Origin of the sequence: Roseateles sp. L2-2, from assembly GCF_050613215.1 — a bacterium.
Lineage (GTDB): Bacteria > Pseudomonadota > Gammaproteobacteria > Burkholderiales > Burkholderiaceae_C > Roseateles > Roseateles noduli.
The window spans coordinates 4,392,055-4,507,397 of record NZ_CP192509.1 but is presented as its reverse complement, the minus strand read 5'-3'; the positions used below and the strand labels follow the sequence as shown (position 1 = coordinate 4,507,397).

Here is a 115,343-nt window from a genome sequence, read left to right as displayed (position 1 = left end):
CCAGATAGCGGGCTTCGCCGGTGGAGCGGATCACCTCGGTCTTGCCGTCGCGCTGCGCGCGGACCTCGCTCTTCGTCTTGTAATGGTCCGGGCCGAGGAAGGTGATCTCGTTGGTCCCTTCAGAGGCCGGGTCGGTGCAGCGGAAGTTCACCAGCATCGTGTCGCCGGTGCGCTTGCTGTCGTGGGTGCACTTGCCGTCGGTGCGGGGCATCGCGGCGCGGTCGGCCTGTTCCTTGGTGACGCAGGACTTGAGCGTCAGCTCGCCGCCCTGGAAGTTCATGCTGACGCCGTTCTTCGACATCATCGATTCCAGCTGCTTGCGCTGCTCGGGCGGCAGCGCCGCCATCTGCTTCTGCATCTGCTCCATCTGCGCCTGGCGCTGCGGATCGAGCTGGGGCTTCTGCCTGATCTCCCACAGCCCGGGTTTGAAGTCCTGGGCCGAGGCGGAGACCACGCCGGCCGCGAGCAGCAGGCCGACGATCAGGGAGGAGGGCGTGAAGGACATGACGGACTCCATCGCCGCAGGGTTGGGCGAGTGAGTCCAGTGTACGCAGCGGCGATTCGGGCGCACCGCGTCGTTGGAAATCCTCGCCATAGCGCTGCTATGGCTCCGGTTTCCGCCTAGCGGTGCATCCCGACTCGCCGCTGCGTCAGGCGAAGACGCCGGCCGTGTCCTGCATGCGTGCGCTGACTTCTCCAAGGTGGTGCAGCGAATCGCCGTACTGCATCTCCATGACGGCCAGGCGCTTGAAGTAGTGACTGCCGATGTACTCGTCGGTCACGCCGATGCCGCCGTGCAGCTGCGTGCACTGCTGGCCGACGAAACGCATGGACTGCCCCAGCTGCACCTTGGCCTGCGAGATCGCGCGGCGGCGCGCGTCCGCCGGCTCGTTCAGCTTGAGCGTGGCGAAGTAGCTCATCGAGCGCGCCAGCTCCAGCTGCATCTTGACGTCGGCCATGCGGTGGCGCAGCGCCTGGAAGCTCGCGATCGCGACGCCGAACTGCTTGCGCGTGTTGAGGTATTCCGCCGTCAGCGCGACGAAGCGGTCCATCGCGCCGACGGCCTCCGCCGCCTGCGCGGCGATGGCGATGTCGACGGCGTGTTCCAGCATCGCGAGCCCGCGGTCCGGTCCGACCAGCAGCGTGGCGGGCGTGTCCTGCAGCGTGAGTTCGGCCGCGCGCGAGCCGTCGTGCAGCGCATAACCGCGCAGCGCGACGCCGGCCGCGTCCTTCGCGACGAGGTACAGCGCGATGTTCGCGCCCGCGCCGCCCGCGCAGGCCGGGACGATGAACGCATCGGCCGCGTCGCCGGCCGGGACGACGCTCTTCGCGCCGGTCAACCGGTGATCGGCGGTCGCGATCGTGTCGCAGACGTCCAGCCGGTAACGCGCCTTGCGCTCCTGATGCGCGAGCACGACCAGCGCTTCGCCCCCGGCGATGCGCGGCAGCCACTCGCCCTGCGCGGCGTCATCCGCCTGCGCGAACACGGCCGGCGCCACCAGCCCGCCCTGCGCATACGGCTCCATCACCAGGCCGCGCCCCAGCTCTTCCATCACGACCATCGCCTCGGCCGGGCCGAAGCCCAGGCCGCCGTGCGCCTCGGGCACGGCCAGCGCGGTGAGGCCGAGGCCCGCCAGCGCGTTCCAGGCGTCGCGCGAGAAACCGCCCGCCTTCACGATCGCGCGGCGCTGCTCGAACCCGTAATCCTTGTCGACGTAGCGCCGCACCGCGTCGCGCAGCGAGTTCTGGTCTTCGGTGAAATCGAAATCCATGTCGTGTCTCCTGCCTCAGCCCAGAACCGTTTGCGCGACGATGTTGCGTTGAACCTCGTTCGAGCCGCCGTAGATCGTCGTCTTGCGATAGTTGAAATAGTGGCTCGCGAGCGGCGCGCAGTGGGCCGCGCCGACCTGGTCGCCCTGCCAGCCGGCTTCCATCGCCTCCTGGATGAAGGGCGTCGAATACGGCCCGGCGGCCAGCATCATCAACTCGGTGTAGCGCTGCTGGATCTCGCTGCCGCGGATCTTCAGCAGGCCTGCCACGTCCAGGGACTGCTTGCCGCTGGATTCGGCCGACAGCACGCGCAGCACCATCATCTCCAGCGCGACGATGTCCACCTCCAGCAGCGCGATCTGGTCGCGGAAACGCGGGTCGTCGTAGACGCCTTCGGCCTTGGCGATGCGCTTGAGCCGCTCCAGCTCGCGCTTGCCGCGGTTGACGTCGGCGATGTTGGTGCGCTCGTGGGCGAGCAGGTACTTGGCGTAGGTCCAGCCCTTGTTCTCCTCGCCGACGAGGTTCTCCGCCGGGACCACGACGTCGTCGAAGAAGACCTCGTTGACCTCGTGTTCGCCGTCCAGCATGGTGATCGGCCGCACGGTCACGCCCGGCGACTTCATGTCGATCAGCAGGAAGGAGATGCCGGCCTGCGGCTTGACGCTCGCATCGGTGCGCACCAGGCAGAAGATCCAGTCGCCGTACTGGCCCAGCGTGGTCCAGGTCTTCTGGCCGTTGACGACGTAGGTGTCGCCGCGACGCTCGGCGCGCGTCTTGACCGAGGCCAGGTCCGAGCCCGAGCCCGGCTCGCTGTAGCCCTGGCTCCACCAGACGTCGCCGCTCATGATGCCGGGGAGGTGGCGCTCCTGCTGCTCGCGCGAGCCGAAGGCCATGATCACCGGGGCCACCATCACCGGCCCGAAGGGCACGACGCGCGGCGCACCGGCCAGCGCGCATTCCTCTTCGAACAGGTGGCGCTGCACGGCGTTCCAGCCCGGGCCGCCGAACTGCTTCGGCCAGGCCCAGCCGTGCCAGCCCTGCTGGCCCAGGATGCGCGCCCAGCGCTGCAGATCGTCCTTGTTCAGCCGCAGCGCGTTGTGCACCTTGTGGCTGATGTCCTTCGGAAGGTGCTCGGCCACCCACTGGCGGATGTCGGCCCGGAAGGCCTGTTCTTCGGGGGTGAAGTTGAGGTCCATGCGTCGTGTCTCCTGCGGTCCTTGATGTCTTGTCCTGCGCCGGTCGTGGGCCGTCGTGGGCCCGTCCTGCTGCGTGTCCCCGGACTGCGCAGGTTTTTAGCACGAGCGTTCGCTTTTTTCCTGTCCCGACCGGGACAAGCCCAGGGCCATCCCGGGGGCGGGGGAGAATGCGCGGCTTCCGGGCTCCGAAGATCCGCCATGACCGCCTCGCTCCCGACCTCGTCGCCAGGCCCGAACGCCGCCGCGCTGCCGACCTTGTTCCCGACCTCCCTGCCGAGGCCGGTGCTCGCCCTGCACGGCGGCGCCGGCACCATCCGCCGCGCAAGCATGAGCGCGGACATGGAGGCGCGCTATCGCGCGGCGCTGGCGGAGATCCTGGCCGACGGCGCGTCGCGGCTCGCGCGCGGCGACGCGGCGATGGACGTCGCCGTGGAGGCCGTGCGCCGGCTCGAGGAATGCGAGCTCTTCAACGCCGGCAAGGGCGCGGTCTACACGGCGGACCAGCGGCACGAGCTCGACGCCAGCGTCATGGACGGGCGCGATCGCAGCGCGGGTGCGGTGGCCGGCGTGACGCGGGTGCGCAATCCGGTGCTCGCGGCGCGGGCCGTGATGGCGCACAGCGGCCACGTGATGCTGATCGGCACGGCGGCGGACAGCTTCGCGTTCGAGCAGGGCCTGGAGCGCGTGGCGCCCGACTGGTTCGGCACGCCGCAGCGGCTGGCGCAACTGGAGCAGGCGCGGGCGTCCGCGCTCGGCCAGGTGCTGGACCACGACGGGCAGCAGGCGGTGGCCGACGCCGGCACGACCGGCACGACCGGCACGACCGGTGAGGCCGCCGGAGGCCCCATCGACGAACAGACCAAGTTCGGCACGGTCGGCGCGGTGGTGCGCGACGCGGCGGGCCACCTCGCCGCGGCGACCTCCACCGGCGGGATGACGAACAAGCGGCCGGGCCGCGTCGGCGACTCGCCGATTCCCGGCGCCGGGTGCTATGCGGACGACCGCAGCGTCGCCGTCTCCTGCACGGGTACCGGCGAGGCCTTCATCCGCGCCGCCGCGGCCCACGAGATCGGCGCATTGATGCGCATCGGCGGTCTGCCGCTGGCGGACGCCTGCGCCCGCGTCGTGTTCGAGGAGCTGCCGACGGTGGGCGGCGACGGCGGACTGATCGCGGTCGACACCCTGGGCAACGTCTGGCTCGGCTTCAACACCGAGGGCATGTACCGCGGCTGGGTCGAGGCGGGCGGGGTCCCCGTGGTCGGGGTGTACCGGGACGAGTGAGGCGGCGGCGGTGTTATGGTGCTGGCCGCATTGTTTGGTAACGAGCTGCTGGCCGCGTGGCGCCGCCCGGCAGCTTCCACGAGTGGAGAGAAGTCGCTGTGATTCCGTCGCTGCAATCCGAAGGGCTGGTCCTGGCCGAGGTCAACGGCTGCCTGGGCCTGATCACCTTGAACCGTCCGCAGGCGCTGAACGCGCTGACGCTGCCCATGATCCGCGACCTGACCGCGCTGCTGACGGCGTGGGCGAAGGATCCCGCGATCCAGGCGGTCGCGCTGATCGGCGCCTGCCGCGAAGGCAAGCCCGCGGCGTTCTGCGCCGGGGGCGACATCCGCTTCTTCCACCAGGCCGCGCTGGCCGGCGGTGACGCGATGCAGGCGCTGGATGCGTTCTTCACCGAGGAATACGCGCTCAACCACCTGATCCACCAGTTCCCCAAGCCCTGCATCGCGCTGATGGACGGCGTCGTGATGGGTGGCGGCATGGGCGTCAGCCAGGGCGCGCGGCTGCGCGTGCTGACGGAGCACTCCAAGCTGGCGATGCCCGAGACCAACATCGGCCTGTTCCCGGATGTGGGCGGCGGCTACTTCCTGTCGCGCTGCCCCGGCCACAGCGGCGAGTGGCTGGCGCTGACCGGGCAGGTCATCGGCGCGGGCGACGCGATCGAGCTCGGCCTGGGCGACGTCTTCGTCCGCAGCAGCGAGCTGCCGGCGATCGTCGAAGGCCTGCGGACCGGCGTGCAGGACAGCGCCGAGCACGTGGTCGCGACGGTGATGGAGCGCGTGGACCTGGCGCCGGTCGCCGAGCACTGGAACGCGCGCGCGCAGATCAACCGGCACTTCTCGGCCGCGTCCGTGCCGGCGCTGTTCGCGTCGCTCGAAGCGGATGCCGATCCCTGGGCGCAGCAGACGCTGGCGACGCTGAAGCAGCGATCGCCGCTGATGATGGCGGTGACGCTGGAGCAGATCCGCCGCGCCCGGACGATGAGCCTGGCCGACGACCTGCGCATGGAGCGCGACCTGGTGCACCACTGCTTCCACCTGCGGCCGGGCGCGGCCAGCGAGACGGTGGAGGGCGTGCGCGCGCTGGCCGTCGACAAGGACCATGCGCCGAAATGGAACCCCGCCCGCGTCGAGGACGTGACGCGCGCGGACGTCGAGGCCTTCTTCCGCAGCCCCTGGCCGACTGCCGGGCACCCGCTGCGCGCGCTCGACTGAGCGAAGGTCCACGGATCGCCCGCGCTGTCCCTCGGGAGAGTGACGGGCAACACCCGACCCTCGGTTTTCAGAGAACCTTCACACCGCCTCCCTAGAGTCGCCGGACTTCGCACGCCACGTGCGAGTCGATTTCGGAGCGACGGACGGATGACGATCAGGCGAGGGCCCAGGGCCGCGAACAGGGCGCGCGTAGGCGCGATGGTGTTGGCGGTCTGCGGCCCCGCGTGTGCCCAGATATCCGGGATCGTCGCCAAGGCGGAGCCGGTCACGCTCGACCGCGTCGAGCTCAACGGCCGCCACTACGACAACGGCATCGGCACGACGGATGCCGCCTCGCAGGGCGCCGTGCGCGCCGAACTGCTGAAGAGCCGCCCGGCGCTGCGCCCGGGCGAGGTGCTCGAATTCGTGCCGGGGCTGATCGTCACGCAGCACAGCGGCGACGGGAAGGCCAACCAGTACTTCCTGCGCGGCTTCAACCTCGACCACGGCACCGACTTCGCCGCGACGGTGATGGGGCTGCCGGTCAACATGCCCAGCCATGCGCACGGGCAGGGTTATTCGGACCTCAACTTCCTGATCCCCGAGCTGGTCGAGCGCATCGACTACCGCAAGGGACCGTACTTCGCCGGCAACGGCGACTTCGCGGCGGCGGGTTCGGCGGACATCGGCTACTTCCGCAAGCTCGACGATCCGTTCGTCGCGTTGACCTTGGGGGAGGGCAAGTACCGGCGCGGCCTGGCGGCAGGATCGACCGGCATCGGCGGCGGCATGCAGCTGCTGGGTGCCGTGGAGGCGATGCGCAACGACGGCCCGTGGACGCTGCCCGAGGACCTGAACCGCCGCAACGTGGTGCTGAGCCTGTCGGGCGGCTCGGGCGCTTCCAATGGCGCGGGCGGAGCGAGCGGCGACCGCTGGCGCATCGGGCTGATGGACTACCGCGCGGACTGGACCTCGACGGACCAGGTGCCGCAGCGGCTGATCGATGCGGGCACCTTCGGCGGTCGGCCGTTCGGCCGCTTCGATGCGGTCGATCCGAGCGACGGCGGCGACACGCGTCGCAGCAGCCTGTCCGGTGAATGGCAGCGCGATGCCGACGGCGCGACCACGCGTCTGGCCGCCTATGCGATGGCCTACCAGCTCGCGCTGTACTCCAACTTCACCTACGCGATGGAACGACCCGACGCGGGCGACCAGTTCGCGCAGAAGGACGACCGCCAGGTCTACGGCCTGAACGGCAGCCACGCGTTCGACCACACGCTCGGCAGTCTGCCGGCGCGCTCGGAATTCGGGTTCCAGGTCCGTCGGGACCGGGCGCGGGTGGGGCTCTTCAACACGGTGGCGCGCGTCGTCGTCGATCCGGAGAACGACACCACGCGCGACGACGATGTGCGCGAGACGCTGGCCGGCGTGTACGGCCAGACCAGCGTGGAGCTCGCGCCGTGGGCGCGTTCAGCGGTGGGCCTGCGCGCCGATCACGGGCGCTTCCGCGTCGACCATCGAGCCGGGGAGGGAAACTCCGGCAGCGCGCGCGAGACGCTGGTGTCGCCGAAGTTCTCGCTGGTGCTGGGACCGTGGGCGAAGACGGAGCTGTTCGTCAACGCCGGTCGCGGCTTCCACAGCAACGACGCGCGCGGCGTCACCAGCGCGGTCGATCCGGCGCAGGGCCTGGTGAAGGCCAAGGGCTACGAGCTCGGCCTGCGCAGCGAGATCGTGCCGGGACTGCAGAGCTCGATCGCGTTATGGAAGCTGGACTTCGATTCGGAGCTGGTCTACGTCGGCGACGCCGGCGCGACCGAAGCGAACCGTCCGAGCAGGCGACGTGGCATCGAGTGGAACAACCGCTACGTCCCGCTGCCCTGGCTGCTGATCGATGCGGACCTCGCGTGGACGCATGCGCGCTTCTCGGATGCCGACCCGGCGGGCAATCGAATTCCGAATGCGGTCGACAAGGTCGCCTCGATGGGCGTGACGGTGCGCGAACTCGGCCCGTGGTCGGCGAGCCTGCAATGGCGCTACCTCGGCAGCGGCGCGCTGATCGAGGACAACAGCGTCCGCTCGCATTCCTCGCTGACAACCAACCTGCGTGTGAGTCGACGCTTCGGCACGAAGACCGAGCTGACGCTGGACGTCTTCAATCTCTTCGACCGCAAGGTCAACGACATCGAATACTTCTACGAATCGCAGCTGCCCGGCGAGAGCGCGCCGGTCGCCGATCGCCACGTGCATCCCGCCGAACCGCGCACGGTGCGCGTTACGCTGCGCCGCAGCTTCTGACGCGCCGCTGAGGCAATGACCTCTTCTGCGTAGACGCAAGGGGAGTGACCTACTTCAATCAACGCCCCCCATCAGAACGCCCTTTGGAGGGAATCGACAAACGCCTCTTCGCTCCGACACTGCATGCATTCGAGCCGTGAGCTCGATGGCTGTTGAAGTAGTGAAGGAGAGATGCAATGGGGTTTGCAGGAGTGGAATACGAGTTGGCGATGGAGCCGGAGACGGACTCGCTGGAGGAACGGGCGTCCGAACCGGTGACGGATTCCGGTATCCCCGCGAAGCCGGTGGACCGGACGCCGGTTGTGGCAGATGAGGATTGGATGCGTGGCCTGGCCCCGCTGCTGAGGGTCTTGCGCGATCCGGAGACGATGTTTGGTGCATCGTCCGATCGCAGGCCTGAGCCGCGCCGGCCTGTTGATTGGGAGGCTGCACCTCACCAGATTCAGGATTGCTTCGAGTACTGGGAGGCACGTTGCTCGGATGTGCTGCTCCATCTGATGATGGCCGCCGACCTGCTGCGTGAATCTGCAGTGAAGATCTGTCGCGGCGAGGTGCAGATCACGATCCTTGAGCACGAAGATCTCTCGCCAAGCATCTTCATGGAACTGAGCATCGATGCGAGCTCGATGCAGGCCATGGAGCTCACTCAAGAGTTGGATCGTCGCGCCTTCGACATGGAGCTGGCTTGTGACGGCTTCGTGTTCTGTTTCATGGACGGTGAAGGCGGTGATGTCGACGAACTGGAGGGGGACGCGGCCCCCTTTTTCGCCTCGTTGAACTCTGCGATCCGAGAGGAAGAATGCGCATGACCACGAAACCTGAAGATCTGAAGTCGGTGGCGGAAGCGCTGTCCATTCAAGAAATCGAGGCGTGGCAGCGTTCTGCCATTTCGCGGGCGTACTACGCCAGCTTTCATCGATGCCTGGAGTGGGAATCTGGGCTGCCGAAGAGGCCGTACGTCACTCAACAGAAGGGTGGTGAGCACCAGCAGTTGCTCAATCGTTTGAGGAAGCCGAACGCCAGCTGTTCCGAAAAGGAGAAGCAGCTCTCGATCAAGCTTCACAGTCTGCTGCGGTCACAGCGAGAACGACGGGTCAAGGCGGATTACAGGATTGATGAGGATGTGAGCCGCAAGGAGATGCGGCGGCAGCTTGCGGACGCGCGACAACTGTTCCGCGCTTGCGGCGACTGACTGCGATCAATGCGCCTCCCGGCGCATTGATCGTCGTCGCGGGGCCGGGGAGGCCTCGGCGGGGATTTACTTCGGCTGCTTGCGCCGCGCCACGAATCCGACGGCGGCGAGGCCGGCGAGCATCAGCGCGTAGGTGTGCGGTTCCGGCACCGCCGAGATGCCGATGTTGTCGATCGCGCCGTTCAGCTCGCCGCTGAACACCAGCGAACGGCCCACGCCGGCGAAGCTCACCGACGCCAGGTCGAAGTGGCAATAGGACGTGTCGGCGCAACCGGTCTGCGCGTTGTTCAGCAGCGAGAAGGACCCCAGGATGGAGCCCGTGCCGTTCAGCCCGCTGTAGATCGTGACCGCGCCGGCCAGTGCGCTGGCCGACGAGTAGTACAGCGACACCTCGCCGGTGAAGCCCTTGGCGACGTTCATCAGGCCGGTCTCGCCCATGTTGTTGAACATCACGCCGCCCATCGTCGGGGCGTTGCTGAAGTAGTTGCCGCTCGGGCTGTCGGCCAGGCCGTCGTTGGCCAGGCCCAGGATGGAGCCGCTGAACGACACGCCCAGGTTGACGCCGCTCAGGCCGGCGCCGTCGGTGCCGCCGTTGTAGTAGTCGGCGACCGAGGCGAAGCTCGTCGGGCCGTCGAAGTCGATCCAGGCATTGGCGGCGTGGGCCGGCGCCGCGGACAGGGCGAGGGCCGACAGCGCGGCCATGGACAGCAGGGCAGGGGAAGCAGCACGCTTCATGGAGGTTCTCCGGTGGGGGTCAGGGGTTGCCTCCCGCATGCAGACCCGCGCGGATCCGGCCTGCACGTCGAGACGCGTCGCCCGGCAGTCTCGAATCCGTCCAAGGCAGTCGCGTGACGGAAGTCTCATTCCACGGGTTTCCCGCGTCCCTGGTTTCAGGGGACGCGTTTGCGGGTGTTGCCACGGCGCTGTCACGGCTCGGTCAAGCCGGCTTTCTACGCTGCGCGTGACTTTTTCCTCATCCGGTCCTCACCCGATCCTTACCCCGTCCTCGCGGACACCTGGAGCACCCACCATGCGCTTCCCCTTCGCCCGACGCGACGTCGCCCTCGCGGCGCTTGCCGCCCTCGGCTCCCTCTCGCTGAGCACCGTCTCCGCGCCGGCCGCCGCCGCAGGCAAGACTCCCGGCCGCTACGTCAGCGGCGACTTCCACAACCACACCACCTGCTCGGACGGCTCGATCTCGATGCAGAAGCTGGTGAAGAAGGTCACCGACAAGCAGGACACCCCCTGGGGCCTGGACTGGTTCGTGCAAGCCGGCCACGGCGGCAACGGCAACCGCAACTGCACGCTGGTGGAGGACGCCTCGCTGTCCACGCCGGCCTATCCCTTCGTCCAGGGCCAGGGCCCGACGACGACCTGGACCGCCAGCATCGGCGCGGCCGCGATCAAGGGCGACGGCGGCGGCATCGGCGGCAACGGCAACATGTGGCGCTGGCAGTCGATCCAGGAGTTCCAGTACCCGGTCCTGGAATACCTGTCGGTCGCCAAGAACCTGCCGCTGTTCATCGGCATGGAATCGGTGGTCGCCGGCCATGAGCACACCTCGATGTCCATCGTGACGGGCCAGATGCCCAACGGCATCGACAACACCACGCTGCCGGCCAACGGCAGCTTCTCCGCGCTGGGCAACGCCGACGCGCTGGCGCAGTGGTCCTACTGCTTCGACCGCGGCGACACCGACCGCAGCCGCGGCAACGTCACCGGCTCCAACGTAGGCAACAACTGGAACTGCGCCGTCCCGGGCAGCAACAGCGCGTCCGACGTGAGCTGGAACGCCCAGGCCCAGAAGCTGATGCCCGCCGGCGGCGCCGGCACCGGCACGCGCGGCCACCTGAAGACCGTCGAGGCGCTGAAGTGGATGGCCCAGTACCACCCCAACGCCAGCTACTACGTGCCGGCCCACCTGGAGCGCGCCGGCCCGTTCTACGCCGACGGCAACCAGGGCTTCAACATCGAGCACCTGCGCAACTTCAACAACGCCGCCCCCGGCATCGCTTTCGGCTTCGAGTCGCAGCCGGGTCACGGCGCCTCGGCCAACCGCGGCGAGTACCAGGTCAACCGCAACACCTTCGGCAGCGAGAAGGTGGACTCGGTCGGCGGCACGACCTTCGGCGGCACCGGCGTGTATGCGGGCGTGGTCGGCGGCGTGTGGGACGCGCTGCTCGGCGAAGGCCGCAACTTCTGGTTCTTCGCCAGCTCCGACTGGCACAACCGCGGCAGCTTCGGTCCTGACGACCGCCGCTCGACGCAGGACTTCTACCCCGGCGAATACCAGCGCACCTACGCGATGGTCCGCAACGGCAGCGACAAGCTGCGTCCGCAGGCCATCGTCAACGGCCTGCGCTCGGGCAACGCCTGGTCGACGACCGGTCAGCTGATCGACCGCCTGGCCGTGGTGGTCTGCGCGTCGTACGCCGGCCCGGGCGCGCGCAGCAGCGCATCGGTGGAGCAGCTCGCGCTGAACGCCGCCTCCGGCAACACCGACACCGACGTGACCGGTTGCGCCACGATGGGCGAGAAGCTGGTCGTGCGTCCGGGCGCCGAGCTTGTCGTCGCCGTGGCGGTCCGCGATCCGGCCGGCACGAACTACTCGCCGTACAGCTTCCCGAACCCGTCGCTGAAGCAGGTCGGCATCGACCAGCCGATCAACCAGCCGGTGCTGGACCACATCGACCTGATCCGCGGACTGGTCAGCGGCCTGCGCGCGCCGGGTTCGGCCGACTACGCCGGCGAATGGCCGCGCAACACCAACTGGCTGCGCACCGACGGCACGACCACCGGTCTGGCCAGCGTGCCGGCCGCGGCGAAGAACACGACGGCGGCGGTGATCCGCACCTTCAATGGCGCCGGCTCGACGCCGTGGGTCAAGGTGATCTCGGGCGCGGACAGCACGCAGTTCCTGAAGATGAGCTATCGCATCCCGGCGGTCACGGCCTCGCAGTACGTGCGTCTGCGCGGCACCAACCTGCCGGCCTCGGTGCCCTTTGAGACCGACGGCAGCGGCAACCCGCTGGCCGACCTGTACACCAACGCCAACGACTCGACGAAGCTGCGCATCGCGTGCACGACGGTGGGCACCAACGTGCCGGCCAACGGCGCGACCTACACCGGCACGACCATCGACGGCTGCCCGAACCACCTGCCGACCGTCGGCGGCGTGAAGTACGTGGCCTACGACGTGGCGGCCTGGTCGGACCTCTGGTTCTACAGCAACCCCGTCTACATCGAGGTCTCCGGTTCCACGCAAGTGGCGGGCGTCAAGTAACCGTCGCAGCCCCGCTTCGGGCGCCTCGCGTCGTTGCAAATCCTCGCCATAGCTGGGCTATGGCTCCGGTTTGCGCCTAGCGCCGCATCCCGAATCGGGGCCGCGCCGGTCACTTGACCATTGGCGCCGCACGCATGGTCGTGCGGCGCATTTCCATTTTCAGAAGTGATCCGATTGCCATGTCGATGACGATGCCCCCTGCGACCGAAACACGCGCTGCTTCCACCTCTTCCTCGTCGTCCAAGCGCGCTTGGCCCGCGTGGACACGCGAACCGCTGCTGCACTTCCTGCTGCTGGGCGGCGTGCTGTTCGGCGTGGACCACGTGCTGGTCAGCCGCGCGGACGACCCGATGCGCATCGTCGTCGGCGCCGAGGTCGACGCCGAGGCGACCCAGGTCTTCACCGCGTCGCGCGGCCGCGCGCCCGACGCGAAGGAGCTCGCCGCGCTGCGCCAGGTCTGGCTGGACAACGAGGTGCTGTACCGCGAAGGCCTGGCGCTGCAGCTCGACAAGGGCGACACGGCGATCCGCGAGCGCGTGATCTTCAAGTCGCTCAGCATGATCGACGCCGGCGTGAAGCTGCCGCCGGCCGACGACGCGCACCTGCGGGGCTGGTTCGAATCGCACCGCGAGAAGTACGACGATCCCGCGCGCTTCGACTTCGAGGAAGCGGTGCTGCCCGGCGACGCCGACGAGGCGGCGCTGCGCGCCTTCGCCGCGAAGCTGAACGCCGGCACGCCCGGAACCTCCGATGCCGGCGCGGGTCTGCGCGTCTTCAAGGGCCGGCCGCACGCCAACCTCGTGCAGAGCTACGGCGCGGATTTCGCGAAGGCGATCGAGTCGTCGACGGTCGGCGAGTGGCGCGTGTTCCGCACCGTGGAGGGCGGCCATCCGGCGTGGCGCGCGATGCGCCTGGTCTCGACATCGCCGGCACGACCCGGCGACTTCAACGTGCTGCGGGGCGTCGTGCTGCAGGACTGGACCGACGCGACGCTGTCGGAGCAGCGCAGCGCCGCCGTGCTCGCGCTGAGCCGCAAATACACGATCAGCCGGGAGGCGGTCAAATGATCCGCTGGACGGGACGGATCCTCGGTCTGCTGTTGGCGGCTCTCGCGATGACCGGCGGGGCCGCGCAGGCGCACGAGATGAGCATGGCCGAGATGCAGGTGCGCGAGACCGCGCGCGGCGAGTTCATCTGGCAATGGACGGCAAGCGAGAAGCGTGCCGCCGACGAGGTGCTCGCACCCGCGTGGCCCGAGGGCTGCACGGCGGAGGGGCTGAACCTGCATTGCGGCCAGGCGGGCCTGACGGGCACGCTGACGATGGAGGGCGTCGGCCGACAGTACTCGGCGGCGCTGGTGAAGGTGTTCTGGATCGACGGCCAGACCAGCGTCTACACACTGACGGCGGGGCAGCCGTCGGTGCAGTTGTTCGGGTCGGCGCAGGACAGGCGCGGCATGGGCGAGATCGCCCGCGCGTACACGCTGCTGGGCGTCGAGCACATCCTGGCGGGCATCGACCATCTGATGTTCGTGATCGGGTTGCTGTTCCTGGTGGGCTTCCGGCGCCAGCTGCTGTGGACGATCACGGCGTTCACCGCGGCGCACAGCCTGACCCTGGGCATGAGCGCGATGGGTTGGCTGCAGCTGCGCCCGCCGCCGGTGGAGGCCACGATCGCGCTGTCCATCGTGCTGGTCGCCTGCGAGGCGCTGAGGCCGTCGCGACGCGGCCAGGACGGTGCAAGCAGCACGAGCGGCACGGGCGGCACGAGCAACGACGGCGACACGCTGGCGCGGCGCTGGCCGGCGCTGGTGGCCTTCCTGTTCGGACTGGTGCACGGACTGGGCTTCGCCGGCGCACTGCGCGAGATCGGTCTGCCGGAGAACCACCTGCTCGTCGCGCTGCTGACCTTCAACGTCGGCGTCGAGATCGGCCAATTGATGACGGTGGGCGCGTGCTGGGCGCTGTGGCGCGTGGCCGGCCGCTGGTCGTGGACCGCCCGGCTGCGCACGGCGCTGCTGTACCTGATCGGCTCCGCGGCGGCGTACTGGTCGTGGCTGCGCATCGCGGCGATCGTCGGCTGAGGGGGACGACCATGACCACGACGAAGACAAGACCACGACCATGAGCGCCCCTGAAACCTTCAGCCTGTTCCCGACCCCGGTGATGCGCGTGCCGGGCGCCTTGCCGCCGACGCTGGTCGCGGCCCTCGTGGATCACTTCAGCACGCAGGCCATGCGGGACAACAACAGCTCGACGAAGCTGGTGCACACGCGGATGCTGCAGCCGGGCGACAGCCCCTTGCTGGTCGATGTCGCCGCGCTGCTGGCGGGGCCGCTGTCGGAATTCGGCGCGCTGCTCTTCGGCGAGCGCATGCCCTGGGGCGTCAAGGAACTGTGGGTCAACGTGATGGCGCACGGCGGCCATCAGGCCATGCACAACCATGCCAACAGCTTCGCCTCCGGCATCGTCTACCTGACGGGCACGGACGATTCGTCGCGGACCGTGTTCATGAAGTCCCCGGGCGGGACCGATTTCAGCTTCAAGAACGACCACCCCGGCATGGTCGCGGGGCCGTTCAACGCGGAGAAGTGGATCAGCCCATCGCCGTCGCCCGGTGACCTGGTGCTGTTCCCGAGCTACCTGATGCACGCCGTGCCGCCCAACGAGGGCCAGACGCGCATCAGCCTCGCGTTCAACGCGATCCCGGCGCGGCTGAACTCGTGGGGCTACACGGTCGGGTTCAGCGGATGACGGTGATGTCGCCGCCGCCGTCCGGCGCGTCCGCGGACGCCTCCGCCGTCGGCTCGGCCACAGCGGCGACGCGCCAGCGCGCGGGCGGGGTCGCGCTGGCGCTGATGGGCTTGTCGGGCTTCGCGGGGCTCGGCTACCAGATGGTCTGGACGCAGCAATGCGCGCTGTGGCTCGGATTCGAGGCGGCGGCCGTGCTGGCCGTGATCACGGCGTTCTTCGGCGGGCTCGCGCTGGGCGCGATCGCCTTCGGGGGGCGCATCGAGCGGTCGGCGTCGCCGCTGCGCTGGTACATCGCGTGCGAGGCGGCGATCGGCCTGTGGGGGCTGGCGCTGATCGTGCTGATGCAACCGACGGGAGACGCCGTCGAGCACTGGATCGGCGCGGAACCCGCGGCGTGGTGGCAATGGACGGTGACCTTCGGCGCGAGCTTCCTCCTGCTGCTGCCCGCAACCGCCGCGATGGGCGCGACGCTGCCGGCGATCGAGCGGATCGTCGGTGCCGAGGGAAAACGCTCCATCGCCGGCCTCTACGCCGCCAACACGCTCGGCGCCGTGCTCGGCGTGCTGCTGGCAACGTTCTGGCTGGTGCCGGCGTTCGGCCTCGCGGCGACGGCCGGCGTCTGCGTGGGGATGAACGCCCTGTGTGCGGTCGGCGCATGGAAGCGGCTCAACTCCGAACGGCCGAGCGCGGCCCTGCACGATGCATGGAGGCTCCCGTCCGGGACCTCCACGCACCGTTCCGGTCCCGCCAGCGCTCGCTGGCCCCGGGCCATGGCCTTGATGCCGCTCGCGCTCAGCGGAATGCTGGGCATCGGGTACGAGGTCGTCGTCGTGCGCGTGCTCAGCCAACTCAACGAGGACACCGTCTATACCTTCGCATTGCTCCTGGCGGTGTACCTGGTCGGAACCTCCCTCGGCGCGGCAGGCTACCAGCGGTGGTGGCGACGATGGGGGAAGCGACAGGAAGAGGACCGGCTCTCGTCGTTGCTGCCCGGTGTCCTCGGCGCGACCTGCCTGATCGGCCTCGCCGCGCTGTGGGCGGCGCCAGCGCTGAAGAACGGCGCGATGAACACGCTCGGCACGGGCTTCGCGGCGGCGCTCGGCGCGGAGGCGCTGCTCGCCGTCGCCGCCTTCGGTCTTCCCACGCTCGCCATGGGCGCGTGGTTCAGCCATCTGAGCGCGCAGGCGATGGGGCAGGGCATCGCCTTCGGACGCGCACTCGCGGTGAACACGCTGGGCGCTGCCATGGCCGCGCCGCTGTTCGGCGTCGTCGTCACGCCGTGGATCGGTCCGAAGGCAGCCCTGCTGCTGATCGCCGGCGGCTACCTGGCCGCAGCCGTAGCCGTGGCCGGATCGAAGACGTGGCGGCATCCGACGGCTTCGCCGACGCCGACGCCGATGCCGACGCCGATGACGGTGGCGACGACGGCGTTCGTGACGATCGTGCTCGCATTGATGACCGTCTTCGGCGCACCGCTCGCATTCGTCGATGTGCCCGACGGCGCACGTCTGGTCAGCTATGCCGAGGGCAGCATGGCCTCGGTCAGCGTGGTCGAGGATGGCGCGGGCGTTTCGCGACTGCGCATCAACAACCGCCAGCAGGAAGGGAGCAGCGCGAGCCTGTTCGTCGACGGCCGACAGGCCTTGTTGCCGGTGTTGCTGCATCCGGCGCCGCGTCGCGCGCTGTTCCTCGGACTTGGCACGGGCGCGACGTCCGGCGTCGCGGCGCAGGACCCGACGCTGCAGGTCGACGCCGTCGAGCTGCTGCCGGAGGTGATCGACGCGTCGCCGCTCTTCACGCGAGCCCTGGGGCTGGACGGCGCGATGCCGCGCCTCGTCGCCGCGGACGCGCGGCGCTTCGTGCGCGCTTCCGAGACGCGCTACGACGTGATCGTGTCGGACAACTTCCATCCGGCTCGCAGCGGCTCCGGCGCCCTCTACACCCGCGAGCACTTCGCCGCTGTGCGCGAGCGCCTCGCGCCGCAGGGGCTGTTCTGCCAATGGCTGCCGTTGCATCAACTGGACCTCGACAGCTTGCGCAGCGTCACGCGCGCCTTCGTGTCCGTGTACCCCGATGCGATCGCGGTGCTGGCGGCGAACAGCCTGGAGACGCCGGTGATCGGACTCGTCGGCCGGCGCGATATAGAGACTTCGAGAGCTTCGGCATCGTCGACATTGGCGGCCTGGCACGCGCGCGTCGAAAGGGCACCAGCGCGCCGCGATGGCCGATCGCTGGCCGACTTCGGCCTCGACGACGAATTCGCGCTGCTCGGCAGCGTCGTCGCGGGCCCCAGATCTCTCGCCGCCTTCGCCGGCCAGGTGCCGATGAACACGGACGACCGCCCGATCGTGGCCTACCTCGCACCGCGCCTCGTGTATGCACCGACATCGACGCCGAAGGAGCGGCTCTTCGAGTTCCTGCATCGGGTGAGCGCGTCGCCGTCGGACATCGGCGTGCAATCGCCGGGCGATTCACGTCGACTCGCTGCGTACTGGCAGGCGCGCGATCGATTCCTGGAAGCGGGGCGGTCCGCGCGTCCGGTGGCGGACCCTGCGGTGATGCTGGCGCAGGTGGGCGGGCCGCTGCTCGAAGCGGTGCGCCTGAGTCCGGATTTCCGACCCGCCTACGACCCGCTGCTGCAGATGGCCGTCGCGCTCGCACCGCGCGATGCGGCGACGGCCAGGCGCGTTCTTACCGCGCTGCGCGACGCGCAGCCCGCGCGCCCGGAAGCGGCACAAGCTCTGCAAGCCATGGGGCAGTGATCCTCGTAGTGGCGCTGGCAATGGCTCTCATGAGTATGTGCAGGGGGACTCACCTACTCGAAGTGATTTCCCCATCGATTCGCCCTTCGAGGGGAATCGACAAACGCGCTTCTGATTCGACACTGCATGCCTTCCCGGGTCGTGGATCCGGATGCAGGAGTGGCTTGATGACGATGAATGTGCAATGGGAGCGGGCGAGCAATCTGGTGATGCGCCTGCCCCCGGTAGGCCCGCGACCCGTGGCGGAGTTCGACGAGGTGGTGGCGTTGTTGGCTGAGCCGACAGCGTTGTTCGGCCCGGCGTCAGACGTTTGCGACGGCACCTGCGCCGGTCGATCGGTGAGCAGGAACTGGTCTCGAATCGCGGAAGATCTTCGCGCCGTTCTGAATCGATGCAACCTTCGTCATTCGCATGCGATCCAGATGTTGCAAGTGGCGGCGCAGGTGCTGGCCGAGCATGCATTGAAGCTGTGCAATTGTCCTCCGCGAGTGACGATGTCACCACGCGGACTCTCTACGCCATCAGTGCGTTATGAGTTGCAGATCGATGCGCCCGAAGCTGTCGCGCGCGACGTCACGGAGTCGTACCTGGCGCGCTTGACCGCGATGGATCTCCAGAACGAAGGGGTGCGGATTTCCTTCAATGGAAACGGGGAGGGCGGTCAGCGAGACAAGGCTGTGCTGGAACGTGCGCGCCGAGTGGTGGCGGCCCTTCCGCCATTGGCGCCGAGGCCTCAGATCAACTGCGCCGACCTGGCCGCGGTCTTGCTGGAGCCAAGCTCACTGTTTGGAAAGCCGACCACGTCCAAGTGCATCTCCTCCGAAGAAGGGGGCATGCTCGACGCAGAAACGCTGGCCGAAGTTCTGTATCAGATCACGTGCACCCATAACGTGGTGTGCTCGACCATCATGGAGCTGCTGCAGATGGCGGCCGCCTTGGCGCGGGAGCGGTCGTTGCGGATTCGCGATGGCCGGAGTTTCGAGATCCAGATAACGGATTTCGAGGATGAGGAACTCAGCCTCCGACACATCCTGTGCCTCGATGCGACCAGCGACGTCGCCGATAACATCGATGACGAATTGCTGTGGCAGCTGTGTGAGCTTGACACCTGCCGCAGCGGCTTCGAATTTTCCTTTTCTGGTGAGCGGATGCAGAAGGATCGTCAGCGCTCGCGCGACGTCATGGACGATCAAGATCCTATGGGGGAGGGCGCACGAGATGCCAGTGTCCTGCCGTGACTTCTTGAAGCAAGCCAAGGCGTTGGAGGCGTCTCCAGAGGCCAACCATCGCCTGCTTGTCGGCCGCGCCTACTACGCCTGCTATCACCGGTGCCAGGAGTGGGAGAAGACACTGCCGCATCTGGGAAGCATCCGGCCGGACACGAAAGGCGTCCACCAAGAGCTGATTGACCGCCTGCAACGACCTCACCCGAGTTGTTCGCCGGAGCAGTTCAAGCGGTCCAAATGGTTGGGGAAGAGGCTTCTCAAGTTGCGCAATCTGCGCGTTTGCGCTGATTACCGGCTTGAGGATGAGCTCACTGAAGTTCAGACGAAGCTTCAGGTCGAAATGGCTGAAGCTGTCTTCAATCGATGTGACTGGGACCGCAGTCAAATCCGCTGAATTGAATGGACAACACTGCTGCGATGGTCGACGCAAACCCTGACCCCGTTGCCGCCTACGGCGCTGTTCGCACAAGCCCCTTTCCCCTTCACGGCTCGTTCACAAGACGGAAGTTCTGCTGCTACACTTTGTTGAGAATAATTCTCATCCGTTCTGTAAGTGTTTGAAGTTAAAAAGCAAAATCAGTCCTTCCGTCAAGTTCGAAGCTTCCCACGGTTCCGCCTTCTTCCCCTCATCAGCACCCTGATCGCGTCCGCCGCCTGGGCGGACGAGGTGCTTGCAACGAGTCCCGCGAGCGCGGCGCCCGCGCCAGCGGCGGCTGCCTCAGCACCCACCGTGACGCTGTCGCAAGTCACCGTCTACGGCGTGCGCAGCGTCGCTCCGGGCAAGACCACGATCACCCCCAACGAGATCGAGCGCCAGCAGGCGCTGACCGTCCAGCAGCTGCTCGACAACCTGCCGGGCGTCGACCTCAACGGCAGCTTCCGCCCCGGCGGCCAGAGCCTGAACATGTGGGGCTTCGGCGATGTCGAGGACATCCGCGTGCAGCTCGACGGCGCCAACAAGGGCTTCGAGAAGTACCGGCAGGGATCGATCTTCATCGAGCCCGAGCTGATCAAGCGCATCACCGTCGACAAGGGCGCGCACTCGGTGCGTTACGGCAACGGCGGCTTCGGCGGCACGGTGCTGGTCGAGAGCAAGGACGCCGAAGATCTGCTGCGCCCCGGCGAGCGCCTCGGCGGTCTGGCCAAGCTCGGCTGGGCGAGCAACGACGACCAGCGCATCGTGTCGGGCAGCGTCTTCGCACGCGCCGAGCCCGGCACCGCGCTGCCCTGGCAGTTCCTGGTCGCCGTCACCGGCCGCGACTCCGGCAACCAGGAACGCGCCGATCACACCGTCTACGAGTTCTCCGAGACCCACAGCCGCTCCGCGCTCGCGAAGCTCACGCTGCAGCTCGGGGAGAGCCGGCTGACGCTCTCCGACATCGAAGGCCGCAGCAAGGCCTGGGCGCCGTTCGCCGCCAAGCGCGACGAAGTGCCCGCGCCGACTCCCGCCGAAATCGCGAAGTACGGCGAGCGTGAAGCCTGGCTGCGCAAGGTGCTGTGGCGCGACCAGACCGACCGCACGCAATCGCTGCTGTGGAGTTACGCGCCCGCGTCGCAGCCGCTGCTGGACCTGCAGGTGCGGCTGTCCCAGTCGTCCAGCCGCCAGGACGACCAGCGCCCCGACAGCATCACCAGCGACTTCGCGGCCAGCCTCGGCAAGGAGAGCCACGCGACCTACCGCGATCGCCAGATCGACGTGACCAACACCGCGCGTTTCGACCTCGGCGGCGTCACGCACGCGCTGGCCACGGGCCTGCAGGCGCAGCGGCATGACCGCGACACGCTGATGTTCCTGCACACCCGCACCAAGGACGCCAGCTACAACTACGGCTGGCTGCAGCCGTACTACATGCCGTCCGGCGAGCAGCGCACCGTGTCCGGCTGGGTGGAGGACGAGTGGCGCGTCGGCGCCTGGACCGTCACGCCGGGCCTGCGCTACGACCAGGTCCGCACGGCGGGGCAACCGAACTTCGCGCCGCGCTACAACGATCCGGCCGCCGGCCACGACTACCGCCCGGTCTATCACAGCGGCTGGTCGCAGCACCTGTCGGCGAAGTGGCAGGCCACGGCCGCCACGGCGCTGTTCGCGGACGCCGGCAAGACCTGGCGCGCGCCGGTGATCGACGAGCTTTTCGAGGCCCAGTCCGCCGCGAGCAGCGCCTCGGCGACCAGCCGCGGCCTGCGCAAGGAGCGCGTCACCGCCTTGCGCGGCGGCCTCAAGCACGAACGCACCGACTGGCTCAGCGGCGGCGACGCGCTGGCCGCGACCTTCACCGTGTTCCGCAACCTCGTGCACGACAACATCCACAAGCGCTTCGGCATCTTCGTGGAGCCCGGCACCGAGCGTCCGCCCAACCTGCCGTTCTACCGGAACCTGCCCGGCTACCGCAGCGAGGGCGCGGAGGCGGAGACGCACTACGAGCAGCGACGCGGCTTCGCCAGCGTGTCGCTGGCCTGGATGCGGGGCGAGCACCGCGGCTCCATCCGCGATCCCTGGGCGACGAAGAACCAGCCGCTGATCGACATCGGCGCGCCCAAGGCGGTCGTCGTGATCGGCGGGAAGTGGCCGTCGCTGGGGCTGGCCGCCGGGTGGCAGGGCAAGTTCGTCGCGGCGCAGAACAAGGTGCCGGACGACGAGGTCGTGCCCTACGCGCTGCCGCCCGCCAAGGGCTACGGGCTGCACGGGCTCTTCGCGCAGTGGCAGGGGCGCGGCGCATGGGCGGACACGAAGGTGCAGCTTGCGGTGGACAACCTCTTCAACCGCAGCGTGCAGCCTTATCTGGCCGAGCAGGTCTTCGCACCGGGGCGCAACATCAAGCTGACGCTCAGTCGGCGGCTTTGAGCCCACGCCATGGCATCGGCTCCCATGAGCCGACCGTCCTCTGCCTTGTGATCTTTGGCACGGGATGACGAGTTGAGAGGGGCGCTGCGCATCGCGCAGCGAACGCGGTCCGGCAGCGCCGGCACACATGCCGCGTTCGGACGATCGCAAGGTCGTCTCCTCCACTCCTCGGAAAGTCCCTATGAGCAGAAGCGGCGTGCGCGTCGTCGACCTGACCGCACGGTTGGGTGAACTGGCGTTGCATCAGATCGGTGCGGTCTGGACCCGTGGCGCCGTGCGTCAGACCGTCTCGCTGGGCGGCCTGTCGGGCGTGCCCGCCATCGACTGGGTCCGTCCCCCGTTCACCAACGACGACCTGAATGCGCCTGACGGGCCCGTCGCGCTGGTGGTGATCCTGGGCCCCGGCTTCGTCCAGCGCGCCGTGGACCTGATGCGAGGCGCCTGGGCTGCCGAGGTGCCCAGCGTGCGCGTACTGCTCCTGCCCGGCGCCATCGTGGAAGACCTGACCCTGTCGCCGATGGTGACCGCGGACACACCTTCCACCCAGGTGCTGCGTCTGCCCGACAGCAGCCCGGACGCGCTCTGGTTCGTGTTGATCGAGGAGATCAACCGGCTGTCGGCACGGCACGGGCCGCACGCCCTTCACGCTTCTCCCACCCCCACCCCCACTCTGCATGAGGACACCATGAGCAATCTGAAGCAATCGATGGACACCGCGATGACGATCGACGGCGCGCTCGCCGCCGCGCTGGTCGACCACCGCAGCGGCATGTGCCTGGCCCAGGCCGGCACCGTCATGAACCTGGACCTGGCCGCCGCCGGCAACACGCAGGTGGTGCGCGCCAAGCTCAAGACGATGGAATCGCTGGGCCTGCGCAAGGGCATCGAGGACATCCTGATCACGCTGGGCGACCAGTACCACCTGATCCGTCTCGTGCCCAACAACGCCGGCCTGTTCCTGTACCTGGTGCTGGACAAGGCCAAGGGCAACCTGGCCCTGGCGCGCTACAAGCTGACCGAGATCGAGCGGTCGCTGCAGGTCTGAGGCGCTTGGGTCCCGCAGACATCGAAGGCTTTGGAGGAAACGGGCGCTGGGCGCCCGGATGCACCGTGCCCCGTCATGGCGGTCGTGACCTTCGGCACACGGAACGCCCGTAGCAAGCCCTGACCCCTCAAGCGTGGGGGCGCGTTCTGCAAGCGCTTTCTCCACACTCCGCGACCAGCGGCCGAAGAGTCGTCTCCTCCACTCTCGGGACCCTTTCATGAGCAGATCCGGTGTGCGTGTCGTCGACATGACGGCCCGCCTGGGCGGCCTGGCCATTGGCCAGACCGGCGCGACCTTGTCCACCACGGAATCCCGCCAGGCGATCGCGCTGAGCACGACGCCGGGCATGCCCACCATCGACTGGGTGCGTCCGCCGTATCCCAACGACGACCTCGCCGCCGCCGACGGTCCGGCCGGTCTGCTGGTGATCGTCGGACCGGGCTCGGTCCACGGCGCGCTGGACCTGCTGCGCCGCGCCTGGGCCGCCGAGGTGCCGGCCGTGCGCCTGCTGCTGATGCCCAGCGCCATCGTCGAGGAGATGACCCTCGTGCCGATGGTGACCGCGGCCACGCCGACCACGGTGCTCTACCGGCTGCCCGACAGCAGCCCGGAGACGCTGTGGTTCGTCCTGATCGAGGAATTCAACAAGCTGACGAGCCGCTTCGGGCTCGACTCCCTGCAACCCGCCCCCTCCCTGAACAAAGACACCATGAGCAATCTGAAGCAGTCCATCGACGCCGCCATGACCATCGACGGCGCCCTGGCCGCCGCGCTGGTCGATTTCCGCAGCGGCATGTGCCTGGCCCAGGCCGGCACCGCCGTGAACCTGGACCTGGCCGCCGCCGGCAACACGCAGGTGGTGCGCGCCAAGCTGCAGACCATGGAGTCGCTGGGCCTGCGCAAGGGCATCGAGGACATCCTCATCACGCTGACCGACCAGTACCACCTGATCCGCCTGGTACCCAACAACGCCGGCCTGTTCCTGTACCTGGTGCTGGACAAGAACAAGGGCAACCTCGCCCTGGCCCGCTACAAGCTGACCGAGATCGAACGCGCGCTGCAGGTCTGATCCGGACCTTCCACCGCCCGATCGCTCCCGCGATCGGGTGCCACGGCCGGCCGCGCCGCCTCGATGTCGAGGCGGTCGGCCGGCTGTGTCGTTGTGGGCCCGCGTGCCGGGTTACTCGCTGATCGTCTTCGTCGAGAAGGCCGTGTCCTTGGCGATGTCCGCTTCGGAGAAGGGCACCTTCTGCCACTGCCCGGCGCTGTAGGCGCGCGTGTAGTCGCTGTAATGCGCCGAGGCCGGATCGTCCGACTGCGAGAAGGTCAGGAAGGTATAGGCCTCGACGTCACCGGCGGGGAAGCGCACGACTTGCAGGTAGCTGTTGGCGCTGGTGGCGGTGTTGAGGTCGTAGCCGCCCTGATCCAGCCGGCTGAGCGCGCAGGCGACGGTGTAGTAGCCCTGCGGCTGGCCGCAACCGCCGAACAGCGGGATCTTGTCGGTGCCGCGCGTGGCGAAGAGCGTCTCGCCGCGCGTGGCGTTCATCGCGAAGCCGCTGGCCTGCACGCGCACGATCGCCGCGCCGAAGGCCTGCTGCAGCGTGGTCTTCACGGCGGGGTTCAGGTCGCGCGGCGTGTGCAGCGGATCGGCGCTGCTGAAGGGCACCGCGAACAGCGAGGCCTCCGGGATGCGAGAGGCGCGCGTCCAGAATTCATCCCACAGGTGCGCGCCGCGTGACGCGAGCAGCGCCTTGCCGTCCCAGGCCTGCAGCACCGCGCAGGCCTCGGTCGGATCGACGGTGCGCGCCGGACTGAAGGTCTCGCCGGTGGCGGGATCGCCGCTCACGGTGAACGCCGTCGGCGGCGCGCAGAACATCGCGACCGTCTGGTCCCGGAAGAGCTCCGAGGTGAGCGTGCGGCTGTTGAGCACCATGGCGCGCACGGTCTCGCTGGTGGCCTTGTTGCCGGCGTAGCCGTCGGTGCCGGCCAGCCGCCCCTGCGCCAGCAGATGCGCCAGCCGCGTGCGGAAGCTGATCGACGCGGTCCCCGCCGGGCCGAGGATGTCCGGGAAGCCGGTCAGCGGCGCGGCCGTGTTGGCGAGCCAGTAGCTGTCGTTGCTGTTGAGCACGTAGTCGTCGCGCAGCAGGCTGGGCATGCGGGCGGGGCCGAGCGCACCGGGCTGCTTCGAGTCGGGATCGCTCTGCCAGTCGCAGCTGCTCTTGGACCCGTCGAGCACCGGCGTGCGCGGCAGCGCGGCGCTGAGCGCGGTGGTCAGCGGCGTCGCGCAGCTCGTGAGCTGCGAGGCGGAGACGTTGGGCATCGCGCCGATGTCGGCGTACCAGGCCTGGGCGCTGCCGCGCGCGACGGCGACGGTGTTGACCCAGGGGATGGCGGACTCCTCGCGCTGGATGGTCTGGAACTCCTCGAGCGTCTTGGCCTGGCTCCAGCGCATCCACACGCGGAACACGCGGAAGTTGTCGCCGTTGATGTCCCGGATCGCGAAGGCGGTGTTGGTGTTCCAGCCCAGCGCCGCGTTGAGCGGGGCGAGGTTGACGATGGGGCCGTACTGCGACTCGTAGAGCGTGCGCGACACCGGCGCGACGCTGCCGTCGGCCTGCTTGACCTGCACGGTGATGGCGCGGGCGGTCATCTTCACGGCGGCGCCGTCGCGCTGGTAGCTGGTCGGGTCGCCGGGCGTCAGCGTGAGCTGGAACAGGCCGTAGCGGCGCGCGGCGGAGACGGTGTGGCTCCAGGCCACGTTGTCGTTGTAGCCGATGAGCACGATCGGCTGGGCGAGGAAGGAGGCGCCGGCGACGTTGAGTTCGCCGGGCACGGTCAGGTGCGCCTGGTAGAAGCGGTCCGGGCCGCGCCAGTACCAGTGCGGATTGCCGAACAGCAGCGGGCTGGCGTCGCCCGTGCCCGCGGTGCCGAAGCCGATCATGTTGCTGCCCACGCCGTCGTTGCCGCCGACCTGGAAGTCCGGCAGATGCGCGGTGGCGATGGTGATCGGCTGAGCTGCCGCGCTGCGTGCGCGCCGCCCTGCGTGGGATGCGTTGGACCTGCTGGCCGTTCCTGCGGTCGCTGCGGCCGACGCGATCGTGGCTGAGACTGTCGAGGACTTCGAAGCCATCGTGGGCGCAGCCGCCGCAGGCGCCGTCGCATTGGCGATCTGCGCGACGAAGTTGCTGTAGCCCGCCGCGAAGTGCGCGGCGTACATGCGGCGGAAGATGTCGGTATCGGTGACGGGCGCGACCCAGGCCTCGCCGCGGCAGGCCGTGTGGGCGGTGGCTTCGGCGCCGGCCTTGATCTCGCGGACGTAGCGGTTGTAGCCGGCGGCGAAGCCCGCGACCATCTGCCTGAGCTTGTCGGGCTGGGCGGCGATGAAGCGCTGCATCACCTCGTCGTTGAGGACGTGGCGGTGATAGAAGTCCGAGTCGATGTTCTTCGGCTGGCCGATGGTGCCCTGGAAGGGCACGACCGCGTCGGCGCCGAAGTGGCGGGCGCGTTCGCCGCGGAAGGTGAGCATCGCGTTGGCGATGGTGCACAGGTCGTCCTGCGCCTGCGCATAGCCGTAGCCGTAACCGGCGCCGCCCCAGTCGGGGGCCTTGATGTGGGGCACGCCCATGGCGGTGCGGCGGATCTCGGCGCTGAACTTCGCGGCGGGCGTGCCGCCGTCGCCGTCATCGTCGCCGCCGCAGCCGGCGAGCAGCGCGGCCGAACCCACGGCCACGGCCAAGGTCAATGCATACAGCGGGCTCCTGCCGCGTCGAACTGAAAGTCGCATGTCTTGTCTCCCTGTGCTCTGCTTAGCGGCACGCCGGGGCGGGCCGGTTCGGCTCAAGCATAGAGGCGCGAGAAAGCCGAAGTCGTCGATGCGACCTTGACCGCCGGGAAATTGAGGGGACGTCGGTTCGCCTCGTCGTCCATCAATGCCGCTTGAAGTACTGCACCTCCCGCTCGTGCTTCTCGGCGGCTTCTCGGGTATCGAAGGTGCCGAGGTTGCGGCGTTTCCCCGTCTTGGGATCGGGGTTGCGGGAGTACAGGCGGTACTGCCCGCTGCTGAGCTTGCGGATCATGGCGTGCTCCTGAGGCGCGATGGCCGTGAAGGCCGATGCTTGGAGTCTTCGCCGTTCCCCGATCGGTGTCTGTAGGACGAGGAGCCGCCGCTATCGCGACGCCGACGACATCGCTCCGGCCGCGCGCCCCGGCAGCAGCGAAGCCCGCTTCTCGGCCTGCCGCACGTAGTCCTCGTAGGCGCGGGTCGCTTCGGCGCTGTCGCGGCTGCGCAGCATCGCCACCACCGAGCCCTGGCGCGTGAGGGACACGAAGTACTGCGAACTCTCCGCGCTCCAGACCAGGCGCGCCACCTCGTCGCCGAAACGCGCGCGTCGCAGCGTCTCGACCTCGGCGCCGGCCACGCGCAGGTCCCCGCGCGAATTCACCGCCTCGCCTGTCGTCGCGGAGATCTCGCGCGCGGCCATGGGCGTTTCCGCCTTCGGGGCAGGCGCGCGCGCAACGGCTTCCAGTTCAGGCACCGGGTTCGTCCGAAGTGGCGGTGTCATTGGCGCAATCGGGGACTGAACGGCCGACTGAACCGGAGATTGAATCGTGGGCGGCGTGGCGGGCACCGGAGTCGGGAAGACGGTCTGCGGCGGCGGCACGGGCGACGAAGGGATCGTCGGGGTCGACGGGAGCGCGCCGGCCGCCATGACCAGCGGGATGCGCGCCGACGGTGCGGGCTCCACGGTCATCTGGCCCAGCAGCACCGGTCGTCCGACCTCGCCGAGGCCGGCCATGCGGCGGAAGCTGTCGTAGCTGCGCCAGGCCTCGGCCTCGTCGGTGGCGGTGAGCGTGCGCCGCACCGTGCCCTGCTGCGTCACGGCGACGTAGTACTTCTTTGGGAGAGTCGTCCGCGCCCAGACCTGGATGGCGATGTCGCCCGTCTCCGCATGCCGCGTCAGCGTCACCGTCCGGGCCGTCATGCGCTTGCGCAGGTCGGCGATGTCGAGGAGCTCGGACTTCGCGAGGTTGGATCCCGGCTCCGATCCGGTGGACCCGGCCGAGGCAGCCCGGGCTGCGTTCGTCCTGGCTGTCGCCGTCGCGTTGTCCTGCGTCGCCTGCGCCGACGACGCAGCCATCCCCGCCGCGATCAGCAGCGCAAGGACGGGGAGACCGCGGCGGGAAAAGCCGCTGGCGGAGCCGGACGGACGACGGGACGGGAACATCGGAAAAGGGCAGGGAGACCGCGGAGCCGCGGGGATGTTACGACGGACGCAAGGCCCGCCGTCGCCGCATTCAGGGGCTCCGACGCAATTGGACACAAGCCTCTGCCTCGAACGAGGGGTGACAGACGCCTCGGCATGCGCCAGGCCGGTCGTTGTCGCGCCGGGCCTACACTGCGGGGCGGGCCGTTGGGGTCTGACAGGGGACTCTCATGTGCAACAGAACGTCCATCCTCCCGGCGCTGGAGTCGATGCAGCCCGGTGACCACTACTGCGGCATCTTCCGCAGCGACGCGGATCAGCGTCGCATCACGGTGGATTTCGTGCGCCTGGGGCTGGAGCGCCGCGAGCAGATGCTCTACCTGGTCCATCTGCAGACCGCCGAGCGCCTGCGGGCGACCCTGCTGGAGGCCGACATCGACGTCGATGCGCTGATCGCCAGCGGTCAGCTGGTGGTCCAGGCGGCCAAGGACGTCTACCTCGTCGACGGCGTCTTCGATCCCCGCAAGATGATCGAGATCCTGGGGCAGGAAACGACCCGCGCCATCGAGGCCGGCTACACGGCGCTGCGCGTCACCGGCGAGATGTCCTGGGCCCTGGAAGGGGACCCCGGCACCGAACGCCTGGTGGAATACGAGGCGCTGCTCAACGAGTTCTACGCCACCGGCGCGCCGACCTATTCGATCTGCCAGTACGACCAGCGGCGCTTCGACGCGGAGCTGCTGCTGGACGTGTTGCACACCCACCCCCGCGTGCTGCTCGACACCGAGGGCATCGACAACTCGACGATGTATTACGTGCCGCCGCAGGCCTTCCTCGCCGTGGACCGCAACGGCGGGATCCTGGAAACCCGCCTGGCCAACCTCACAGGCAGCGCGGCCGCACAGCCGGCGTGACCCGCGGCGGCGCATTGAACTTCGAGCTGACGTCCTTCGTCCAGGAGCTGATGGCGCTGCGGCGCCCGCAGGACCTGCTGGAGCACGCCCGCCGCGCGGCGGCCGAGGTGTCGGGACGGGCGAGTCTTCGCCTCGCATCTGCAGCCGGGACGCAGTTGGGAGCAGGCGACCCTCGCGCGGGCCGATCACGGCGACGACCGGTCGCTGGTGCCCGTCCGCTCCGCCCTGCATGCGCTGCATCGCCGCCTGTCGATGGCCGGCGGCCCGGTGCGGATCGAGCGGGAGGGTGGGACCGCCTCGATCTTCCAGGCGCTGTTCCCGCGCGGAGAGCGCGCCCTCGGCGTGGTGCCGCTGCGCAACCGCGCCGGGCGTCTGACCGGCGCGCTCGTGGTCGGACTTCCTGGGCCCGAGGTCTGTCCAGGCGGCGACCCTGTCAGCGATCCCGGCAACGATCCCGGCGCCGGTCTTGGCCTTGGCCTGGCGGCAGACGCCGTCGCCACGCTGACCACCATCGCCGCGCTGGCGGGCTCCGCGTTGGAGACCGCCTGGCAGCACGCCGCGGCGCTGCGAGACCAGGAGCGCATGCAGCTGTTCTCCGAGACCACGGAGGAAAGTCTCTGGGATTGGCACGTCGCCCTGGACGACCTCTGGTGGGGCGGCCATGTCGACCGGCTGTTCGGCGGCGTGTCCCGCTCGGCCATGACATCCGATTGGCGCCGCACGCGCGTGCATCCGGACGACGCGGAGCGGGTCACGCGGGCCTTCGATGCCGCGCTGCGCGGCGAGGCGTCCGCCTGGAACGCCGAATACCGGCTCCAGGACGTCGACGACCGCGCCGTCCACGTGCGCGAGCACGTCTACTTCCTGCGCGAGGCCGACGGACGCGCCCACCGCGCCATCGGGACGGTGCGCGACATCACCGCGCTGAAGTCGCTGCTGCTGCGCGAGACGGCGGCGCGCGCCGACGCCGAGCGCGCCAGCGGCGTCAAGGACGAGTTCCTGGCGATGCTGGGCCACGAGCTGCGCAATCCGCTGGCGCCCATCGTGTCGGTGCTGACGCTGCTGGAACGGCGCGCCGGAGCCCCGGACCGGCAGCTCGAGATCCTGCGCCGCCAGACGCAGCACCTGATCCGCCTGGTGGACGACCTGCTCGACGTCTCGCGCATCAGCAGCGGCAAGATCGAGCTGGCCCTGCGCCGCACGGACATCGGGTCGCTGGTGCACCGCGCGCTGGAGATGGTGCATCCCCTGATCGAGCAGCGGCGCCACCGGGTCGTGCTGGCGCTCGAGGACGGACTGGCGGTCGACGTCGATGCCGCGCGCATGACGCAGGTGCTGTCCAACCTGCTGGCGAACGCGGCGAAGTACACCGAGCCGGGTGGCCTCATCACCGTCTCCGCCCGGGCCGATGGCGACGAGGTCGTGACGACGGTCCGCGACAACGGCATCGGCATGTCCGCCGAGGCGCTCACGACCGCCTTCGACCTGTTCACGCAGGGCCGGCAGGCGCTGGACCGCGCGCAGGGCGGACTGGGCCTGGGGCTCAGCATCGTGCGCAACATCGTGAAGCTCCACGGCGGCACGGTGACGGCGCGCAGCGACGGCATCGGCCAGGGATCGACGGTGGAAGTCCGGATGCCGGGCTCCGCGTCGTCGCCCGAGCCGCGGGCCGTCGCCGCCCCGGCGTCATCGCCCGCCGTCCCGTCGAGGGAACTGATGGTGATCGACGACAACGAGGATGCCGCCAACCTGCTGGGACAGTTGCTGGTCGACCAGGGGCATGCGGTGCGGGTCGCCCACCATCCCGCCGACGCGCTGCGCCTCTTCGCGGAGCGGGCGCCCCAGGTCGCCTTCATCGACATCGGCCTGCCGACGATGGACGGCTACGAACTCGCGCGGCGCCTGCGGGCGCAGACGCGCGGGGAACGGCCCCGGCTGGTCGCGCTGACCGGCTACGGCCTGGCGTCGGACCGGGCGAGGGCGCTCGCGGCGGGATTCGACGAGCACGTCGTGAAGCCCGTGTCGCCGGAGCGGCTGGAAGAGCTCATCGCGCAGCTGACATCGCGGGTCGCGGGATAATCCGTCCCCTATGTCCGCGAAGCTGTCCGCGACGTCGCTGTCGACGTCCTCCTCGAAGTTGTCCCCCTGGCGCCTGTCCGTCGCACCGATGTTGGACTGGACGACCGCCGACTGCCGCTATTTCCACCGGCTGCTGACCCGTCACACGCTGCTCTACACCGAGATGGTGACGACCGGCGCGATCCTGCACGGCGACAAGCCGCGGCACCTCGATTTCAACGAGCAGGAACACCCGGTGGCGTTGCAGCTCGGCGGTTCGGAGCCGGCCGATCTCGCGGCCTGTGCGAAGCTGGCCGAGCAATGGGGCTACGACGAGGTCAACCTGAACTGCGGCTGCCCCAGCGAGCGCGTCCAGCGCGGCGCGTTCGGTGCCTGCCTGATGGCGGAGCCGGCCCTGGTGGCCGACGGCGTCAAGGCGATGCGCGACGCGGTCGGCATCCCGGTCACCGTCAAGCACCGCATCGGCATCGACCGGATCGAGAGCTACGACTTCGTCCGCGACTTCGTCGGCCAGGTCGCCGACGCGGGCTGCGAGGTCTTCCTCGTCCACGCGCGCAATGCGTGGCTGCAGGGCCTGTCGCCCAAGGAGAACCGCGACATCCCGCCGCTGCGCTATGAACTGGTCCATCGCCTCAAGCGCGAGTTCCCGCATCTGACGATCGCGATCAACGGCGGCCTCAAGACGGACGACGAGATCGCCGCGCAGCTCGACCATGTCGACGGCGTGATGATCGGTCGGCAGGCGTATCACGAGCCCTGGCAGATGGCGCAATGGGACCAGCGCTTCTTCGGCGAGGCGCAGGCGCCGGTCGCGAGCCGCGAGGCGGTCGAGGCGCTCTGGCTGGACTACCTCGACCGGCAGGTTGCGCTGGGGAGACCCTGGTCGCAGGCGATGCGGCACGCGCTCGGCCTGTGGAACGGCCTGCCCGGCGCGCGCCGCTGGCGCCAGGTGTGGTCGGACCACAAGCTCAAGGCGATGGCGCCGCGCGAGGTCGCGAAGCTGGCGACGGACGCGCGCCTGCAGGCCGCGGAGATCGCGATGCAGCACCCGGCGTTCAAGCCGCCCGTGGACGCCTCGGCGCTTCCGGCGGCGGCCGCTCCTGTCACGAACTGACCGCGCGGCGCATCAGCATTCCGACATGGCGCCGCAAGTCTTCTTCCACTGCTATCCGACGGTGCTCGGCCACTGCGGCATCGCGTGGACCGAACGCGGCATCGTCGCCTCGCAGTTGCCGGAGGAGACGCCGTCCGTCACGCGCGACCGCATGTGGGTGCGCTTTCCCACGGGGCGCGAGGTGACCGATTTCGAACGCCTGCCCGAGGTGGTGAAGCAGGCTTGCCTCGGCGTGCGCGCCTTGCTGGACGGCGAGCCGCGCGACCTGCTCGAGATCGAGCTCGACGACAGCGCGGTGCCGGCCTTCGATCGCGAGGTGCTCGCGCTCACGCGGCGCATCCCGGTCGGTCAGACGCTGACCTATGGCGAGGTGGCCACCCGACTCGGACAACCGAACGCGGCGCGAGCCGTCGGCCGTGCGGAGGGCCACAACCCGTTCCCGCCCATCGTGCCCTGCCACCGCGTGATGGGCGCGCCGACGGCGGGCAAGGCGGCGAACCTGACGGGCTTCTCCGCGCCGGGCGGCGTCGTGACGAAGTTGAAGATCCTCGCGATCGAGGCGCGCGCGACGGGGCAGCAGGTCGGCGAGCAGCAAGACCTCTTCTGACCTCGCCGTTCGATGGCGTGCAACGCCGTTCAACGGCGTTCGATGGTCACACCCACCGGTCGTTCGGCTGCGTGCGCTCGTTGTGCTCGGCGCCGGTATTGAGCACGCCGCGGGGCTCGACGACCAGGATGTGCGTCTCCTGGGCGGCGCTGGGCTTGTGCTCCACGCCGCGCGGGACGACGAACAGCTCGCCCGCGCGCAGCGTGACCGCGCCGTCGCGGAACTCCAGACGCAGCTCGCCGGCCACGACGAGGAAGGCCTCGTCGGTCTCGGCATGCGCGTGCCACACGAAGTCGCCTTCGACCTTGGCGATCTTGAACTGGTAGTCGTTGATCTCGGCCACCACGCGCTGCGACCACTGCTCATGCAGCAGCGACAGCTTGTCGGCGAGGTTGACGGCGCGATAGTCCCGGAGCGGGGCCGGCGTGGGGGCGGTCGTTGTCATGGCGTTCAAGGCGGTGTGCGCGTGGAAGTCAGTCGGGAGCGCCCATCTTGGCGACCGCTGCGCAGCGCGTCTTGAACGATCGTGCGTCTAGGTCGTCTAGGTCGTCTCGGTCCTGCCTGGCAGGCGCCTGCCCGACATGCGCAACCACCGCGCCGGCGTGACGCCGAAGGCCTTCGCGAACTGGCGTGTGAGGTGGCTCTGGTCCGCGAAGCCGGCGTGGGCGGCGCAGTCCGCGAGCGGCTGCCCGGCGAGCATCAACCGGCGCGCGAGGTCCAGGCGCCGCAGCGTCAGATAGCGGTAGGGGCTGGTGCCGAAGCTGGCGCGGAAGTCGCGCGAGAGGCTCCATCGATCGCGCCCCGCGGCCTCGGCGAGTTCGTCCAGCGTCACGACGCTGTCGAGCCGGTCGTCCATGAGCTCGCGTGCGACGAGCGCGGCACGGTAGTCGCCGCGCACGGGCCGCGGCGTCGAGCCGGCCGCGAGCTGCAAGGCGGTGGCGAGTTCGAGCAGCCCGTCGTCCTGTTCCAGTGCGTCGAGCGGCGCGGCGAGTTGCGCCAGCAGGGCGCGCGTCGCGCGGGCGAGTCGGGGGTCCGTCGACACGCCGCCCGGCACGAAGGGCAGGGCGACGCCGCCCAGCATCTCCTGCAGCCGGGCCGGCGCCAGGTAGAGGATGCGATAGCGGAAGCCGGCGTCAGTGCCTGCGTGCCCGTCATGCGGCTCGTCGGGATGCAGCACGACCGTGTGCCCGGCCAGGCTGTGCCGCAACGACGAGCGGTAGGTGAAGGACTGGACGCCGCTCAGCGTGCTGCCGATGGCGTAGGTGTCGTGGCGATGCGGGGTGTAGGCCTCGCCATGAAAAAAGGCCTCGAGTCGATCGAGGCCGTCCTGGCCCGCGCCGTGGCGCACCCAGTCGGTGTCCGCGGCGCTGGCGTGTGTCATGGCAGACGCAGCAGGCTCGGGACGCTCAGTCCCAGGGAGCCGCCTCGGCGGCGAGGTCCTCGTCCTTGGCGGGCGAGGCCGTCTTGGACGACTTCGCCGCCGTGGCGTCGGATGCCGATTCCGATGCGGCCGGTTTGGACGACGCGCTGCCCGGGGCATGTTCCGCAGCGATCTTGGCCGACTGGCCGATGAAGTCCAGCTCGCCGCCCAGGCCTTCGATCATGTCGGGGATCAACTGCGCGAGTTCACCGGTGGCCAGCGCCGCGTCGACGTCGAAGGCCTCGTCCTTGGCCGGCTTGTCGCGGCCGTCGAACACTACGTCCAGGAACTTGATGCCCTTGATCTGCATCGTGTCGGTGAGCGTGAAGGAGACCCGCTCCTTCCAGGTCATGGCCAGACGAGTCGGCATCTTGCCGCTGGTCAGGTGCGCCTTCACCTCGTCGGTGTCCAGGTGGTGGCGGGCGTAGCGCACGGCGGCCTTCATCTCGTCGGCGGCCTTGAGTTCGCAGTCGCGGTCGATGACGAAGTCCGCGGGCGGCACGCCGTCCATCAGCCACGCGGCCATGCAGGCGGCCGGCGATTCGGCGCTCTGCAGCAGGTGCAGGTTGATCGACGAATCGGCCTTCACCAGCAGCGTGATCAGCTCGTCGGCCTTGCCGATCGAGCCCGCATCCACCATCAGGAAGCCTTGCTTGGGGGAGATCCACACCCGCAGGTGGGACTGCAGCGTGAACGCGCGCGGCAGCAGCTCCAGCGTGGCCTGCTCCTTCATGTCGCGCTGTTGCTTCTTGCCGGGGCGGCGGCCGGTCTCCAGCTCGATGCGCTCGACCATCTCGTCGACCTTTTCGCGCACCACCGAGCCGGGCAGCACGCGCTTTTCCATGCGCAGGCTCAGCAGCCAGTGGTCGCCGATCTCCTCCAGCAATCGCGCGCCCGGTTCGCCACGCGGCGGCACCCAGCCGGCGGACAGCGCCTCGGTGGCGCCGCAGGGGACGAAACGTTCGTTCTCGAGGGCGTCCTCGAGCTTCTCGACATTGGGCTGCCAGTCGGCGGCCAGGCGGTAAACGATCAGGTTCTTGAACATACGGACGACAACTCGCGACAACGTCAGGACTACAGCAATGAAAACGGGGCCACGCGGAGGGCGCGGGCCCCGTTCAGACGATGTGGTGATTGTCTCAGGTCTGGGGGCCTCGCCGGCAGCGGAACAACCCCCTTGCGTTCGTTACGACGCTGACGCCTGCTGTTCGCTGGCGATCTGGCGCAGCGCCTGCTCGAAGGCCTCCGGCGGCTGGCCGCCGGAGATCAGGTACTTCTCATTGATCACGACCGCGGGCACCGAGCTGATGCCCCGGCTCTGCCAGAGCGATTCGGATTCGCGCACCTCGTCGGCGAACTCACCGCTGTCGAACACGCGCGCCGCTTCGGTGGCGTCGAGGCCGATCTCGCGTACCGTCTCCAGCAGCGTCTCGCGGTCGCCCGGGTTCTTGCCGTTGGTGTGATACGCGGTCAGCAGCGCGAGCTTCAGGTCGCGTTGCGCCTGCGCCGATTGCAGCCCGGCCCAGTGCAGCAGCCGGTGCGCGTCGAAGGTGTTCCAGATGCGGCTGCGCGCGCCTTCGGTGAAGGTGAATCCGACGTCGGCGCCGCGCTGCTTCAGGTGCGCGCGGATGTCCTTGCGCTGCTCGGGCGTGGAGCGGTACTTGCGCGTCAGGTGCTCCTCGATGTCCTCGCCCTCGGGGACCATCTGCGGGTTCAGCTCGAAGGGCTGGAAGTGGATGTCGACCGGCACGTCCGGCACGCGGGCGAGGGCGGTCTCCAGCGACTTCAGGCCGACGGCGCACCAGGGGCAGGCCACGTCGGAGACGAAATCGATGCGCAGCGGCTGCAGCGGCTGGCTCTTGGAATCGGTGGTGTCGTTCATGTCGCCGACTCTAGCCAGAAGCTCAAGTCAACACGCGGTCGCTGGGCTTTGCGAGGTAGAACCACTCGTGGCCGGGTTCCGAGTTGTTGTTCGGGAACACGATCCGGCCGCCGGAGGGCGCCAGCACCGGCGTGCCGTCGGCGCGGGTGCCGATGCGTTCGCCCTCGGCGATCGCGTCGAAGCTGGCCCAGGGACGTTCGAAACGGTCGTCCAGGCTCTCGCGGTCCACGACCTCGTAGAGCTGCAGCACCTCGACGGGGCGCTTCGGATCGGCGAGCTCGACGCCTTCCGGCGCGATCATGCCCAGCAGCACCAGCGTGCGCAGGATCGCCTTGAACGCGACCTCGGGGCCCTGCGGATCGGCGTGCTGGCCGCATTCCAGTGTGATGCAGTAGCCGCCGGTGCTGCGCATGTATTCGGTGGTCCCGACGCCGTAGTGCGGGTCCTGCTGCAGCGCCATCTTGCGCGAGCCGTCCGCGGCCTTGTCGGCGCGGCGCTTCAGGCCCAGCGCGTAGGTCGACAGCCAGCCTTCGACCAGGCGCGAGGTGCCCACCGCCATCGCCAGCGCGCTCTCGGCGGCCTGGTGGCGGAAGGGCTCCAGCTCGCCGTCGTTGTCGCGCGGGCCGATCATCGCGAAGGCGGGGCCGGGGTTGTTGAAGCTGTGCAGGTCCAGCAGCACGTCGCTGGCGGCGATCCACGGGCACAGGCGGTTGGCGATGCGGTCCTCGAAATCCTGCGGGATCGGATTGACGCGCAGGTTGCGGTTGAGGTTGCGCTCGCCTTCGCGGCGCTGCAGGCGGTGGGCCAGCGGGTTGACGATGGGGATCATCGTCAGCGTGCCCTTGAGCAGCGTCAGCGCGCCCTCGTCCAGCATCGCCAGCACGCGCTGGATGCCGCTGACGCCGGCGACCTCGTTGCCGTGCACGGCGCCCGTCACCAGCAGCTTGGGGCCGGGCTTGAGGCCGGCGAACTGGTGGACGCGGAGGTGGGTCGGGTGGTCGGTGCGGGCGTCGCTCATGGCGTGGCGGAAGGGCTCGAAAAAGGAACCCGAAGCATAGGCCCGCCCGAGGCTGCGCATCGCGTCCGCGTGCGGGGCGCGTATGCCGAAAGCGCGGACGGCGATGAGTTGAAGTTGAGGAACGCCGCGCGCGACGATCAGCCGGCTGAACCGGCGTTCATCCTCGGCTCAGGCGCCGAGCAGCGCGTCCGGATCGAGCGCTGCGTCGCAGGACCAGTGCGTGTTCGGCAGCTCGCCGGCGGGTGCGCCGTCGACCCAGCGCGTCAGGCGGTACAGCGTGCCGAAGGCGAAGTCCGGCGGCGCCTCGCCCGGGCCGGCGAGCAGCTCGCCGCCGCGGCGCACGTTGTCGGCCATCCAGGCCGGCAGGCGCAGGTGATACGGATTGCGGGCGATCTCGCCGTGATGACAGGCCAGCGCGCGCACCAGCAGCGCGGTGTCGCGCTGGCCGGTCTCGACGAGCGTCGTCGGCAGGGGCTGAGTGGCCCAGAACTCGGTGTGCGCGAAGACCGTGGAGATCTTCGCCTGCGCGAGCGCCTCGCTCACCAGCAGGTGCACGCCGATGTGCGTCGGGATGCCGTCGCCCGCATGCGGCACGAGGATCAGCGCGGGCTTCTCGGCGACCAGCAGTTCGGCGACCAGGCGCACCTGCTGCTGCCACAGCGGCGTGCGCGCGGCGGCGGCTTCGGGCTTCACCTGTTCGAAGCCGTCCGCGGCCAGCAGGCGCAGGTCGAAGCCCAGCACGTCGCAGGCGGCGCCGAGTTCCGTCCAGCGCTCGGCGCGGCGGTCCTGCTTGCTCCCCAGCGTCACGGCGATGTTGGTGACGCGCCAACCGGCCTCCTGGCGCAGCCGCAGCGGCAGCGCGCCGACGATGCATTCGTCGTCCGGATGCGGCGCGAAGACCAGCACGTGCGGTGTCCGTGGCGACGTCTGTTGCGACGACGCCCCGACCTTGGTACCGGAACCATCCTGAGCCGACGTCGCGACCGATTTCGGCGTCAAAGGACTCACACCGGTACGCACGGGTTGCCGCAGGACGGCATACCAGCTGGCGATCCAGCTTTCCCAGTCGGCCTGGCTGGCGGCGGGACTGGCAGCGGTCGGGAAAGCAGGCGTAGGAGCCGGGGAAGGGGCGTTCGCGTTCATCGGCGGGGCGTTGGCGGCCCGGGCGTCAGCCGTCCGGGCAAGTTCGATCGACCCATCTTAGCGGGCCGGATCTCCGAATGGTATTACATTGGTAGTAAAACTAGATGGAGACCGGTGTAATCCCCGACAAGACCGGTTGGAACGTCCGGCGGGCATGCCGCGGGCCCGGAGAACGGGCCGCCGAAGGCGGTCGTCAGGCGGGCGCGCGCCCCGGCCAGGTGGCCAGCACCACCCCGCCCAGCGCCAGCGCGTAGGCGAGCAGCTGGATGCCGCTCATCTGCTCGCCGAGCAGGACCAGCCCGATGAGCGCGGTCGAGATCGGCAGGAACACCATGAAGACGCCGGCCTTGGCGGCGCTCACGTGCTGCAGGCCCTTCATCCACAGCCAGACGGTCACGGTGCTGGCGGCGATGGCGTAGAACAGCAGCAGGCCCCAGTCCTTGATCGCGACGCTGCCGAAGTCGAAGTCCACGGCCTGCCACAGGCCCAGCGGCGTGACGAGGACCAGGCCCCACAGGTTGATCAGCGCGCTGATGCGGCGCGGCGGCAGCTCGGCGGCCAGGCGCTTGCCGATGACGACATAGCTGGCCTCGCAGCAGACCGCGCCGACGAGCAGCAGCGCGCCCAGGCCGGACGTCGCGGCGCCCGCGCCGTCGCCGTGCTTGCTCAGCGCCACCATCGCGATGCCGCCGACCGCCATCGCGATGCCGAACAGCGTGCGCGGCGCGATGCGTTCGCGCAGGAAGATCCAGCTCATCAGCGCGACGGTCGCCGGGATGCCGGCCATGATCACGCCGGCCACCACGGCCGAGCTGTGCTTCATCCCGAACAGCAGGCAGATCGAGAACAGGAAGTTCCCGAAGAAGGATTCGAGGAACAGCAGGAAGCGCGTCCGGCCGGTGAGCGGCTTCTCGGTCGGGCCGCGCCGCAGCCACGGCAGCATGAACACGGCGGCCATGCCGAAGCGCAGGAAGGCCAGCAGGAAGACCGGGAACACGACCACCAGCAGCTTGGACAGTCCGACATAGCTGCCGATCACGCTCGTGCTGGCCGCCAGGCTCAGGTAGGAGAGCCATGGGACATGGTGGCCGTGGGCGCCGTGAGCGGTTGCGGCCGCCGCGGTGGTCTCGGCGGCAGGAGCGGTCGTTGCGGTCGCGGGTGTGCGGTCGGTTGTGGCGTTGGACATGGTGGGTGATGATGCCCGACGCAGGGAGGGCTCAGACATGGCGACAGGGGTGGGAGCGACGGCGGCGGGTTACTCGGGAACGCCCCTCGCACGCAAGCTGGGGATCCAGGCGGGCAGCACGTTGTGGACCTTGAGTGCGCCCGAGGGCTACGAGGACTGGCTCGCGCCGATGCCCGAGGGTGTCACGCGCGCGAAGCAGCCGTCGACCCAGGTCGACGTCGCGCACGTGTTCCTCATCGAACGCGAAGACCTCGCGCATCAGTTGAAGGCCTTGCGCGCGAAGCTGCGCGACGATGCGGCGCTGTGGATCTCATGGCCGAAGAAGTCCTCGAAGGTCCCGACCACCATCACCGAGGACGTCATCCGCGAGGAGTGCCTGCCGCTCGGCTGGGTTGACGTGAAGGTCTGCGCGGTGAGCGAGGTGTGGTCGGGGCTCAAGCTGATGGTCCGCAAAGAACTGCGGGCAGTCAGCAAGTGATGGGGGACGGCAGAGCGCGGGGTCTTGGCGCTTGACGCCAAGGCCCTGCGCTCTGGCGGCCAACGCCCTGGCCAAAGCAGGTGGAAAGCGTCCTCACTTCAGGCGCCGCAGGGCCACCCGGATTGCATCGATCATCCGATCCAAGTGTTCCCGCTCCGCGATCAGCGGCGGCGACAAGGCCAGGATGTCGCCGGTCGTCCGGATCAGCACGCCTTGCTGCCAGCAGTCGAGGAAGGTCTCGAAAGCGCGCTTGGTCGGCTCGCCGGCGCGCGGCGACAGCTCGACGCCGCCGACCAGGCCGAGGTTGCGCACGTCGATGACGTGGGGTTCGCCGCGCAGCGAATGCAGCTGTTCGGCGAAGTAGCCCTGCAGTTCCGACGCCCGCGTCAGCAGTCCTTCCTCCGCGTAGGTGTCCAGCGTCGCGATGCCCGCTGCGCAGGCCAGCGGATGCGCCGAGTACGTGTACCCGTGGAAGAACTCGATCAGGTGATCCGGCCCGGTCATGAAGGTGTCGTGGATGCGCTGCTGCGCGAACACCGCGCCCATCGGCACGCAGCCGTTGGTGAGGCCCTTGGCCACCGTCATCAGGTCCGGCGTCACGCCGAAGGTCTGCGCCGCGAAGGGGCTGCCGGTGCGGCCGAAGCCCGTGATGACCTCGTCGAAGATCAGCAGGATGCCGTGCCTGTCGCAGATCTCGCGCAGGCGCTGCAGGTAACCCTGCGGCGGGATCAGCACGCCGGCCGAGCCGGCCACCGGCTCCACGATCACCGCGGCGATCGTCGACGCGTCGTGCAGCGCGACCATCCGCTCCAGGTCGTCGGCCAGTTCCGCGCCGTGCGGCGGCAGGCCGACGCTGAAGGCGTTGCGGCCGATGTCGTGCGTGTGGCGCAAGTGGTCGACGCCCGCCAGCAGCGAGCCGAACATCTTGCGGTTCGCCACCATCCCGCCCACCGACATGCCGCCGAAGTTGACGCCGTGATAGCCGCGTTCGCGGCCGATCAGGCGCGTGCGCTGGCCTTCGCCGCGCACGCGGTGGTAGGCCAGCGCGATCTTCAGCGCTGTCTCCACCGACTCCGATCCGGAGTTGGTGAAGAACACCTTGTTCATGCCGTCCGGTGCGATCTCCGCGAGCCGCGAGGCCAGCTCGAACGCCTTCGGATGCGCCATCTGGAACGGCGGCGCGAAGTCGAGTTCCGCCGCCTGTTCCTGGATCGCCTTCACGATGCGCGGCCGGTTGTGGCCCGCGTTCACGCACCACAGGCCGGCCACGCCGTCCAGGATCTGCCGCCCCTGGTCGTCGGTGAAGAACATGCCGTCGGCGCGCGTCAGCAGGCGCGGCGACTGCTTGAACTGGCGGTTTGCCGTGAACGGCATCCAGTAGGCGTCGAGGTCGGGGCGGGCAGGCGTGGACATGAGAACTCCCGGAGCGCGGTCGGCGCGCGTGATCGATAGGCTCAGCGGTGGGGCTCAGCGATGGATCCAGTCTAGGCAAGCGCGCGCGCAATCGGTGAGCGTTCCGGCGGCGGGGAAACCCTCAATGACGCAATCCAGTGCGGCTTCATGGCGAAATCTTCGAACAGAATGCCGTTCATGATCAAGGAAGTGCAACTGGATGCGATCGACCGCGCCATCCTCGCGGTCTTGCAGCGCGATGCGCGCATCTCGAATCAGGACCTCGCGCAGCAGGTCCATCTGTCGCCGTCGGCGTGCCTGCGGCGGGTCAAGCGGCTGGAGGATTCCGGCGTGATCGACCGCGTGGTCGCGCTGCTCAATCCGAAAGCGATCGGTAAGCCGGGGACGAGCTGGACCATCGTCAACGTCGAGCGCATGACGCCCGCCGCGCTGGCCGAGTTCGAACAGGCCGTGAAGGATGCGCCCGACATCCTCGACTGCTTCTACGTCGCCGGCAGCAACGACTACCTGCTGCGCTTCGCCTACAAGGACGCCGAGGACCTCGAGCGCCTGCACACGCATGTACTCATGCAACTGCCCGGCGTGGCGAAGGCGAACTCCATGCTGGTGCTGCGCACCGTCAAGAAGACAAGCGCGTTCCCGTTGGACTGACGTCCGACCCACGCTGGGCAAGCTCTGTCAGGCATGTCGAGGGTCAGGTCGTGCGCGGCCGCAGCACGCGCAGCATCGGCAGCAGCTGGATCAGCAGCATCGCGCCCAGGATCAGCGCGCAGCCCAGCAGTCCGGCGCCGTTGAGGCGGTCGCCCATCATCAGGTAGCCGAAGACGGCGGCGAACAGCGTCTCGGACGACAGGATGATCGCGGCGTCCGCCGCGTGCGCGTAGCGCTGCGCGACGACCTGGCCTGTGAAGGCGACGCCCACCGACAGCACGCCGGTGTACAGGATGGGCCCGGCGGCGGCTTCGATGCCGGCCCAGCTCCACGATTCGAAGAACAGCGCCCAGACTAGCGCGACCACGCCGCAGAACAGGAACTGCCCGCCCGCCACGGTGAACGGCGCGTTCATCCGGTCCGCGACCATGCCCACCAGCAGCACGTGCACCGCCCACGGCAGCGAGGAGGCGATGACCCAGGCGTCGCCCACGCCGATGTCGAGTTCATGCGCGCCCGAGAGCAGGAAGGCGCCCACCAGGCAGGCCAGCGCGCCCGGCCACACCGACCAGTGCGGCAGGTGGCGCAGCACCAGCCAGCCCAGCAGCGGCACTAGCGGCACGTACAGCGCGGTCAGGAAACCGGCGTTGGTCACCGACGTGTACTGGATGCCGATCTGCTGCAGCGCCGCGCCCGTGGTCAGCAGCGCGCCCAGTCCCATGATCTTCAGCGCGTCGCTGCCGCGAAGCACCGTCGCGCCCGGCGCGCGACGCTCGCGCACGATCAACGGCAGCACCACCAGCGCACCGATCAGGAAGCGGATGCCGGTGAACATCATCGGACCGATGCTCTCCATGCCGTGGGCCTGGGCGACGAAGGCCGAGCCCCAGATCATCGCGATCAGGGTCAGCAGCAGATTGGCTTGGATGCGGGTCATGGGCGGGAGTGTCGGGGATCTCGGCGCCCGCGCCGGATGGCACGGACGGGTCAGCCTTCTTGGGCTGGCAGGGGAGGCTTGCAGCAGCAGCTTCCGCCGGAGTTGGCAGGCAGTGCGGCGGTCAGCTGCTCAGGTAGGCGATTTCTTCATCGCTGAAGCCGGCGGCGCTGCGCGCCTCGACATTGAACGGCGGGCGCAGCCGCGGCGCCTCGTAGCGTTCCACGAGTTCGGGATAGAGCGTCAGCGGATCCAGCCCGCGCTCGCGGCACAGGTGGCGGTACCAATGGTTGCCGATGCGGACGTGGCCGACCTCGTCGCGCAGGATCACGTCGAGGATCTCCACCGCGCGCGCGTCGCCGGCCTTGGCGAACTTCGCCTGCAGCGGCGGCGTCGCGTCCAGCCCGCGCGCCTCCAGCGTGCGCGGCACCAGCGCCATGCGCGCGAGCACGTCGCCCGCCGTGCGCATCGCCATCGTCCACAGGCCGTCATGCGCGTCGAAGTCGCCGTAGGACTTGCCCAGGCCGCGCAGATGCTCGTCGAGCAGCGTGAAGTGCAGCGCCTCCTCGGACGCGACCTGCAGCCAGTCGAGGTAGTAGGCGCGCGGCATGCCCGGGAAACGCCAGACCGCGTCCAGCGCCAGGTTGATCGCGTTGAACTCGATGTGCGCGATCGCGTGGATCAGCGCCGCGCGGCCTTCCGGCGTGAACGGCGAGCGCGAGCCCACCTGCAGCGCGGCGAGCAGCCGCGGCCGTTCCGGGCGTCCGGGCGGTTCGGTGTCGGGGGTGAGGAGGGCGGCGACGTCGAGCTCGGCGGCCTCTGCCGCCCGGTACAGCTCACGGGCCGCGAGCGCCTTGGTCTGCGGCTCCGCGATGAGAAGCACCTGCAGCGCGCGGGTTCGAAGTTCCATTCGTAGAATTATCCCTTTTGGAGAACCGCATGGCCGTCTACCGCCTCGGCGAACACACGCCGGAACTCGGCACCGGCGTCTGGGTCGCCGACAGCGCGCAGGTCGTCGGCCGCGTCACGCTCGGGGACGACGTCAGCGTCTGGTTCAACGCCGTCCTGCGCGGCGACAGCGAACACCTCACCATCGGCGCCGGCAGCAACATCCAGGACGGCAGCGTCCTGCACGCCGATGCCGGCATGCCGCTGGTCCTCGGCCGCAACGTCACCGTCGGCCACCAGGTCATGCTGCACGGCTGCACCGTCGGCGACAACGCGCTGATCGGCATCGGCGCGGTCGTGCTCAACGGCGCGCGCATCGGCGCCAACTGCCTGGTCGGCGCCGGTGCGCTGGTCACCGAGGGCAAGGAATTTCCCGACGGCAGCCTCATCGTCGGCTCGCCCGCGCGCGTCGTGCGCGAGCTCACGCCGCAGCAGATCCAGGGCCTGGCGATGAGCGCCGCCCATTACGTCAGGAACGGCCAGCGCTACGCCGAGGAACTCGTCCGCATTGACGATCCTCAATCCGCCCCCAGATAACTCGAATTCAAAGGAACCCCCATGGCGACGTCCATCAAGCCCGCTCCGAGCGAGCTCCACAAATTTCTCTTCGAAGGCCTGCCCGTGCGCGGCATGCTGGTCCGGCTCGACGACAGCTGGAAGGAACTGCTCGGCCGCCGCAAGGAGCCGCTGGCGCCGGCCGTGCGCGACCTGCTCGGCCAGATGACCGCGGCCGGCGTGCTCATGCAGGCCAACATCAAGTTCAACGGCGCGCTGATCTTCCAGGTCATGGGCGACGGGCCGCTGAAGCTGGCGGTCGTCGAAGTGCAGCCGGATGCGAGCTTCCGCTCCACCGCCAAGACGCGCGAGACGGTGGTCGACGGCGCGACCCTGCAGCAGATGCTCAACGTGCACGGCCAGGGTCGTGTCGCGATCACGCTCGATCCGAAGGATCGCCTGCCGGGTCAGCAGCCCTACCAGGGCGTCGTGCCGCTGAGCGGTCCGCAGGGCCAGCCGCTGGAGAAGCTCAGCGACGTGCTGCAGCACTACATGCGGCAGTCCGAGCAACTGGAGACCACGCTGGTGCTGGCCGCCAACGACCAGCTCGCTGCCGGTCTGCTGATCCAGCGCCTGCCGATCGAAGGCGAGGGCAACCTCGAGCCGGGCGCTTCCTCGGGTGTCGCGCGCGAGGAGATGGAGGACGCCTACAACCGCATCAGCATGCTGGCTGCGACCTTGACTGCGGAAGAGCTGCTGACGCTGGACAGCGACACCATCCTGCGTCGCCTGTTCTGGGAAGAGAACGTCCGCCGTTTCGATCCGCAATACCCGCGCTTTGCCTGCACCTGCTCACGCGAGCGCGTGGGCCGCATGCTGCTGGGTCTGGGCAGACAGGAGGTCGACGAGATCCTGGCCGAGCTGGGCGGTGTCGAGATCGGCTGCGAGTTCTGCGGCAACCACTATGTCTTCGACCCGGTGGATGTCGGCGAGCTCTTCACCGACCCGCAGAACCAGGCTCCGGGTTCGAAGAACGTCCAGTAACGACGCCGCCTCGCTGCACCGCCGCGCCAAGAACGGGGGTCAGCGAGTGCTTGTGGGGCCGGAGTGATGCTGGGGGTTCGCGGACGCGATGCCCCCTGCGTCGCGGAGAGCCCGCGCCTGGCTTTCCGAAGTCGTTCTTCGAATGGTCAGGGCGTATCCACCCGCACTGAGCGATCCAGCGCCGTGGGCTTCACGCGCTGGGTCCCATGGGCCTTGAAGTAGGCTTCCAGCGCATCCACGTCCATCGGCCCGGTCTGCACCAGGCGCGCTGTCGTGAAGGTCTTGAAGCTGTCCCCGCCCACCTGCAGGAAGTTGTTGATCGCGACGCGGACCTTCTGGTCGGGCGCGACGGCCTTGCCGTTCAGCGTCATGCTGCCGGGCACCACGTGCGAGCCGAAGGGACGGCGGTTGTCCCAGCGGTAGCTGAAGCCTTGAGAGGTCTGCAGCGGCAGGAATTTCTTCGGGTCGTTGGCCCACCATTGTTCTTCCAGCACGGCCTGCAGCTGCGCGCCTGACAGTTCCACCACCACCAGCGCGTTCGAGAACGGCAGCGCTGCGAACAGGTCGCCGTAGGTGACCGTGTCGTCGTCGCGATGGATCAGTCCGGTGCGCACGCCGCCGATGTTCTGGAACGCGACCTGCGCGCCGCCGTTCTCCGGCGCGCGTGTCGCGGCCAGCATGGCATCGGCCACGAGCTGGCCCATCGTCGTGCCGCCGCCGTCGCTCCTGTCGTCGCCTTCCTTGCTCAGCGCCTGGGCCAGGAAGCCGACCTTGCGCTCGATCAGCGGCTGCGCCACGTGCTGGTAGCTGCTGATCAGCAGCGTCTGGCGCGGGTCCTTCGCCGTCTCCGGACGTACCACGACGTTGTTGGCGCGGACCTCGGTCATCGTGCCGGTGGCGCGGTCCAGGGTCAGGTCGATCTCGGTGACCAGGGTGCCGTACTTGTCGCCGCTGGTGACCAGCCGGCCGTCGACGCGGCAGTTGTAGGCGCGGTGCGTGTGGCCCGACACGATCAGGCCGACGCGCTTGTCCAGCTTCTTGACGATGTCGACGATCGGTCCGGAGATCTCCGGGCACTCGTTGATGCCACCGGTCGGGTAGCCGCCTTCGTGGATCAGCACGACGAAGGCGTGCACGCCCTGACGCTCGAGCTCGGGCACCAGGCGGTTGATCGTCTCGGCCTCGTCGTCGAAGCGCAGGCCGCGGATGCCGGTCGGGCTGACCAGTTCCGGCGTGCCCTTCAGCGACAGCCCGATGAAGCCCACCGGCACGCCGTCGAAGCGCTTGATCGCGTAGGCCGGCAGCACCGACTGGCCGGTCTTCTCGTCGATGGTGCTGGCGGCGAGGTACTGGTACTTCGCGCCCTTGAACTCGGTCGGGCCCTTGCAGCCGTCCTTCGTGTGGCAGCCGCCGCGCTGCTTGCGCAGCAGTTCCTCGATGCCCTGGTCGAACTCGTGATTGCCGACCGAGGAGATGTCCAAGCCCATCATGCCGAGCGACTCGATCGTCGACTCGTCATGGAACAGCGCCGACAGCAGCGGGCTTGCGCCGACCAGGTCTCCGGCGGCCACGAACACGTGGTTGGGATTCTTCGCCTTGATCTGCGCGACCACGGTCGCCATGCGCTCGGCGCCGCCGGCCTCCAGCGTGATCGTCTTGTCGGGGTTCTGCGGGTCCGGCAGCTTGATGCCGCCGGCCGGCGGGAGCAGGTTGCCGTGGAAGTCGTTGATCGCCAGCACCTTGACGGCCACCGTCGCGGTGGCAGGTCTTGCGGCCTTGACGGTCTTGGCGGCGCCCGGCGCGTCCAGCGACGGCGGCAGCGGCGCCTGCGGTCCGGAGGAGCTCAGCGATCCGCAGGCGGCGAGCAGCGCCGCGCTCAGCAGCATCGACAGGGCGCCCAACGGGCGGCGGACGGAAGGACGGTTCATCGGGGAGGCTCCAGGAACGCCATGAATCTCGAAAAATTCGATGCTCGCAAATGTTTGCGAGACCGAAGCGGCGGATTGTGCCTCGCCTGTGTGGCGGCGCCGTGAGTGCCGCGTTCAGTCGCGCGGTGGGCGTTCGGCGTCGCGGCTGGCGGTGCGGCTGGCGTGCTCGCACGCCGGGTCGTCGCAGAGTTCGCAGCCCTGCCAACGGCCGTCACCGCCCAGGCTTTCCTCGCGCTGCAGCAGGCGGCCGAAGAGACCGTCCTCGCGGCCGAGGTGCGGCCTCAGCAGCGGACCGAGCGCGTTGAGCGCCTGCTGCAGCCGCTCCGGGCCGCTGCCCGAGACCAGGCTGTAGCCCAGGCCCGCGTCGCGCAGCGCGCGGCGTAGCAGGCGGTCGGTGGGCTGCTGCGCATGCGGACCGTCGCGCATGTTGTCGGCGATCCAGGGCAGGTCGAGCGCCATCAGCAGGGTGGCGTCCATGCGGGCCTGGACCTGAAGGGCGAACGGGTAGAGGCTGGTGTCGTCGAAGAGCTGCTCGCTGTAGACGGCGGTCATCAGCGGCGTCGTGTCGTGCAGGACGAGGTCGTGATCCGTCGCGGCGGCTTCGGCCCGGCGCCATTGTTCCTCGGCGATCCCCCGCTGCTCGTCAGGGCGCGGCGTGCGCTGCTCGCGCTCGCACCACTCGCGCAGGTACTCGCCGACCAGCGCGCAACGCAGCCGCGTCTGGGCGCTCAGGTGCGCCAGTAGCGCGACGCCGAGGCGGCTCTTGCCGGTGCTCTCGGCGCCGACGAGGGCGATGTGCAGGGTCATGGGAGAACGGCAGGCGCGGACGCTTCGGGTCGACGGGGTCAGGTGTCGCCGCTCAGGCGGCGATCGCCGCCGGTCGCAGCTGTCGTTGCCACGCCCGCCAGCCCGCCACCGACATCGGCACGAACACCGCGTACAGCACGACCGTCAGCCAGTAGCCCTTCAGCGCGAACAGTCCGATGCTGACCAGGTTGACCATCACCCAGACGGGCCAGTTCTCCTGGTACTTGCGGCCGAGCAGCCACTGGCCGGTGATGCTGGCCACCGTGGGGAGGGCATCCCAATAGGGGAGGGGGGAATCGGTGCGGTGCTGCAGGAACAGTCCCAGCAGCGGCCAGGCCGCGAGCGTGAACAGCAGGGCGGTGACCCGGCCCTTGGGCCCCAGCGTGCGCACGTGCAAGGTGTCGCCGTCTGCGGTGCGGCCGCGCATCCACTGCCACCAACCCCACAGCGCCAGTGCCGCGAACAGCAGCTGCAGCGACGCCTCGCCGTAGAGCTTGCCGCTCCAGAACAGCAGGAAGTAGAGCAGCGAACTGGTCAGCGCCAGCGGCCACGCCATCACCTGCACGCGCATGTTGCAGACGACCATCCAGATCGCGAGCGCGAAGGCGACGAGCTCCAGCCAGCTGATCGGGCTGCCCAGGGCATGGAAGGCGGGCGACAGCGCCCAGGCGAGCACGGCATCCATCGGCGAAAGCATGCGGGTATGCGGAAGGGAAAGTGCGGAGAGGGAGATTGTCGCGTGTCCCGGCGCCTCAGCGCCGCAGCGGGACGAAGACCTCGTCCGGCTTGACCATGCCCAGTTCCATGCGGGCCTTTTCCTCGACCATCTCCAGGCCTTCGCGCAGGTCCAGCAGTTCGGCCTGCAGCTGCGCGTTGCGCGCGCGGGCCTTCTCGTTGGCGTCGGCCTGCTCGCGCAGCTCGGCACGCAACTGGACGCCGCGGGCCAGTCCGCCCTTGCCGAACCAGAGCTGGGCCTGGATGGCGACAAGGAACGCGGTGAGGACGATGGCCAGGGCTTTCACAGGCCGCGAGTTTAGCTGCAACGAAAAAGGGCAGGCCCGCTGGCCTGCCCTTCGAACGCGGGGAGCGCCCGCGCGGTGCACACGGTTGGCGCCGTGCACCTTGCCGACAACCCCCCGCCGGAGCAGGGGGGCGGCGCAGGCGATCAGCGCAGGTTGTAGAACGCCGCGCGGCCCGGGTACACCGCCACGTCGCCCAGGTCTTCCTCGATGCGCAGCAGCTGGTTGTACTTGGCCATGCGGTCCGAACGCGACAGCGAACCCGTCTTGATCTGGCCGGCGTTCAGGCCGACCGCGATGTCGGAAATGGTCGAATCTTCGGTCTCGCCCGAGCGGTGCGAGATCACGGCCGTGTAGCCGGCGCGCTTGGCCATCTCGATGGCGGCGAAGGTCTCGGTCAGCGTGCCGATCTGGTTGATCTTGATCAGGATCGAGTTGGCGATGCCCTTGTCGATGCCTTCCTTCAGGATCTTGGTGTTGGTGACGAACAGGTCGTCGCCCACCAGCTGCACCTTGTCGCCCAGCTTCTCGGTGATGTGCTTCCAGCCGTCCCAGTCGCCTTCGGCCATGCCGTCCTCGATCGAGATGATGGGGTACTTGTCGACCCAGGTGGCCAGCATGTCGGTCCACTGCTCGGCCGTCAGCTGGATGCCGCCTTCGCCTTCCAGCACGTACTTGCCGTCCTTGTAGAACTCGCTGGCGGCGCAGTCCAGGCCCAGGGCGATCTGCTCGCCGGCGGTGTAGCCGGCCTTGTCGATCGCTTCCAGGATCATCTGGATCGCGGCTTCGTGGTTCTCGACGTTCGGGGCGAAGCCGCCTTCGTCGCCGACGGCGGTCGACATGCCCTTGGCGTCGATGATCTTCTTCAGCGCATGGAAGACTTCCGCGCCCCAGCGCAGCGCCTCGCGGAACGACGGCGCGCCCACGGGGATGATCATCAGCTCCTGCAGGTCGATGGAGTTGTTGGCGTGCGCGCCGCCGTTGATGACGTTCATCATCGGCACCGGCAGCTGGTTGCCGCTCATGCCGCCGAAGTAGCGGTACAGCGGCAGGCCCGATTCTTCCGCGGCGGCGCGCGCCACGGCCATCGACACGGCCAGCATGGCGTTCGCGCCCAGGCGGCTCTTGTTCTCGGTGCCGTCCAGGTCGATCAGGGTCTTGTCCAGGAAGGCCTGCTCGGAGGCGTCCAGGCCCAGCACGGCTTCCGAGATCTCGGTGTTGATGTGCTCGACGGCCTTCAGCACGCCCTTGCCCAGGTAGCGCGACTTGTCGCCGTCACGCAGTTCGATGGCTTCGCGCGAGCCGGTGGACGCGCCCGACGGCACGGCCGCGCGGCCCATCACGCCGGACTCCAGCAGCACGTCGCATTCCACGGTGGGGTTGCCGCGGCTGTCGAGGATCTCTCGGCCGACGATGTCAACAATGGCGCTCATGGGAACAGTCTCCAGAAGTGAAAAAACTCGGTCGGCGCGCATGGTGCCAGCAACGGGTTACCTGTGCTGAACATCTTGGGCGTCAGTCAGAGGCCCGAGAGGGCCGACTTATCAAGCGAAGCCGAGGGAACCGGCTTTGCCGGGCCCTCTGGCTTGCCCCCTTGGGGGGCGCGCGCGAGCGCGTAGGGGGGAGCCATTCATTCAGACGCCGTCGACCACGATCATGCGCATGACGCCGGCGTGCTCGCGCAGCGACTTGGCATGCTGATAGGTCTCGGAGTCGTAGAAGGCCTTGGCCGCCGCGCGGTCGGGGAACTTCAGCACCACCAGGCGGTTCGGCGTCCAGGGGCCTTCCAGCACCTCGAACGCGCCGCCGCGGACCAGCACCTCCGCGCCGTGCTCCTGCATCGCCTTCGTGCTCCATTCGCGGTACTTCGCCATCTGGTCGGCGTCGGTCACGGTCACGTCGGCAATGATGAAGGCGGGCATGGGCGGTGTCTCGTTCGTGGGTGTCTGAAGTCGTCCGGATCCCGGCGCGGATCAGGCCGCCGCGGGGGCGCTGACCTCGTGGCCGGCCTTGGCCTTGTGTTCCAGCGCGGCCTTGATGAACGCGATGAACAGCGGGTGGCCGTCCCACGGGGTCGACTTGAACTCCGGGTGGAACTGCACGCCCATGTACCAGGGGTGCACGGTGCGCGGCAGTTCGACGATCTCGGTCAGCTTCTCGCGCTGCGTGATCGCCGAGATCACCAGGCCGGCGTCCTGCAGCTGTTCCAGGTATTGCTCGTTGGCTTCGTAGCGGTGGCGGTGACGCTCGTTCACCACCGGGCCGTAGATCTCGTAGGCCAGCGTGCCCGGCTTGACGTCGGAGCTCTGCGCGCCCAGGCGCATGGTGCCGCCGAGGTCGGACTGGGCGTTGCGCTTCTGGATGGAGCCGTCCGCGTCCTGCCATTCGTCGATCAGCGCGATCACCTTGTGCGGCGCGTCGGGTTCGAACTCGGTCGAGTTTGCGCCGTCCAGGTGGGCCTTGTGGCGCGCGTACTCGATGGTCGCGACCTGCATGCCCAGGCAGATGCCCAGGTAAGGCGTCTTGTGCTCGCGGGCGTACTGGGCGGCGAGGATCTTGCCCTCGACGCCGCGCTTGCCGAAGCCGCCGGGCACCAGGATCGCGTCGTACTTGTCGAGCTGCTTCGAGTGTTCCGCGTCCAGCGTCTCCGAGTCCACGTACTCGATGTTGACGCGGGCGTGGTTGTGGATGCCGGCGTGGCGCAGCGCCTCGTTCAGCGACTTGTAGCTGTCCGACAGGTCGGTGTACTTGCCGCACATGGCGATGGTGACTTCGGTCTTGGGGTTCTCGACCTCGTTGACCAGCGTGTCCCAACGCTTCAGGTCGGTGGACTTGGTGTTGAGCTGCAGCTTGGTGCAGATCAGCTGGTCCAGGCCCTGCTCGTGCAGCACGCGCGGCACCTTGTAGATGGTGTTCACATCCCACATGGAGATCACGCCGTACTCGGGCACGTTGGTGAACAGCGAGATCTTCTCGCGCTCGTCGTCGGGCACGCGGCGGTCGGCGCGGCACAGCAGCGCGTCGGGCTGGATGCCGATCTCGCGCAGCTTCTGCACCGTGTGCTGGGTCGGCTTGGTCTTGAGTTCGCCGGCCGCGGCGATCCACGGCACGTAGGTCAGGTGCACGAACGCGACGTTCGTCGGGCCCATCTTGAGGCTCATCTGACGCGCGGCTTCGAGGAAGGGCAGCGACTCGATGTCGCCGACCGTGCCGCCGATCTCGACGATCGCCACGTCCACCGCGTCCGGCGTGCCGTGACCGGCGCCGCGACGGATGAAATCCTGCATCTCGTTGGTGATGTGCGGGATCACCTGGACGGTCTTGCCGAGGTAGTCACCGCGGCGTTCCTTCTCCAGCACCGACATGTAGATCTGTCCGGTGGTGAAGTTGTTGCTCTTCTTCATCCGCGTGGTGATGAAGCGCTCGTAGTGACCCAGGTCCAGGTCGGTCTCCGCCCCGTCGTCCGTCACGAACACTTCACCGTGCTGGAACGGCGACATCGTCCCCGGATCCACGTTGATGTAGGGATCCAGCTTGATCAGGGTGACTTTGAGGCCGCGGGACTCGAGAAGGGCCGCGAGAGAGGCCGATGCGATGCCCTTGCCGAGAGAGGACACGACACCGCCGGTGACGAAGACGTACTTGGTCATTGTCTTGCAGCGCGGGGACTTCCGAGCGGAATCCCGAAAACGCCGTGGTGGTAAAGCGCGATTATAGCGATGCCGTTTTGGCCTCGATGTCGCCCATCAGTTCGAGGACGAGGGCAGCCGTGTCGTCGGGTCTTTCGAAGGGGTAGAGGTGGGTGCCTTCGAACCAGCGGAACAGGTCCTTGGCCAGCGCCTTGGAGCCGGCCGCGTTGGCGTGCCGGAGTTCCTCCGACTGCGTGCCGGCGATGAAAGCCACCGGGCACTTGGGCGCGTGGCCCTTCAGGATGCGCGGCAGGTTGTGCGGCAGCGTGTTGTAGATGCGGGTCTCGATCTCGCGCTTGAAGCCCAGGCGCACCTGGCCGTCCTCGTGCGCGTCGAAGCCGCTGGCGATGTAGTCCTTGAGCACGCGGGGATCCCAGCGTGCGAACTTGTTCTTGGCGGCGAAGTGCGCATGCGCCTCGTCGAGGCTGGGCCATTCGTAGCGCCGCTGGTGCGAGATCTTGCCCGGCGAGATGCGCTTCATCAGACCGGTGGACTTCACCACCTGCACGCTGTGCGCGCGCCAGCCGTCGATCACCGGCGAGTCCAGCATCACCAGCCCGCGCGCCAGCCCCGGCTTGCGGCAGGCGACCAGCAGCGACAGCAGCCCGCCGAGCGAGTGTCCCGCCAGCATCACCGGTCCGGTCGGCCGGACCTCGTCCTGGATGAAGTGCAGCAGCTCGTCGCGCAGGTGCGGCCAGTTGCTGGTCACCGGATAGCGCGGATCGTGGCCGATGCGCGGCAGGGCGTGCACGGTCCAGCCCGCGTCGCGCCAGCGGTCGAACAGCACCCGGTAGCAGCCCGCCGGAAACCCGTTGGCATGCGAGAAGACGAGGGTCTTGGCGGCGTCCATGGGCGGGGAGGGCCTGTCGGGTGGAAAGGGCGGAAAGGGCGGAAAAAGCGGAAAGGGCTGAGGCGCCGGCTCAGTCGCGGCCGGCGGCCAGCAGCTTGAGCTGGTACAGCGCCGCGTGGGCCTCGCGCGGGCTCAGCGCATCGGGATCGAGGTCGCGCAGCGCGTCCAGCAGTTCGGACGGTTCCTGCGCCGCCGCGCCCGGCGCGGGTTCCGGCGGTGCGGCGAACAGGTCGATCTGCGACTCGCCTTCGGTGGCCCGGGCTTCGAGCGCTTCCAGCGCCGCGCGGGCCTGGCGCACCACCGGACCCGGCATGCCGGCCAGCCGCGCGACCTGCACGCCGTAGCTGCGGCTCGCGGGGCCCGGCTGGATCTCGTGCAGGAACACGATGTCCTCGCCGCTCTCGACCGCCGACACATGCATGTTGACCGCCTGCGGGTGCTTGGCCGGGAACTCGGTCAGCTCGAAGTAGTGCGTCGCGAACAGGGTGAACGCGCGGCACTTGTCGTGCAGGTGGGTGGCGATCGCGCCGGCCAGCGCCAGGCCGTCGAAGGTCGAGGTGCCGCGGCCGATCTCGTCCATCAGCACCAGCGACTGTTCCGTCGCGCTGTGCAGGATGGCGGCGCCTTCGGTCATCTCGAGCATGAAGGTGGACTGCGCGTTCGCAAGGTCGTCCGCCGCGCCGATGCGCGTGTGGATCGCGTCGATGGGGCCGAGCCGGCAGGCGCTCGCCGGCACGTAGGCGCCGATGCCCGCCAGCAGCGCGATCAGCGCGACCTGCCGCATGAAGGTGCTCTTGCCGCCCATGTTGGGGCCGGTGATGACCATCAGCTTGGTGCGGGCGTCCAGGCGGCAGTCGTTGGCCATGAACTCGCCGCCGCCGGTCTCGCGCAGGCGGGCCTCGACCACCGGATGGCGGCCGCCCTGGATGTCGATGCAGGGATGCGGAACGAACTCCGGGCGGCACCAGTTCAGCGTCGCCGCGCGTTCGGCCAGCGCCGCCAGCGCGTCCAGCGAGGCGAGCGAGCGCGCCAGGCGGCTCAGCGCCGGCAGTTCCTCGGTGAGCTGATCGATGACCAGCTCGAAGAGCATCTTCTCGCGGGCCAGCGCGCGTTCGTTCGCGGACAGCGACTTGTCCTCGAAGGCCTTGAGCTCGGGCGTGATGAAACGCTCGGCGTTGGTCAGCGTCTGGCGGCGGGTGTAGTCGGCGGGGATCTTGCCGAGGCCGCTGTTGGTGACCTCGATGTGGAAGCCGTGCACCTTGTTGAACTTGACGCGCAGGTTGTTGATGCCGGTGCGGGCGCGTTCGCGGACCTCCATCGCGAGCAGGAACTTGTCGCAGTCGGTCTGCACGGCGCGCAGGTCGTCGAGCTCCTCGTCGAAGCCCTTGGCGATCACGCCGCCGTCGCGGATCAGCGCCAGCGGTTCCTCGGCGATCGCGCGGCTCAGCAGTTCGGCGATGTGCGGCGAGGCGCGCAGGCCTTCGGACAGCTGTTCCAGCAGGGCCGCGCCGCCGGGCACGGTCTGGGCCAGTTCGGGCAGGATCAGCAGGGTCGCCCGCAGGCCGGCGAGTTCGCGCGGCTTCACCTGGCGCAGCGCGATGCGCGCGGTGATGCGCTCGACGTCGGAGACCTGGCGGAACGCCTCGCGCAGCGGCTCGACGCCGGCGACCATCAGCTCGGCGATGGCGTCCTGGCGCACCCGGGCGGTGCTGCGGTCGCGTTCCGGATGCAGCAGCCAGTGGCGCAGCGTGCGGCTGCCCATGCCGGTGCGGCAGGTGTCCAGCAGCGACAGCAGCGTGGGCGCGGTTTCGCCGCGCAGCGTCTGCGTCAGCTCCAGGTTGCGTTGCGTGGCGGGTGGCAGGTCCAGCAGGTCGGAGCTGCGCACCACGCGCAGACTCTTCAAGTGGGTCAGCGCGCGCGCGCCCTGCGTGCTTTCGGCATAGGTCAGCAGGCAGGCCGCCGCCGCGTGGGCGACGGGCAGGTCATGGGCGTTGAGGCCCTGCAGGTTGATCACGCCGAGCTGCTCGCAGAGCTTGCGGTTGCCCAGGGGCGCGTCGAAATGCCAGTTCTGGCGGTTGGTGATCGGCAGCTTGGCGGCCAGCACGGCCTGCGGATGCTTCTCGCGGTCGGCCAGGACTTCGGCCGGCGACAGGCGGGCGATCCAGGACGGCAGGTCGCGTTCGCTGCACTGCGCCAGTCCGATCTGGCCCTGGGTCATCGAGAGCCAGGCCAGACCCAGGGTCTTGCCCTGGGTGGCGACGGCCAGCAGGACGGAGTCCTGCTTGTCGGCGAGCAGCTCCTGGTCGATGACGGTGCCGGGCGTGGCGACGCGCTGGACCTTGCGCTCGACGGGGCCCTTGCCGACGCCGACCTCGCCGGTCTGCTCGGCGATGGCGACGGACTCGCCGAGCTTGATCAGCTTGGCGAGGTAGGAGTCCAGCGAGTGCACCGGTACGCCGGCCATCACCACGGGTTCGCCGCCGCTCTGGCCGCGGGTCGTCAGCGTGACGTCGAGCAGCGCGTTGGCCTTGCGCGCGTCGTCGTAGAAGACCTCGTAGAAGTCCCCCATCCGGTAGAAGAGCAGCGTGTCCGGATGCTCGGCCTTGAGGCCGAAATACTGCTGCATCATCGGCGTGTGGTGGCTGTAATCGGCGGGGACGGCACTGGTCATCGGGGTCGGTGGGGGCGGCAAATGGACAACGCCCTCGGGATGAGGGCGCTGGGGCGGCTGATTGGGGAACGAGTGTAGGGCATGGCCGTTCATGGTCGAGTGCTCCGGGCTCATTGGTAGAGACGATGTTCGGGATCCAGCCAGACGATGTAGAACACCTCGTCGACCAGGATGCCGTGGACGCGCCCGTGCTTGTTGGCGCTGAGTTGGAATTGCCAGGCTTCGTGACCGTCCCAATCGCCCGGCAATGGTGGAAAGCCGCGTGTCTCGGTCGTTTCCTCCCAGACGTGTCGATGCGCGCGGAGCGCCTTGCCCTTGCTGCATCGGAACTTTTCGACCTGAAGCGAGGAGATTGCTTGCAGCCTCGATAGCAGATGCAGCAGGTACTGCCGCGCGTCGATGGGCGATTCCAGCCCGAACTTTCGAGTCGTCTGCAGCAGACGGAAGGAAAACTTCATCAGATCGTCTGGCAAGCCTCGGCTGACATGTTCACGGACGGCAGGCCTCAGGGGCTGGCGCTTGTTCATGCGGCCTCCCTCAGCGCGTCCTCTGCCTGGAAGAAGCGCTTCATCGACTCGTGGGTGACTTCCGCGCGACAACCTTCGTGATGGTTGGACAGGCCGTTTCGAGCCTCCATCCAAGGCGCCTCCATGCGCGTACGGATGTGCAGTGAATAGCCGGTATCGATCCCGTAGAGCTCGATGACCTCATCGATCAGCTTGCGCAACCGGACGTCAAGGTCTTGTGGCTGTTCGATGGGCTCCATGATCGGACGACCCCAATGCCCGTTGTAGAGATCGTGGACCGCCGGGCAGGTCGGTCCGTGCATCCAGGCTTCCAGCCGCTCCGGAAAGGCGGGCTCCTCGAAATGCGCGAGATGCCAGCCCTGCACGTAGTACAGCAGCTTGTGCAGCTTCGCTGTCGTGATGGGATCGCCGACCTCCTGGAATGCGGCAAGGATGTAGTCGGAGATCTTCTTGGCAGTGACGGTGGCGGTGGAGGGCATGGTGTTCACCTCTCGGGTCGTTGTGCGAAATGCTTGAAGCCATGCTAGGTCTGCTGCAGCGGGCCGCGCTTCAACCGTTCGCGCCAAAAACGACAAAGCCCTCCAAGGGAGGGCTCTGTTTGATCGGCGTCAAAGACGCCGCGGATCGTCGGGAAGGCCGATGGAATCAGGCTTCCGCGCCGCCGTCGTTCTTCTTGATGCGCACCGGCGCGCGCTTCTTGGTCGCGTCGGTTCCCCCTTCGGTGGTGGCCGCGGCCTTCTTCTTGGGGGCCGCCTTGTCGGTCGGCGCTCCGCCGGCGGCCGCCTCGGCGTCGGCGTCCAGCGCGTCCTGCGTGATCACGCGGGTGTAGGGCGCCAGGATCTGGACCAGCGGGCCGTAGATGCGCGGCGTGCCGGCCACGATCTCGCGCTGGTGCAGGAAGTCCGGCTCGCCGGTGAAATTGCCCACCAGGCCGCCCGCTTCCTGGATGATCAGCGAGCCTGCGGCCACGTCCCAGGGGTTCAGGCCGGTCTCGAAGAAGCCGTCGTAGTGGCCGGCGGCCACGTAGCACAGGTCCAGCGCCGCGGCGCCCGGACGACGCACGCCGGCGACCTCGGTCATCACTTCCTCGAACATCTTCAGGTAGCGCTTGAAGTTGTCGCCGCGACGGAACGGGAAGCCCGTGCCGATCAGCGCGTCGCTCATGCGGGTGCGCTTGCTCACGCGGATGCGCTTGTCGTTCAGGTAGGCGCCGCGGCCCTTGGTCGCGTAGAACAGGTCGTTGCGGGTCGGGTCGTAGACGACGGCCTGCTGCACGATGTTGCGGTGCGCCAGCGCGATCGACACGCAGTAGAACGGCAGGCCGTGGATGAAGTTGGTCGTGCCGTCCAGCGGGTCGATGATCCACTGGTACTCGGAATGCTTCGCGCCGTATTCGCGGCCGGATTCTTCGGCCAGGATGCCGTGGTCGGGGTAGGCCTGCAGCAGCGTCTCGATGATCGCCTGCTCGGCGGCCTGGTCCACTTCGGTCACGAAGTCGTTGGGCGACTTGGTGTTGATCTTCAGGATGTCCAGGTCCATCGACGCGCGGTTGATGATCGCGCCGGCGGTACGCGCCGCCTTGATGGCGACGTTGAGCATGGGATGGTGAGCGGCTTGCGTCATGCGGGACGGTTCCTGTGGGAAGTGGACTGGCGAAAGGAAAGAGCGGGCGCTGGCTCGGGGCCGGCGCGGATAATCCTCCATTTTGACACAGACTCGTGGTTTCCCCTATGCCCCCGGCTGACTCCGGCACGACCGCTCTCCTTCCGACGTCGGATCCGACACGTTTCGTGCTGATCGAGACCAGCCACCCCGGCAACGTCGGCTCGACCGCGCGGGCGATGAAGGTGATGGGCTTCCGCGACCTGGTGCTGGTGCGGCCGCGCTTCGCCGACGTGCTGAGCCAGGAGGAGACGGTCGCCATGGCCAGCGGCGCGGCCGACATCCTGGCGCGAGCGCGCATCGTGGATCGCGTCGAGGACGCGCTCGACGGCTGCACCTTCGTCTGCGCCACGGCGATGACGCCGAGAGACTTCGGGCCGCCGACGCGCGAGCCGAGATCGCTGTTCGCCGAACTGGCGAAGGGGGAGCCACACCCCCATCAGGTGGCCTTCCTGTTCGGGTCCGAGCGCTACGGCATGAGCAACGAGGATGTGTACCGTTCGCACGCGGTGCTGTCGATCCCGACGCATCCGGAATATGGTTCGCTGAACCTGGCGCAGGCGGTGCAGTTGATCTCCTACGACTGGCGCCAGGCGCTGGGCGGCTTCGCGGTGGAGGCACGCACCGCCGATCCGCAACTGGCCGACGCGCAGGCGGTGCAAGGCCTGCTGACGCATCTGGAAAGCAGCCTCGTGCACCTCGGCTACCTCGACCCGGCGTCGCCCAAGAAGCTGATGCCGCGTCTGAACCAACTCTTCAATCGCGCGGGTCTGACCAAGGAAGAGATCCACATCCTGCGCGGTATCGCCCGTGCGATAGCGAAGACCCACCCCGCCGCCGGCACGCCCCCCGCACTTGGGGGAGACGAGTAGCGCAAGCCTGGCCGAGGGCGTGGTGCTCGCGCGGCACACCAGTAAGCCTGCGCCGGGCAAGGTCGGGACCCGCCGCTAAACTGGCCGACCCTCAGCTCCAGCCCCTCGCGGGCTGCCATCGGGTTCCCCCACCATGTTCCAGCGTCTTCGCGAAGACATCGCCTGCATCCTCGAACGCGACCCCGCCGCTCGCTCGGCCTGGGAGGTGCTGACCTGTTACCCGGGTCTGCACGCGTTGGTGGTGCATCGGTGTGCGCACTGGTTCTGGCGGCGCGGGTTCCGGTGGCTGGGGCGCTTCACGTCCCACATCGGCCGCTTCCTCACCGGCATCGAGATCCACCCCGGCGCGACCATCGGCCGGCGGGTGTTCATCGACCACGGCATGGGCGTCGTCATCGGCGAGATGACCGAGATCGGCGACGAGGTCACCATCTACCAGGGCGTGACCCTGGGCGGCACCTCGCTGGTGAAGGGCGCCAAACGGCACCCGACGCTGGAGCGCGGCGTCATCGTCGGTGCGAACGCCTGCATCCTCGGCGGCTTCACGGTCGGGGAGGGCGCGCGCGTCGGCTCCGGCGCGGTGGTGACCAAGCCGGTGCCTGCGGGCGCGACGGCGGTCGGCAATCCGGCGCGCGTCATCGAGGCCAAGCTCGATGCCAGACGCGAGGAGGCCGCGGCGCGGATGGGCTTCTCGGCCTACGGCGTGACGCAGGGCGACGATCCGGTGGCGCTGGCCATGAAGGGTCTGATCGACAACGCCGCCACCCAGGAGCACCAGATCGCGCTGCTGTGGCAGGCGATCGCGAAGCTGTCCGAGGAAGAGCGCAAGGACTGCGTGCCGCAAGGCGCGCAGCAGGGCGAGCACTTCGATGCGGCGGAGCTGTCGCGGCTGGTGAAGTGAGCCGCTGATCTACCGGGCCGCAGCGCCTGACTTGCTCCCTCTCCCGCTTGCGGGAGAGGGCAGGGGTGAGGGCCAGCGACGGTGGAAGTACTGAAGACTTCTTGCTGACTGCCTAGTCCGCTGGCCCTCACCCCAACCCTCTCCCGCAAACGGGAGAGGGGGCAAGAGAAGCGGAGGCGAATCAGTGATGGTGCCCGTGCGCGCCGTGCGCGTGGCCGTGCTCGATCTCTTCCTGCGATGCGGCGCGGACGTCGGTCACCTTGACGCTGATCTTCAGGTGCTGGCCGGCCAGCGGGTGGTTGCCGTCCAGGTGCACGGTGTCGCCCTTGACCTTCACGACGGTGAAGACGTGGAAGCCGTCGTCGGCCGCCGGCTCTTCCTCGCCTTCCTTCGCCTGACGGATCTGGATCTGGCCGCCGACCTTCACGCCGGGCGGGAAGTCCTTCTTCGGGATGGTGATCATCAGGCTCTCGTCGCGCTCGCCGAAGCCGGTCTCGGGCGTCAGCTCGATCGTGGTGGCGAAGCCCTTCTCCTGGCCTTCCAGCGCGGCTTCGACGACCGGCAGCGTGTTGCCGTAACCGCCGATCAGCAGCGCCATCGGTTCATCGGTCTTCTCGATGATCTGGCCGAGCTTGTTCGCGACCTTCAGTTCGACGGTGGCGATGGTGTCCTTGGTGATCTTCATGGGTGTTGCTTCGGGTGTTGCGTCTTGTGGAGGCCCCTCGTGGAGGCCGCAGGGGTGGTCAGCCCGGGCGCTTGGGCCGTTGGGCGGTCTTGGGACGGAAGGCGGCGCAGATGGCGTCGCGTGTTTCGAGGTAGGGGCCGCCGATCAGGTCGATGCAGTACGGCACCGCGGCGAAGATGCCGCTGGCGGCCTCGTGGCCGGCCAGCGTCTCGGCGATCGCCTTGGGCTGGCCCGGCAGGTTGATGATCAACGCCTGGCCGCGGATCACCGCGACCTGGCGTGACAGGATCGCGGTCGGCACGAATCGCAGCGAGATCTGCCGCATCTGCTCGCCGAAGCCCGGCATCACGCGGTCGGCGACGTCCATCGTCGCCTCGGGCGTGACGTCGCGGATCGCGGGGCCGGTGCCGCCGGTGGTCAGCACGAGATGGCAGCCGGACTCGTCGACGAGCTCGCGCAAGGTCTGCGCGATGAGCGCGCGTTCGTCGGGGATCAGCCGCGGCTGGAACTCGATCGGATTGATCAGTGCCGAGCGCAGCCAGTCCTGCAGCGCGGGCAGGCCCTTGTCCTCGTAGACGCCGCTGGAGGCGCGGTCGCTGATCGACACGATGCCGATGCGGACCGCCTCAGGCGGAAGCAGCGCCGCGCCGCCGTCCGATGGGGCCGCCGGGACCGCCGGCTCACTCATCGTCGTCCTCGTCGGAGGCATCCGCGTCCTCGTTCGCCGAGGCGTTGTCCTTGCCGGCGAGCACGTGGCCCTTCACGAACTGGAACAGCTCGCGCCAGGCGCGGCCGTTGCGCTGCTCGGGCGCCTGCGCGCGGTCCTTGCGGGCGGCGCGGATCAGGCTGCGCAGCTGCTGCGTGTCGACCTCGTCGAAGGCGTCGATGAAGCCCTGCAGCGCGCTGTCTTCCTCGACCAGCCGCACGCGCCAGCGTTCGGCCTGGTGCAGCTCCAGCGAATCCTGCGCGCGGCCGAGCTTGAACTCGGCGACGGCCTGGCGGATCGGTTCGGGATCGACCTGGCGCATCAGCTTGCCGATCAGCTGCAGGTGGCGCTTCTTGCCGCTGCGCGCGGTGCCGGCGACGATGCGGCGGCCTTCCTTGATCGCGTCGAGCAGCGACTCGGGCAGGTCGAGCGCGGCCACGCGCTTCTCGGGCAGCGTCAGCAGTTCCTCGCCCAGCGCCTGCAGCGCGTCCATGTCGCGCTTGAGCTGGCTTTTGCTGGGGCGGTCGTCTTCGAAGTCGTCGAAGTCCGCGCGGTCGTCGTGGTCGTCGTGATCGGGGGTCATGAGAGGAAGAATGCGAGAAGCCCCGACCGGAAGGGCGGGGCACAGCGCCCGTATGATAGTCGCCACCCCGCCGCGGCCTCGGATCCCCCAGGCCGCGCTGCTTTCAAAGAGACCGTATTCATGAGTCAAGCCGAGCAAGGATTCGCCTACAGCCAGGACCACTTCCGCCAGTTGATCGAGGACGTCCTGGCCGAGGCCAAACGCCAGGGCGCCAGCGACGCCGGCGCGGAGGTGTCCGAGGGCAGCGGCATGTCCGTGTCGGTGCGGCGCGGCCAGCTCGAGAACGTCGAGCGCAACCGCGACAAGTCGCTGGGCATCTCGGTCTACCTGGGTCAGCGCAGAGGCAACGCGAGCACCTCGGACTTCTCGCCGCAGGCGCTGAAGGACACGGTGCGCGCGGCCTACGACATCGCGCGCTTCACGGCCGAGGACGAGTTCGCCGGCCTGCCGGACGAGCAGGACCTGTCGCTCGACGAGGCGGCGCGGCCGTCGCTGGACCTGTTCCATCCGTGGTCGGTCACCGCCGAGCAGGCCGCCGAACTGGCGCTGCGCTGCGAGGAGGCCGCGCTGAAGACGGACGCGCGCATCACCAATTCGGAAGGCGCGGCGGTCTCGGCGCAGCAGTCGCACTTCTATTCGGGCAACTCGCGCGGCTTCCGCGGCGGGTATGCGAGCTCGCGGCATTCGCTGTCGGTCGCTCCGATCGCCGGCCGCGGCGCCGGCATGGAACGCGACGCCTGGTACAGCTCGATGCGCGATTCGGCCGATCTGTCCTCCGCTGAAACGATCGGCCGCTATGCCGCCGAGCGCGCGCTGGCGCGACTCAAGGGCCGCAAGGTCAAGACGGCCAGCGTGCCGGTGCTGTTCGAGGCCCCGGTCGCGGCCGGCCTGCTGGGCGCGCTCGTGCAGGCCACCAGCGGCGGCGCGCTCTATCGCCGCGCAAGCTTCCTGATCGACAGCCTGGATCAGCAGATCCTCTCGCCGCACGTCGAGGTCGTCGAGGATCCGCACATCGTCAAGGGCAAGGGCAGCTCGCCCTTCGACGACGAAGGCGTGGTCACCAAGGCCCGCACCGTGGTCGATGCGGGCGTGCTCAAGGGCTACTTCCTGTCGACCTACTCGGCGCGCAAGCTGGGCCTGCGCACGACGGGCCACGCGGGCGGCTCGCACAACCTGACGATGCGCAGCAAGGCCACGGCACCCGGCGACGACCTGCCGACGATGCTGCGCCGCCTGGGCACCGGCCTGTTCGTCACCGAGCTGATGGGGCAGGGCGTCAACTACGTGACCGGCGACTACTCGCGCGGCGCGAGCGGCTACTGGGTCGAGAACGGCGTCATCGCCTTCCCGGTCAACGAGATCACGATCGCCGGCAACGTCAGGGAGATGTTCAAGCAGATCGTGGGCATTGGCGCCGACACGTACACGCTGGGCAGCAAGACCGTGGGCTCCATCCTGCTGGAGAACATGAAGCTCGCCGGGGCCTGAGTCTCCCCGGGCTTGTCAGGTTGACGCCAGCCCTCCAGTAGTTAATCCTGTTTTCGCTCAAGGGTGCCCGTGACGCGGCGCCCATACCAACGAAAAAGGAGACTTCATGGAGCGTCGTTCGTTCGTCAAGAATGCCGGCCTGGCCGGCGTGCTGGCCGCGGGTGCGGCACCGGCCATCGTGCATGCGCAGGCCAACATCCGGTGGCGGATGGCGTCGAGCTTCCCCAAGCAGCTCGACACGATCTACGGCGGCGGCGAGGTCTTCGCCAAGAAGGTCAGCGAGCTCAGCGGCGGCAAGTTCCAGATCAGCGTGCACGCGGGCGGCGAACTGATGCCGGCCTTCGGCGTGGTCGACGGCGTGCAGAACGCGACGGTCGAGATCGCGCACACGGTGCCGTACTACTTCTTCGGCAAGGACGAGACCTTCGCCATCGGCGCGTCCATCCCGTTCGGGCTGAACTCGCGGCAGATGACGGCGTGGACCTACCACGGCAACGGCCTGAAGCTGATGCGCGAGTTCTACCGGAACTACAACATCATCAACTTCCCCGGCGGCAACACCGGCGCGCAGATGGCAGGCTGGTACCGCAAGGAGATCAAGTCGGCGGCGGACTTCAAGGGTCTGAAGTTCCGCATCGGCGGCTTCGCGGGCCGGGTGATCGAGCGCATGGGCGGCGTGCCGCAGAACCTGCCGGGCGGGGAGCTGTATTCCGCGCTGGAGAAGGGCACGATCGACGCGGCGGAATGGGTGGGGCCGTACGACGACCTGAAGCTGGGCTTCAACAAGGTGGCGCCGTTCTACTACTACCCCGGCTGGTGGGAGGGCGGCCCGCAGGTCGACTTCTTCATCAACACCAAGGCCTATGAAGGGCTGTCGCCCGAGTACAAGGCGATCGTCGAGGCGGCGTCCGCGTACGTGCACGTGGACATGCAGGCCAAGTACGACGTGCTGAACCCGCAGGCGCTCAAGCAGCTGGTGGCGGCCAAGACCAAGCTGATGCGTTTCCCGAAGGACACGATGGACCTGGCGTTCAAGGAGTCGATGGCGCTGTACGCGGAGCTGTCGGCGAAGAACCCGAACTGGAAGAAGGTCTACGAGGATTACGCCAACTTCCGGCGTGACCAGAACCTGTGGTTCCGCTTCGCGGAAGCGGGCTTCGACGACTACATGCAGTCGCAGCGGTTCTGATCCACCCGATCCCTCGCTGACCGCGGGCCGCGCTCCGACAAGGGGCGCGGCCCGTACCGCTTGTGGGGTGACCGGGGGCCGAGGACAGGAGCCGTGGCGGCACAATCGGTCCTCGACCAATCGGCATCAGGATGAGTTCATGAATCAGGAAACGCAGTCGCTTGAAGCGCTCCTCAAGGCCCTTCGCGTGCTGCTCACGGTGCTGCTGGCGCTGGTCGTCCTCGCGGTCATCTGCTTCCGGCTCTTCGCTTACTCGTTCACCTATGCGTCGCCGCCGTTCTGGTCGCTCGTGCCGGCGGGCGTGCTGGCGGGGTTGCTCGTCATGCGGCTCGTGCCGCAACGCATGCGCCGTGTCGGCGCGGTGCTGCTGCTGGTGCTCTACGCACTCAGCATCGTCTTCTTCGGCTGGCGCCATGTCATGGAGCTCTACGCCACGGACGGTCCCTATGCCTTCGATCTTTTCGAGGCGGTGTTGATCGTCCTGCTGGCCGTGCCGAGCCTGGTGCGTCCGCGATCCACCTTCTGAGTCGGAGCATTCATCGCCTCCCTGGTCGAGTCTTGCAGGGGCGACGTCTCACGCGCTCACGAAGGGGCGCTCCCGCATCCACTTCGTCGCCACCCACTTCTCGCCGCGCGTGACCGCGCTGCTGGCATGCAGGGAGGCATGGTCCAGCTCGCCGCGTGAGTTGGCATACTCGAAGTAGACGGCGTTGCCGCGCTGCGGCGAGACCGCCCAGCCCGCCGCCGGGAACACCGTCTCTCCGCCCGCGGGCACGTCGTTGAGGTAGGTGACCAAGGTGCTGACCCGCTGCCCGCTGCGCGCGATCGATGCCTGGTTGGCCGGGTTGGACGGCACCAGGAAGTCGTAGTGCGGGGCGCTGCCGGCGCCTTCGGGGTAGTGCAGGATCTGCAGCCCTTCGCCGTGCGAGACCGGCAGGTTCATGATCTCCGCGATGCGTCGGTCCAGGCGCGCGATCAGCGGCGTCTCGGCCGGGCGGAAGAACATGCCGAGGCTGCTGCGCAAACCGCTCACGACGTCGCGTCCGGTGCGCGGATCGACGAGCGTCGACGGCCGCAGACGGCCTCGCGCCAGGGCGATCAGCGCCTCGCACTCGTCGGCGCTGAAGACGCCGTTGAGCACCGCGAGCATCGGTCGCTCCGCACGGGCGGCGATGCGCACGACACGATCGTCCGTCGCGACCGACGTGCCCGGACGGAAGCGCGGCGTCTCGTATCGATAGGGCGGGGTGCCGTCGGGCGTCGATGACGTCGGCATTCCCGTCGACATCCCCATCGATGTCCCCATCGAGGTCGGGAAGTCCGGCAGCTCGACCTGATCGGTCGGCATGGCGCGCTCGCCGCGCCGCGCGCGCACGAACGCGTCGACGATCGCCTGCGCCGCCTCGGCCGCGATGTCGCGCTCCTGCAGCGCGCCGCGCAGCTCGCCCGGCGCCACGCCGTTGTCCAGATGCTGGCGGACCCAGTCCCCCAGCGCGGAAGGAAATCGCACGACGGTTGTCATGACGGCGCGCGCCTCAAAGCAGGTCGACGGCGACCCAGCCGGTCTCCGTCTTCTTGAACGTCTCCTGCAGCTGCGCGGTGCCTGCACCATGGATCACCTGCGCGACGACAGGGAAGACCTTCTGCAGCTCGGCGTCGCCGGTCCACGGCGCGGCCTTCACCTGGTAGGTGTAGCTCACGACCGCGTGCCGGTCCTTGCCTTCGCCGCCCAGCTCCCAGTGCACCACCTTGTCCAGGCTGAGCTTGGCCGCGCAGAAGTCGCCGCGCGTCTCCTTGCCGCCGTCGGCCTTCGGCTGCTCGCGCGTCACGTAGAACTGCTTGCCGGTCTCCGTCAGCGCATAGCGACGGACCTTCATGTGATGCGAGACCTCGTTGTCGTCCTTGACGTCGACCTCGGCCACCGTCGAGCTCGCCAGACCGAGCCGCTCCAGCACCGGCAGCTGCAGCGCGTTGCGCGCGCCGGCGTCGATCTCGCGCTGGGTCAGGTCGATCGGCCAGTCGCTCTTGGCCAGGCACAGGTCGCCGCGCTTGGCGAGGTAGTCCGTCATCCCCGGCACGAAGTGATCGGCAGTCGGCTCGGCGGAGGCCGCAGGCACGACCGGCTCCGCAGGACGCGAGCAGGCGGCGAGCATGGACAGCGCGAGCGCAGCGGTCGTGAGACCGGCGGCGCGCGTCAGGCGTTGAGAAGCACGATGAGGAGCGCGATGAGGAACGCGATGAGGAACGGAAACGGAGGTCATGCGGAAGAGGGACATGAGGGAATCGGAAGAGCGGATCACGACGTGCAGGCGCCGGCCGCAGGCGCTTTCGCGGGCTGCGTGTCCTTGTCGTTGAGCGTGTTCAGGAAGCAGATCAGGTCGGCGATGTCCTGCTCCGACATGGGCGGCTTGCTGTGCGCCGCGCGGCCGTCCAGCGGCATCTGCGTGTCGATGTTGCCGACGAACTGCTTCGGAAGATCGTCGAACTTGCGCACCTTGCCGCCGACGTACTGTGTCGTGATCAGGCCGTAGGTCGGGAAGTCGGCGTCCGGCGCCGCCTTGGGCGTGCCGCCCTCGGTCGGATACCAGAGCTCGGGCATCGTGTCGCGCGTGTTGTAGAAGCGGATCGTCTGCTCCAGCGAATGGAAGATCCCGTTGTGGAAGAAGCTGCGGCGCGTGGCCACGTTGCGCAGCGTCGGCGACTTGAACATGCCGCAGAAGGTGTTGCCCTTCACCGGCGCGTGGTCGGTGCGTTGCGGACCGCAGAGGCCGATGTCGACGTAGGACGCGTCCGCGTTGGCGGGGATCGCCGCATTGCGCGGCACGCCGATGGCCTCGTAGGAGAAGTCCGTGAAGATCGCCGTGCTGCCGTTCAGCCCGGCGCCCTGGTAGTGGCACGACGCGCAGTTGCCGCCGTTGGGATCGGCGAAGACCTTCAGGCCGCGTGCCTCGGCCGCGGTCAGCACGCCGCCGATCTTGTTGCCGATGTAGAGGTCGAACTTGCTCGAATACGGATGGAAGCTGACGTCCTCCAGCTGGAAGGCCTGCAGCGCCTTGCCGGCCGCGGCGAAGGCCTGGTCCGCGTTGTCGAAGATCGTCGCGCCGAAGGCCTGCCGGAACTGCTCGGCGTAGGGGCCGGCCTGCAGCTTCTTGACGACGTCGGCGGCACTGGCGTTGGCCATCTCGTTGGGGTCCAGCAGCGGCATGCCCGCCTGCTCGGCGAGCGTCGCCGCGCGACCGTCCCAGGCGAAGCCGCCGCCCGGGCCCGGCACGCTGACGCCGTCGGGGTTGTCGAGCAGGTCGGCGTAGGGCGGCGTCGCGTCCTTGTAGCGCAGCGAGGGCACGGCGCGCAGGCCGGCGCTCTTCAACTCGGGACCGCCGAGCTGCACCGACAGGTCGTTGGACGGACCGTAGGCGTTCTTCGGATCGTGGCAGGTGGCGCAGGCCATGCGGCCGGAGCCCGACAGCGTCGCGTCGAAGAACATCTTCCGACCGACCTCCGCGACGGGGCTCAGCGGGGTGACCGGATTCAGCGCGGTGCCGGAAGCCGCATCGGATGCCGCACTGGCCGCGGCGCCCGAGGCGGCGAGGTCCGCGTCGGGCTTGTCGGACGGCCCGCACGCCGCGAGCAGGGTGCCGAGGCCGACGCACACGCAGGCGCCGAGGAAGGCGGCCGCCGAGGCGCGCACATGGAAGAGGACGTCTCGCATGGGAAGCAGGAAGTGAAGCGAAGGAGGAGCGGGAACAGCGGGGAGAAATGCGAGGGCCGGCGGCGCTTGCGCGCCGCCGGCTTCAGACGCGGAGGACCGCGATTACTTCTTCAGCGCCCAGACGTTGGTCTGGACCGTGTCGGCACCGATCTGCGCGGCCGTGTTCACGTCGGCCGACTGCTTCTGCGTGTAGTTGGCCGGGGCCTTCCACGCGTGGTTGATGGTGCGCACCGAGTCGAAGTGGGTGTCGGCGCTGCCGGCGTATTCCGGCAGGTTGAGGATGTTGGCGGCGATGAACTTCTCGGTGTACTTCGAGCGGTTCATGTAGGACGCGTCCACCGCCGGGTCGGCCAGCTGGAACATGTTCTGCAGCGTGCGCACGAACGAGAAGTGGCTGTAGGCGTCGCCGTCGGACACGCCCTTGGGCGCGTCGGCCTGGTTCGTCAGGATGCCGAAGATGCTCTCGCCGTGACCGCGGTTGCCCTTGGTGTAGTTGTTGACGGAGCTGTCGACCGTGACCGCGCCGGTCTTGGCGTCGACGACCACCGGCTTGGACACCGCGCTGTTGGACACGTTCCAGCCGCAGCAGGAGTTGAAGCCAGAGGTGGCGTTGCCTTCGTCGAACATGAGCACGATGGCGACGCGCTTGGCCGGGTTCTTCCACAGCGCCGAGGCCTGGATCTTCTTCACCAGCGCGTCGACGTAGTTGTCGCCGCGCGTGATGATGTTGGCCGCCGAGGTCTGAGCGACGTTGTTGGACACGCTGCCGCAGTCGCTGGCCGTGGCGGCGGTGCCGTCGGTCAGCTTGCCGATGACGCTGATGCCGTGCATGTCGTCGCACTGGTCCGGGACCAGGAAGTTCAGCGTGCCCACCTTGCCGGAGGCCAGGTCGGTGCCGAGCTGGTCGACGTCGTAGTTGGCCGGCACCGCGTAGGCGGCGCTCTTCTTCATGTTGGCGTCCCACTGACCGCCGCCCATGGTGCGGTTGCTGTACTTGAACTCCGGCGCGCTGCGGACGTTCTGGTAGGCCATGCCCGGGTGGTGCTTGGTCTTGTACAGGCCGGCGGGCATCGGCAGCGTCAGGCCGGCATTGCCGACGGCGGCGGTGTTGTTGTTCAGCGTGCCGGGCGCGTAGACGTTGTCGACGGCGGTGACGGCGGCGTCGGCCACGGAGTCGGTGCGGAAGTCCTGGCCCGGGTTCATCGACTCGCTGTAGGTGCGCCAGGTCATGCCGGCGGCCGTGATCGCGTTGAACAGGTTGGGCTTGCCGACGATGTTGTGGTTGACCGCGGCGGTCTGCGTGCAGCTGGCCGCGAACGGCGAGCTCGCCAGACCCGGCTGGGTCTTGTCGGGCAGCGGCAGGTCGGTGACCGCATTGGCGCCGGTGGCGTCGCAGTTCCACTGGCTGTCGTCGGTGATGCCGAAGTCGTCGGCGCCGCCCAGGGCGGTGTAGTTCGGCTCGGACGGGTTGCCGGTGGCGTAGTAGCTGGTCAGCTGGTTGCCGGACGCGAGCAGCGCATTGATCTTGGGCGCCCACGGCGAGCCCTTGATCGACAGCGTGGCCTTGTTCTCCAGCATCACGATGAAGATGTGGTCGTAGCGCGGCACGCCTTCGAGCGCGAACGCGGCCTGCTGCGATTGCGCGAAGGTGATCTTCGTGCGCGCGTCGGCGCCGGTGGGCGCGGTGGCGGCGCTCACGTTGGCGGCGCCGGCCAGGCGCGGATCGCCGCCCGGGGTCGCGAGCGCGTCGGGGTACATGTCGCCGCGGTCCAGCTTGGTGATCGCGTAGGTGAAGCGGTTGTCCAGGGCCTTGGACTCGGCCAGCATGGCGGTCTGCTCGGCGCCGGTGACGGTGTTCACGTCGGCCAGCACGTTGGCCAGGGACACGCCGATGCGGGTGGCGACGGTCTGCTTCTCGACGGCGTAGCTGGTGCCGTTGGCTTCGACCAGGCGCTGGACTTCCGACGACAGCGGGCTGATGACGACGTTGCCGGCCTGCTCCATGACCTGGTCCAGCGACGCGCGCAGCACGTCGCGGCTGGCGACCTTGGCGCCGGTGGACAGGGAGGCGTCGGTGCCGATGTCGGCGATCAGCGCGGCGTTGGCCGGCATCGTGAGCGAGAAGTGGCCCTTGGCGTCAGTGACGACGGCGTTCTCGGTGGTGTCGCAGACGCCGTTGGCGTTGGTGTCGACGCAGACCTTGGCGCCGACGTAGTAGGCCGGATCGATCTTCGGATCGGTGGCGCTGCCCGGCGTGAAGCTGGTGGCGGTGACGACGCCGTTGATCGTGACGCTGGGGGTCGTCGGCGAGTCGCCGTCGGAGCCGCACGCCGCCAGGATGGCGGCGGCAACGAGGGTGAGCGAGGCGTTCAGCGCGGTGTTTTTGCTGTGTCGCATGGGAGTCCTGGAGTGGTGGCGATTGCTGTGCTCGAAGGCTCCGGGAGGAGACCGTTCGAAACGCCGCGCACTCTAGAAATCACGCATGACGGATCCGTGACCCCGCGCGTCAAGACCGCGTGAGGGCCCTTGCGCCGCAAGGGCTCGCGTGTTTCGCAAAGTTACGTGAAGCGATGCGCACGCTTGAAACGTGTTGCGATGCGCACGGGGCTTGGCGGAGCCTCAACGGCTCGCGACACCCGATTGGCCATGCCATCTGCGTCGCCTGCGCGATCTGCGATGCCGCGACACGCGGCGATCAGCGATGCGCTCAGCCCTTCACCCCACCCGCCGTCAGCCCCGACACGATCCACTTCTGCGCCAGCAGGAACACCGCCGTGATCGGCAGGCCCGAGAGCACGGCCGCGGCCGCGAAGTCGCCCCACAGGAAGCGCTGGTCGTGCAGGAAGTACTTGGAGCCCACCGCCAGCGTGAGGTTGGACTCCTCGCGCAGCAGCACCGACGCCACCGGGTACTCGATGATGCAGCCGATGAAGGCCAGCACGAACACCACCATCAGGATGGGCACCGCCATCGGCAGCAGCACCAGCCGGAAGGCCTGCCAGTGCGACGCGCCGTCGACCTTGGCGTTCTCCTCGATCTCCACGGGGATGGTCTCGAAGTAGCCCTTGATGGTCCAGATGTGCGTCGCCACGCCGCCCAGGTAGGCCACGATCACGCCCGCGTGCGTCTCGATGCCCAGCCACGGCACGAAGGTGCCGATGGTCTCGAAGATCGCGTAGATCGCCACCAGCGCCAGCACCGCCGGGAACATCTGCAGCAGCAGCATGCTGTTCAGGATGCTCGCCTTGAACGGGAACTTCAGCCGCGCGAAACCGTAGGCCGCCGTGGTCGAGATCGCCACGATCAGCACCGCCGAGATCGTCGCCACCTTGATCGAGTTCCACAGCCACGTCAGCACCGGGAAGGGCGGCTGCACCAGCGAACCGTCCGCCGCCTGGTACGGGATGCCCAGCGCCAGCTGCCAGTGCTCCAGGCTGATCGTCGCGGGGATCAGGCTGCCCGTGGCGAAGTTGCCCGGCCGCAGCGAGATCGACACCACCGCCAGCAGCGGGAACAGCGTGACCGCCAGGAAGATCCACAGCATCACATGCGCCGCGACGACGCGCCAGCGCGCCTGCTTGCCTCGAACGATGGCCATGTCGTGTCCTTGTCCGTCGATGCCGGCCGCGTCAGCGGTTGGCGTTGCGCATGAGGCGCAGGTTGAGCAGCGACATCCCCGCCACCAGCACGAAGATCAGCGTCGAGATTGCGGCCGCGAGCCCGAAGTCGGTGCCCGAGTCGCGGAACGCGATGCGGTAGGTGTAGCTGACCAGGATGTCGGTCTGCCCGGCGGGGATCTTGGTGGACAGGTAGTCCGGCCGCCCGTCGGTCAGCAGCGCGATCAGCACGAAGTTGTTGAAGTTGAACGCGAAGGCCGACACCAGCAGCGGCGACAACGGCTTGATGATCAGCGGCGCCGTGATCTTGAAGAAGTTGGTCAGTGGTCCTGCGCCCGCGAGGGCCGAAGCCTCGTACAAGTCAGAGGGGATCGCTTTCAGCAGCCCCGTGCACAGGATCATCACGTACGGATATCCCAGCCACACGTTGACGATCAGCAGCATGGTGCGCGCCAGCGACGGGTCCGCGAACCACGCCGGCCGCACGCCGAAGAGCGCGTCCAGGATCGCGTTGATCTCGCCGAAGTTCTGGTTGAACAGTCCCTTGAACACGAGGATGGAGATGAAGCCCGGCACCGCGTAGGGCAGGAACAGCAGCGTGCGGTAGGTCGTGCGGTAGCGCAGGTCCTCCCAGTTCAGCAGCACCGCCAGCATCATGCCGATCGCCGTCGCGAAGACCACCGTCAGCAGCGAGAACACCACCGTCCAGCCGAAGATCGACAGGAAAGGGCCGCGGAACTCCGCGTCGAACAGCATGCGCTTGTAGTTCTGCGCGCCGACCATGACCTTGTAGCCGGGCGCGAGGTGCGTGCCCGCCGCCGCGCCCTGGCCTTCGTAGTAGCCGGTGCTCGCGTCCGGGCGGAACAGGGCGCCGTCGGCGACGCGCTTCAACGTGCCGTCGGGCTGTTCCTCGAAATGCGGACGGATCGGGCCGAACTCGCGCAGGCCGAGGTAGCGCAGCGTCGAAGCGTCGCCCGTGCCGCCGGTGGCTGCGGTTCCACCGCTCTCGCCCGGCAGCCGCAAGCGCAGTTGCGCGAGCGCCTGACGGTGTTCCACCAGTTCTTTCAGCGTGAGCGCGGCCCCCAGCGTCGCGTCGGCCGGCCCGGTCGCCTGCATCGCGACGTCGATCGGCTTGGTGCCCTGGCGCAGCGCCAGCGGCGGCGACACGAACTGCGCCGTGCCGTTCGCCGGATCGCGCAGCACCACGCGGAAGTCGCCGCCGGCGCCGTGCACGGTGTAGTCGCGCACGGCTTCGAGCGCCGTGTCGTGCTGGTCGAGCAGGAACTCGCGCACGCGCTCCTGGCTGAGCAGATGGGCCGACGAGTAGTTCGTGAAGCCGATCTGCGTCGTGTACGCGAGCGGGAACGCGATGAACAGCAGCATCCCGGCCACGCCGGGGAAGAGGTAGCGATACGCGAAGCCGGCCTTGGACAGGTAGACGGCGAAGCCCGCGCCGAAGAGCAGCAGCACGCCGAACGCCCAGCTCGTCAGCCCGGCCGCGTACAGCATGAAGACGAGGTAGAGCGCCGCCAGCGCGATGACGGCCATCGTCGGCCAGTACAGCGCCTTGGCGAGCCGGTCCAGGACACCGGGCGCCTGGCGCGTGTAGGGCTCGGACAGCGGCGAGCCCGGAAGCGTGGCGGCCAGCGTCGAGGTCGATGCGGTGGTGGCGTTCATTGCTTGAGCAGCATCCGGCCCGACGCGCCGTCCAGCGCGTCCTTGGGGCTTTGCAGGCCGTTGGTGATCGCCTCCAGCGCCGCGTCCATCGCGGTCCAGAAACGTCCCACCTCGGGGATGTTGGGAATGGCCTCGCCGGCGCGGGCGTTCTCCATGCTGGCGCGGATCAGCGGGTTCACCGACAGCTGCTGGTAGAAGGCCTTGTTGGCCGGCACGCCGATGGGCACGTCGGCGTCGAGCACCTGCAGCGACGCGGGTCGCATCAGGTGGCGTTCGATGAACTCGCGCGCGAGGTCCTTGTTCTTCGACGGCGCCGAGATCATGCAGCCCAGCACCCCGACGAAGGGCTTGGACGGCTTGCCCGCCACCACCGCCGGAATCGGCGCGACGCCGATGTCGATGCCGGCCTTGCGCGCGTTCTCCCAGGCCCAGGGGCCGGAGATCATCATCGCCACCTCGCCGCGGGCGAAGCCCGATTCCATCTCGGAATAACGCGCGCCGCGCGGCATCACGCCTTCCGTGATCAGGCGCTCCAGCATCCGGCCCGCGGCCAGCGCGCCGTCGTTGTTGACGTCGACCTGGCGTGCGTCGAACTCGCCCTGCGCGTCACGTCCGAAGATCACGCCGCCGGCGCCCGCGAAGATCGGCCAGGTGAAGAAGCTCTTGTTGTAGTCCCACAGGATCGCGTGCTTGCCGCGCTGGCGCAGCTGCCTGTCGACGGCGATCAGGTCGTCCCAGGTTGCGGGCGGCTTGCTCACCAGCGCCTTGTTGTAGATCAGGCCGGTCGTCTCGATCGCGATCGGGTAGCCCCACAGGCGACCTTGATAGCGGAAGGCCTGCCACGCGGCAGGCTCCACCTCGTCGTAGAGCGCCTTGCGCGGCTGCACCGGCGTGAGCAGACCGGCCTTGGCCCACTCGCCGACGCGATCGTGCGGCCAGCAGAAGACGTCCGGCCCCTTGCCGGCGCCGGCGGCCTGCGTGTACTTCTCGGGCGCGTCGACCGGATGCTCCACGACGACCTTCACGCCGGACTCCCGCTCGAACGCGTCGCCGACCTTCTGCAGCCCGTTGTAGGCCTTGTCGCCGTTGATCCAGACGAGCAGCTTCGGTGGCGTCTGCGCCGCGACCTTTTCGCAGCCGACCAGCAGCGCGACGGCCGCCAGGAGGGCGAGTGCGCTGCGCGTCATTCGGCCGCTCCGAGCCGCTTGAAGGCCAGGCCCTGGGCGTCGAACAGATAGCAGAGGTCCGGCGGCAGATGCAGCTGCAGCGTGTCGCCCGCGCGCACGCGTGTCCTGCCGTCGAATTCGCAGGTGAGGGCGTCCTCGACGCCCGGGTAGGCGCAGTACGCGTGCGTCACGCCGCCCAGCGATTCGACGAAGGTGACGGTGCTCGCGATGAGGTTGGCGTCGCCGCCGACCTCGAAGTGCTCGGGGCGCAGGCCCAGCGTGACCTTGTCGCCGGCCTTCGCCCGCGAGGCGTCGACGCGCGTGCGGATCATCGCGCCGTCGCTCAGGCGCACCGTGGCATGGTCGGCGCCGGCGGTCACGATCGCGGCCTCGATGAAGTTCATTTTCGGGCTGCCGATGAAGCCGGCGACGAAGAGGTTGTCCGGATGTTCGTAGAGCTCCAGCGGCGTGCCGACCTGCTCGATCGAGCCGGCGCTCAGCACGACGATGCGGTCCGCCAGCGTCATCGCCTCGACCTGGTCGTGGGTGACGTAGACCATGGTGGTCTTGAGGTCCTCGTGCAGCTTCGCGAACTCGTAGCGCATGCGCACGCGCAGCGCGGCGTCGAGGTTGGACAGCGGCTCGTCGAAGAGGAAGACCTCGGGCTTGCGCACGATCGCGCGGCCGATCGCCACGCGCTGGCGCTGGCCGCCGGACAGGTCCTTGGGCTTGCGCTCCAGCAGATGCTCGATGTGCAGGATGCGCGCGGCGTAGCGCACCGAGCGGTCGATCTCGTCCTTGGGCACCTTCGCCAGCTTCAACCCGAACGCCATGTTGTCGTACAGGTTCATGTGCGGGTAGAGCGCGTAGCTCTGGAACACCATCGCGATGCCGCGCTCGGCCGGCGGCACGTCGTTGACCAGCCGGCCGCCGATGCGCAGCTCGCCGCCGGTGATGTCCTCCAGGCCCGCGATGGTGCGCAGCAGCGTGGACTTGCCGCAACCCGACGGGCCCACGAAGACCATGAACTCACCGTCCCGGATCTCCAGGTCGATGCCATGCAGGATCTTGGTCTCGCCATAGGCCTTGGCCACGGCTTGCAGCTTCACGTCCGCCACGGGGTGTCTCCTTGTTTGTAGAGAATATACATGTCTGATTGACGATTCACAACGCGACTCACCCGGAGCGTCTTGTCTTGAATCACGTCAAATCAATGACTTGGCGTCAAACGCGGGATAACCCGATGTAGTGAAACTACAGAATTTGAAAGCGCTTGAGGGATACTTGCCTCCATGATGACCGCCTCCCCCGACCGGGTCGCCGCCTTCGAGCAGGCGCTGCGACGTGAACGCCCCCTGGCCAGCCCCGCCGCCGCGGCGACCGCCGCGATCGCGTCGGCCGCTGCCGCCGGGTCCGCCGCCGCCACGGCCGCCGATCTTCACGCGATGATGCGCGCCGCCGCCGGCGCCTGCCGCGAGCTGCTGGAGCGCCGCTGGACCGCGACCCAGATCGCCGACGCCGCCCGCGGCGCCTCGGCCGACGTGCGCCGCGTGCACTACCTGTCGATGGAGTTCCTGATGGGCCGTGCGCTGGGCAATGCGCTCGCCGCGCTCAAGCTGGAAGCCCCCCTGCGCGCCGCGTTCGCGACGCACGCCGGCGAGGGTCAGTCCTTGCCCGACGTGCTGGAGCGCGAAAGCGATGCGGCGCTGGGCAACGGCGGTCTCGGACGCCTGGCCGCCTGCTTCCTCGATTCCTTCGCGGAGCTGGGTCTGCCGTCCTTCGGCTACGGTCTGCGTTATCAATACGGCATGTTCGCGCAAGGCATCCGCGACGGCCGACAGGTCGAGTCGCCCGATGACTGGATGGCGCTGGGCAATCCGTGGGAAGTGCCGCGCCCTGAATGCCGCTACCCGGTGGGCTTCGGCGGCCACGTCGAGGTGGATCCCAGCGGCTCGCGCCGCTGGTGGCCGAGCGAGCACCTGATCGCGCAGGCCTACGACTTCATCGTCCCCGCGCACCACAGCGAGCGCGTCTCGACCCTGCGCCAGTGGCACGCGCAGTCCGCCGCGCCCATCGACTTCGCCGCCTTCTGCCGCGGCGACCACCACGGCGCGGCCGCGCACCGCGTGGCGGCGGATGCGCTCAACTGGGTGCTCTATCCCGACGACAGCACCGAGGCCGGCCGCCGTCTGCGCCTGAAGCAGGAGTTCTTCCTGGTGAGCGCGTCCATGCAGGACCTGATCGCGCGCCACCTGCGCGAGACCGGCACGCTCGCGGGCCTGGGTCGTGCCAACGCGATCCATCTGAACGACACGCACCCGGCGCTCGCGCCCGCGGAGCTGATGCGGCTGCTGCTCGACGACCACGGCCTGGGCTGGGACGAGGCCTGGGCGATCACGCGGGAGGCGGTCAGCTACACCAACCACACGCTGATGCCGGAGGCGCTGGAGACCTGGCCGGTGCGCCTGTTCGAGCAGCTGCTGCCGCGCCACCTCGAGATCGTCTACGAGATCAACCACCGCTTCCTGGAGAGCGTGAAGCAGCGCTTCCCCGGCGACATCGACCTGGTGCGCCGCGTGTCGCTCATCGACGAGGGCGACGCCCGCGGCAACGAGCGCCGCGTGCGCATGGCCGCGCTGAGCATCGTCGCCTCGCACCGCGTGAACGGCGTGGCCGCACTGCATTCGGAGCTGATGGTGAAGACCATCTTCGCGGACTACGCGCGCCTCTTCCCGGACCGCTTCCACAACGTCACCAACGGCGTGACGCCGCGCCGCTGGCTCCAGCAGGCCAACCCGGGCCTGTCGGCGCTGCTGGATGAGCGCATCGGCACCGGCTGGCGTCGGCGTCTGGACGAGCTGGAGGGACTCCGTCCGCTGGCCGCGGACGTCGGGCTCGGCGAGCAGCTGCTGGCCGTCAAGCGGGAGAACAAGCGGCGCCTGGCCGAGCGCCTGCAGCGCGAGCTCGGCGTGACGATCAACGTCGACAGCCTGTTCGACGTCCAGATCAAGCGCATCCACGAATACAAGCGCCAGCTGCTGAACCTGCTGCACGTGATCAGCCGCTATCAGGCGATCGTCGCGAATCCGACGGCCGACTGGGTGCCGCGCACCGTGATCATCGCCGGCAAGGCCGCATCGGCCTACGTGGCGGCCAAGTCCATCATCGAGCTCGCGCACGACGTCGCCCGCGTCATCGACGGCGACCCGCGCGTCGGCGACAGGCTCAAGCTGGTCTTCCTGCCCAACTACGGCGTCTCGCTGGCCGAGGCCGTCATCCCGGCCGCCGACCTGTCCGAGCAGATCTCCACCGCCGGCACCGAGGCGTCGGGCACGGGCAACATGAAGTTCGCGCTCAACGGCGCGCTGACCATCGGCACCTGGGACGGCGCCAACATCGAGATGGCGCAGGCCTTCGGCGAGCGCAACATGTTCACCTTCGGACTGAAGACGGAGAAGGTCGAGGCGCTCAAGCGCGCCGGCTACGAGCCGCGTCGCGTCGTCGAGCAGAACCCGGCGCTGTTCGACGTCATCGACGCGATCGCGCGCGGCGACTTCTCGCAGGGCGATCCCGGCCGCTACCGCACGCTGATCGACAAGCTGCTCGGCGAGGACCAGTACCTGCTGATGGCGGACTTCGCCGACTACCTGCGCGCGCAACGCGAGGTCGACGCGCTGTTCCGCGACCCGGCGGCCTGGCACCATCGCGCGGCGCTGAACATCGCCGGCATGGGAATGTTCTCATCGGACCGCACGATCGAGGAGTACGTCGATCGCGTCTGGTCGGTGAAGAGCCTGGACTGACGCGCGTACCGACCCGTGGACTGAGAGCCGCCTCCGATGACGACGCTGCTGCCCGATGCCGACCTCGCGCTGCTCGCGCGCGGCGGGCATCCGCGCCCGTGGCTGTGGCTGGGCGCGCATCCCGTCGTCCTGGCGGGCGAGTCCGGCGTGCGCTTCGCCGTGTGGGCGCCGCACGCGTCGCGGGTCGCCGTCGTCGGCGACTTCAACGGCTGGTCGGGCGCCGCGCATCCGATGCGTCGCCGCGACGAGCACGACGCCGGTATCTGGGAAGTCTTCGTGCCGGGCGCGTCGCGCGGCCAGTTCTACAAATACGAGGTCACCGGGCCGGACGGCACCGTGCTGCCGTTGAAGGCCGACCCCTACGCGTTCCGCGCGCAGTTGAGGCCGGACAACGCGAGCATCGTCGAAGGCCTACCCGCGGCACATCCGCTGCCGCGGGACCGTGCCTCGCTCAATCGCCGCGATGCGCCGATCAGCGTGTACGAGGTGCACGCCATGTCGTGGCGCTCGGCCGCGCCGGGCGAGGGTGCCCACGGCCATGGCGGCGATGCAGGCGACGGCGACCATGCCGATGCGAAGCCCGACTGGGACTTCCTCGCCCGCGAGCTGCCGCCGTACGCGGCGGGGCTCGGCTTCACGCACGTGGAGCTGATGCCGATCACCGAGTTCCCCTTCGACGGCTCGTGGGGTTACCAGACGCTGGGCCTGCATGCGCCGACCGCGCGGCTGGGCGCGCCGGACGGACTGCATCGTTTCGTCGACGCCTGCCACGCCGCCGGTCTGGGCGTGCTGCTCGATTTCGTGCCGGCGCATTTCCCCGAGGACCCGCACGGCCTGGCGAAGTTCGACGGCACGCCGCTTTACGAGTACGCCGATCCGCGCGAGGGCTGGCACCGCGACTGGCACACGCTGATCTACGACTTCGGCAAGCCGCAGGTGCAGCAGTTCCTGTGCGGCGCGGCCCTGTTCTGGGCCGAGCGCTACGGCATCGACGGCCTGCGCGTCGACGCGGTCGCGTCGATGCTGTACCGCGACTACTCGCGCCCTCCGGGCGAATGGATCCCCAACATCCACGGCGGCACGGAGAACCTGGAGGCGATCGCGCTGTTCAAGCGCCTCAACGAGGTGCTCGGCTGCGAGGCGCCCGGCGTGATCACGATCGCCGAGGAATCGACCGCGTTCCCGCTGGTGTCCGCGCCGACTTCGGTCGGCGGCCTGGGCTTCCACTACAAGTGGAACATGGGCTGGATGAACGACACGCTGCATTACATGCGCGAGCAGCCCATCCACCGCTCGTGGCACCACGAGAAGATGAGCTTCGGCCTCGTCTATGCGTTCAGCGAGAACTTCCAGCTGCCGCTGTCGCACGACGAGGTCGTGCACGGGAAGGGTTCGCTCTTGCGCAAGATGCCGGGCGGATCGGATGACGGGGGCGACGCCGCGCTTCATCGCGATTGGCAGCAATTCGCCCATCTGCGCGCGTACTTCGGTTTCATGTGGGCGCACCCGGGCAAGAAGCTGCTGTTCATGGGTCAGGAGTTCGCGCAGCGCGACGAGTGGAACTTCGAACGCGCGTTGCCCTGGGACCTGCTCGACGATCCGCGCCATGCCGGCGTGCAGCGGCTGATCGGCGACCTCAACCGGCTCTACCGCGACCGGCCCGCGCTGCATCGACTCGACGGCGAGCGCGACGGTTTCGAGTGGCTGGTCAAGGACGACCTGCAGCACTCGGTCCTGGCGTGGGTTCGTCGCGGCGGCGAAGGTGAAGGGCGGGGCAGCGTCGTCGCGGTCAGCCACTTCACGCCGATCACACGCGCCGGATACCGGCTGCCGTTGCCGCACGGCGGCCCGTGGCGCGTGGTGCTGAACACCGATGCGGCGATCTATGGCGGCAGCGATGCCGTCGTCGATGGCACCGTCGGCGCACAGCATCCGTCGGATGCGTTCACGGCGCCGGACGACGACCCCGCCATCACCTTGACGCTGCCGCCGCTGGCGACGATCTTCCTGGTGCCGGCCTGAGCCGGCGACGATCTCTACCCACCTTCCCGCGACGTTTCGAATGAGCGCTCCTTCCGTTCTGTCCGCATCGCTGGCGCCTGGCCGCCATGAGCCGCTGGGCGCTACCGTCCGCGACGGCGGCGTCAACTTCTCCGTGTTCTCGGCGCACGCGACGCGCGTCGAGGTCTGCCTCTATGACGAGGCCGGTACGAATGAGCTTGCGCGCCACGCGTTGCACGGCCCGGTCGACGGCGTGTGGACCGGCTTCCTGCCCGGCGCGCGGGCAGGGCAGCGCTACGGCCTGCGTGCGCATGGCCCGCATGCGCCGCGCGAGGGGCATCGCTTCAACGCCGCCAAGCTGCTGCTGGATCCGTATGCGCGGGAGATCGTCGGCGAGTTCCGCAACCTGCCCGAGGACCACGGCTATCCCTTCGGCCATCCGGACGGCCCCGCCGCGCTGGACGAGCGCGACAACGGCGCGACCGCGCTGAAGGCGCGCGTCGCCGCGCCGCTCGCAGGTCCGGGTCCGCGCGCCAGCGCGCCGCGCCATGCGCCGCAGGACGTGGTGCTGTACGAGGTCCATGTGAAGGGCTTCTCGATGCGCCATCCGGAAATTCCGCAGGCGCTGCGCGGCAGCTACGCGGCGCTCGCGCATCCGGTCTCGATCGCGCATTTCAAGCGGCTGGGCGTGACCACGCTGTCGCTGCTGCCGGTGCAGTTCGCCGTCGACGAGCCGCATCTCTTGGGCACCGGCCTGCGCAACTACTGGGGCTACAACACGCTGGGCTTCTTCGCGCCCGATCCGCGGCTGGCCTCCGCGGCCGTGCGCCACGACCCGACGGCTGTCGTCGCCGAGTTCCGCGCGATGGTCCAGACGCTGCACGAGGCCGGGCTCGAAGTGGTGCTCGACGTCGTCTACAACCACACCCCGGAAGGCAACGAGTGGGGCCCGACGCTGTCGCTGCGCGGGCTCGACCAGAAGAGCTACTACCGGCTGCAGGCCGACGATCCCTCGCGGATGGAGAACCTCACCGCCTGCGGCAACACCGTCAACGTCGAGCATCCGCGCGTGGCGCAGCTGGTGCTGGACTCGCTGCGCTTCTGGGTCGGCGAGATGGGCGTGGACGGCTTCCGCTTCGACCTCGCGCCGGTGCTCGGGCGCACGGCCGCGGGCCACGATCCGCAGGCGGCGTTCTACACGGCGCTGCGCCAGGATCCGCTGCTCTCGCAGGTCCATCTGATCGCCGAGCCCTGGGATGCGGGGCCGGACGGTTATCAGCTCGGGCGTTTCCCCGGCCGCTTCATGGAGTGGAACGACAAGTTCCGCGACGGCGCGCGCGGGTTCTGGCTCGGTCACGGGCCGGACGGCAAGGCCGTCACACGCGGGGAGTTCGCGCGGCGCTTCGGCGCGTCCAGCGATGTCTTCCATCCGACGGGGCCTTGCGGTGATCCGGGGCAGCGCTCGCCGCTCGCGTCGATCAACTTCCTGGCGGTGCACGACGGCTACACGCTGAACGACCTCGTCAGCTACGGCCGCAAGCACAACGAGGCCAACGGCGAGGACAACCGCGACGGCCGCGACGGCGAGCTGTGCGGCAACTTCGGCGTTGAAGGGCCTACCGACGACCTCGCCATCCGCGACGCCCGCGAGCGTGCACGTCGCGGCATGCTCGCGACGCTGCTGCTGTCGCAAGGCACGCCGATGCTGTACTCGGGCGACGAGTTCGGCAACGGCCAGGGCGGCAACAACAACGCCTACTGCCAGGACAACGAGATCGGCTGGCTCGACTGGCCGAATGCCGATGACGCGCTGATCGCCTTCACCGCCGAACTCTCGCGACTGCGACGGGCCCATCCGCTGCTGCGCCATGCCGAGTGGTTCGCCGTCCAGGGCTGCTCGCCCGAAACTGGATCGGCAGGATCAACTGGATCGCCGCAGCGCACCAGCGCGCTGCGCTGGTTCCATCCCGACGGCCACGAGATGCGCGAGCACGACTGGAATGACGATCGACAATTCGCGTTGAGCGCGCTGCTGAGCGACCCCCATGAACGGCTGCTGCTGATCGTCAATCCCGGCGCGACGCCGACCCGCATCGCGCTGCCGGCGGCAGGCGAGGGCACCTCGCCCTGGCGGCTGCTGATCGACAGCAGCGGCGAACTCGCTCCGGCGACCTTGAGCGACCATGCGCTCACCGCGCCCGCGCGCAGCCTGCTGCTGTGCATCGCAGCGCCCCTGTTTTCCTGAAACTTCGAACACCGACCCCTCGAGCGACACCATGACGATCGACCTCAACAAGCGCCAATCCGGCGTGCTGCTGCACATCACCTCGCTGCCCGGCCCGAACGGCGCCGGCGACTTCGGCCCCGAGGCCTTCCACTTCGTCGACTGGCTGCAGTCGTCCGGCCAGGCCATCTGGCAGTGGCTGCCGAGTACGCCGATCGGCCCCGGCGAGAGCCCCTATCAAGGCGTGTCGGCCTTCGCCGGCAACCCGTGGATGGTGGCGTTCGAGCCGCTGGTGGAGAAGGGCTGGCTCGCGCAGCCGGTGCTGCCGGAAGGCGGCTTCGAGGCGAAGCGCGTCGAGTACGCGAAGGTCCTGCCGTGGCGCGAGCAGCAGTTGCGCGCCGCCTCGGCCGGCTTCTTCTCGACAGCCTCGGCGGCCGACCGCGCCAGCTACGAGCTGTGGTGCGAGTCCCAGCGCGACTGGCTGCCGGATTACGCGCTCTTCATGGCGGTCCGCTCGTCGCGCCACGGCCAGGCCTGGTGGGAATGGCCGCGCGACCTGGCCGCCCGCGACCCGCGCGCGCTGGCCGCCGCGCGCGAGCAGTACGCCGATGAAGTCGGCTTCTGGCAGTTCGTCCAATGGAACTTCGACGTCCAGGTGGGTGCGCTCAAGACCTATGCGAACGCGCGCGGCGTCCACATCATGGGCGACCTGCCGATCTTCGTCGCGCACGACAGCGCGGACTGCTGGGCGCGCCCGGACCTGTACGAGTTCGACGAGCACTTCCAGACGACCGTCGTCGCCGGCGTGCCGCCCGATGCGATGGCCGCCACCGGCCAGCGCTGGGGCAACCCGATGTACCGCTGGGACAAGATGGCCCACGAGCACTTCGCCTGGTGGACCGCGCGCGTGAAGCGGATGCTGAGTTCGGCGGACGTCTTCCGCATCGATCACTTCCGCGGCTTCGCGGCCTACTACGAGATCCCCGCCGACAGCCCCGACGCCACGCGCGGGGTCTGGAAGACGGGCCCCGGCAAGGCGCTGTTCGACGCGATCGCCAAGTCGCTGGGCACGCTGCCCATCGTCGCCGAGGACCTGGGCTTCATCACGCCCGACGTCCATGAGCTGCGCAATGCGCTCGACTACCCCGGCATGAAGATCCTGCAGTTCGGCTTCGGCGGCGACGGCGGGCACGAGTTCCTCCCGCACAACTGGCCGCGCGCGGCCGTCTGCTACACCGGCACGCACGACAACGACACGGTGCGCGGCTGGTGGAACCAGGCCAGCGCCCACGAGCGCGCCTATGCCGCCGCCTACCTGCCCGCCGCCGACCACGACATCCACTGGGCCATGATCCGCGCCTGCGCGAACTCGGTGGCCAACGTGGCGGTCTATCCGCTGCAGGACGTGCTCGGCCTGGGCAGCGAGCACCGGATGAACATCCCCGGCGTGCTCGGCGGCAACTGGGAATGGCGCTTCACCTGGGACATGGTCGGCGCCGAGCCGGGCCGCGTGCTGGGCCTGATCGCCGCGACCAGCGGGAGAGCCCCTATTGCCGGCGCTGCGCTGCCGGAGTGAAATGCTCTGAAACCGCTTTCATGACAGCATAGGGAAAGCGAGGGCGGTGATTGCGGGGGCTTGGCCCCCACAATCGGATTCCCGAGAGACAACGTTGTCATCGATCCCTCAGGCGTCGCTCGATGGATCGTTCGACCGGACGGGCGCTGGCGCGCACCGGCCGGCGTGACGACGCAGAGGAGCCGCCATGAGCACCACCGAAATCTTCCTGATCGCCATGGCGATCATCTTCACCGTCCCCTACCTGGTCTGGCGATTGGGGGGCACGGATTACTTCGCCCCGCTGGTCGTGGTGCAGATCATCACCGGCATCCTGCTCGGTCCGGGCGTGCTGGGCCGGGCCTTCCCCGAGTACTACCAGTTCGTCTTCAACCCCTCGGTGGTGCAGTCGCTCAACGGCGTGGCCTGGTGGGCGGTGATGATCTTCGTGTGGATCGCCGGCATCGAGCTCGACCTCAAGAAGGCCTGGGCGCATCGTGTCGAGAGCGGCATCACGGCCGGACTCGCCCTGGGCGTGCCCATGGTGTTCGGATCGGCGGCGGCCGTGGTGCTGCTGGGGATGGGCTCGCAATGGATGGGCCCGCAGGCGCACACCTGGCAGTTCATCGTCGGTGTCGGCATGGCCTGCGCGGTGACGGCGCTGCCCATCCTCATCCTGCTGATGGAGAAGCTGGAGATCCTGCGCCAGCCGATCGGTCAGCGCATCCTCCGCTACGCCAGCCTGGACGACATCCTGATCTGGGGCGTGCTGGCGGTGATCCTGATGGACTGGTCGCGGGTCGGCAAGCAGGTGTTGTTCCTGGCCGCGTTCGCGGTGGCGACGGTGCTGTTCCGCCGACTGATGCGCGCGATCCCCGCGCGGGATCGCTGGTACGTGGGCCTGATCTGGCTGGCGATCATCGCGTTCGGCGCCGACTGGTCGGGCCTGCATTACATGGTCGGGGCCTTCCTGGCCGGCGTCGTGATGGACGCCGAATGGTTCGAGCAGCAGCAGATGGACGCGCTGCGCCACCACGTGCTGCTGGTGATCATGCCGGTCTTCTTCCTCAGCACGGGCCTGCGCACGCAATGGGGATTGGAGGGCGGCATGGTGTTCGCCGCGGCGGGTCTGCTGCTGGCGGCGTCGGTGAGCGGCAAGCTGCTGGGCACGCACGTGGCCGGTCGTATCCTCCGATGGGCCCCCGGCGAGGCCGGCATCATCGGCTGGCTGCTGCAGACCAAGGCGCTGATCATGATCATCTTCGCCAACGTGCTGCTGGACAAACAGATCATCACGAACGAGACCTTCACCGCGCTGCTGCTGATGGCGGTGGGCTCGACGATGCTGACCGTGCCCGTGGTGGCGCCACGCCTGGCGCGCATCAAGGAACTGGTGTTCCGCGCCAGCTGAGCGGTGGTTCCCTCCGGCGGGGGAGCCTCGCGCTGTCGGGCCCTTCGATGAAGCCGAAGGCAAGGAAGGCGCGGCGCAAGGACTAGCCGGTGCGTGCGACGCGGTGTCGCGACGCTTCACCAGGTGGTCCGCCATGCTTTCCTTGTTCCAACGCCTCCATCCGGGCGCCTCGTCTTACAAAGTCCTCCGGACGGACATCGTCGACAACACTGCGCCGCTGGACGGGCGCACGGCGCCGTCCGCAAGCACGCCGACCGCGACGGCCGAGTGCCGCTTCACGCAGGACCACGAGGCCGCGCTGTGCAAGCTGCAGGGCATCGTGAAGGCTCAGTCCAGCTCGGCGTCCGCCGATGCCGCACATGGGCGATGCGTTCCCTCGGAATCCCTGTTCCTCGATCCGGCGTTCCTGTCGCTGCTCGTCGACCTGCATGAAGCCCGGCATGAGGCGCCGCGCCTGTCGACCCGTCTCGATCACATGGAAGACAGCCGGATCATCGGACGGGAGTCCGTGTCGTTCCTGGCGAACCTGCTGGGCAGGGAACGGTTGCCCGCCGCGGAGCTCCTGGCGGCGTTGAGCAGCCCGCACGACGGTCGGGCACCGTGCCTGCTGCGCCTGGCCTCCGCCGCAGTCCATGACCTGCCCTTGGCGACGGCGATGTGCGACCTGTTGACGGCACTGGCACGATCACGCGACGTCGGCGCTGAGCGCCTGCGCGAATCGCTGCTGAAGCTGGACTGCCCGTTGGACGCGCGCTGCGGCGATGCGTTGCCCGACGGCATGCGATTGAAATACACCGATTTCCTGGGACGTCTGATCGGGGACGGGCAAGGCGAGTGGCGCAACGACGGCGCGGTCTACGCCGTCGCCCGCCTGCGCGACGAGCATCTGCTGCCGGAACGCGAGCAGGTCGTGTCCCGGCACTCGAAGACACGATGGCAGAAGCAGGAACGCTTCATTCAGCTCTGCGACGCGCTGCGCGTTCGAGCACCCTGGCAACATCCGGAACCGCCCCCTTTGTCGATCCCGGACCTGGCCGGACGCATCGACGCCTTGCAAAGCTCGTTGACGACGGCGCGCTCCGACGCGACCGGAGCGCGCGGGTCGGAATGGGACACGGTGGTGGACAGTTGCGTCGATGACGCGCTGGCGCAGGGCTGGCGAATGGCTCGGGAGCAGCATGAAGCGCTGTTCTTGGACCAGGTCAGTTTGCCCGGCTCCGGTCTCGCCATCGGGAAGGGCGGGCCGCTCGCGGAACTCTGCCTCCCCGGCTTGGGACGGCTGCCGAAGCGCCCGCCTGCGCCGGTGGTCGATCGGCTGATCGAAAAGGTCCTGCGCGATCCGACGTTGCGCGAGTCTCGGGCTCAAGCCGAAGTCTCCGGCAAGATTCGTCCGGCCTGCCGCGCTCTGGTGGCAGAGACGGCCCGGCGCCATGTCGAGGACGCGTTGGACCTGAGCGATCGGTTGGCCGAGTTCCTGCCCGAGCCGCAGGTGGACTGCTATCTTGTGCGCCTGACGTCCGACGGCGCGATCCGCTGACGTTCTCGGACGCTCGCCCGTGCAGAATCTGCCCTTGTCGGACGACGGGAGCCTGCCTTGATCGATCACCTCGACCATCTGGTCCTCACCACCGCGCATGAGGCGGACTGCATCCGCTTCTATACCGAAGTGTTGGGCATGCGGCTGGAAAGCTTCGTCGGCGGCACGCCACCGGTCACGCGCCAGGCGTTGCTGTTCGGCGCGCAGAAGATCAACCTGCATGTGAAGGGCCGTGAGTTCGAGCCCAAGGCGCATACGCCGGTGCCCGGCGCGCTGGACCTCTGCTTCATCGCGTCCGTGCCGCTGGAGCAGGTGATCGAGCGCCTGGACGCGCTGCAGGTGGCCATCATCGAAGGGCCGGTGATGCGCACCGGCGCGACCGGAAAGATCCGCTCGGTCTACGTGCGCGATCCGGACCTCAACCTCATCGAGATTTCCGAGCTCGTCTAGGACGAGCTGCTGGCGGGTTCGCTCTGTCGGAGATATGACCGTTGGCCGATTCAGCGGGCCAGCATGGTCGCGTGCGCAAGGGTCGGCATGTGCGTCAGCATCGAGGCCGGCGGGACCATCGCAGCCTGCGCCGCGGCGCTGACGACCACCGCGGCCGTCGCCGACCACGGCAGACCGACGCGAGCCTCGGACAGCAGGCGGGCGGGCACCTCCGTCTCCAGCGGAACGATGCCGAGGAATTCGTCCGCGCGGGCGAGTTCGATCTCCTGGGCCGACATGCCGACGAACACGTGCGCGAAGCCCTGCTCGATGGCGTCCAGCGCCGCTTCCGTGGCGCGGCGCCAGCGCTTGACCGCGGCGACATCGGCCCGGGACGCGGATTCCGGCACCGACCAGCGCGGATCGCCGCCCGTCACGGCGCGCGCGGCCTTGAACGCGTCCACCACGCCCGCCGGACCGCCGAGGCGGGCGTCGAGCACCTGCATCGCGATGACACCGGCCAGCGCGCGCTGGTGGTAGGGGACCATGACTCGTTCCAGGATGACTTCGTAGCGACGCATGACGGTTCCTCGGGGGCTGGGCTGCTGGATGGGAAAGAGGAGAATACTGTACGCAAATACAGTATTCAACCTCCGGCCGGCGGGTAGCTGCCACGCCCTGGCAGCAGCCCGCCGGGGCCGCTCAGAACTGCCAGTCGCCTTGCAGGCGAACGCCGTTGTCACGACTCGCGCCGGCCTCGCGGTGGTCCACATGGACGGACAGCGTCATGCGCGGCCGCGGCACGACGCTGAGGCCCAGCTCGACCAGCGCGCCGGTGCCGGCGCCCGAGGCGGCGCTCGTGGTGAAGCTGTCCGCGCCCGGCAGGCTGACGCGCCGGCTCACCGTGGCGGGACCGCCGAGGCGCTGCAACGCGGCGGTGCCCTGGAAGCTCCAGGCCGCACCCGCCGCGTACAGCGCATCCGTGCGGCCGTGAAGGCCGACCATGCCGAAGCTGCGGGCGTCGTGCGTGGCGCCGCCGCTCAGGGCCGTGACGTCGTCGCCCGATTCCTTGAACCCGGCGGTCCAGGTCACGGTGCGTCCCAGCTGCAGGAAGGGCTCGATCTGGCCGAAGGCGAGTCGATCGGGCAGTCCGACTTCGACGAATCCATCGGCGTGGCGGGCCTTCTCCTCCGACTTCAGCGACGAGACGGCCGTTCCGATGACGACTTCGCGTCGCGTGAGGATGCTCGACTGGCCATAGGACAGTGCGCCGCGCAGGTTGAACCCGTGCCAGGCGGCCGCGCCGTACACCGCCGCCGACGCGGCGTGCACATCGGCGTGGTCCTGCTCATGCCCCGGGGTGGCCAGGGTCTGACGGTCGGTGCCGACCGCCACGCCGAGACGGGCCTCGCGGGTATGGAGCAGGTCGATGCCCGCCATCAGCCCTTCGTCGGTGGAGCGGGAACTGGCCGTCCCGTCGGCGGTCAGCGTGCCGTGCGATTGATCGACGCTGGCCCAGAGTCGTGCGCCGTCGTCAAACTTGTCGCGAGTGGTCAGCACATCGCGCAGGTGGCGGCCGAGCGCGGTCCGCTGCTTCGACGCGACCAGGGCCGGGGCGTTGGCTGCAGCGGCTTGCAGACCGCCCGCCAGGCTTTCCAACGCGGTGCCGGCCTCATTGCGCGGCAGCTTGACCAGGAGGTCCGCGGCGGTAGCAGATGAAGGCGCAGGAGCCGGTGCAGGCGCAGGCGCAGGAGCAGGTGCGGGTGCGGGTGCGGGTGCGGGTGCAGGTGCAGGTGCGGGTGCGGGTGCGGGTGCGGGTGCGGGTGCGGGTGCGGGTGCGGGTGCGGGTGCGGGTGCGGGAGCGGGAGCGGGTGCAGGTGCAGGTGCAGGTGCGGGTGCGGGTGCGGGTGCGGGTGCGGGTGCGGGTGCGGGAGCGGGAGCAGGTGCAGGTGCAGGTGCGGGTGCGGGTGCGGGTGCGGGTGCGGGAGCAGGTGCAGGTGCAGGTGCAGGTGCAGGTGCAGGTGCAGGTGCAGGTGCAGGTGCAGGCGCAGGTGACTCATGTGGGGCCAGCGAGCCGGCAACGGCGCTCTGGTTGGGGTTCTGTGCCAAGTCCTGGAACTGCACGTCATTGCGCGTCATGATCAAAATGAGATCCTTGGCGCTGGGCTCCAGTCTCGGCGAGAGAAACGCCAGACTCGAATCCACTGCGGCATATTGGCCGACGAAGTTTCCCGCTTGCATCAGATCGACGCGCGATCCGTTCGTCCAGTCGCCGGCCTTGGCGTCGATGTGGAGCACCGCGCCATCCACGGTCGCCTGCCCCCCGACGATCAAGACCGGCTTGCGGGCGGCTGGATCCAGGGCAACAGTCACTTGCGTCCCCGGATTCATCTGCAGGTCTCCCTGCACGCGCAGCGGCGCTGCCGCGGAAGTGAGTTGCAGGTTCGCGCCTTGCGCAAGACGGGTTGTGCCGGCGATGGTGCCGTTGCCTAGTAGCCGGGCGCCGGTGGCGACATCGACATCGCCGTGGAACAAGGCGCTGCCTTCCGTGGCGGCGCCGACGATGAGCCCCCCCTCACGGACGCTGAAGCTGCCGGCAGCCTGCGAACCTTCCAGTGTGAGATCGCCCGCTCCGGACTTCACCACCTGGCCCGAGCCGTTCAGGCGGCTGTCCAGCAACGCTGCACGTGGCACGTCGAGTGCGAGCGTGGCATTGTTGATGATCGGGCCGGAGCCCAACTGATCCACGCTTGCGCGCAAGGTGCCGGCGTCGATGCGCAGAGGGCCGCTGCTGGTGTTGCTGCCATCCAGCGTCAGGGTGCCGACACCGCGTTTCACGAATGAACCGCTGCCCGACAAGTCGTTGCGGAGTTCGCCGTCGACCGCCTGATTCACGACCAGCGTGGCATCGTTTCTCACCGCCCCGTTCCCGAAACTGTCGGCCGAACCTAGCAGCGTTCCGCCGCTGACGGTCGTACCGCCCGCGTAGCTGTTGGTGCCGGTGAGCGTCACCGCGCCCGTGCCTTGCTTGACCAGTGCACCGCTGCCGGAGATCGGATTGGCCAGCGTGCCGTCGGTCGACTGATCGAGCACCAACGTGCCGTTGTTGCTGATGCCGCCGGTGCCGAAGCTGTCGGTCGACCCGACGAGGGTCCCCGCGTTGACCGTCGTGCCGCCCGTATAGGTGTTGATGCCGCTCAGCGTCTGGGTGCCCGCGCCGGTCTTCACCAGCCCGCCGGTGCCTGCGATGGCGCCTGCAAAGGCGTGATCACCGACGGTGTCCAGCGTCAGGGTCTGAGCGCCCAGTTGGAGGGTGTTGGTCGAAGCGCTGCCGTCGAGGCCGCCCAAGCGCTGCGGCCGTCCAGCGCTCCCGAGATCCAGACCCGCGTCGGCACCCGTGAAGGTGATGACGCTGCCGTCGGGGAGGTTGCCGCCAGCCAACGCGAGCGTGCCGCTGAGCAGCCGGGTGTTGCCGCCATAGGTGTTGTCCTGGCCGGAGAGGCTGATGACGCCGCCGACGCCCGCGTCGACGGCCAGGCCGCCCGCGCCGCTGATCGGGGCGGACAGATCGCGCGCCGCGCCGCTGGCATCGGCCGGGGCGGACAGCACGAGTTGGCGGCCCGCCAGGACGTCGACGCCCAGCAGCCTGCCGGTGAGGTACAGGCCATCCTGGCTCGCGCCGGAGGACAGGCGATAACGCGACACCGTGGTGGCGACGCGCTGTCCGTCCTGCACGAGCTCGCCGTCGGTGGTGTCGCCGACGGGCTGACCATCGCTACCGGCCAGTCCGAGGCCGGAGGCATCGCCGAGCACCTGCGCGCCGGGCGCGGGGCGCGCCAGCTGGAAGGACACGCCGTCGTCGCGCACCATCAACGATCCCATCGAATCGGCCGCCTTCGAGCCGTGGAGGTCTGCATCCACCAGCACCGTGCCGGTTCCGGACAGATCCAGCGTCTTGTTGACCTGCAAGGGATGCAATGTGGACAGGTCCTCCGCCGTCGCGGGCGTGAAGCGGACCATGCCGCCGTTCATCTGCAGCGAGCCGATCGAGCCCGCATCGGGGCCGGCGATCAGCTGGCCGCCGCTGTCCATCCGCAGGCTGACTGCGGACAGCGACTCTGTTCCCGGCCCGGACAGCGCGAGGCTGGCGTTGGACAGGGCCAGCGTGCCCGTGAAGGCGAGGGCGCCCGACGGAGCGGTGCTCCTGGTGAGCCGATGCAGCGTGTCGCCGAGATCGACGGCGATCAGTCCGTCCCCGCCGATGTGGCGCAGCTGGGTGTCGGTGGCGAGGTGCAGCGCGATCTGGCCGGAGCCGCTGACCGTGACGGCACCGTCGCCCAGTTGACCCGGATCGGTGGCGATCACGCGTCCGTCCAGGACGTCGAGTCCGCCCGATGCGCCCAGGGTCTGCTGAAGCGTCAGTTGTCCAGCACCGGTCTTTTCGACATGCCCCGATCCCGAGACGATATTGAGCCAGTCCGCATTGATCGCCTGGTCGACCCGCAGTCGGTCGTTGTCGAGAATGGCGCCGCCGCCGAAGCTGGCCGCGGAACCGACCAGGGTCCCGGCGTTGATCGTCGTCCCACCGGCGTAGGTGTTGGTGCCGCTCAAGGTGAGGGCGCCCGCGCCCTGCTTGGTCAACGAGCCGGTGCCGGACACGACGTTGCCGAACGTGGCGGCGCTTGCCTGGTTCAGGACCAGCGAGGCGTTGTCGACGATCTCGCCGGAGCCGAAACTGGTGGCGGAACCTGCCACGGTGCCTGCGCCTATCGTCGTCCCACCGGTGTAGCTGTTGGTGCCGCTCAAGGTGAGGGTGCCCGCGCCTTGCTTGGTCAACGAGCCGGTGCCGGAGATGGCGTTGCCCATCGAGCCGTTGGCCGTCTGGTTCACGACCAGCGCGGCGTTGTCGACGATCGCATTGGCACCGAAGCTGGCGGATGAACCCACCAGGGTGCCCGCGCTGATGACTGTGCCGCCGGCGTAGGTGTTGGTGCCCGTCAGCGTGAGCGAGCCGGATCCCTCCTTCGACAACCGCCCTGAGCCGGTCACGGTGCCGGCGTAGATCTGGTTCGAGGCGTCGCCGACGAAGAGTGCCTGCGAGGCCGTCCGGATCGTCGTGCCGGCCACGCCACTGAGTGCGGGGATCGTCGTGGCATGCGTGGTGGCCGACAGGTCGAGCGTGGCGCCTGAGGTGCTCAGTTGAACGGACCCGGCCGTCAGCGTGCCGCTGCTGCCGACCGCCAGCGTGCCGCCACTGATCTGGGCGCTGCCGCCGAGTTGCACATTGCCGTTGAGCGTGAGCTGTCTGGCGCCTTCCTTGATCAGCGAGCCGGTACCGGTCAACGCCTGGGTCAACGTGCCGTCGGCGGTTGGATTGAGGCGCAGGACGCCGTCGTCCCGGATGGCGCCCGTACCGAGCGAAACGAGTTGCGCCTGGACTTCGCCCGCCTGGATGTTGAGGCCGCCGCTGAAGGAGTTGGTGCCGGACAGGATCAGCGTGCCGGCACTGGCCTTGCCGAGACTGCCGGCGCCGGTGATGGTTCCGGTGTAGGTGATCGGCTGCGTGGCGGTGCTGATGGTCGCCGAGCCGTCCAGCAGCAGCCAGTTGCTCAGCGCGCCCACGGTGTTGTCCGCGGAGATCGTGGCCGTGGCCCCACTTCCTACCCAGATGGCACCGTCGATGACCGAGCCCGTCTGCAGGCGCAGCGAATTGGTGCCGCCGGTCCAGTGAATCGCGGCCCCGCGTTCGCCGGCACGGGAGCCGCCGGCGCCTGCCCCGCCATTGCCGCCACGGATGATGCCGCCGTTGACGATCGTGACGGAGGCCCCCTCCACGCCATGGCCGCCACCGCCGCCGCCGCTTGACCCCGAATTTGCGGCGCCTGCGGCGCCTGCGCCTCCCATGCCTCCCTGGATCTGCCCGAAGTTGTTCAGCGTCGCTCCCGCGGCCATGATGATGCCGTCGCCACCGCCGCCCGCGCCGCCCTTGCTGCAGCCGGTGCATCCAGGGCGCCCGGCGTTGCCGTCGCCGCCGTTGCCGCCGAACAGCGTGACACCCGTATTCACCGTGACGTTGCGCGCGCCGTTGACGAAGGCCCCGGCACCGCCACCCCCGCCCGAGACGCCGTTGAACAGGTTCTTCCCGGAGTTCGTTCGAATGACGGTGCCGGACAGCCCGTTGCCGCCTTGTCGGCTCGTCGACAGCACGAGATCCGCGCTGATGGTCTGGCCGACCACCCCGCCGCCAGTCGCCGAGCCCAGGGAATGACTGGCGCCGCCGCCCCCGTTGCCGTTGCTGGCATTGGTCCGGGCGTCACCGCCACCCGGGGCGCCGCCTTGTCCACCACCGTTGCCGCCATCGCCGCCGGTGGCGCTGGTGCCGGAGCCACCGGTGCCAGGCTTGACGCCGTCTGTCGCGGAGGCGCGGACCGGATCCATGACGGCCAGGGACAGGGTCAAGGCGGCAACGGCCAGGGCCACCTGAGTGACGTTGATCTCCGCAGGTGTGCGGCGCTTGTATCGGCAGTCGGCGGACATGTCGGAACTCCAGGATGAACGAAGGGGTGCATCGTTCAACCAGCAGCTGCGCATGGCGATGATTCATCGATGTCAATGACGCTGCAGGAGATCCCTAGGCTTGGTTAGTTCAGATGGACTGCTCGCCTGATGCGCGAACAAGTTCACGGACTCGCTCCGGTCAGGAGAGCGGTCCGCGGTCACACGCAGGGGACGGAAAAAGGCCCCGCGACAGAGCCGCGGGGCCTGGTGCGCGCCGGCGTGCTGCCAGCGCGAGGTTCAGGAAACGTCGCCGGTTACTTCAGGCCGGCGCCCATCGCCTTGGACAGCGAGGCCGTCGGATCGTCACCCGAGAACTCCCAGAAGAACGCGCCGCCGAAGCCCTTGGACTTCACGTAGGCCATCTTCACGGCGATCGTGGCCGGGGTGTCGAAGCTCCAGAAGGTCGAGCCGTTGTAGATCCACTGCGCCTTGCTGACGTCGTCGATCCGGCTGGTGTAACCCTGCAGGTTCTTCAGGACCTTGTAGTCCTCGTTGCCCGCCTCGTAGGTGCCCGGGGCCGGGGTGCCGCTCTGGTACAGGCCGTTGTTGACGTTGGGGACGTTGGTCCAGCCGCGGCCGTAGAAGCCGATGCCGACGTTCAGCTTCGAGGCCGGGACACCCTTGTCCAGGAAGGCCTGCATCGCGTCGTTGGTGTTGTACTTCTTCACGTCACCCGTCGACGGATCGTTGGCCGGGGCGTACAGCGCCGAGTGGAACCCGGTGATCGTGTCCCAGCCGCCGTGGAAGTCGTACGTCATCACGTTGATGAAGTTCAGGTACGGATGGATCTTGTCCGGGTCGTACGCCCGCACCTTGTCCACGCCGGCGCCCGAGGCGATCGACAGCAGCAGGCCCGGACGCACCGCGTCGAGCTGCTTGCGGAACTCGGCCAGCAGGCCGGTGAAGTTCTCGCGGTCCTCGGCCGTGCCGCAGGCCAGGCCGCAGGCGTTCGGGTATTCCCAGTCGAGGTCGATGCCGTCGAACACGCCCGCCGCCGCGCCCGGGCCGCCTGCGCCGTCCGTCACCGGCACGTTGCCCTTGATGTAGGCGTCCACGCAGCTCTTGACGAAGTTCACCCGGTTCTCCGGACGCGCCGCGCTCGAGAAGCCGCGCGACCAGGTCCAGCCGCCCAGCGAGATCAGCACCTTGATCTTGGGGTACTTGGCCTTGAGCTTCTTGAGCTGGTTCCAGCTGCCGCGCAGCGGCTGGTCCCAGGTGTCGGCCACGCCGTCGACGCTGAGGTCGGCGCCGTAGGACTTGCCGTAGTCGGCGAAGGCGTCTCCGCCTTCACCGGTGGCCTCGTTGCTCGGGATGATCTTGCCGACTTCGCAGACGTTGTTGCGGACGTTGCCGAACGCGTAGTTGATGTGCGTCAGGTTGGCCGCCGAGCCGCTGGTGTCGATGTTCTTCACGTGGTAGTTGCGGCCGTAGATGCCCCACTGCGCGAAGTAGCCCAGCAGCACCTTGTCGCCGGCGGTCTGCGTGTCGGTCTTGACCGTGATCGGCGCCGACGGCTGCGAGGAACCGGCCTGGTTGAAGGCCGAGACCGTGAACGTGTAGTTCGTGTTGGCCGTCAGGTTGGTGACGCTGGCGCTGGTGGCCGCGCCTTGCGCGACCTGGGTCGAGCCCTGGTTGACGCGGTACTGCACCGTGCAGTTCGGGCCGGCGGCGACGGCGTTCCAGGCCAGGTTGACGCTGGTGGCGCTCTTGGACGGCGAGGTCAGACCCGACGGCGTGGCCGGGGCGGATGCGCAGGTGCCGTTGCTGGCGGTGCTGGTCAGCAGGGTGCTGCTCAGGCCGGAGACGTTGCCCGCCTTGTCCTTGGCGCGGACCTGATAGCTGTACGACGTGCCCGCCGACAGGCCGGAGTCCGTGTACGTGGTGGCGGTGGGCGAGGCGATCAGCGAACCGCCGCGCAGCAGCTCGTAGTTGTTGACGCCGCTGCCGGCGTCGGTCGAGGCGCCCCAGCTCAGCGAGATGCTGCTGCTGGTGCTGCCGGTGGCGGTCAGGCCGGAGGGCACGGTCGGCGGCGTGGTGTCGGTGCCGCCGCCGGTGCAGGCGCCCAGCGACTTCCACACGTCCCACTGGCCGGAGTGGGTGGAGGGCGCTTCGTTCTGCGTCCACCACTTGGCCTGGTAGGCGATGTTGCCCTGCTTGGCGAAGCTGTTGGAGGTGCCGGTGTAGGTGGCGGACGCCGACCACTCGGGCACGTTGGTGCAGTCGTAGGCGTGCGCGGTGCCCGCGGCCATTGCTGCTGCCAGGGCGATTCCGCCGAGGCGGACCATCTGTCTCTTCATGTCGAACTCCTGTGGGTCAAAGGGTGGTGGTGGGGAGGTTCTTGAAAGCGGAGCGCATCAGCGCGCCGCCGAGGTCTTGGCCGCCGCGGCCGCGGCGGGAACGACGCCGCGGCGCGCTTCCTGCGCCAGCGCGTAGCTGCGGCCGTTCACGGTGACCGTCCAGTTGCTGGGCATCGTGGACGGCAGGAAGTAGTTGATCGTCAGCGTCACGCTGGCGCCGGGGGCCAGGCTTTGCCACGACGGCAGCTTGAAGCTGGCGCGGTGGAAGTCGTTCTTCAGTCCGCCGATGTTGTTGCCCGCGGGGTTGGAGCCGTTGCTGATCACGGTCAGACCGAAGCCGCTCTGGTCCGTCACCGTCGAGGGGATCGCGGTGGGGACGTCGAACTGGAACTCCGTGCCGCCGGGCAGCGTCGTCGTGCTGTTGTTGGTCAGCGTGAGCTTGGGCGTGATCGGATAGTTGCTGTCGCCCAGCGCGAAGCCGCCCAGCGCGTAGCCGATGTCCAGCGTCTCCGCCGGCAGGGCCGCCGAGGTGAGGCGGTTGCCGTAGGCCGGCGCCGTCTTCAGCTTGTTGTAGAGCGTGTTCGTCAGCGTGTTGCCGATGAAGTACTCGTTGCGGGCGGTGTCGAAGGCGTAGTCGCCGGCGAACTCCCAGAACATCACGCCGCCGATGCCGCGGTCGGCCACGTACTGCGCCTTCACGCCCAGCGACTGCTCGTCCTCGGTGCTGATGAAGACCTTCTTCTGCGCGTTCCACAGCCACGGCGCCACCAGCGTCGCGTCGTAGTTGCGCACGTAGGTGCCGGTCAGCTGGTCGGCCGGATTCGTCGCCGGATTCAGGCCGTAGGCGGCGAGGTAGCTGCCCGCGCGGCCCGAGGCCAGGTTCATCGCGTGCCACATCGGGTTGGAGCCCGCGGGGACTTCCTTGTCGGAGACGTCGAGGTCGTGCCAGAGGTTGTCGATGCCGACGGCGCCGTTGCCGCATTTCTGCACGGTGCCGCCGCCGGTGCCGGCCGGGCACTTGCTCTGGTCGGGCAGCGCCGCCTGGCCCCACAGGCCGTTGGTGCCGCCGGTCACGCCCTGCCAGCCGCGGGTGTAGTACGGCACGCCGATGTTGATGCGGCCCGCGGGCATCGCGCCGCGGAAGTAGTGGTACGCCCAGTCGGTGTTCAGGTAGCCGATGCGCGCGTACTGCGTGGCGGTGTAGTAGCTCCACGCGGTGAGTTCCGCATCCTTGCCGTCGTCGTAGAGCGCCGCGTTCGGGCCGACGAACTGGTTCCACGCCCCGTGCAGGTCGTAGCTCATGATGTTCACGTAGTCCAGGTACTGCGTGACCTGGAAGGCCTCCATCCCGCGCAGCAGGTAGGCGGAGGAGGGCGCCGCGATCGTGAGCATGTAGTGGCGGGTGTCGGCCTGGCTGGCCGTGTCCAGCTTCGCGCGCAGGGTGCGCATCAGCACGACGTAGTTCTTCATCAACGCGCCGCGACGGGCGTTGCTGATGGCGAAGTCCACCGGGTTGCCGGCGTTGTTCATGCTGGTCGGGTACTCGTAGTCGATGTCGACGCCGTCGAACCCGTATTGCCGCAGGAAGGCCACCGCCGAGTCCGCGAACGCGTTGATGCCGGCCGTGTTGGTCGAGCCGTCCGCGTTCGTCGTCATCGTGTAGAAGCCGCCCGTCTCGGCCCAGCCGCCGACCGAGATCAGCGTCTTGACGTTGGGGTACTGCTTCTTGAACTTGTTGAGCAGGTTGAAGTGGCCCTTGTACGCATAGGCCGGGTCCATCTCCGCGCCCGCGACGCCGGGCCAGGTCAGGCCGGTGGCGGGGTTGGCCGCGTCGGCGGTGTTGCCGACCGAGAGCTTGTTGGCCGCGTCCACATGCGCGAACGCGTAGTTGATGTGCGTGACCTGACCCCATGGGATCTGGTGCGCGAGGAACGCGGGCTGGCCGGTCTTGCCGGTGCGCCAGCTGGTGAAGTAGCCGATGATGCGGCGCGGCTTGTCGGCGCCCATCTTCTCGCGGCCCTGGTCGTCGTAGACCTTGCAGTAGGCGGGCGCGGTGCCGGCGGTGGTCGTCAGGCCTTCGGGACGGCAGCGCTCGTCGCCGGTGACCTGTCCCCGCACGGTGATGCGCAGCGCGGCGGTGTCGGTCGTCGCGCCCTTGTCGTCGGTGGCGCGGGCGGTGATGTCGGCCACGCCGGCGCGTGCGGTCCAGCTCACGCTGAACGGCGCGGTGGTGTCCTCGGCGACCAGCGCGCCGTTGACGTAGAAGCCGACCTTGGCGATGGTGCCGTCGCTGTCGGCCGCGGTCGCGGCCAGCGTGACCGCGTCGCCTGCCGTGGGCGAGGTGCCCGCCGTCGGCGAGTTCAGCGCCACCGTCGGCGGCTTGTTCGTGCCGCCACCTCCGCCGCCGCCGCCGTCACAGGCGCCCAGCACCTTCCACACGTCCCACTGCCCGGCGTTCGTCGCCGGCGGGTTGTTCTGCGTCCACCACTTGGCCTGATAGGCGGTGCCGGTCTGCTTGACGATCGCATTGCCGCTGTACGCCGTGGCGGCGTTCCAGTCGGCGACGCCGGTGCAGTCATAGGCCATCGCCGAGCTGCCGGCGAAGGCCAGCACCATCGGCATCAGCCACGGCAGCATCGGGTGGGGTCGGGCGCAGGGACGTTGTCTCATCGGGGGGGCTCCTGTCGTGTGTTGTCGTTGTCTTCGGGAACAGCAGGGACGCAACGGAAAAGAACGAGGGATGAGCGCCGCCGCGCCGGGCGACTGCGGAGGCAGCGCGGCGGGAACGGTCGGGCTCGGGCAGAAAAAGCGCCGGTCGGTTCAACCGGCGAAGGCGGCGGCCGCTCGGGCACGGCCGCCGGCGGCCGGCATCAGACGGTCGTCATGCCGGCCACTCGGGGGCAGCGGGGCGGATCAGCGGTGTCGCGGCGCCGGATCTCTCGGGTCCGGCGGCGGCGCGGTCAGCGGCAGGGGAAAAGGCGCGTGCAGACATGGCAGTCACTCCTCGCTGGTCGACGTGCGATCCGCCGGTTCGATCCGGCGGAGGGCGTGCGGTTTGCAACCGCGGCGTCTAGGAGACCAATACCGCTGCTGATCTCATAGTGGTATGCAATGTAGATACCACTGACGACCACATCATTCAGGTTAACCCTTGGGGTGGCAGTAACGTGTCGTAATGATGTCGTCGATGACGTATATGGACGTCAATTAGCGCAAGAGGAAGGGAAAACCGGTACGACCGGTGAGCGAGTGCGTAAAAACCAGTGTGGGACCAATTCTTGCCGCTACGGCTCACGACGGTGTCAGTACTCGTGCGAGAAACGGATGCGGAATCCCTGCGCCCGGGGCGCGATGGAGAACTTCGAGTGCCCGTCGTTGAAGCGGGCGCCGAAGCCGATGAAGGTCTTCATGTCCGCCGGCACGGCGCCCTGCGCGCGCGACAGGGCGGCGGCGAAGGCATCGCTGGGGACGCGATCCCCGTTGGCGCTGCCGGGCGCCGAGACCGGCACGAGGCCGTAATGGATCGACGACCACCACGGCCCCTTGCGGAGGACCGGCGACCCGGCGCGATCGGACAGTCGCGGCGACTCGGGACTGGGCGACTGGAGGCGGTAGTCGGCGTGCCAGGGCTCACGCAGCGATTCGACCGGCGATTCCGGCATCGACTCGGGGAGCGAGGTCGACGCTTGAGCTTCCGAGGCACCCATGATGAAGATCAAGGGCACGATCGCCGGCGCGACCACGGACGCCATGAGGGACGACGGGCGCGCCGGGAGAGCGATGCGGGATTGGCGAGAGGGTGTGCACATGGGATCACTCGTCCATTCAAGGGAACGGGAAGTGATCCTGGAATCGGCCCGCTGGGCGGGCAATGACACCGATGTGTGGCCTTCAGGCCTCGATGAGTAGGTTGGGCGGACGTCAGCGCTCGACGCGTGACCAATGCCCGTCGCGGAGCAGCTCGTGCGGGAGGAAACGGGCCTTGTAGGCCATCTTGTCGCTCTGCGCGATCCAGTAGCCCAGGTAGAGATGCGGCAGGCTCAGGTCGCGGGTCTGGCGCAGCTGCCACAGCACGTTGTAGGTGCCGTAGCTGACGTTGGCCTCGGGCTCGTAGAAGGTGTAGACCGCCGACAGCCCGTCGCCCAGGATGTCGAGGATGGAGACCATCTTCAGCGCGCCGTCGGGCTCGCGGAACTCCACCAGCCGCGAGTTCACCCGGCTCTGCAGCAGGAACTGGGTGTACTGGTCGACGCTGTCGTGGTCCATGCCGCCGCCGCTGTGTCTGCCGGCCTGATAGCGCAGGTAGAGCTGGTAATGCTCGTCGCTGTAGCCCAGTCGCATGACGCGCGCCTGCAGCGCCTGATGCTGCGTCCAGGCGCGGCGCTGGCTGCGGTTGGGATGGAAGTCCGCCACCGGGATGCGCATCGGCACGCAGGCCTTGCAGCCGTCGCAGTAGGGCCGGTAAGTGAACATCCCGCTGCGCCGGAAGCCGGCGGCGACCAGGCTTGAATACGCGTCCGCGTGGATCAGATGGCTGGGCGTGGCGACCTGCGAGCGCGCCTGGCGGTCGCTCAGGTAGCTGCAGGGGTAGGGCGCAGTCGCATAGAACTGCAGCTCGGCCAGCGGGAGTTCCTTGGGGTGCGTCACGTCACGGGCTCTGGGGCTCTGGGCGGGTCGTTCTGGGGGATGCTCAGGCGTCGCTCGGGGAGTCGCTCGAGGCGTCGCTTGAAGCGTCTGTCAGGCCCAGGTGGGCCCACAGTCGCGGATGATAGGTCCAATCCCCGGGCGAGGGCAGGCCGGTGTGCGCGGCGAGGTGCGCCTCGAAGACCTCGCGGGCTACCGGCGCGGCGCCCAGCGACGCCAGGTGCGCGGTCTGCTGCTGGCAGTCGATCCAGGGGATGTCGAACTCCCGGCACAGGCAGATCAGCGCGGCGAGCGCGATCTTGGAGGCGTCGGTCCTGCGCATGAACATCGACTCGCCGAAGAACATCCGGCCGAGGTTGACGCCGTACAGCCCGCCGGCGAGTTCGCCGTCCATCCAGGTCTCGACCGAATGCACCGTGCCTTCGCGCGCGAGCCGCAGGTAGGCCTGCTGCATCTCCGGCACGATCCAGGTGCCGTCCTGGCCGTCGCGCGAGGTGCTGGCGCAGGCCTTGAGCACGGTCTCGGCGGCGTGGTCGACGCGGATCTCGCAGCCCGGGGTGCGGATGAACTTCGCGACCGTCTTGCGCAGGGAGCGCGAGAGCTTGAAGTCCGCCGTGCGCAGGACCATGCGCGGGTCGGTGGTCCACCAGAGGATGGGCTGGCCTTCTCCGTACCAGGGGAAGATCCCCCGCGCATAAGCTGCACGCAAACGCGCGGGTCTGAGGTCGCCGCCGGCCGCGAGCAGCCCCGGAGCGTCGCTGCGCGGCCCCAGCGCGCGGCGGGTCGGCGGGAAGTCCAGAGAGTCATCGTCGAGCCAGGGGATCATCCGCTTCATGGTAGCGTGCCGCCTTCGTTCCACGCCCCACGGCGACCCCCTCGTTCCCATGATCACCCTCTACGGCATCCCCAACTGCGACACCGTCAAGCGCGCCCGCGTCTGGCTCGACGAACAGGGCCTCGCGTACCAGTTCCACGACTACAAGAAGCAGGGCGTGCCCGCGGCGAAACTGCCGCAGTGGATGGCCGAACTCGGCTGGGACAAGGTGCTGAACCGCGCCGGCACGACGTGGCGCAAGCTGGACGACGGCGCCAAGGCCGGCGTCACCGACGCGGCCAGCGCGGCTGCGCTGATGGTCGAGCAGCCCAGCGTGATCAAGCGTCCCGTCGTCGAATGGGACGACGGCCGGCTGAGCCTGGGCTTCTCGCCCGAGCTGTTCGCGTCCCACGCCGCTGCGGCGACCCGCTGATCGGAGGCCCGCCATGTTCACCGGCATCGTTCAAGGCATCGCGCAGGTCGCGGCCATCACCGACAAGGACGGGTTGCGCAGCTTCACGCTCGACTTCCCCGAAGGTTTCTGCGAGGACCTGGAGATCGGCGCGTCCGTCGCCTGCGACGGCGTGTGCCTGACGGTCACCGCCCTGAAGGGGGAGCGCCAAGCCGACTTCGACGTGATGCTCCAGAGCCTGAACCTCACGGCGCTGGGTCGGCTGGCCGTCGGTGGCCGGCTCAACGTCGAGCGTGCCGCGAAGGAGGGCGCCGAGATCGGCGGCCATCCGCTGTCGGGCCACGTCGACTTCATGGCGACGGTCGAGGCGATCCGCCGGCCGGCCAACAACCACGTGATCCGCGTCGCGGTGCCGGCGCCGTGGATGCGCTACATCTTCGCCAAGGGCTACATCGCCGTGAACGGCGCCAGCCTGACGGTGGCCGAGGCCGGCCGCAACGCCGACGGGTCCGGCTGGTTCGAGGTCTGGCTGATCCCCGAGACGCTGCGCATGACCACCTTCGCCGACAAGGGCGAGGGCGCCCCGCTGCACATCGAGATCGAGCGCCAGACGCAGGTGATGGTGGACACCGTCCGCGACGCGGTGGCCGAGAAGATCGGCGCGCTGATGCCGGCGCTGAAGCTGTTCGCGAAAGAGCGGGGCCTGGACCTCGACGCCTGAACGGTCGGACAGGCGCGGCGGCGCGCGGCGCTGAAGCCGCAGCGGGATGACGCATAGGCGAAGCCCCCACATTCGCCATCCCTACAACAGCAGATGACCTAAGTCATGCGCGCGGCGCGGATCGCCCGCGCCGCGACGGATCGAAAGCCGTCGACGCCGTCGCGATCGTGCGCGGAAGACGCCACCCTGGGAAGGGTGTCGCCGACTTTCCCCCGTATCCATCGGCCATCGCAAGGATCCCCGCCAGGCCGCGCCGTTGCTCGCTTTGCCGGGGGCAGGCGTTGCCGTGCGCTGTCCGCCGACAGTACCTCGTGCGAGGTATGGATCAGCGGCGTGGCGGAATGCGCGAAACCGCCATCCCATCAACGTGGGAGCCGCCCGTACCACCACGATGGGGGCCTCGCTTTTTCGCCGGGAGGCGCCTAACAATCCGCGACATTCCTTTGAAATCGTTTGATTTCGGTACACCTGCTGAGGGGAAACGAATGTTGGCCAGAGGCCTGATGGTCGCCGGATTGCTTGCCGCCTCGCTCGCGGCGGTCGCCCAGGTGCCTTACGTGTTCAGCTACAACCCGGGCCCGACCCGCGGCACGAAATGGGTGGCCAAGGCCTCCAACGGCGACGCCGAAGGCGCGGCCTCGGTGGTGTCGTCCTCGCCGCGCCCGGTGTGGGCGCGGGTCTGCTACACGATCGGCCCGTCGGACAGCACGGTGTCCGTCTACGCGCAGACGCGCAACGAAGAAGCGCGCGCCTTCGAGATCGCCTGGGGCGGGTGCAGCGACGTGTTCGGCACCAGCATCTGGATCGGCAATCCGCATGGACAGCCGGTCAGCGGGTATTACGGCGTCGCGCCGGCCACGCCCCTCGATTGACCCTTGAGTTCCCGAGAAAACCTGGAGGATTCCATGCTTGCCACTTCCCGCCTTGTTTCGTCGTCCAGCCTCGCGCTGAAGTCCGCCCTGATCCTGTCGCCGCTGCTGCTGGCCGGCTGCCTGGCCACCGCGCCGACGATGGGCGAGAACAAGGGCACCGTCTCCGGCGCCGCCGGCGGCGCGACCGCCGAGAACCAGAACAGCAAGCTCGAGCATTGCGACGAGACGCTGGGCACGCTGGCCATCTTCGAAGACACCAACGCGCCGTGGTGGTCGCAGCTGCGCGACCGCCAGCTGGGCTCGACCACGCCGGTGCTGCGCCTGATGGTCCAGCAGTCCAACTGCTTCGTGATCGTGGAACGCGGCCGTGCCTTCGCCAACATGGAGCGCGAGCGCGCGCTGATGCAGTCGGGCGAAACCCGCGCCGGCAGCAACTTCGGCCAGGGCCAGATGGTCGCGGCCGACTACACGATGAGCCCCGAGATCCAGTTCTCCGGCAAGACCGGCGGCGGCGGTGGCGGCATCGGGACCGGCGCGATCGGCCTGCTGACGGCCGTGGCGGCCAACGTCAGCACCAATGAAGCGTCGACGACGCTGCTGCTGGTGGACAACCGCTCCGGCGTGCAGATCTCGGCCGCGGAAGGCACGGCGAAGAACTTCGACTTCGGCTTCGGCGGCGCGAGCTTCTTCGGCAACGCGGCCATCGCCGGCGGCGCCTACGGCAAGACCCCGCAGGGCAAGGTCATCGTGACCGCGTTCGCGGACTCGTACAACCAGATGGTCAAGGCGCTGCGCAACTACAAGGCGCAGCAGGTCAAGGGCGGCCTGGGCGCTGGCGGCCGACTGGGCGTGTCCGGCGGCACGACCGCGGCCTCCAAGGAAGTCGACCAGGCAGCGGCTCCCGCGAAGGCGGCGCCCAAGCCGGCCGCGAAGCCGGCGGCGAAGAAGCCTGCCACGACGACCACCCCGACGACGAAGTAAGTCGAGAGGGGTCAGCCGGCAGGTCAGCCGGCTTTACCGCTGCTCGGTCTGCGCGCGCAAGGCTTCCTCCTTCGCGCGCAGTTCGGGCGTGAACGCCTCGCCGAAATCCTCGGCCTCGAAGATCTGACGGATCTCGATGTCGGAGTCGGTCACCTGCGGGTTGGGGCACTTCTTGACCCACTCGATCGCCTCCTGCAGCGAGGCGCACTGCCAGATCCAGTAGCCGGCGACCAGCTCCTTCGTCTCAGCGAAGGGGCCGTCGATGACCTTGCGGTCCTTGCCGGAGAAACGCACCCGCGCGCCCTTGCTCGTCGGCTGCAGGCCTTCGCCGGCCAGCATCACGCCGGCCTTCACCAGCTCCTCGTTGTACGCGAACATGGCGGTGATCAGCTCCGTGCTGGGCAGCTCGCCCGCTTCGCTGTGCTTGTCCGCCTTGACGATGACCATGAATCGCATGTCGGTCTCCTGATGCAGTCCTGAAAATGGAAGAGGGTGGACGACCCTGTCGACGATTCAATGAATCGACGACAGGCCCGTCTCACCCTCATGACGTTCGGCGGGGACCGCTTTCGACATCGTCGATGTCGTCAACAGCGGCCCGACGTTTTCTTCAGTGGCGGTTCAGCCCGGCTGGTGCGCTCCGGTCACGCGGCCAGCAGCTGGCGCAGCACGTAGGGCAGGATGCCGCCGTGGCGGTAGTACTCGACCTCGATCGGCGTGTCGATGCGCAGGATCAGCGGGACGCGTCGCGCCGGTGCGACGCCGTCGGCCGCGCGGATGACCAGGGTCGCCTCGGACTGCGGCTTGATCTCGTCGCCGAGTTCGATGTCGATGACCTCGTCGCCCTTCAGGCCCAGCGATTCCCAGGAATCGCCCGGACGGAACTGCAGCGGCAGCACGCCCATGCCGACCAGGTTGGAGCGGTGGATGCGCTCGAAGCTCTTGGCCACGACCGCACCGATGCCCAGCAGCTGCGTGCCCTTGGCCGCCCAGTCGCGGCTGGACCCGGTGCCGTATTCCTCGCCGGCGAAGATCACCGTCGGCGTGCCGGCGGCGATGTAGCGCATCGCGGCGTCGTAGATGAACATCTTCTCGCCGCCCGGCTGGAACAGCGTCAGGCCGCCTTCCTCGCGGGCGCCGTCGGGCTTGGCCGGGATCATGAGGTTCTTGATCCGGACGTTGGCGAAGGTGCCGCGCATCATGACTTCATGGTTGCCGCGGCGCGAGCCGTAGCTGTTGAAGTCGGCCTTGAGCACGCCCTTCTCCTTGAGATAGGCGCCGGCGGGCGAGACCTCCTTGATGGCGCCGGCCGGAGAGATGTGGTCGGTGGTGATCGAGTCGCCGAACAGCGCCATGATGCGCGCGCCCTTGACGCCGGCTTCCTGCGCCTCGGGGATCTGGGTGAAGTTGCCGAAGAAGGGCGGCTGCGCGATGTAGGTGCTCTTGGGCCAGCCGTACACCTGGCCGGTGCCGCCCTTGATCTTTTCCCACAGCTTGCCGGGCTCGGCCTTGACCTTGCCGTAGTTGGCGCGGAACGAATCGGGATTCAGCGCCAGCTTCAGCAGCGCGTGGATCTCGTCGCTGGTCGGCCAGATGTCGCCGAGGTAGACCGGCTTGCCGCCGGTGCCCAGGCCGACCGGCTCGGTCATGAGGTCGCGCGTCACGTTGCCGGCGATGGCGTACGCGACCACCAGCGGCGGGCTGGCCAGGAAGTTGGCCTTGATGTTGGGGTGGATGCGCGCCTCGAAGTTGCGGTTGCCCGACAGCACCGCGGCGCAGACCAGGTCGTTGCCGGTGATCGCCTCGTTGATCTCGGGCGTCAGGTCGCCGGCGTTGCCGATGCAGGTCGTGCAGCCGTAGGCGGCCACGGAGAAGCCCAGCTTCTCCAGGTAGGGCAGCAGGCCGGCGTTGTGCAGGTACTCGGTGACGATGCGCGAGCCCGGCGCCAGCGAGGTCTTGATGTGCGGCTGCACCTTCAGCCCGGCCTCCACCGCCTTCTTGGCCAGCAGGCCGGCGGCGAGCATCACGCTCGGGTTGGAGGTGTTGGTGCAGGAGGTGATCGCCGCGATCAGCACGTCGCCGTTGAAGATCTCCAGCCCCTTCTGCGCGCCGCCCAGCGCGAAGGACTTCGGCAGCTTGTCCACCGGCTGGTTGAAGCCGTTCTCGGCCACCGGCTTGGTGAACAGCGAGGCGAAGGTCTTGGCCAGGTCCGTGATGACGATGCGGTCCTGCGGCCGCTTCGGGCCGGCCAGCGAGGGCACCACCGTGCCCAGGTCCAGCGACACCACCTGGCTGAAGCGGATGTCGCCCGCCTTGGGGACGCCGAACAGGCCCTGCGCGCGGAAGTAGCTCTCGAAGGCCTCGATCTCGTCGGTCGTGCGGCCGGTGCCCTTGAAGTAGTCGATGGTGCGTTCGTCGACGGGGAAGAAGCCCATCGTCGCGCCGTACTCGGGCGCCATGTTGCCGATGGTGGCGCGGTCGGGCACGGACAGCGAGGCCGTGCCTTCGCCGAAGAACTCGACGAACTTGCCGACCACCTTGGCCTTGCGCAGGATCTCGGTCACGGTCAGCACCAGGTCGGTGGCGGTCACGCCCTCGCGCAGGCGGCCGCTCAGCTCGAAGCCGACGACATCAGGCGTCAGGAAGTACACCGGCTGGCCGAGCATGCCAGCCTCGGCCTCGATGCCGCCCACGCCCCAGCCCACCACGCCCACGCCGTTGATCATCGTCGTGTGGCTGTCCGTGCCGACCAGCGTGTCGGGGTAGTACACCGTGTCCTTGCCGCTGCCGGCCTTGTGCACGCCGCGGGCGAGGTACTCGAGGTTGACCTGGTGGACGATGCCGAAGCCGGGCGGGACGACGCCGAAGGTGTCGAAGGCCTGCATGCCCCACTTCATGAACTCGTAGCGCTCGCGGTTGCGCTCGAACTCCAGCTTCATGTTCAGGTCCAGCGCCTTGGGGCTGCCGAAGTGGTCGATCATGATCGAGTGGTCGACGACCAGGTCGACCGGCACCAGCGGCTCGATCGTCTTCGGGTCCTTGCCCTGCGCCTGGGCGACGTTGCGCATCGCGGCCAGGTCGGCCAGCAGCGGCACGCCGGTGAAGTCCTGCAGCACCACGCGGGCGACGACGAAGGGGATCTCCTCGTTGCGGGGCGCGTTGGGCTGCCAGTTGGCGAGCTGCTCGACATGCTCCTCGGTCACCCGCTTGCCGTCACAGTTGCGCAGCACCGACTCCAGCACCAGCCGGATCGACACCGGCAACTGGTTCACGTTGGGGAAGCGCTTGGCCAGCTCGGGCAGCGAGTAGTACTTGCCGCTCTTGCCGGACGCGGTCTTGAAGCTGGCGACGGTGTTGGCGAATGCATGGGGCATGGCTGACTCCTTGGCTTTGGGGTCCCTGGCGCGCTCCTGGCATTCGAGGAGGCGGGACGGTTTCTCTGCGGACGATGGGGATGGGGTATCGGGGCTGATTGTGGCCTCGGGCGGCGGGCTTGTGATGACTCCTTCGGGCGAGCTTGTGCGAGGGCGCAACGGCCCCCGTTCCACCCCAGGTCACACCCCCTGTCACCTCTCCCGTTCCACCCCCTGCGGCGGGGAGCGCCACCCCGTCCGACGGGAGGAACGGGCATGCGGTTTGCATCAAAGTCCCCAGTCCGGGCGAGGCGTGGGGCATTGGCTAATATCGCCGCAGGACTTCAAGGCCGCCAGCACCCGGGCCGACAAGAACTGACCCTGGGGCGCTTCCGACCAACATTCTTTCGTAGCCTTTCCGGACGAGGAATCCATGGATCAGGAACTGTTGTCGCCCACCTCCAGCGCCGCCCCCCGGGCGGCCGAGGCGATCCCCGAGGCCGCCGGCGCGCCGCCGCTGCCGCCCGCCGGGCTCACGCTGCTGCAGCGGCTGTTCTCCGCCTACCCGGGCAGCATGGGCCTGCGCCTGGGCCACTGGGCGACGCGGCTGGGCCGGCAGGCGCACCAGCCGGCCGAGTTCACGCTGGTCCTGAACGATCCCACCGCGCTGCGGCGCCTGCTGCTCGGGCGGGATCCGCTGCGTTTCGCCGAGGCCTACTTCACCGGCCAGATCGACGTCGAGGGCGATTTCTTCGCTGCGCTGCAGCTCAAGGACCATCTGCCGGAGCTGACGCTCTCCTGGAGCGACCGCCTGCGCCTGGCCGTGCGGCTGCTGGCGCCGGTGCCGCCCGCGACCGACGCGGAACTGCGCGCCGACGGCGTGCGTCGTCACACGCGGGCCGAGAACAAGGCGGCCATCGCCTTCCATTACGACCTGTCCAACGACTTCTACGCGCTGTGGCTGGATCCGGCGATGGTCTATTCCTGCGCCTACTACGAGACCGAGGACACGACGCTGGCCCAGGCCCAGTGGTCCAAGCTGGACCACATCTGCCGCAAGCTGCGGCTGCAGCCGGGCGAGGAACTGCTGGACATCGGCTGCGGCTGGGGCGCACTGGTGATGCATGCGGCGCGTCATTACGGCGTGAAGGCCACCGGCATCACGCTGTCGGAACGTCAGCTGGCGCTTGCCCGGGAGCGCATCGCCGCCGCAGGACTTCAGGGGCAGGTCGAGGTCCGCCTGTGCGATTACCGGGACATGACGGGACAGTTCGACAAGATCTCCAGCGTCGGCATGTTCGAGCATGTCGGACTGAAGAATCTGCCGACCTATTTCGCCAGCGTGAACCGGCTGCTCAAGCCGGCGGGGCTATTCCTGAACCATGGCATCACCCATGAGGAGGATGGGTGGGGGCAGGCCTTGTCCTCCAAGTTCATCAACCGCTACGTCTTCCCGGACGGCGAGCTGGATCGGGCGAGCAACGTGATGCGGGTGATGGAGCAGGAGCAGTTCGAGCTCCATGACGTCGAGGCCTTGCGCATGCATTACGCCAAGACCTTGCGTGCCTGGGTCGCCAAGCTGGAGGAGGGCCACGACCAGGCGCTCCAGTATGTGGATGAAGCGCACTTCCGGATCTGGCGTCTGTACATGGCGGCGTCCGCGCTGGAGTTCGAGACTGGCGAACTGGGCCTGTACCAGATCCTGGCGAGCAAGCGCGATGGGGGCCCGGCGCCCGTGCCGCTGACGCGTCGTTATATGTACGACGCCCGCTGAGACGCCTGCCAAACGCACTCCCAAGGCCCGAAGTCAGCGGGTGGGGGTGGGGCCGGAATGGGGCTTGGGGTTCGCGGACGCGAGGCCCCATGCCCCGTGGAGTGCCCGCGCTCGACCTCCCGAAGTTTTTTCGCCGCCGATTTAAGTCCTCGACAAGACCGGTCGTCCTGTGAGTGGGAGGGCAGCTCAAGCCCTTCGATCAACGGAGCGCCTCCGCGCTTGCCCACATTCTCAAGGAGCGAATCACCATGTTGAGCTTGCACACCAATGCCTCGGCTCTGTCGACCCAGAACTCGCTGAGCTCGACGCAGAAGAGCCTGGCCACGTCGATGACCCGTCTGGGCACCGGCTTCCGCGTCAACTCCGCGATGGACGACGCTGCCGGCCTGCAGATCGCCACGCGTCTGGATGCGCAGACCCGCGGCATGGCCGTGGCCCAGCGCAACACGCAGAACGGCATCTCGATGCTGCAGACGGGCGAAGGCGCGCTGAATGAAGTCAGCAACATCCTGCTGCGCATGAAGGACCTGGCCACCGAAGCCTTCTCGGCCTCGTCGACCGCGACCGACAAGACCGCGATGCAGGGTGAGTACGACGCGCTCGGCACCGAACTGACCAACATCATCAAGAACACGTCCTTCGGCGGCACGCAGCTGTTCTCGAACGGCACGACCATCGACGGCACGCTGGGCAAGATGTCGGCGGCGATGAGCTTCCAGATCGGCGCTTCCGCCGGCGAATCGATGTCGGTGAACGTCAGCACGCAGCTGACTGCCCTGACGACGGCGCTGGGCACGGTGTCGACGCAGTATGCTGCCACGCCGGCTGCCGGCGCCGAACTGTCGGCCACGACGAACGCGATGCTGACGACCATCGGCGGCGCGATCGACAAGGTCGGTGAACTGCGCGCCTCCTTCGGTGCCGCGGCCAACCGCCTGGACCATGTCTACAACAACCTGCAGAACATGAGCACCAATACGGCCGCCGCCAAGGGCCGGATCATGGACACGGACTATGCGGCCGAATCGTCGACGATGACGACCAAGCAGATGCTGATGCAGTCGGGCACGGCGATGCTCAAGCAGAGCAACAGCATGTCCGGCCTGGTCATGTCGCTGCTGGGCTGATGACCGCGGGGCGCGCCGCGCGGCGCGCCCGACGACATCGACGCGAGGGCTGGACGGCGACGTCCGGCCCTTTGCTTTTTCCACGACGGCGCGAGACCGCACCACGGGACTGGGGGAAGGGCGGGGCACATGGCGGGAGCGACATCGAATCCCGGCGCGGTAGGCGCCGTGAGCGGCATCGCCGCCACCGGGCGGCTCCAGCCGTCGCTGCGCGATTTTGCGGGACTGGCGCCCGGCGCGGTGCTGCGTCTGTCGGGCGGCGGCGATCGCGAACGCGGCGGCGGCTCCGGATGGCGGCTGGAGTCGCTAGACAGCGGCGAGATCATGACGCTGATCGAACCGCCGCTGGATGATCTGCTGCCGGGCGATCAGGTGCTCCTGCGCGTGCGCGCGGTCGTGCCGCGGATGGAGCTCGAGGTGATCGAGCGCCGCCGGGATCCGGCTCCGACAGGCCTGTCCGGCGGAGGCGCCCGGAACGACGGCGCGGCGCCCAGCGCCTGGGGCCAGCTCACGGCGCTGCGTGTCGACCTGGCGCAATGGCGCCGGCAGTTGCTGATGGCCGTCGTCGAGCCCGTTGCGCCGCGCACGCCGGCGGCCCTGGTGTCCGCGTGGACCTTGGCGCTGGCGCATGGCCAGGTGCCGATGGGCCCGGGCGGCGAGCCGCTGTGGCTGCTGCCGCTCGCCTACTGGGTGCGCGGCGATCGTGCCGACGACCTACAGCATGGGCAACCTCCGCAGCCCGAGCCCGAGCCCCTCGTGGCGGGCGAGGAACCCGCGCTGAGCCTCCTGCTGCGCTGGCGCGGCGAGGCGGTCGGCCTGCAGCTCCAGGGCACGCGGGCGGCGTTGTCGCTCACGGTCCTGGCCGAGCATGAGCACGTGTTGACGGCGTTGCGCGGCGAGCTCCCGCGCGTGGTCGCCGCGCTGGTGCGGGCAGGCTTGCGCCTGCGGCGTCTGGGATGGCGCAGGCAGCCCTTGTGGGTACCGGTGGATCCCTCGCCGCCTCTGCGCTCGGACGCGACGCTGCTGAGCGCAGCGGCCGAACTGGTCACCGCCCTGGGATAGCCGTCCGGGCTGTCAAGCCTCCCCCGGAACGGTGTGGCGTGCGGGCAGCTTTACCCACTCTCAGGGGGAACGCGCGTTGACCGGTCCCGGGGCAGCGCGCAAGATCCCCTCCATGGGGATCCGTCATGACGAAGTCAGGAACTGGCGGACGGCGGTCGAGCAGGGCGCCTTCGGCGTCTGGGACTTGAACCCGCTGCTGGAACTGGTGCATTACTCGCCGCGCTGGAAGGAACACCTGGGCTTTCCGCATCCGGAGCAGCCCGACAGCACCGCGTTCTGGCGCTGCCGCGTCCATCCCGAGGACCTCGACGCGATGATGCTGACGCTGCGCGCGCACTTCGACGGATTCACCGACACCTACGAACAGCGGTTCCGCCTGCGCAGCAACGGTTCGGGCTACCGGCACGTGCTCTCGCGCGGCCGGGTCGTGCAGCGCGACCACCGCGGCGACGTGCAGCGGATGCTGGGCACGATGGTGGACCTGACGGAGCGCCCGGCGACGCCGTATCCGGATCGATTCCTGGGCGGACATCATCCGGTCGGATCCATGGGCTGCACGCCGTTCCATGCGCTGCTGGAGGACGGCAACGAGGCGCTGCTCGATCAGGTGGCGGGGATCCTGGCGGCGTCGTTCAGGCAGGCGACGACCGCGCCTTGAGACGATCTTCTTCCCGGCCGCGCGCAGCGGACGCTCAGCGGAAGTCGTCGAGCTGGATCCCGTGGCGGTGCAGCTTGTCGTAGAGCGTCTTGCGCGGTGTGCCGAGCAGCTCCATGGCCGCTGGCACCTTGCCGCCTGAGCGGCGCAGCGCCTGCTCGATGAGCGCCTTCTCGACCATCTCCATCTGGCGCGCCAGCGCCAGGTTGGGCACCGCCTGGATGGCGGCCGAGGAGTCGAGGTCATCCAGCGCCAGCACGAAGCGGTCGGCCGCGTTGCGGATCTCGCGCACGTTGCCGGGCCAGTCGTGGGCCATCAGTTCGCGCAACTTTTCCGGCGTCAGCTCGGGCGCCTCGCGCTCGTAGCGTTTGCAGGCCTGGGCGACGAAGTGCTCGAACAGCAGCGGGATGTCTTCGCGGCGCTCGCGCAGCGGCGGCAGCACCAGCGTGGCGATGTTGAGCCGGTAGTACAGGTCGCTGCGGAACTGGCCGCGCTCGCCCATCTCCTTCAGGTCGGCCTTGCTGGCCGCGATGAAGCGGACGTTGATGACCTGTTCCTCGTTGGAGCCCAGCCGTTCCACGCGGCGTTCCTGCAGCACGCGCAGCAGCTTGATCTGCAGCGCGACCGGCATGGTCTCGATCTCGTCGAGCAGCAGCGTGCCGCCGTTGGCGTGTTCGATCTTGCCGATGCGGCGCTTGCCCGCCGAGGTGAACGCGCCGGACTCGTGGCCGAAGAGTTCGCTCTCGAACAGCGCCTCCGGCAGTCCGCCGCAGTTGATCGCGACGAAGTTGCGGTCGCGGCGCGGGCTCTGGTCGTGGAGGCAGCGCGCGACCAGTTCCTTGCCGGTGCCGGTCTCGCCCAGGATCATGACGTCGGCCGAGGTCGACGCCAGGTTGAGCACCTGACGCCGCAGCTGCTGCATCGCGCCCGACTTGCCGAGCAGCGCCGCCTCGATGCCGCTGGCCGCCGACAGCTGCGCGCGCAGCTCGTCGGCCGAGTGACGGATCAGTCGCAGGTCCAGCGCGCGACGCGCCGTGTCCAGCAGCCGCTCCGGCGCGAAGGGCTTCTCGATGAAATCGTAGGCGCCGTTGCGCATCGCCTGCACGGCCATGTTCACGTCGCCGTGCGCGGTGATCAGGATCACCGGGATCTGGGGATCGGTCGCCTGCACGTGCGCCAGCAGCGCGCGGCCGTCCATGCCGGGCAGCCGCACGTCGGTGATGACGATCACCTGCGCGCCGGGCTGCACATGCGGCAACGCCTCCTCGGCCGAGCGGCACGGCACCACCGCCAGCCCTTCGAGTTCCAGGGTCTGGGTCAGGCTGACCCGCACCGGCAGGTCGTCCTCGACGAACACCACCTTGTAGCCCTCAAACATACTGCCCCTCCTCGGCCTGCCAGGTGTCGACCTCCAGGTCGAACTCGAAACACATGCCATGGTCCAGCCGCTGCGCCCGCAGCACGCCGCCGAACTCGTGGACGATTTTTGAAGAGATCACCAACCCCAGCCCCAGACCTTCGCCCGCCGGCTTGGTGGTGAAGAACGGTTCGAACAGCCGCGGCAGCAGCGATTCGCTCAAGCCCGGTCCGGTGTCCAGCACCTGCACGCGCACGCGCCGGCCGTCTTCCGCCGGCACGGCCGCGACGCGCAGCCGCCGCTCATGTCCGTCATGACCTTCGTGCACCGGCTCCGACGCGATCGCATCAATGCCGTTGGCCAGCAGGTTCACGAGCACCTGCTCCAGACGATTCGATTCGGCGCTCACCCGCAGTCCTGGCGGCACATCGACCTCCACGGGCAGGTCCAGCTGACGCGTGCGGTGCTCCAGAAGCAGTCGCGCGTTGTTCACGCTCGCCAGCAGCGACACCGCCGTGCGCGAGGGCTCCGCCTTGCGGGCGAAGCTCTTGAGCTGGCGCGTGATCTGACCCATCCGCTCGACCATGTCGTCCATCGTCTGCAGGTTGTCCGCGACCGCTTGCGTGCGGCCGGCCTCCAGCA

Annotated in this window: 94 protein-coding genes (2 of these 94 only partly in view); 43 read left to right on the top strand and 51 right to left on the bottom strand. The window is 68.7% G+C overall.

Features of this window, described 5'->3' with window-relative positions:
- The 3 genes from ACQZ13_RS20070 to ACQZ13_RS20060 all read right to left on the bottom strand — a co-directional run.
- Positions 1-505, bottom strand: partial view of a DUF3617 domain-containing protein gene (locus ACQZ13_RS20070; protein WP_431047482.1) — the 5' portion only. The gene continues 44 nt to the left of window position 1, outside the view; the window shows 505 of its 549 coding nt (coding positions 1-505); its start codon is at positions 503-505; the stop codon falls past the left edge of the window.
- A 145-nt stretch (positions 506-650) separates the two neighbouring features.
- Complete coding sequence (locus ACQZ13_RS20065) at positions 651-1,772, bottom strand: acyl-CoA dehydrogenase family protein (protein WP_431047480.1); 1,122 nt, start codon at positions 1,770-1,772, stop codon at positions 651-653.
- A gap of 15 nt (positions 1,773-1,787) precedes the next feature.
- On the bottom strand, positions 1,788-2,966 hold the full coding sequence (locus tag ACQZ13_RS20060; RefSeq protein ID WP_431047478.1) for an acyl-CoA dehydrogenase family protein: 1,179 nt from the start codon (positions 2,964-2,966) through the stop codon (positions 1,788-1,790).
- A 198-nt stretch (positions 2,967-3,164) separates the two neighbouring features.
- On the opposite strand from ACQZ13_RS20060, the gene ACQZ13_RS20055 reads away from it, so the two are divergent.
- From ACQZ13_RS20055 to ACQZ13_RS20035, 5 genes are all read left to right on the top strand, one after another.
- On the top strand, positions 3,165-4,247 hold the full coding sequence (locus ACQZ13_RS20055; protein WP_431047476.1) for an isoaspartyl peptidase/L-asparaginase family protein: 1,083 nt from the start codon (positions 3,165-3,167) through the stop codon (positions 4,245-4,247).
- Positions 4,248-4,345: 98 nt separating this feature from the next.
- A complete protein-coding gene (locus tag ACQZ13_RS20050; RefSeq protein WP_431047474.1) occupies positions 4,346-5,461 on the top strand; it encodes an enoyl-CoA hydratase/isomerase family protein in 1,116 nt (371 codons plus the stop codon).
- A gap of 198 nt (positions 5,462-5,659) precedes the next feature.
- Positions 5,660-7,735, top strand: a complete 2,076-nt coding sequence (locus ACQZ13_RS20045) for a TonB-dependent receptor (RefSeq protein WP_431047472.1) — start codon at positions 5,660-5,662, stop codon at positions 7,733-7,735.
- 176 nt (positions 7,736-7,911) lie between these two features.
- Positions 7,912-8,544, top strand: coding sequence for a hypothetical protein (locus tag ACQZ13_RS20040; protein WP_431047470.1), 633 nt, complete (start codon positions 7,912-7,914; stop codon positions 8,542-8,544).
- Entirely contained in the window at positions 8,541-8,927 is a 387-nt protein-coding gene (locus ACQZ13_RS20035) for a hypothetical protein (RefSeq protein ID WP_431047468.1), read from the top strand. Before ACQZ13_RS20040 ends, ACQZ13_RS20035 begins: the two co-directional genes overlap by 4 nt.
- 66 nt (positions 8,928-8,993) lie before the next feature.
- On the opposite strand, the gene ACQZ13_RS20030 is transcribed toward ACQZ13_RS20035, so the two are convergent.
- Positions 8,994-9,662: a PEP-CTERM sorting domain-containing protein gene (locus ACQZ13_RS20030; protein ID WP_431047466.1), complete on the bottom strand. Its 669-nt coding sequence runs from the start codon at positions 9,660-9,662 to the stop codon at positions 8,994-8,996.
- Between the two features lie 295 nt (positions 9,663-9,957).
- Between ACQZ13_RS20030 and ACQZ13_RS20025 the strand changes: the two genes are divergently transcribed.
- The 10 genes from ACQZ13_RS20025 to ACQZ13_RS19980 all read left to right on the top strand — a co-directional run bounded on the left by ACQZ13_RS20025 (position 9,958) and on the right by ACQZ13_RS19980 (position 23,907).
- Positions 9,958-12,210: a hypothetical protein gene (locus ACQZ13_RS20025; RefSeq protein WP_431047464.1), complete on the top strand. Its 2,253-nt coding sequence runs from the start codon at positions 9,958-9,960 to the stop codon at positions 12,208-12,210.
- 185 nt (positions 12,211-12,395) lie between these two features.
- The gene (locus ACQZ13_RS20020; RefSeq protein ID WP_431047462.1) at positions 12,396-13,277 is read left to right on the top strand and encodes a peptidyl-prolyl cis-trans isomerase; all 882 of its coding nucleotides are present in this window, start codon (positions 12,396-12,398) and stop codon (positions 13,275-13,277) included.
- Positions 13,274-14,293 (top strand): HupE/UreJ family protein, encoded by a 1,020-nt coding sequence (locus ACQZ13_RS20015; protein ID WP_431047460.1) that lies wholly within the window; start codon positions 13,274-13,276, stop codon positions 14,291-14,293. Before ACQZ13_RS20020 ends, ACQZ13_RS20015 begins: the two co-directional genes overlap by 4 nt.
- Before the next feature lie 40 nt (positions 14,294-14,333).
- Entirely contained in the window at positions 14,334-14,963 is a 630-nt protein-coding gene (locus ACQZ13_RS20010; protein WP_431047458.1) for a putative 2OG-Fe(II) oxygenase, read from the top strand.
- A 5-nt stretch (positions 14,964-14,968) separates the two neighbouring features.
- Positions 14,969-17,725, top strand: a complete 2,757-nt coding sequence (locus ACQZ13_RS20005; protein WP_431047456.1) for a fused MFS/spermidine synthase — start codon at positions 14,969-14,971, stop codon at positions 17,723-17,725.
- Between the two features lie 167 nt (positions 17,726-17,892).
- Entirely contained in the window at positions 17,893-18,963 is a 1,071-nt protein-coding gene (locus ACQZ13_RS20000) for a hypothetical protein (protein WP_431047454.1), read from the top strand.
- 4 nt (positions 18,964-18,967) lie between these two features.
- Positions 18,968-19,345, top strand: a complete 378-nt coding sequence (locus ACQZ13_RS19995) for a hypothetical protein (RefSeq protein WP_431047452.1) — start codon at positions 18,968-18,970, stop codon at positions 19,343-19,345.
- A 336-nt stretch (positions 19,346-19,681) separates the two neighbouring features.
- Positions 19,682-21,793, top strand: a complete 2,112-nt coding sequence (locus tag ACQZ13_RS19990; protein ID WP_431047450.1) for a TonB-dependent receptor domain-containing protein — start codon at positions 19,682-19,684, stop codon at positions 21,791-21,793.
- Positions 21,794-22,478: 685 nt separating this feature from the next.
- Complete coding sequence (locus ACQZ13_RS19985; protein WP_431053308.1) at positions 22,479-22,838, top strand: hypothetical protein; 360 nt, start codon at positions 22,479-22,481, stop codon at positions 22,836-22,838.
- A gap of 709 nt (positions 22,839-23,547) precedes the next feature.
- Complete coding sequence (locus tag ACQZ13_RS19980; protein WP_067281747.1) at positions 23,548-23,907, top strand: hypothetical protein; 360 nt, start codon at positions 23,548-23,550, stop codon at positions 23,905-23,907.
- Positions 23,908-24,018: 111 nt separating this feature from the next.
- Here ACQZ13_RS19980 and ACQZ13_RS19975 read toward each other — a convergent pair whose 3' ends face one another.
- The 3 genes from ACQZ13_RS19975 to ACQZ13_RS19965 form a co-directional block, all read right to left on the bottom strand.
- Entirely contained in the window at positions 24,019-26,622 is a 2,604-nt protein-coding gene (locus tag ACQZ13_RS19975; protein WP_431047448.1) for a penicillin acylase family protein, read from the bottom strand.
- Between the two features lie 142 nt (positions 26,623-26,764).
- On the bottom strand, positions 26,765-26,914 hold the full coding sequence (locus tag ACQZ13_RS19970; RefSeq protein WP_088405464.1) for a hypothetical protein: 150 nt from the start codon (positions 26,912-26,914) through the stop codon (positions 26,765-26,767).
- A gap of 90 nt (positions 26,915-27,004) precedes the next feature.
- Positions 27,005-27,976, bottom strand: coding sequence for a DUF2968 domain-containing protein (locus ACQZ13_RS19965; RefSeq protein WP_431047445.1), 972 nt, complete (start codon positions 27,974-27,976; stop codon positions 27,005-27,007).
- Positions 27,977-28,272: 296 nt separating this feature from the next.
- Here ACQZ13_RS19965 and ACQZ13_RS19960 point away from each other — a divergent pair, with 296 nt between their 5' ends.
- From ACQZ13_RS19960 to ACQZ13_RS19945, 4 genes are all read left to right on the top strand, one after another.
- Complete coding sequence (locus tag ACQZ13_RS19960; protein WP_431047443.1) at positions 28,273-28,956, top strand: MEDS domain-containing protein; 684 nt, start codon at positions 28,273-28,275, stop codon at positions 28,954-28,956.
- 207 nt (positions 28,957-29,163) lie between these two features.
- Positions 29,164-31,035, top strand: a complete 1,872-nt coding sequence (locus tag ACQZ13_RS19955; RefSeq protein WP_431047441.1) for an ATP-binding protein — start codon at positions 29,164-29,166, stop codon at positions 31,033-31,035.
- A 10-nt stretch (positions 31,036-31,045) separates the two neighbouring features.
- Positions 31,046-32,149, top strand: a complete 1,104-nt coding sequence (gene dusA, locus ACQZ13_RS19950) for a tRNA dihydrouridine(20/20a) synthase DusA (RefSeq protein WP_431047439.1) — start codon at positions 31,046-31,048, stop codon at positions 32,147-32,149.
- Between the two features lie 25 nt (positions 32,150-32,174).
- Entirely contained in the window at positions 32,175-32,756 is a 582-nt protein-coding gene (locus tag ACQZ13_RS19945; RefSeq protein ID WP_431047437.1) for a methylated-DNA--[protein]-cysteine S-methyltransferase, read from the top strand.
- Positions 32,757-32,802: 46 nt separating this feature from the next.
- On the opposite strand, the gene ACQZ13_RS19940 is transcribed toward ACQZ13_RS19945, so the two are convergent.
- From ACQZ13_RS19940 to ACQZ13_RS19910, 7 genes are all read right to left on the bottom strand, one after another.
- Positions 32,803-33,201 (bottom strand): cupin domain-containing protein, encoded by a 399-nt coding sequence (locus ACQZ13_RS19940; RefSeq protein ID WP_431047435.1) that lies wholly within the window; start codon positions 33,199-33,201, stop codon positions 32,803-32,805.
- 96 nt (positions 33,202-33,297) lie between these two features.
- Positions 33,298-34,137 (bottom strand): AraC family transcriptional regulator, encoded by an 840-nt coding sequence (locus tag ACQZ13_RS19935; RefSeq protein ID WP_431047433.1) that lies wholly within the window; start codon positions 34,135-34,137, stop codon positions 33,298-33,300.
- A gap of 25 nt (positions 34,138-34,162) precedes the next feature.
- The gene (locus tag ACQZ13_RS19930) at positions 34,163-35,221 is read right to left on the bottom strand and encodes a recombination-associated protein RdgC (protein ID WP_431047431.1); all 1,059 of its coding nucleotides are present in this window, start codon (positions 35,219-35,221) and stop codon (positions 34,163-34,165) included.
- Positions 35,222-35,362: 141 nt separating this feature from the next.
- On the bottom strand, positions 35,363-36,058 hold the full coding sequence (locus tag ACQZ13_RS19925) for a DsbA family oxidoreductase (protein WP_431047429.1): 696 nt from the start codon (positions 36,056-36,058) through the stop codon (positions 35,363-35,365).
- A 22-nt stretch (positions 36,059-36,080) separates the two neighbouring features.
- Positions 36,081-37,076 (bottom strand): succinylglutamate desuccinylase/aspartoacylase family protein, encoded by a 996-nt coding sequence (locus tag ACQZ13_RS19920; protein ID WP_431047427.1) that lies wholly within the window; start codon positions 37,074-37,076, stop codon positions 36,081-36,083.
- Between the two features lie 168 nt (positions 37,077-37,244).
- Positions 37,245-37,982: a PIG-L deacetylase family protein gene (locus tag ACQZ13_RS19915; RefSeq protein WP_431047425.1), complete on the bottom strand. Its 738-nt coding sequence runs from the start codon at positions 37,980-37,982 to the stop codon at positions 37,245-37,247.
- A 430-nt stretch (positions 37,983-38,412) separates the two neighbouring features.
- Positions 38,413-39,405 (bottom strand): DMT family transporter, encoded by a 993-nt coding sequence (locus ACQZ13_RS19910; protein WP_431047423.1) that lies wholly within the window; start codon positions 39,403-39,405, stop codon positions 38,413-38,415.
- Positions 39,406-39,442: 37 nt separating this feature from the next.
- Here ACQZ13_RS19910 and ACQZ13_RS19905 point away from each other — a divergent pair, with 37 nt between their 5' ends.
- Positions 39,443-39,883 carry a DUF3052 domain-containing protein gene (locus tag ACQZ13_RS19905; RefSeq protein ID WP_431047421.1) on the top strand — a complete coding sequence of 147 codons (441 nt, stop codon included), beginning with the start codon at positions 39,443-39,445 and terminating at the stop codon, positions 39,881-39,883.
- 93 nt (positions 39,884-39,976) lie between these two features.
- Here ACQZ13_RS19905 and ACQZ13_RS19900 read toward each other — a convergent pair whose 3' ends face one another.
- Positions 39,977-41,296 carry an aspartate aminotransferase family protein gene (locus ACQZ13_RS19900; protein ID WP_431047419.1) on the bottom strand — a complete coding sequence of 440 codons (1,320 nt, stop codon included), beginning with the start codon at positions 41,294-41,296 and terminating at the stop codon, positions 39,977-39,979.
- Positions 41,297-41,473: 177 nt separating this feature from the next.
- Between ACQZ13_RS19900 and ACQZ13_RS19895 the strand changes: the two genes are divergently transcribed.
- Positions 41,474-41,947, top strand: a complete 474-nt coding sequence (locus ACQZ13_RS19895) for an Lrp/AsnC family transcriptional regulator (protein ID WP_377155933.1) — start codon at positions 41,474-41,476, stop codon at positions 41,945-41,947.
- A 43-nt stretch (positions 41,948-41,990) separates the two neighbouring features.
- On the opposite strand, the gene ACQZ13_RS19890 is transcribed toward ACQZ13_RS19895, so the two are convergent.
- Together ACQZ13_RS19890 and ACQZ13_RS19885 are read right to left on the bottom strand one after the other, a co-directional pair.
- Positions 41,991-42,884: a DMT family transporter gene (locus ACQZ13_RS19890; protein ID WP_431047417.1), complete on the bottom strand. Its 894-nt coding sequence runs from the start codon at positions 42,882-42,884 to the stop codon at positions 41,991-41,993.
- Positions 42,885-43,005: 121 nt separating this feature from the next.
- Positions 43,006-43,791: a ferritin-like domain-containing protein gene (locus tag ACQZ13_RS19885; RefSeq protein WP_431047415.1), complete on the bottom strand. Its 786-nt coding sequence runs from the start codon at positions 43,789-43,791 to the stop codon at positions 43,006-43,008.
- A 29-nt stretch (positions 43,792-43,820) separates the two neighbouring features.
- On the opposite strand from ACQZ13_RS19885, the gene ACQZ13_RS19880 reads away from it, so the two are divergent.
- Positions 43,821-44,366 carry a gamma carbonic anhydrase family protein gene (locus tag ACQZ13_RS19880; protein WP_431047413.1) on the top strand — a complete coding sequence of 182 codons (546 nt, stop codon included), beginning with the start codon at positions 43,821-43,823 and terminating at the stop codon, positions 44,364-44,366.
- Between the two features lie 21 nt (positions 44,367-44,387).
- Positions 44,388-45,368 carry an Hsp33 family molecular chaperone HslO gene (locus tag ACQZ13_RS19875; RefSeq protein WP_431047411.1) on the top strand — a complete coding sequence of 327 codons (981 nt, stop codon included), beginning with the start codon at positions 44,388-44,390 and terminating at the stop codon, positions 45,366-45,368.
- 146 nt (positions 45,369-45,514) lie between these two features.
- On the opposite strand, the gene ACQZ13_RS19870 is transcribed toward ACQZ13_RS19875, so the two are convergent.
- The 12 genes from ACQZ13_RS19870 to ACQZ13_RS19815 all read right to left on the bottom strand — a co-directional run bounded on the left by ACQZ13_RS19870 (position 45,515) and on the right by ACQZ13_RS19815 (position 58,482).
- Positions 45,515-47,296, bottom strand: a complete 1,782-nt coding sequence (locus tag ACQZ13_RS19870) for a bifunctional metallophosphatase/5'-nucleotidase (protein WP_431047409.1) — start codon at positions 47,294-47,296, stop codon at positions 45,515-45,517.
- A 114-nt stretch (positions 47,297-47,410) separates the two neighbouring features.
- The gene (locus tag ACQZ13_RS19865) at positions 47,411-48,103 is read right to left on the bottom strand and encodes an AAA family ATPase (RefSeq protein WP_431047407.1); all 693 of its coding nucleotides are present in this window, start codon (positions 48,101-48,103) and stop codon (positions 47,411-47,413) included.
- A 52-nt stretch (positions 48,104-48,155) separates the two neighbouring features.
- Positions 48,156-48,800: a nicotinamide riboside transporter PnuC gene (gene pnuC / locus ACQZ13_RS19860; RefSeq protein WP_431047405.1), complete on the bottom strand. Its 645-nt coding sequence runs from the start codon at positions 48,798-48,800 to the stop codon at positions 48,156-48,158.
- Positions 48,801-48,855: 55 nt separating this feature from the next.
- The gene (ftsB, locus tag ACQZ13_RS19855) at positions 48,856-49,125 is read right to left on the bottom strand and encodes a cell division protein FtsB (protein ID WP_431047403.1); all 270 of its coding nucleotides are present in this window, start codon (positions 49,123-49,125) and stop codon (positions 48,856-48,858) included.
- 143 nt (positions 49,126-49,268) lie between these two features.
- On the bottom strand, positions 49,269-50,555 hold the full coding sequence (gene eno, locus ACQZ13_RS19850; protein WP_088405489.1) for a phosphopyruvate hydratase: 1,287 nt from the start codon (positions 50,553-50,555) through the stop codon (positions 49,269-49,271).
- Positions 50,556-50,756: 201 nt separating this feature from the next.
- Positions 50,757-51,044 (bottom strand): DUF1330 domain-containing protein, encoded by a 288-nt coding sequence (locus ACQZ13_RS19845; protein WP_431047400.1) that lies wholly within the window; start codon positions 51,042-51,044, stop codon positions 50,757-50,759.
- 51 nt (positions 51,045-51,095) lie between these two features.
- Positions 51,096-52,772 carry a CTP synthase gene (locus ACQZ13_RS19840; RefSeq protein WP_431047398.1) on the bottom strand — a complete coding sequence of 559 codons (1,677 nt, stop codon included), beginning with the start codon at positions 52,770-52,772 and terminating at the stop codon, positions 51,096-51,098.
- 61 nt (positions 52,773-52,833) lie between these two features.
- Positions 52,834-53,661 (bottom strand): alpha/beta hydrolase, encoded by an 828-nt coding sequence (locus tag ACQZ13_RS19835; RefSeq protein WP_431047396.1) that lies wholly within the window; start codon positions 53,659-53,661, stop codon positions 52,834-52,836.
- Positions 53,662-53,731: 70 nt separating this feature from the next.
- Entirely contained in the window at positions 53,732-56,332 is a 2,601-nt protein-coding gene (gene mutS / locus ACQZ13_RS19830) for a DNA mismatch repair protein MutS (RefSeq protein ID WP_431047394.1), read from the bottom strand.
- A gap of 110 nt (positions 56,333-56,442) precedes the next feature.
- Entirely contained in the window at positions 56,443-56,859 is a 417-nt protein-coding gene (locus ACQZ13_RS19825; protein ID WP_431047392.1) for a hypothetical protein, read from the bottom strand.
- Positions 56,856-57,338 carry a Panacea domain-containing protein gene (locus tag ACQZ13_RS19820; protein ID WP_431047390.1) on the bottom strand — a complete coding sequence of 161 codons (483 nt, stop codon included), beginning with the start codon at positions 57,336-57,338 and terminating at the stop codon, positions 56,856-56,858. Before ACQZ13_RS19820 ends, ACQZ13_RS19825 begins: the two co-directional genes overlap by 4 nt.
- Positions 57,339-57,504: 166 nt before the next feature.
- Positions 57,505-58,482 (bottom strand): inositol monophosphatase family protein, encoded by a 978-nt coding sequence (locus ACQZ13_RS19815; RefSeq protein ID WP_431047388.1) that lies wholly within the window; start codon positions 58,480-58,482, stop codon positions 57,505-57,507.
- A 107-nt stretch (positions 58,483-58,589) separates the two neighbouring features.
- Between ACQZ13_RS19815 and ACQZ13_RS19810 the strand changes: the two genes are divergently transcribed.
- The gene (locus tag ACQZ13_RS19810) at positions 58,590-59,393 is read left to right on the top strand and encodes an RNA methyltransferase (RefSeq protein ID WP_431047386.1); all 804 of its coding nucleotides are present in this window, start codon (positions 58,590-58,592) and stop codon (positions 59,391-59,393) included.
- A 133-nt stretch (positions 59,394-59,526) separates the two neighbouring features.
- Positions 59,527-60,294 carry a serine O-acetyltransferase gene (gene cysE, locus ACQZ13_RS19805; RefSeq protein ID WP_431047384.1) on the top strand — a complete coding sequence of 256 codons (768 nt, stop codon included), beginning with the start codon at positions 59,527-59,529 and terminating at the stop codon, positions 60,292-60,294.
- Positions 60,295-60,475: 181 nt separating this feature from the next.
- Here cysE and ACQZ13_RS19800 read toward each other — a convergent pair whose 3' ends face one another.
- The 3 genes from ACQZ13_RS19800 to yjgA are packed head-to-tail and all read right to left on the bottom strand — an operon-like array spanning position 60,476 to position 62,268.
- The gene (locus ACQZ13_RS19800) at positions 60,476-60,979 is read right to left on the bottom strand and encodes an FKBP-type peptidyl-prolyl cis-trans isomerase (RefSeq protein ID WP_431047382.1); all 504 of its coding nucleotides are present in this window, start codon (positions 60,977-60,979) and stop codon (positions 60,476-60,478) included.
- Positions 60,980-61,037: 58 nt separating this feature from the next.
- The gene (gene mog / locus ACQZ13_RS19795; RefSeq protein ID WP_431047380.1) at positions 61,038-61,667 is read right to left on the bottom strand and encodes a molybdopterin adenylyltransferase; all 630 of its coding nucleotides are present in this window, start codon (positions 61,665-61,667) and stop codon (positions 61,038-61,040) included.
- The gene (gene yjgA, locus ACQZ13_RS19790; protein ID WP_088405499.1) at positions 61,660-62,268 is read right to left on the bottom strand and encodes a ribosome biogenesis factor YjgA; all 609 of its coding nucleotides are present in this window, start codon (positions 62,266-62,268) and stop codon (positions 61,660-61,662) included. The genes mog and yjgA overlap by 8 nt, the downstream gene beginning before the upstream one ends.
- Before the next feature lie 120 nt (positions 62,269-62,388).
- Between yjgA and pmbA the strand changes: the two genes are divergently transcribed.
- From pmbA to ACQZ13_RS19775, 3 genes are all read left to right on the top strand, one after another.
- Positions 62,389-63,756, top strand: a complete 1,368-nt coding sequence (gene pmbA, locus ACQZ13_RS19785; RefSeq protein ID WP_431047378.1) for a metalloprotease PmbA — start codon at positions 62,389-62,391, stop codon at positions 63,754-63,756.
- A gap of 106 nt (positions 63,757-63,862) precedes the next feature.
- Complete coding sequence (locus ACQZ13_RS19780; RefSeq protein WP_431047376.1) at positions 63,863-64,945, top strand: TRAP transporter substrate-binding protein; 1,083 nt, start codon at positions 63,863-63,865, stop codon at positions 64,943-64,945.
- Between the two features lie 139 nt (positions 64,946-65,084).
- Entirely contained in the window at positions 65,085-65,471 is a 387-nt protein-coding gene (locus tag ACQZ13_RS19775; protein ID WP_431047374.1) for a hypothetical protein, read from the top strand.
- Positions 65,472-65,519: 48 nt separating this feature from the next.
- Here the strand turns inward: ACQZ13_RS19775 and ACQZ13_RS19770 are convergent, their stop codons facing one another.
- From ACQZ13_RS19770 to ACQZ13_RS19735, 8 genes are all read right to left on the bottom strand, one after another.
- Positions 65,520-66,455, bottom strand: a complete 936-nt coding sequence (locus ACQZ13_RS19770; protein ID WP_431047372.1) for a 2OG-Fe(II) oxygenase — start codon at positions 66,453-66,455, stop codon at positions 65,520-65,522.
- 25 nt (positions 66,456-66,480) lie between these two features.
- Positions 66,481-67,062 (bottom strand): hypothetical protein, encoded by a 582-nt coding sequence (locus tag ACQZ13_RS19765; protein ID WP_431047370.1) that lies wholly within the window; start codon positions 67,060-67,062, stop codon positions 66,481-66,483.
- Between the two features lie 179 nt (positions 67,063-67,241).
- On the bottom strand, positions 67,242-68,654 hold the full coding sequence (locus ACQZ13_RS19760; RefSeq protein WP_431047368.1) for a cytochrome-c peroxidase: 1,413 nt from the start codon (positions 68,652-68,654) through the stop codon (positions 67,242-67,244).
- 102 nt (positions 68,655-68,756) lie between these two features.
- Positions 68,757-71,051 (bottom strand): phosphoesterase, encoded by a 2,295-nt coding sequence (locus tag ACQZ13_RS19755; RefSeq protein WP_431047366.1) that lies wholly within the window; start codon positions 71,049-71,051, stop codon positions 68,757-68,759.
- 310 nt (positions 71,052-71,361) lie between these two features.
- Entirely contained in the window at positions 71,362-72,252 is an 891-nt protein-coding gene (gene malG, locus ACQZ13_RS19750) for a maltose ABC transporter permease MalG (protein WP_431047364.1), read from the bottom strand.
- Positions 72,253-72,283: 31 nt separating this feature from the next.
- The gene (gene malF, locus ACQZ13_RS19745; protein ID WP_431047362.1) at positions 72,284-73,948 is read right to left on the bottom strand and encodes a maltose ABC transporter permease MalF; all 1,665 of its coding nucleotides are present in this window, start codon (positions 73,946-73,948) and stop codon (positions 72,284-72,286) included.
- Positions 73,945-75,135, bottom strand: a complete 1,191-nt coding sequence (gene malE / locus ACQZ13_RS19740; RefSeq protein ID WP_431047360.1) for a maltose/maltodextrin ABC transporter substrate-binding protein MalE — start codon at positions 75,133-75,135, stop codon at positions 73,945-73,947. Before malE ends, malF begins: the two co-directional genes overlap by 4 nt.
- Positions 75,132-76,232, bottom strand: a complete 1,101-nt coding sequence (locus ACQZ13_RS19735) for an ABC transporter ATP-binding protein (RefSeq protein WP_431047358.1) — start codon at positions 76,230-76,232, stop codon at positions 75,132-75,134. The genes malE and ACQZ13_RS19735 overlap by 4 nt, the downstream gene beginning before the upstream one ends.
- Positions 76,233-76,406: 174 nt before the next feature.
- On the opposite strand from ACQZ13_RS19735, the gene ACQZ13_RS19730 reads away from it, so the two are divergent.
- From ACQZ13_RS19730 to ACQZ13_RS19700, 7 genes are all read left to right on the top strand, one after another.
- On the top strand, positions 76,407-78,917 hold the full coding sequence (locus ACQZ13_RS19730; protein WP_431047356.1) for a glycogen/starch/alpha-glucan phosphorylase: 2,511 nt from the start codon (positions 76,407-76,409) through the stop codon (positions 78,915-78,917).
- Between the two features lie 36 nt (positions 78,918-78,953).
- Positions 78,954-80,939 carry a 1,4-alpha-glucan branching protein GlgB gene (glgB, locus tag ACQZ13_RS19725; RefSeq protein WP_431047354.1) on the top strand — a complete coding sequence of 662 codons (1,986 nt, stop codon included), beginning with the start codon at positions 78,954-78,956 and terminating at the stop codon, positions 80,937-80,939.
- Between the two features lie 40 nt (positions 80,940-80,979).
- A complete protein-coding gene (gene glgX / locus ACQZ13_RS19720) occupies positions 80,980-83,163 on the top strand; it encodes a glycogen debranching protein GlgX (protein ID WP_431047352.1) in 2,184 nt (727 codons plus the stop codon).
- 31 nt (positions 83,164-83,194) lie between these two features.
- On the top strand, positions 83,195-84,718 hold the full coding sequence (gene malQ / locus ACQZ13_RS19715; RefSeq protein WP_431047350.1) for a 4-alpha-glucanotransferase: 1,524 nt from the start codon (positions 83,195-83,197) through the stop codon (positions 84,716-84,718).
- Between the two features lie 187 nt (positions 84,719-84,905).
- Entirely contained in the window at positions 84,906-86,108 is a 1,203-nt protein-coding gene (locus ACQZ13_RS19710; protein WP_431047348.1) for a cation:proton antiporter, read from the top strand.
- A 103-nt stretch (positions 86,109-86,211) separates the two neighbouring features.
- Positions 86,212-87,645 (top strand): hypothetical protein, encoded by a 1,434-nt coding sequence (locus ACQZ13_RS19705; protein WP_431047346.1) that lies wholly within the window; start codon positions 86,212-86,214, stop codon positions 87,643-87,645.
- Between the two features lie 57 nt (positions 87,646-87,702).
- The gene (locus ACQZ13_RS19700) at positions 87,703-88,095 is read left to right on the top strand and encodes a VOC family protein (RefSeq protein ID WP_431047344.1); all 393 of its coding nucleotides are present in this window, start codon (positions 87,703-87,705) and stop codon (positions 88,093-88,095) included.
- A 50-nt stretch (positions 88,096-88,145) separates the two neighbouring features.
- On the opposite strand, the gene ACQZ13_RS19695 is transcribed toward ACQZ13_RS19700, so the two are convergent.
- The 7 genes from ACQZ13_RS19695 to aat form a co-directional block, all read right to left on the bottom strand.
- Complete coding sequence (locus ACQZ13_RS19695; RefSeq protein WP_431047342.1) at positions 88,146-88,655, bottom strand: hypothetical protein; 510 nt, start codon at positions 88,653-88,655, stop codon at positions 88,146-88,148.
- Positions 88,656-88,776: 121 nt separating this feature from the next.
- Positions 88,777-94,611: an autotransporter-associated beta strand repeat-containing protein gene (locus tag ACQZ13_RS19690; RefSeq protein ID WP_431047340.1), complete on the bottom strand. Its 5,835-nt coding sequence runs from the start codon at positions 94,609-94,611 to the stop codon at positions 88,777-88,779.
- A 275-nt stretch (positions 94,612-94,886) separates the two neighbouring features.
- Positions 94,887-96,929 (bottom strand): glycosyl hydrolase family 18 protein, encoded by a 2,043-nt coding sequence (locus ACQZ13_RS19685; protein ID WP_431047338.1) that lies wholly within the window; start codon positions 96,927-96,929, stop codon positions 94,887-94,889.
- A gap of 57 nt (positions 96,930-96,986) precedes the next feature.
- Entirely contained in the window at positions 96,987-99,599 is a 2,613-nt protein-coding gene (locus tag ACQZ13_RS19680; protein ID WP_431047336.1) for a chitinase C-terminal domain-containing protein, read from the bottom strand.
- A gap of 632 nt (positions 99,600-100,231) precedes the next feature.
- Positions 100,232-100,738, bottom strand: coding sequence for a hypothetical protein (locus tag ACQZ13_RS19675; RefSeq protein ID WP_431047334.1), 507 nt, complete (start codon positions 100,736-100,738; stop codon positions 100,232-100,234).
- Between the two features lie 112 nt (positions 100,739-100,850).
- A complete protein-coding gene (locus ACQZ13_RS19670) occupies positions 100,851-101,576 on the bottom strand; it encodes an arginyltransferase (RefSeq protein ID WP_088405548.1) in 726 nt (241 codons plus the stop codon).
- A gap of 43 nt (positions 101,577-101,619) precedes the next feature.
- Complete coding sequence (aat, locus tag ACQZ13_RS19665) at positions 101,620-102,399, bottom strand: leucyl/phenylalanyl-tRNA--protein transferase (protein ID WP_431053306.1); 780 nt, start codon at positions 102,397-102,399, stop codon at positions 101,620-101,622.
- Positions 102,400-102,457: 58 nt separating this feature from the next.
- Between aat and ACQZ13_RS19660 the strand changes: the two genes are divergently transcribed.
- The 4 genes from ACQZ13_RS19660 to ACQZ13_RS19645 all read left to right on the top strand — a co-directional run bounded on the left by ACQZ13_RS19660 (position 102,458) and on the right by ACQZ13_RS19645 (position 105,373).
- Positions 102,458-102,820 (top strand): ArsC family reductase, encoded by a 363-nt coding sequence (locus ACQZ13_RS19660; RefSeq protein WP_431047332.1) that lies wholly within the window; start codon positions 102,458-102,460, stop codon positions 102,818-102,820.
- A gap of 13 nt (positions 102,821-102,833) precedes the next feature.
- Positions 102,834-103,520, top strand: a complete 687-nt coding sequence (locus ACQZ13_RS19655) for a riboflavin synthase subunit alpha (protein ID WP_431047330.1) — start codon at positions 102,834-102,836, stop codon at positions 103,518-103,520.
- A gap of 485 nt (positions 103,521-104,005) precedes the next feature.
- Complete coding sequence (locus tag ACQZ13_RS19650) at positions 104,006-104,392, top strand: hypothetical protein (RefSeq protein WP_431047328.1); 387 nt, start codon at positions 104,006-104,008, stop codon at positions 104,390-104,392.
- 33 nt (positions 104,393-104,425) lie between these two features.
- Positions 104,426-105,373: a CsgG/HfaB family protein gene (locus tag ACQZ13_RS19645; protein WP_431047326.1), complete on the top strand. Its 948-nt coding sequence runs from the start codon at positions 104,426-104,428 to the stop codon at positions 105,371-105,373.
- A gap of 33 nt (positions 105,374-105,406) precedes the next feature.
- Here ACQZ13_RS19645 and ACQZ13_RS19640 read toward each other — a convergent pair whose 3' ends face one another.
- Together ACQZ13_RS19640 and acnA are read right to left on the bottom strand one after the other, a co-directional pair.
- Entirely contained in the window at positions 105,407-105,829 is a 423-nt protein-coding gene (locus ACQZ13_RS19640; RefSeq protein ID WP_431047324.1) for a YciI family protein, read from the bottom strand.
- Between the two features lie 188 nt (positions 105,830-106,017).
- On the bottom strand, positions 106,018-108,747 hold the full coding sequence (gene acnA, locus ACQZ13_RS19635; protein ID WP_431047322.1) for an aconitate hydratase AcnA: 2,730 nt from the start codon (positions 108,745-108,747) through the stop codon (positions 106,018-106,020).
- 412 nt (positions 108,748-109,159) lie between these two features.
- Between acnA and ACQZ13_RS19630 the strand changes: the two genes are divergently transcribed.
- The 4 genes from ACQZ13_RS19630 to ACQZ13_RS19615 all read left to right on the top strand — a co-directional run bounded on the left by ACQZ13_RS19630 (position 109,160) and on the right by ACQZ13_RS19615 (position 113,347).
- On the top strand, positions 109,160-110,500 hold the full coding sequence (locus ACQZ13_RS19630) for a class I SAM-dependent methyltransferase (protein WP_431047320.1): 1,341 nt from the start codon (positions 109,160-109,162) through the stop codon (positions 110,498-110,500).
- Positions 110,501-110,748: 248 nt separating this feature from the next.
- The gene (locus ACQZ13_RS19625) at positions 110,749-111,627 is read left to right on the top strand and encodes a flagellin (protein ID WP_431047318.1); all 879 of its coding nucleotides are present in this window, start codon (positions 110,749-110,751) and stop codon (positions 111,625-111,627) included.
- A gap of 168 nt (positions 111,628-111,795) precedes the next feature.
- Positions 111,796-112,689, top strand: coding sequence for a hypothetical protein (locus ACQZ13_RS19620; RefSeq protein ID WP_431047316.1), 894 nt, complete (start codon positions 111,796-111,798; stop codon positions 112,687-112,689).
- A 112-nt stretch (positions 112,690-112,801) separates the two neighbouring features.
- Positions 112,802-113,347 (top strand): PAS domain-containing protein, encoded by a 546-nt coding sequence (locus ACQZ13_RS19615; protein WP_431047314.1) that lies wholly within the window; start codon positions 112,802-112,804, stop codon positions 113,345-113,347.
- 34 nt (positions 113,348-113,381) lie between these two features.
- Here the strand turns inward: ACQZ13_RS19615 and ACQZ13_RS19610 are convergent, their stop codons facing one another.
- Complete coding sequence (locus tag ACQZ13_RS19610; protein ID WP_088403805.1) at positions 113,382-114,722, bottom strand: sigma-54-dependent transcriptional regulator; 1,341 nt, start codon at positions 114,720-114,722, stop codon at positions 113,382-113,384.
- Positions 114,715-115,343, bottom strand: the final stretch of a protein-coding gene (locus ACQZ13_RS19605; protein ID WP_431047311.1) for a sensor histidine kinase. Its footprint extends 1,267 nt past the window's final position; 629 of the gene's 1,896 nt are visible here — the last part of the coding sequence; its start codon lies off the right edge, out of view — the gene reads right to left on this strand; the stop codon is at positions 114,715-114,717. The genes ACQZ13_RS19610 and ACQZ13_RS19605 overlap by 8 nt, the downstream gene beginning before the upstream one ends.

Coding starts and splice junctions, on each gene's coding strand:
- ACQZ13_RS19970 (WP_088405464.1), bottom strand. CDS start 26,914: ATGATCCGCAAGCTCAGCAGCGGGCAGTACCGCCTGTACTCCCGCAAC.
- ACQZ13_RS19985 (WP_431053308.1), top strand. CDS start 22,479: ATGAGCAATCTGAAGCAATCGATGGACACCGCGATGACGATCGACGGC.
- ACQZ13_RS20010 (WP_431047458.1), top strand. CDS start 14,334: ATGAGCGCCCCTGAAACCTTCAGCCTGTTCCCGACCCCGGTGATGCGC.
- ACQZ13_RS19945 (WP_431047437.1), top strand. CDS start 32,175: ATGGCGCCGCAAGTCTTCTTCCACTGCTATCCGACGGTGCTCGGCCAC.
- ACQZ13_RS19835 (WP_431047396.1), bottom strand. CDS start 53,661: ATGGACGCCGCCAAGACCCTCGTCTTCTCGCATGCCAACGGGTTTCCG.
- ACQZ13_RS19625 (WP_431047318.1), top strand. CDS start 110,749: ATGTTGAGCTTGCACACCAATGCCTCGGCTCTGTCGACCCAGAACTCG.
- ACQZ13_RS20030 (WP_431047466.1), bottom strand. CDS start 9,662: ATGAAGCGTGCTGCTTCCCCTGCCCTGCTGTCCATGGCCGCGCTGTCG.
- ACQZ13_RS20055 (WP_431047476.1), top strand. CDS start 3,165: ATGACCGCCTCGCTCCCGACCTCGTCGCCAGGCCCGAACGCCGCCGCG.
- ACQZ13_RS19685 (WP_431047338.1), bottom strand. CDS start 96,929: ATGAAGAGACAGATGGTCCGCCTCGGCGGAATCGCCCTGGCAGCAGCA.
- ACQZ13_RS19825 (WP_431047392.1), bottom strand. CDS start 56,859: ATGAACAAGCGCCAGCCCCTGAGGCCTGCCGTCCGTGAACATGTCAGC.
- ACQZ13_RS19845 (WP_431047400.1), bottom strand. CDS start 51,044: ATGCCCGCCTTCATCATTGCCGACGTGACCGTGACCGACGCCGACCAG.
- ACQZ13_RS19910 (WP_431047423.1), bottom strand. CDS start 39,405: ATGTCCAACGCCACAACCGACCGCACACCCGCGACCGCAACGACCGCT.
- ACQZ13_RS19975 (WP_431047448.1), bottom strand. CDS start 26,622: ATGCGACTTTCAGTTCGACGCGGCAGGAGCCCGCTGTATGCATTGACC.
- ACQZ13_RS19980 (WP_067281747.1), top strand. CDS start 23,548: ATGAGCAATCTGAAGCAGTCCATCGACGCCGCCATGACCATCGACGGC.
- ACQZ13_RS19920 (WP_431047427.1), bottom strand. CDS start 37,076: ATGAGCGACGCCCGCACCGACCACCCGACCCACCTCCGCGTCCACCAG.
- ACQZ13_RS19690 (WP_431047340.1), bottom strand. CDS start 94,611: ATGTCCGCCGACTGCCGATACAAGCGCCGCACACCTGCGGAGATCAAC.
- malE (WP_431047360.1), bottom strand. CDS start 75,135: ATGACGCGCAGCGCACTCGCCCTCCTGGCGGCCGTCGCGCTGCTGGTC.
- ACQZ13_RS19875 (WP_431047411.1), top strand. CDS start 44,388: ATGGCGACGTCCATCAAGCCCGCTCCGAGCGAGCTCCACAAATTTCTC.
- ACQZ13_RS19630 (WP_431047320.1), top strand. CDS start 109,160: ATGGATCAGGAACTGTTGTCGCCCACCTCCAGCGCCGCCCCCCGGGCG.
- ACQZ13_RS19820 (WP_431047390.1), bottom strand. CDS start 57,338: ATGCCCTCCACCGCCACCGTCACTGCCAAGAAGATCTCCGACTACATC.
- eno (WP_088405489.1), bottom strand. CDS start 50,555: ATGAGCGCCATTGTTGACATCGTCGGCCGAGAGATCCTCGACAGCCGC.
- ACQZ13_RS19650 (WP_431047328.1), top strand. CDS start 104,006: ATGTTGGCCAGAGGCCTGATGGTCGCCGGATTGCTTGCCGCCTCGCTC.
- ACQZ13_RS20060 (WP_431047478.1), bottom strand. CDS start 2,966: ATGGACCTCAACTTCACCCCCGAAGAACAGGCCTTCCGGGCCGACATC.
- aat (WP_431053306.1), bottom strand. CDS start 102,399: ATGATCCCCTGGCTCGACGATGACTCTCTGGACTTCCCGCCGACCCGC.
- ACQZ13_RS19935 (WP_431047433.1), bottom strand. CDS start 34,137: ATGACACACGCCAGCGCCGCGGACACCGACTGGGTGCGCCACGGCGCG.
- ACQZ13_RS19695 (WP_431047342.1), bottom strand. CDS start 88,655: ATGCGTCGCTACGAAGTCATCCTGGAACGAGTCATGGTCCCCTACCAC.
- ACQZ13_RS19905 (WP_431047421.1), top strand. CDS start 39,443: ATGGCGACAGGGGTGGGAGCGACGGCGGCGGGTTACTCGGGAACGCCC.
- ACQZ13_RS19810 (WP_431047386.1), top strand. CDS start 58,590: ATGCCCCCGGCTGACTCCGGCACGACCGCTCTCCTTCCGACGTCGGAT.
- ACQZ13_RS20065 (WP_431047480.1), bottom strand. CDS start 1,772: ATGGATTTCGATTTCACCGAAGACCAGAACTCGCTGCGCGACGCGGTG.
- ACQZ13_RS19895 (WP_377155933.1), top strand. CDS start 41,474: ATGATCAAGGAAGTGCAACTGGATGCGATCGACCGCGCCATCCTCGCG.
- ACQZ13_RS20035 (WP_431047468.1), top strand. CDS start 8,541: ATGACCACGAAACCTGAAGATCTGAAGTCGGTGGCGGAAGCGCTGTCC.
- pnuC (WP_431047405.1), bottom strand. CDS start 48,800: ATGCTTTCGCCGATGGATGCCGTGCTCGCCTGGGCGCTGTCGCCCGCC.
- ACQZ13_RS19760 (WP_431047368.1), bottom strand. CDS start 68,654: ATGCGAGACGTCCTCTTCCATGTGCGCGCCTCGGCGGCCGCCTTCCTC.
- ACQZ13_RS19890 (WP_431047417.1), bottom strand. CDS start 42,884: ATGACCCGCATCCAAGCCAATCTGCTGCTGACCCTGATCGCGATGATC.
- ACQZ13_RS19610 (WP_088403805.1), bottom strand. CDS start 114,722: ATGTTTGAGGGCTACAAGGTGGTGTTCGTCGAGGACGACCTGCCGGTG.
- ACQZ13_RS20020 (WP_431047462.1), top strand. CDS start 12,396: ATGACGATGCCCCCTGCGACCGAAACACGCGCTGCTTCCACCTCTTCC.
- cysE (WP_431047384.1), top strand. CDS start 59,527: ATGTTCCAGCGTCTTCGCGAAGACATCGCCTGCATCCTCGAACGCGAC.
- ACQZ13_RS19870 (WP_431047409.1), bottom strand. CDS start 47,296: ATGAACCGTCCTTCCGTCCGCCGCCCGTTGGGCGCCCTGTCGATGCTG.
- ACQZ13_RS20045 (WP_431047472.1), top strand. CDS start 5,660: ATGGTGTTGGCGGTCTGCGGCCCCGCGTGTGCCCAGATATCCGGGATC.
- ACQZ13_RS20040 (WP_431047470.1), top strand. CDS start 7,912: ATGGGGTTTGCAGGAGTGGAATACGAGTTGGCGATGGAGCCGGAGACG.
- ACQZ13_RS19660 (WP_431047332.1), top strand. CDS start 102,458: ATGATCACCCTCTACGGCATCCCCAACTGCGACACCGTCAAGCGCGCC.
- ACQZ13_RS19930 (WP_431047431.1), bottom strand. CDS start 35,221: ATGTTCAAGAACCTGATCGTTTACCGCCTGGCCGCCGACTGGCAGCCC.
- ACQZ13_RS19730 (WP_431047356.1), top strand. CDS start 76,407: ATGATGACCGCCTCCCCCGACCGGGTCGCCGCCTTCGAGCAGGCGCTG.
- ACQZ13_RS19940 (WP_431047435.1), bottom strand. CDS start 33,201: ATGACAACGACCGCCCCCACGCCGGCCCCGCTCCGGGACTATCGCGCC.
- dusA (WP_431047439.1), top strand. CDS start 31,046: ATGTCCGCGAAGCTGTCCGCGACGTCGCTGTCGACGTCCTCCTCGAAG.
- ACQZ13_RS19675 (WP_431047334.1), bottom strand. CDS start 100,738: ATGTGCACACCCTCTCGCCAATCCCGCATCGCTCTCCCGGCGCGCCCG.
- mutS (WP_431047394.1), bottom strand. CDS start 56,332: ATGACCAGTGCCGTCCCCGCCGATTACAGCCACCACACGCCGATGATG.
- yjgA (WP_088405499.1), bottom strand. CDS start 62,268: ATGACCCCCGATCACGACGACCACGACGACCGCGCGGACTTCGACGAC.
- ACQZ13_RS19925 (WP_431047429.1), bottom strand. CDS start 36,058: ATGAACGACACCACCGATTCCAAGAGCCAGCCGCTGCAGCCGCTGCGC.
- ACQZ13_RS19880 (WP_431047413.1), top strand. CDS start 43,821: ATGGCCGTCTACCGCCTCGGCGAACACACGCCGGAACTCGGCACCGGC.
- ACQZ13_RS19815 (WP_431047388.1), bottom strand. CDS start 58,482: ATGACGCAAGCCGCTCACCATCCCATGCTCAACGTCGCCATCAAGGCG.
- ACQZ13_RS19965 (WP_431047445.1), bottom strand. CDS start 27,976: ATGGCTGCGTCGTCGGCGCAGGCGACGCAGGACAACGCGACGGCGACA.
- ACQZ13_RS20025 (WP_431047464.1), top strand. CDS start 9,958: ATGCGCTTCCCCTTCGCCCGACGCGACGTCGCCCTCGCGGCGCTTGCC.
- malF (WP_431047362.1), bottom strand. CDS start 73,948: ATGAACGCCACCACCGCATCGACCTCGACGCTGGCCGCCACGCTTCCG.
- ACQZ13_RS19960 (WP_431047443.1), top strand. CDS start 28,273: ATGTGCAACAGAACGTCCATCCTCCCGGCGCTGGAGTCGATGCAGCCC.
- ACQZ13_RS19640 (WP_431047324.1), bottom strand. CDS start 105,829: ATGCGATTCATGGTCATCGTCAAGGCGGACAAGCACAGCGAAGCGGGC.
- ACQZ13_RS19865 (WP_431047407.1), bottom strand. CDS start 48,103: ATGACCCTGCACATCGCCCTCGTCGGCGCCGAGAGCACCGGCAAGAGC.
- malQ (WP_431047350.1), top strand. CDS start 83,195: ATGACGATCGACCTCAACAAGCGCCAATCCGGCGTGCTGCTGCACATC.
- ACQZ13_RS20015 (WP_431047460.1), top strand. CDS start 13,274: ATGATCCGCTGGACGGGACGGATCCTCGGTCTGCTGTTGGCGGCTCTC.
- ACQZ13_RS19755 (WP_431047366.1), bottom strand. CDS start 71,051: ATGCGACACAGCAAAAACACCGCGCTGAACGCCTCGCTCACCCTCGTT.
- ACQZ13_RS19615 (WP_431047314.1), top strand. CDS start 112,802: ATGGGGATCCGTCATGACGAAGTCAGGAACTGGCGGACGGCGGTCGAG.
- pmbA (WP_431047378.1), top strand. CDS start 62,389: ATGAGTCAAGCCGAGCAAGGATTCGCCTACAGCCAGGACCACTTCCGC.
- ACQZ13_RS19710 (WP_431047348.1), top strand. CDS start 84,906: ATGAGCACCACCGAAATCTTCCTGATCGCCATGGCGATCATCTTCACC.
- glgB (WP_431047354.1), top strand. CDS start 78,954: ATGACGACGCTGCTGCCCGATGCCGACCTCGCGCTGCTCGCGCGCGGC.
- malG (WP_431047364.1), bottom strand. CDS start 72,252: ATGGCCATCGTTCGAGGCAAGCAGGCGCGCTGGCGCGTCGTCGCGGCG.
- ACQZ13_RS19655 (WP_431047330.1), top strand. CDS start 102,834: ATGTTCACCGGCATCGTTCAAGGCATCGCGCAGGTCGCGGCCATCACC.
- ACQZ13_RS19780 (WP_431047376.1), top strand. CDS start 63,863: ATGGAGCGTCGTTCGTTCGTCAAGAATGCCGGCCTGGCCGGCGTGCTG.
- ACQZ13_RS19645 (WP_431047326.1), top strand. CDS start 104,426: ATGCTTGCCACTTCCCGCCTTGTTTCGTCGTCCAGCCTCGCGCTGAAG.
- ACQZ13_RS19840 (WP_431047398.1), bottom strand. CDS start 52,772: ATGACCAAGTACGTCTTCGTCACCGGCGGTGTCGTGTCCTCTCTCGGC.
- ACQZ13_RS19885 (WP_431047415.1), bottom strand. CDS start 43,791: ATGGAACTTCGAACCCGCGCGCTGCAGGTGCTTCTCATCGCGGAGCCG.
- acnA (WP_431047322.1), bottom strand. CDS start 108,747: ATGCCCCATGCATTCGCCAACACCGTCGCCAGCTTCAAGACCGCGTCC.
- glgX (WP_431047352.1), top strand. CDS start 80,980: ATGAGCGCTCCTTCCGTTCTGTCCGCATCGCTGGCGCCTGGCCGCCAT.
- ACQZ13_RS20005 (WP_431047456.1), top strand. CDS start 14,969: ATGTCGCCGCCGCCGTCCGGCGCGTCCGCGGACGCCTCCGCCGTCGGC.
- mog (WP_431047380.1), bottom strand. CDS start 61,667: ATGAGTGAGCCGGCGGTCCCGGCGGCCCCATCGGACGGCGGCGCGGCG.
- ACQZ13_RS19800 (WP_431047382.1), bottom strand. CDS start 60,979: ATGAAGATCACCAAGGACACCATCGCCACCGTCGAACTGAAGGTCGCG.
- ACQZ13_RS19775 (WP_431047374.1), top strand. CDS start 65,085: ATGAATCAGGAAACGCAGTCGCTTGAAGCGCTCCTCAAGGCCCTTCGC.
- ACQZ13_RS20000 (WP_431047454.1), top strand. CDS start 17,893: ATGACGATGAATGTGCAATGGGAGCGGGCGAGCAATCTGGTGATGCGC.
- ACQZ13_RS19900 (WP_431047419.1), bottom strand. CDS start 41,296: ATGTCCACGCCTGCCCGCCCCGACCTCGACGCCTACTGGATGCCGTTC.
- ACQZ13_RS19680 (WP_431047336.1), bottom strand. CDS start 99,599: ATGAGACAACGTCCCTGCGCCCGACCCCACCCGATGCTGCCGTGGCTG.